102 protein-coding genes, 4 tRNA genes and 2 pseudogenes (1 of these 108 running past the window's edge) are annotated in these 111,837 nt (G+C 70.0%); 58 read left to right on the top strand and 50 right to left on the bottom strand.

What is annotated here, in order from left to right:
- Positions 1-110: 110 nt before the first annotated feature.
- Positions 111-2,621, bottom strand: coding sequence for a sensor histidine kinase (locus tag JJQ90_RS17945; protein ID WP_216877617.1), 2,511 nt, complete (start codon positions 2,619-2,621; stop codon positions 111-113).
- A gap of 77 nt (positions 2,622-2,698) precedes the next feature.
- On the opposite strand from JJQ90_RS17945, the gene JJQ90_RS17950 reads away from it, so the two are divergent.
- The 5 genes from JJQ90_RS17950 to JJQ90_RS17970 all read left to right on the top strand — a co-directional run bounded on the left by JJQ90_RS17950 (position 2,699) and on the right by JJQ90_RS17970 (position 7,626).
- Positions 2,699-3,058, top strand: coding sequence for an ArsC family reductase (locus tag JJQ90_RS17950; protein ID WP_216877618.1), 360 nt, complete (start codon positions 2,699-2,701; stop codon positions 3,056-3,058).
- A 68-nt stretch (positions 3,059-3,126) separates the two neighbouring features.
- On the top strand, positions 3,127-4,410 hold the full coding sequence (locus JJQ90_RS17955; RefSeq protein ID WP_216877619.1) for an ArgE/DapE family deacylase: 1,284 nt from the start codon (positions 3,127-3,129) through the stop codon (positions 4,408-4,410).
- Positions 4,407-4,970 (top strand): nucleotidyltransferase family protein, encoded by a 564-nt coding sequence (locus JJQ90_RS17960; protein ID WP_216877620.1) that lies wholly within the window; start codon positions 4,407-4,409, stop codon positions 4,968-4,970. The genes JJQ90_RS17955 and JJQ90_RS17960 overlap by 4 nt, the downstream gene beginning before the upstream one ends.
- Positions 4,971-5,040: 70 nt before the next feature.
- Positions 5,041-5,916 (top strand): universal stress protein, encoded by an 876-nt coding sequence (locus tag JJQ90_RS17965; protein ID WP_216877621.1) that lies wholly within the window; start codon positions 5,041-5,043, stop codon positions 5,914-5,916.
- 30 nt (positions 5,917-5,946) lie between these two features.
- Positions 5,947-7,626 carry a cation:proton antiporter gene (locus JJQ90_RS17970; RefSeq protein WP_216877622.1) on the top strand — a complete coding sequence of 560 codons (1,680 nt, stop codon included), beginning with the start codon at positions 5,947-5,949 and terminating at the stop codon, positions 7,624-7,626.
- A gap of 8 nt (positions 7,627-7,634) precedes the next feature.
- Here JJQ90_RS17970 and JJQ90_RS17975 read toward each other — a convergent pair whose 3' ends face one another.
- The 3 genes from JJQ90_RS17975 to JJQ90_RS17985 form a co-directional block, all read right to left on the bottom strand.
- Positions 7,635-8,132, bottom strand: a complete 498-nt coding sequence (locus JJQ90_RS17975) for a cupin domain-containing protein (protein ID WP_216877623.1) — start codon at positions 8,130-8,132, stop codon at positions 7,635-7,637.
- A 13-nt stretch (positions 8,133-8,145) separates the two neighbouring features.
- Entirely contained in the window at positions 8,146-9,117 is a 972-nt protein-coding gene (locus JJQ90_RS17980) for a Bug family tripartite tricarboxylate transporter substrate binding protein (RefSeq protein ID WP_216877624.1), read from the bottom strand.
- Between the two features lie 86 nt (positions 9,118-9,203).
- Complete coding sequence (locus JJQ90_RS17985; RefSeq protein WP_216877625.1) at positions 9,204-9,599, bottom strand: hypothetical protein; 396 nt, start codon at positions 9,597-9,599, stop codon at positions 9,204-9,206.
- A 323-nt stretch (positions 9,600-9,922) separates the two neighbouring features.
- On the opposite strand from JJQ90_RS17985, the gene JJQ90_RS17990 reads away from it, so the two are divergent.
- From JJQ90_RS17990 to JJQ90_RS18010, 5 genes are all read left to right on the top strand, one after another.
- A complete protein-coding gene (locus JJQ90_RS17990) occupies positions 9,923-11,782 on the top strand; it encodes a ribonucleoside-diphosphate reductase subunit alpha (protein WP_216877626.1) in 1,860 nt (619 codons plus the stop codon).
- On the top strand, positions 11,773-11,982 hold the full coding sequence (locus JJQ90_RS17995; RefSeq protein ID WP_216877627.1) for a hypothetical protein: 210 nt from the start codon (positions 11,773-11,775) through the stop codon (positions 11,980-11,982). The genes JJQ90_RS17990 and JJQ90_RS17995 overlap by 10 nt, the downstream gene beginning before the upstream one ends.
- Before the next feature lie 24 nt (positions 11,983-12,006).
- Entirely contained in the window at positions 12,007-13,062 is a 1,056-nt protein-coding gene (locus JJQ90_RS18000) for a ribonucleotide-diphosphate reductase subunit beta (protein ID WP_216877628.1), read from the top strand.
- A gap of 59 nt (positions 13,063-13,121) precedes the next feature.
- Positions 13,122-13,796: an SCO family protein gene (locus JJQ90_RS18005; RefSeq protein ID WP_216877629.1), complete on the top strand. Its 675-nt coding sequence runs from the start codon at positions 13,122-13,124 to the stop codon at positions 13,794-13,796.
- A 107-nt stretch (positions 13,797-13,903) separates the two neighbouring features.
- Positions 13,904-14,191 (top strand): hypothetical protein, encoded by a 288-nt coding sequence (locus JJQ90_RS18010; RefSeq protein WP_216877630.1) that lies wholly within the window; start codon positions 13,904-13,906, stop codon positions 14,189-14,191.
- Between the two features lie 4 nt (positions 14,192-14,195).
- Here the strand turns inward: JJQ90_RS18010 and JJQ90_RS18015 are convergent, their stop codons facing one another.
- A complete protein-coding gene (locus JJQ90_RS18015; RefSeq protein ID WP_216877631.1) occupies positions 14,196-14,924 on the bottom strand; it encodes a tRNA1(Val) (adenine(37)-N6)-methyltransferase in 729 nt (242 codons plus the stop codon).
- Entirely contained in the window at positions 14,911-15,129 is a 219-nt protein-coding gene (locus tag JJQ90_RS18020; RefSeq protein ID WP_216877632.1) for a putative signal transducing protein, read from the bottom strand. The genes JJQ90_RS18015 and JJQ90_RS18020 overlap by 14 nt, the downstream gene beginning before the upstream one ends.
- A 141-nt stretch (positions 15,130-15,270) precedes the next feature.
- On the opposite strand from JJQ90_RS18020, the gene JJQ90_RS18025 reads away from it, so the two are divergent.
- Complete coding sequence (locus JJQ90_RS18025; RefSeq protein WP_377099344.1) at positions 15,271-16,305, top strand: polyprenyl synthetase family protein; 1,035 nt, start codon at positions 15,271-15,273, stop codon at positions 16,303-16,305.
- A 28-nt stretch (positions 16,306-16,333) separates the two neighbouring features.
- Here the strand turns inward: JJQ90_RS18025 and JJQ90_RS18030 are convergent, their stop codons facing one another.
- From JJQ90_RS18030 to JJQ90_RS18050, 5 genes are read right to left on the bottom strand one after another with little or no spacing between them, the layout of a single operon-like run.
- Positions 16,334-16,771 carry an NUDIX hydrolase gene (locus JJQ90_RS18030; RefSeq protein ID WP_216877633.1) on the bottom strand — a complete coding sequence of 146 codons (438 nt, stop codon included), beginning with the start codon at positions 16,769-16,771 and terminating at the stop codon, positions 16,334-16,336.
- The gene (locus tag JJQ90_RS18035) at positions 16,768-17,859 is read right to left on the bottom strand and encodes a DUF4340 domain-containing protein (RefSeq protein ID WP_216877634.1); all 1,092 of its coding nucleotides are present in this window, start codon (positions 17,857-17,859) and stop codon (positions 16,768-16,770) included. The genes JJQ90_RS18030 and JJQ90_RS18035 overlap by 4 nt, the downstream gene beginning before the upstream one ends.
- Positions 17,856-19,811: a GldG family protein gene (locus JJQ90_RS18040; protein WP_216877635.1), complete on the bottom strand. Its 1,956-nt coding sequence runs from the start codon at positions 19,809-19,811 to the stop codon at positions 17,856-17,858. Before JJQ90_RS18040 ends, JJQ90_RS18035 begins: the two co-directional genes overlap by 4 nt.
- 5 nt (positions 19,812-19,816) lie before the next feature.
- Positions 19,817-20,548 carry an ABC transporter permease subunit gene (locus JJQ90_RS18045; protein WP_216877636.1) on the bottom strand — a complete coding sequence of 244 codons (732 nt, stop codon included), beginning with the start codon at positions 20,546-20,548 and terminating at the stop codon, positions 19,817-19,819.
- Positions 20,548-21,288, bottom strand: a complete 741-nt coding sequence (locus JJQ90_RS18050) for an ABC transporter ATP-binding protein (protein ID WP_329959470.1) — start codon at positions 21,286-21,288, stop codon at positions 20,548-20,550. Before JJQ90_RS18050 ends, JJQ90_RS18045 begins: the two co-directional genes overlap by 1 nt.
- 156 nt (positions 21,289-21,444) lie before the next feature.
- Between JJQ90_RS18050 and JJQ90_RS18055 the strand changes: the two genes are divergently transcribed.
- Complete coding sequence (locus JJQ90_RS18055) at positions 21,445-22,467, top strand: ABC transporter ATP-binding protein (RefSeq protein WP_216877637.1); 1,023 nt, start codon at positions 21,445-21,447, stop codon at positions 22,465-22,467.
- Complete coding sequence (locus JJQ90_RS18060) at positions 22,464-23,363, top strand: ABC transporter ATP-binding protein (protein ID WP_216877638.1); 900 nt, start codon at positions 22,464-22,466, stop codon at positions 23,361-23,363. Before JJQ90_RS18055 ends, JJQ90_RS18060 begins: the two co-directional genes overlap by 4 nt.
- A 9-nt stretch (positions 23,364-23,372) precedes the next feature.
- Here the strand turns inward: JJQ90_RS18060 and recG are convergent, their stop codons facing one another.
- Entirely contained in the window at positions 23,373-25,445 is a 2,073-nt protein-coding gene (gene recG / locus JJQ90_RS18065) for an ATP-dependent DNA helicase RecG (protein WP_329959471.1), read from the bottom strand.
- An 82-nt stretch (positions 25,446-25,527) separates the two neighbouring features.
- On the opposite strand from recG, the gene JJQ90_RS18070 reads away from it, so the two are divergent.
- Together JJQ90_RS18070 and mfd are read left to right on the top strand one after the other, a co-directional pair.
- On the top strand, positions 25,528-25,857 hold the full coding sequence (locus JJQ90_RS18070) for an FAD assembly factor SdhE (protein ID WP_216877640.1): 330 nt from the start codon (positions 25,528-25,530) through the stop codon (positions 25,855-25,857).
- Entirely contained in the window at positions 25,854-29,468 is a 3,615-nt protein-coding gene (gene mfd / locus JJQ90_RS18075) for a transcription-repair coupling factor (protein ID WP_216877641.1), read from the top strand. The genes JJQ90_RS18070 and mfd overlap by 4 nt, the downstream gene beginning before the upstream one ends.
- Before the next feature lie 21 nt (positions 29,469-29,489).
- Here the strand turns inward: mfd and JJQ90_RS18080 are convergent, their stop codons facing one another.
- Positions 29,490-30,014, bottom strand: coding sequence for an outer membrane protein assembly factor BamE (locus tag JJQ90_RS18080; protein WP_329959472.1), 525 nt, complete (start codon positions 30,012-30,014; stop codon positions 29,490-29,492).
- Between the two features lie 118 nt (positions 30,015-30,132).
- On the opposite strand from JJQ90_RS18080, the gene JJQ90_RS18085 reads away from it, so the two are divergent.
- The 11 genes from JJQ90_RS18085 (at position 30,133) to JJQ90_RS18135 (ending at position 37,242) form a co-directional block, all read left to right on the top strand.
- The gene (locus tag JJQ90_RS18085) at positions 30,133-30,678 is read left to right on the top strand and encodes a ubiquinol-cytochrome C chaperone family protein (RefSeq protein WP_216877642.1); all 546 of its coding nucleotides are present in this window, start codon (positions 30,133-30,135) and stop codon (positions 30,676-30,678) included.
- Positions 30,675-31,214 (top strand): YceD family protein, encoded by a 540-nt coding sequence (locus tag JJQ90_RS18090; RefSeq protein WP_216877643.1) that lies wholly within the window; start codon positions 30,675-30,677, stop codon positions 31,212-31,214. The genes JJQ90_RS18085 and JJQ90_RS18090 overlap by 4 nt, the downstream gene beginning before the upstream one ends.
- 100 nt (positions 31,215-31,314) lie before the next feature.
- Entirely contained in the window at positions 31,315-31,515 is a 201-nt protein-coding gene (gene rpmF / locus JJQ90_RS18095) for a 50S ribosomal protein L32 (RefSeq protein ID WP_216877644.1), read from the top strand.
- 28 nt (positions 31,516-31,543) lie between these two features.
- A complete protein-coding gene (gene plsX / locus JJQ90_RS18100) occupies positions 31,544-32,614 on the top strand; it encodes a phosphate acyltransferase PlsX (RefSeq protein ID WP_216877645.1) in 1,071 nt (356 codons plus the stop codon).
- Positions 32,615-32,625: 11 nt separating this feature from the next.
- The gene (locus JJQ90_RS18105) at positions 32,626-33,624 is read left to right on the top strand and encodes a beta-ketoacyl-ACP synthase III (RefSeq protein WP_230410779.1); all 999 of its coding nucleotides are present in this window, start codon (positions 32,626-32,628) and stop codon (positions 33,622-33,624) included.
- A gap of 138 nt (positions 33,625-33,762) precedes the next feature.
- Positions 33,763-34,083, top strand: a complete 321-nt coding sequence (locus JJQ90_RS18110) for an integration host factor subunit alpha (protein ID WP_216877646.1) — start codon at positions 33,763-33,765, stop codon at positions 34,081-34,083.
- Positions 34,080-34,499 (top strand): MerR family transcriptional regulator, encoded by a 420-nt coding sequence (locus JJQ90_RS18115; RefSeq protein ID WP_216877647.1) that lies wholly within the window; start codon positions 34,080-34,082, stop codon positions 34,497-34,499. Before JJQ90_RS18110 ends, JJQ90_RS18115 begins: the two co-directional genes overlap by 4 nt.
- 66 nt (positions 34,500-34,565) lie before the next feature.
- Positions 34,566-34,642 (top strand) — tRNA-Pro (locus JJQ90_RS18120).
- 167 nt (positions 34,643-34,809) lie between these two features.
- A complete protein-coding gene (locus tag JJQ90_RS18125) occupies positions 34,810-35,790 on the top strand; it encodes a Bug family tripartite tricarboxylate transporter substrate binding protein (protein WP_230410780.1) in 981 nt (326 codons plus the stop codon).
- A gap of 12 nt (positions 35,791-35,802) precedes the next feature.
- The gene (locus tag JJQ90_RS18130) at positions 35,803-36,396 is read left to right on the top strand and encodes a pyridoxamine 5'-phosphate oxidase family protein (protein WP_216877648.1); all 594 of its coding nucleotides are present in this window, start codon (positions 35,803-35,805) and stop codon (positions 36,394-36,396) included.
- A gap of 69 nt (positions 36,397-36,465) precedes the next feature.
- Entirely contained in the window at positions 36,466-37,242 is a 777-nt protein-coding gene (locus tag JJQ90_RS18135; protein WP_216877649.1) for a cyclase family protein, read from the top strand.
- 24 nt (positions 37,243-37,266) lie between these two features.
- Here the strand turns inward: JJQ90_RS18135 and guaA are convergent, their stop codons facing one another.
- From guaA to JJQ90_RS18155, 4 genes are all read right to left on the bottom strand, one after another.
- Positions 37,267-38,862, bottom strand: coding sequence for a glutamine-hydrolyzing GMP synthase (gene guaA / locus JJQ90_RS18140; RefSeq protein ID WP_216877650.1), 1,596 nt, complete (start codon positions 38,860-38,862; stop codon positions 37,267-37,269).
- Positions 38,863-38,953: 91 nt separating this feature from the next.
- Entirely contained in the window at positions 38,954-39,577 is a 624-nt protein-coding gene (locus JJQ90_RS18145) for a calcium-binding protein (RefSeq protein ID WP_216877651.1), read from the bottom strand.
- 108 nt (positions 39,578-39,685) lie between these two features.
- Positions 39,686-40,261 (bottom strand): GNAT family N-acetyltransferase, encoded by a 576-nt coding sequence (locus JJQ90_RS18150; RefSeq protein ID WP_216877652.1) that lies wholly within the window; start codon positions 40,259-40,261, stop codon positions 39,686-39,688.
- Positions 40,258-41,571: an RsmB/NOP family class I SAM-dependent RNA methyltransferase gene (locus JJQ90_RS18155; RefSeq protein ID WP_216877653.1), complete on the bottom strand. Its 1,314-nt coding sequence runs from the start codon at positions 41,569-41,571 to the stop codon at positions 40,258-40,260. Before JJQ90_RS18155 ends, JJQ90_RS18150 begins: the two co-directional genes overlap by 4 nt.
- 307 nt (positions 41,572-41,878) lie before the next feature.
- Here JJQ90_RS18155 and JJQ90_RS18160 point away from each other — a divergent pair, with 307 nt between their 5' ends.
- Both JJQ90_RS18160 and JJQ90_RS18165 read left to right on the top strand, forming a co-directional pair.
- Positions 41,879-42,385, top strand: a complete 507-nt coding sequence (locus JJQ90_RS18160) for a hypothetical protein (protein ID WP_216877654.1) — start codon at positions 41,879-41,881, stop codon at positions 42,383-42,385.
- Positions 42,385-42,678: a tautomerase family protein gene (locus JJQ90_RS18165; protein ID WP_329959477.1), complete on the top strand. Its 294-nt coding sequence runs from the start codon at positions 42,385-42,387 to the stop codon at positions 42,676-42,678. The genes JJQ90_RS18160 and JJQ90_RS18165 overlap by 1 nt, the downstream gene beginning before the upstream one ends.
- A 17-nt stretch (positions 42,679-42,695) precedes the next feature.
- Here JJQ90_RS18165 and guaB read toward each other — a convergent pair whose 3' ends face one another.
- The 3 genes from guaB to JJQ90_RS18180 all read right to left on the bottom strand — a co-directional run bounded on the left by guaB (position 42,696) and on the right by JJQ90_RS18180 (position 46,133).
- Positions 42,696-44,222, bottom strand: a complete 1,527-nt coding sequence (guaB, locus tag JJQ90_RS18170; RefSeq protein WP_216877655.1) for an IMP dehydrogenase — start codon at positions 44,220-44,222, stop codon at positions 42,696-42,698.
- A gap of 81 nt (positions 44,223-44,303) precedes the next feature.
- The gene (locus tag JJQ90_RS18175) at positions 44,304-45,002 is read right to left on the bottom strand and encodes an RlmE family RNA methyltransferase (protein WP_216877656.1); all 699 of its coding nucleotides are present in this window, start codon (positions 45,000-45,002) and stop codon (positions 44,304-44,306) included.
- A gap of 18 nt (positions 45,003-45,020) precedes the next feature.
- Complete coding sequence (locus JJQ90_RS18180) at positions 45,021-46,133, bottom strand: Ppx/GppA phosphatase family protein (protein WP_216877657.1); 1,113 nt, start codon at positions 46,131-46,133, stop codon at positions 45,021-45,023.
- A gap of 190 nt (positions 46,134-46,323) precedes the next feature.
- On the opposite strand from JJQ90_RS18180, the gene JJQ90_RS18185 reads away from it, so the two are divergent.
- Positions 46,324-46,397: transfer RNA gene (locus JJQ90_RS18185), tRNA-Gln, on the top strand.
- Positions 46,398-46,449: 52 nt separating this feature from the next.
- Here the strand turns inward: JJQ90_RS18185 and JJQ90_RS18190 are convergent.
- Both JJQ90_RS18190 and JJQ90_RS18195 read right to left on the bottom strand, forming a co-directional pair.
- The gene (locus JJQ90_RS18190; RefSeq protein WP_216877658.1) at positions 46,450-47,439 is read right to left on the bottom strand and encodes an amidohydrolase family protein; all 990 of its coding nucleotides are present in this window, start codon (positions 47,437-47,439) and stop codon (positions 46,450-46,452) included.
- 53 nt (positions 47,440-47,492) lie between these two features.
- The gene (locus tag JJQ90_RS18195) at positions 47,493-48,116 is read right to left on the bottom strand and encodes a PepSY domain-containing protein (RefSeq protein WP_216877659.1); all 624 of its coding nucleotides are present in this window, start codon (positions 48,114-48,116) and stop codon (positions 47,493-47,495) included.
- 109 nt (positions 48,117-48,225) lie between these two features.
- Between JJQ90_RS18195 and JJQ90_RS18200 the strand changes: the two genes are divergently transcribed.
- The 5 genes from JJQ90_RS18200 to JJQ90_RS18220 are packed head-to-tail and all read left to right on the top strand — an operon-like array spanning position 48,226 to position 51,734.
- Positions 48,226-48,507, top strand: a complete 282-nt coding sequence (locus JJQ90_RS18200; RefSeq protein WP_216877660.1) for a hypothetical protein — start codon at positions 48,226-48,228, stop codon at positions 48,505-48,507.
- Entirely contained in the window at positions 48,504-49,166 is a 663-nt protein-coding gene (locus JJQ90_RS18205; protein ID WP_216877661.1) for a response regulator transcription factor, read from the top strand. Before JJQ90_RS18200 ends, JJQ90_RS18205 begins: the two co-directional genes overlap by 4 nt.
- Entirely contained in the window at positions 49,166-50,446 is a 1,281-nt protein-coding gene (locus JJQ90_RS18210) for a sensor histidine kinase (RefSeq protein WP_216877662.1), read from the top strand. The genes JJQ90_RS18205 and JJQ90_RS18210 overlap by 1 nt, the downstream gene beginning before the upstream one ends.
- 32 nt (positions 50,447-50,478) lie before the next feature.
- Positions 50,479-51,408 carry an allantoinase PuuE gene (puuE, locus tag JJQ90_RS18215; protein WP_216877663.1) on the top strand — a complete coding sequence of 310 codons (930 nt, stop codon included), beginning with the start codon at positions 50,479-50,481 and terminating at the stop codon, positions 51,406-51,408.
- Positions 51,405-51,734: a hypothetical protein gene (locus JJQ90_RS18220; RefSeq protein ID WP_216877664.1), complete on the top strand. Its 330-nt coding sequence runs from the start codon at positions 51,405-51,407 to the stop codon at positions 51,732-51,734. The genes puuE and JJQ90_RS18220 overlap by 4 nt, the downstream gene beginning before the upstream one ends.
- On the opposite strand, the gene JJQ90_RS18225 is transcribed toward JJQ90_RS18220, so the two are convergent.
- Entirely contained in the window at positions 51,731-52,705 is a 975-nt protein-coding gene (locus tag JJQ90_RS18225; RefSeq protein ID WP_216877665.1) for an NAD(P)-dependent oxidoreductase, read from the bottom strand. The genes JJQ90_RS18220 and JJQ90_RS18225 overlap by 4 nt on opposite strands.
- A gap of 84 nt (positions 52,706-52,789) precedes the next feature.
- Here JJQ90_RS18225 and JJQ90_RS18230 point away from each other — a divergent pair, with 84 nt between their 5' ends.
- Both JJQ90_RS18230 and JJQ90_RS18235 read left to right on the top strand, forming a co-directional pair.
- Positions 52,790-53,164, top strand: coding sequence for a DUF6968 family protein (locus tag JJQ90_RS18230; protein ID WP_216877666.1), 375 nt, complete (start codon positions 52,790-52,792; stop codon positions 53,162-53,164).
- Between the two features lie 245 nt (positions 53,165-53,409).
- Positions 53,410-55,014, top strand: a complete 1,605-nt coding sequence (locus JJQ90_RS18235; protein WP_216877667.1) for a 2-isopropylmalate synthase — start codon at positions 53,410-53,412, stop codon at positions 55,012-55,014.
- Here JJQ90_RS18235 and JJQ90_RS18240 read toward each other — a convergent pair.
- From JJQ90_RS18240 to JJQ90_RS18255, 4 genes are all read right to left on the bottom strand, one after another.
- Complete coding sequence (locus JJQ90_RS18240; RefSeq protein ID WP_216877668.1) at positions 54,947-56,587, bottom strand: sensor histidine kinase; 1,641 nt, start codon at positions 56,585-56,587, stop codon at positions 54,947-54,949. The two genes, JJQ90_RS18235 and JJQ90_RS18240, sit on opposite strands and share 68 nt — an antisense overlap.
- A 127-nt stretch (positions 56,588-56,714) precedes the next feature.
- The gene (locus JJQ90_RS18245; protein ID WP_216877669.1) at positions 56,715-56,912 is read right to left on the bottom strand and encodes a hypothetical protein; all 198 of its coding nucleotides are present in this window, start codon (positions 56,910-56,912) and stop codon (positions 56,715-56,717) included.
- A 55-nt stretch (positions 56,913-56,967) separates the two neighbouring features.
- Positions 56,968-57,573, bottom strand: coding sequence for a sigma-70 family RNA polymerase sigma factor (locus JJQ90_RS18250; protein WP_216877670.1), 606 nt, complete (start codon positions 57,571-57,573; stop codon positions 56,968-56,970).
- A gap of 66 nt (positions 57,574-57,639) precedes the next feature.
- Positions 57,640-58,170 carry an RNA polymerase sigma factor gene (locus tag JJQ90_RS18255; RefSeq protein ID WP_329959473.1) on the bottom strand — a complete coding sequence of 177 codons (531 nt, stop codon included), beginning with the start codon at positions 58,168-58,170 and terminating at the stop codon, positions 57,640-57,642.
- 69 nt (positions 58,171-58,239) lie between these two features.
- Here JJQ90_RS18255 and JJQ90_RS18260 point away from each other — a divergent pair, with 69 nt between their 5' ends.
- The 3 genes from JJQ90_RS18260 to JJQ90_RS18270 all read left to right on the top strand — a co-directional run bounded on the left by JJQ90_RS18260 (position 58,240) and on the right by JJQ90_RS18270 (position 61,279).
- Positions 58,240-59,001 carry a PhyR family response regulator anti-anti-sigma factor gene (locus tag JJQ90_RS18260; protein ID WP_216877672.1) on the top strand — a complete coding sequence of 254 codons (762 nt, stop codon included), beginning with the start codon at positions 58,240-58,242 and terminating at the stop codon, positions 58,999-59,001.
- An 84-nt stretch (positions 59,002-59,085) separates the two neighbouring features.
- Entirely contained in the window at positions 59,086-59,250 is a 165-nt protein-coding gene (locus tag JJQ90_RS18265) for a DUF1328 domain-containing protein (protein WP_216877673.1), read from the top strand.
- Between the two features lie 244 nt (positions 59,251-59,494).
- Entirely contained in the window at positions 59,495-61,279 is a 1,785-nt protein-coding gene (locus JJQ90_RS18270; protein ID WP_216877674.1) for an ABC transporter ATP-binding protein/permease, read from the top strand.
- A 129-nt stretch (positions 61,280-61,408) separates the two neighbouring features.
- On the opposite strand, the gene JJQ90_RS18275 is transcribed toward JJQ90_RS18270, so the two are convergent.
- Positions 61,409-61,642, bottom strand: coding sequence for a YMGG-like glycine zipper-containing protein (locus JJQ90_RS18275; RefSeq protein ID WP_216877675.1), 234 nt, complete (start codon positions 61,640-61,642; stop codon positions 61,409-61,411).
- Between the two features lie 298 nt (positions 61,643-61,940).
- Between JJQ90_RS18275 and JJQ90_RS18280 the strand changes: the two genes are divergently transcribed.
- The 5 genes from JJQ90_RS18280 to rodA all read left to right on the top strand — a co-directional run bounded on the left by JJQ90_RS18280 (position 61,941) and on the right by rodA (position 67,634).
- Positions 61,941-62,984 carry a rod shape-determining protein gene (locus JJQ90_RS18280; protein WP_216877676.1) on the top strand — a complete coding sequence of 348 codons (1,044 nt, stop codon included), beginning with the start codon at positions 61,941-61,943 and terminating at the stop codon, positions 62,982-62,984.
- Positions 62,985-63,007: 23 nt separating this feature from the next.
- Positions 63,008-63,871, top strand: a complete 864-nt coding sequence (mreC, locus tag JJQ90_RS18285; protein ID WP_216877677.1) for a rod shape-determining protein MreC — start codon at positions 63,008-63,010, stop codon at positions 63,869-63,871.
- A gap of 14 nt (positions 63,872-63,885) precedes the next feature.
- The gene (mreD, locus tag JJQ90_RS18290) at positions 63,886-64,419 is read left to right on the top strand and encodes a rod shape-determining protein MreD (protein ID WP_216877678.1); all 534 of its coding nucleotides are present in this window, start codon (positions 63,886-63,888) and stop codon (positions 64,417-64,419) included.
- 160 nt (positions 64,420-64,579) lie between these two features.
- Positions 64,580-66,472 (top strand): penicillin-binding protein 2, encoded by a 1,893-nt coding sequence (gene mrdA / locus JJQ90_RS18295; RefSeq protein ID WP_216877679.1) that lies wholly within the window; start codon positions 64,580-64,582, stop codon positions 66,470-66,472.
- Between the two features lie 10 nt (positions 66,473-66,482).
- Positions 66,483-67,634 carry a rod shape-determining protein RodA gene (gene rodA / locus JJQ90_RS18300; RefSeq protein WP_216877680.1) on the top strand — a complete coding sequence of 384 codons (1,152 nt, stop codon included), beginning with the start codon at positions 66,483-66,485 and terminating at the stop codon, positions 67,632-67,634.
- A 4-nt stretch (positions 67,635-67,638) separates the two neighbouring features.
- On the opposite strand, the gene JJQ90_RS18305 is transcribed toward rodA, so the two are convergent.
- Both JJQ90_RS18305 and JJQ90_RS18310 read right to left on the bottom strand, forming a co-directional pair.
- Positions 67,639-68,379 carry a cytochrome c oxidase assembly protein gene (locus tag JJQ90_RS18305; protein WP_216877681.1) on the bottom strand — a complete coding sequence of 247 codons (741 nt, stop codon included), beginning with the start codon at positions 68,377-68,379 and terminating at the stop codon, positions 67,639-67,641.
- Positions 68,380-68,427: 48 nt separating this feature from the next.
- A complete protein-coding gene (locus JJQ90_RS18310; protein WP_216877682.1) occupies positions 68,428-69,288 on the bottom strand; it encodes an amidohydrolase family protein in 861 nt (286 codons plus the stop codon).
- An 89-nt stretch (positions 69,289-69,377) separates the two neighbouring features.
- On the opposite strand from JJQ90_RS18310, the gene JJQ90_RS18315 reads away from it, so the two are divergent.
- The 6 genes from JJQ90_RS18315 to JJQ90_RS18340 all read left to right on the top strand — a co-directional run bounded on the left by JJQ90_RS18315 (position 69,378) and on the right by JJQ90_RS18340 (position 75,267).
- Positions 69,378-70,283: a LysR family transcriptional regulator gene (locus JJQ90_RS18315; RefSeq protein WP_216877683.1), complete on the top strand. Its 906-nt coding sequence runs from the start codon at positions 69,378-69,380 to the stop codon at positions 70,281-70,283.
- Positions 70,284-70,376: 93 nt separating this feature from the next.
- Positions 70,377-71,180, top strand: coding sequence for a class II aldolase/adducin family protein (locus JJQ90_RS18320; protein ID WP_216877684.1), 804 nt, complete (start codon positions 70,377-70,379; stop codon positions 71,178-71,180).
- A 46-nt stretch (positions 71,181-71,226) separates the two neighbouring features.
- On the top strand, positions 71,227-72,231 hold the full coding sequence (locus tag JJQ90_RS18325) for a Bug family tripartite tricarboxylate transporter substrate binding protein (RefSeq protein ID WP_216877685.1): 1,005 nt from the start codon (positions 71,227-71,229) through the stop codon (positions 72,229-72,231).
- Positions 72,228-73,322, top strand: a complete 1,095-nt coding sequence (locus JJQ90_RS18330) for an Ldh family oxidoreductase (protein WP_216877686.1) — start codon at positions 72,228-72,230, stop codon at positions 73,320-73,322. The genes JJQ90_RS18325 and JJQ90_RS18330 overlap by 4 nt, the downstream gene beginning before the upstream one ends.
- A 32-nt stretch (positions 73,323-73,354) precedes the next feature.
- A complete protein-coding gene (locus JJQ90_RS18335) occupies positions 73,355-74,329 on the top strand; it encodes a Bug family tripartite tricarboxylate transporter substrate binding protein (RefSeq protein WP_216877687.1) in 975 nt (324 codons plus the stop codon).
- 167 nt (positions 74,330-74,496) lie between these two features.
- A complete protein-coding gene (locus JJQ90_RS18340; protein WP_216877688.1) occupies positions 74,497-75,267 on the top strand; it encodes an MBL fold metallo-hydrolase in 771 nt (256 codons plus the stop codon).
- Between the two features lie 80 nt (positions 75,268-75,347).
- Here the strand turns inward: JJQ90_RS18340 and JJQ90_RS27720 are convergent.
- From JJQ90_RS27720 to JJQ90_RS18355, 4 genes and pseudogenes are all read right to left on the bottom strand, one after another.
- Positions 75,348-75,590 (bottom strand): annotated as a pseudogene (locus JJQ90_RS27720) (integrase core domain-containing protein); the annotation flags it as partial.
- A 72-nt stretch (positions 75,591-75,662) separates the two neighbouring features.
- Positions 75,663-75,875, bottom strand: a pseudogene (locus JJQ90_RS27725) (transposase); the annotation flags it as partial.
- A 173-nt stretch (positions 75,876-76,048) separates the two neighbouring features.
- Positions 76,049-77,062, bottom strand: coding sequence for a hypothetical protein (locus JJQ90_RS18350; RefSeq protein WP_216877690.1), 1,014 nt, complete (start codon positions 77,060-77,062; stop codon positions 76,049-76,051).
- An 88-nt stretch (positions 77,063-77,150) separates the two neighbouring features.
- Positions 77,151-77,564 carry a hypothetical protein gene (locus JJQ90_RS18355; protein WP_216877691.1) on the bottom strand — a complete coding sequence of 138 codons (414 nt, stop codon included), beginning with the start codon at positions 77,562-77,564 and terminating at the stop codon, positions 77,151-77,153.
- A gap of 87 nt (positions 77,565-77,651) precedes the next feature.
- Between JJQ90_RS18355 and JJQ90_RS18360 the strand changes: the two genes are divergently transcribed.
- Together JJQ90_RS18360 and JJQ90_RS18365 are read left to right on the top strand one after the other, a co-directional pair.
- On the top strand, positions 77,652-78,878 hold the full coding sequence (locus tag JJQ90_RS18360; protein WP_216877692.1) for a YcaO-like family protein: 1,227 nt from the start codon (positions 77,652-77,654) through the stop codon (positions 78,876-78,878).
- Between the two features lie 45 nt (positions 78,879-78,923).
- Positions 78,924-80,948 (top strand): BTAD domain-containing putative transcriptional regulator, encoded by a 2,025-nt coding sequence (locus JJQ90_RS18365; RefSeq protein ID WP_216877693.1) that lies wholly within the window; start codon positions 78,924-78,926, stop codon positions 80,946-80,948.
- Between the two features lie 10 nt (positions 80,949-80,958).
- Here JJQ90_RS18365 and JJQ90_RS18370 read toward each other — a convergent pair whose 3' ends face one another.
- Positions 80,959-81,363 (bottom strand): hypothetical protein, encoded by a 405-nt coding sequence (locus tag JJQ90_RS18370; protein ID WP_216877694.1) that lies wholly within the window; start codon positions 81,361-81,363, stop codon positions 80,959-80,961.
- A gap of 19 nt (positions 81,364-81,382) precedes the next feature.
- The gene (locus tag JJQ90_RS18375; RefSeq protein WP_216877695.1) at positions 81,383-82,999 is read right to left on the bottom strand and encodes a peroxidase family protein; all 1,617 of its coding nucleotides are present in this window, start codon (positions 82,997-82,999) and stop codon (positions 81,383-81,385) included.
- Between the two features lie 315 nt (positions 83,000-83,314).
- Here JJQ90_RS18375 and JJQ90_RS18380 point away from each other — a divergent pair, with 315 nt between their 5' ends.
- Positions 83,315-84,814, top strand: coding sequence for a S8 family serine peptidase (locus JJQ90_RS18380; protein ID WP_216877696.1), 1,500 nt, complete (start codon positions 83,315-83,317; stop codon positions 84,812-84,814).
- 184 nt (positions 84,815-84,998) lie between these two features.
- On the opposite strand, the gene JJQ90_RS18385 is transcribed toward JJQ90_RS18380, so the two are convergent.
- The 4 genes from JJQ90_RS18385 to rpoD form a co-directional block, all read right to left on the bottom strand.
- A tRNA-Lys gene (locus tag JJQ90_RS18385) sits at positions 84,999-85,074 on the bottom strand.
- A gap of 97 nt (positions 85,075-85,171) precedes the next feature.
- Complete coding sequence (locus JJQ90_RS18390) at positions 85,172-86,461, bottom strand: DUF2254 domain-containing protein (protein ID WP_216877697.1); 1,290 nt, start codon at positions 86,459-86,461, stop codon at positions 85,172-85,174.
- Between the two features lie 70 nt (positions 86,462-86,531).
- Positions 86,532-87,962 (bottom strand): protein adenylyltransferase SelO, encoded by a 1,431-nt coding sequence (locus JJQ90_RS18395; RefSeq protein WP_216877698.1) that lies wholly within the window; start codon positions 87,960-87,962, stop codon positions 86,532-86,534.
- A 50-nt stretch (positions 87,963-88,012) separates the two neighbouring features.
- Positions 88,013-89,845, bottom strand: coding sequence for an RNA polymerase sigma factor RpoD (gene rpoD, locus JJQ90_RS18400; protein WP_216877699.1), 1,833 nt, complete (start codon positions 89,843-89,845; stop codon positions 88,013-88,015).
- Positions 89,846-90,328: 483 nt separating this feature from the next.
- Between rpoD and JJQ90_RS18405 the strand changes: the two genes are divergently transcribed.
- Positions 90,329-90,404, top strand: a tRNA-Glu gene (locus JJQ90_RS18405).
- A gap of 205 nt (positions 90,405-90,609) precedes the next feature.
- On the opposite strand, the gene JJQ90_RS18410 is transcribed toward JJQ90_RS18405, so the two are convergent.
- A complete protein-coding gene (locus JJQ90_RS18410; RefSeq protein WP_216877700.1) occupies positions 90,610-91,836 on the bottom strand; it encodes a hybrid sensor histidine kinase/response regulator in 1,227 nt (408 codons plus the stop codon).
- Between the two features lie 2 nt (positions 91,837-91,838).
- Positions 91,839-92,711, bottom strand: coding sequence for a response regulator transcription factor (locus JJQ90_RS18415; RefSeq protein WP_216877701.1), 873 nt, complete (start codon positions 92,709-92,711; stop codon positions 91,839-91,841).
- Between the two features lie 363 nt (positions 92,712-93,074).
- Between JJQ90_RS18415 and JJQ90_RS18420 the strand changes: the two genes are divergently transcribed.
- The gene (locus JJQ90_RS18420) at positions 93,075-95,192 is read left to right on the top strand and encodes an ATP-binding protein (protein WP_216877702.1); all 2,118 of its coding nucleotides are present in this window, start codon (positions 93,075-93,077) and stop codon (positions 95,190-95,192) included.
- Here JJQ90_RS18420 and JJQ90_RS18425 read toward each other — a convergent pair.
- From JJQ90_RS18425 to JJQ90_RS18450, 6 genes are all read right to left on the bottom strand, one after another.
- A complete protein-coding gene (locus JJQ90_RS18425) occupies positions 95,179-99,225 on the bottom strand; it encodes a PAS domain S-box protein (RefSeq protein ID WP_216877703.1) in 4,047 nt (1,348 codons plus the stop codon). The two genes, JJQ90_RS18420 and JJQ90_RS18425, sit on opposite strands and share 14 nt — an antisense overlap.
- Before the next feature lie 101 nt (positions 99,226-99,326).
- Positions 99,327-100,601, bottom strand: a complete 1,275-nt coding sequence (locus JJQ90_RS18430; protein ID WP_216877704.1) for an MFS transporter — start codon at positions 100,599-100,601, stop codon at positions 99,327-99,329.
- Between the two features lie 81 nt (positions 100,602-100,682).
- Complete coding sequence (locus tag JJQ90_RS18435) at positions 100,683-101,705, bottom strand: Ldh family oxidoreductase (protein ID WP_216877705.1); 1,023 nt, start codon at positions 101,703-101,705, stop codon at positions 100,683-100,685.
- Positions 101,702-102,802, bottom strand: a complete 1,101-nt coding sequence (locus JJQ90_RS18440; RefSeq protein WP_216877706.1) for a 4-oxalomesaconate tautomerase — start codon at positions 102,800-102,802, stop codon at positions 101,702-101,704. The genes JJQ90_RS18435 and JJQ90_RS18440 overlap by 4 nt, the downstream gene beginning before the upstream one ends.
- Before the next feature lie 19 nt (positions 102,803-102,821).
- Entirely contained in the window at positions 102,822-104,792 is a 1,971-nt protein-coding gene (locus tag JJQ90_RS18445; RefSeq protein ID WP_216877707.1) for a tripartite tricarboxylate transporter permease, read from the bottom strand.
- A gap of 75 nt (positions 104,793-104,867) precedes the next feature.
- Positions 104,868-105,974, bottom strand: a complete 1,107-nt coding sequence (locus tag JJQ90_RS18450) for a Bug family tripartite tricarboxylate transporter substrate binding protein (RefSeq protein WP_216877708.1) — start codon at positions 105,972-105,974, stop codon at positions 104,868-104,870.
- Positions 105,975-106,264: 290 nt separating this feature from the next.
- Here JJQ90_RS18450 and JJQ90_RS18455 point away from each other — a divergent pair, with 290 nt between their 5' ends.
- On the top strand, positions 106,265-107,251 hold the full coding sequence (locus JJQ90_RS18455) for a Bug family tripartite tricarboxylate transporter substrate binding protein (protein WP_216877709.1): 987 nt from the start codon (positions 106,265-106,267) through the stop codon (positions 107,249-107,251).
- 249 nt (positions 107,252-107,500) lie between these two features.
- Here the strand turns inward: JJQ90_RS18455 and JJQ90_RS18460 are convergent, their stop codons facing one another.
- A complete protein-coding gene (locus tag JJQ90_RS18460; protein ID WP_216877710.1) occupies positions 107,501-108,439 on the bottom strand; it encodes a LysR substrate-binding domain-containing protein in 939 nt (312 codons plus the stop codon).
- 133 nt (positions 108,440-108,572) lie between these two features.
- On the opposite strand from JJQ90_RS18460, the gene JJQ90_RS18465 reads away from it, so the two are divergent.
- Together JJQ90_RS18465 and JJQ90_RS18470 are read left to right on the top strand one after the other, a co-directional pair.
- Positions 108,573-109,811 carry a CaiB/BaiF CoA transferase family protein gene (locus JJQ90_RS18465; RefSeq protein WP_329959474.1) on the top strand — a complete coding sequence of 413 codons (1,239 nt, stop codon included), beginning with the start codon at positions 108,573-108,575 and terminating at the stop codon, positions 109,809-109,811.
- Positions 109,812-109,891: 80 nt separating this feature from the next.
- Complete coding sequence (locus JJQ90_RS18470) at positions 109,892-111,625, top strand: DEAD/DEAH box helicase (protein ID WP_216877712.1); 1,734 nt, start codon at positions 109,892-109,894, stop codon at positions 111,623-111,625.
- A gap of 77 nt (positions 111,626-111,702) precedes the next feature.
- On the opposite strand, the gene JJQ90_RS18475 is transcribed toward JJQ90_RS18470, so the two are convergent.
- Positions 111,703-111,837, bottom strand: partial view of a Bug family tripartite tricarboxylate transporter substrate binding protein gene (locus JJQ90_RS18475; RefSeq protein WP_216877713.1) — the 3' end only. 843 nt of this gene lie beyond the right edge of the window; 135 of the gene's 978 nt are visible here — the last part of the coding sequence; its start codon lies beyond the right edge, outside the window — the gene reads right to left on this strand; the stop codon is at positions 111,703-111,705.

Consider the following 111,837-nt stretch of genomic DNA (forward strand, 5'->3'; position numbering starts at 1 on the left):
GATCTGGCTTGGTGCCGTTTTCTCCCTCGGGCCTTCTGGTCTCGACAAAGGCTAGAGGCGGCGGGCGGTGCAAGGAAGACTATAGAATCAACCGTGACGATTGACGCAGACTATAGGGGCAGCCCCGCTGACCCGACGAGCACCCGCGCCGTCGGCATTGTGAGCGTCAGGCGCAGGCCCTCGGCTTCCCAGTGCCACTCCACCGTTCCGCCGAGCTGGGAGCGCAGCGTGGCGTCCACGACGCGGGAGCCGAAGCCACGCTGGCGGGGCGTCAGGGGCAGTTCGGGGCCGCCCCGCTCGGACCAGTCCAGTTCCAGCGTGTCCTCACGCAGGCGCCATGCAATGGCCAGGCGGCCGCCGGGGCAGGAGAGGGCGCCGTATTTCGTGGCATTGGTCGCCAGCTCATGCACCGCCATGGCCAGCGGCTGGATCGCACTGGCCGCCAGCACCAGTTCCGGCCCCTCCATGGTGACGCGCGGTGCCTCGCCATCGGGCGCCCCGATGAAGGCCTCCAGCGTGCTTTCCAGGATCTGCCGCAGCGGCGTGCCGGACCAGCTTGTCTCCGACAGCAGCGCCTGGGCGCGGGCCAGCGCATCGATCCGGCCGTCCACGGCGCTGGCGAAGGCGGCGGCATCGTCGCGCGGGGTCAGCCGCAGCGCGGCCTTCATCACAGCCAGCGCATTCTTCGCCCGGTGGTCCACTTCCCGCAGCAGCAGGAACTGCCGTTCTTCCGCCAGGCGCCGCGCCGTGACATCCACGGCGCCGCCGATCATCCAGGCCACCGCGCCGCTGGCCGCATCGCGGGTGACGCGGCCGCGGTCCCATAGCCAGGCCCAGCCACCATCGGCCCGGCGCACCCGGTATTCGAAGGCATAGCTGTCCGAATCGCGTTCCTGGTCGAGGCGGCGCAACTCCTCCACCACCCTTTCGCGATCCTCCGGATGCAGCCGCGCCAGCCAGTCCGCGCCGGACAGGCCGGCGGCATCGCCCAGCAACTGGTTGGCGCCGGCGGTCCGTTCCACCTTGCCGGTCGCCATGTCCCATTCATAGACGAAGCCGGCCATGGCCGCCGTCGCTGCCTCGAAGCGCGCCTCGGCGCGGCGGCGCTCGGTGATGTCGATGTTGATGCCGACCAGCGTCGCCGGCATGCCGGCCTCCGCCGGGTAGAGCCGGGCGCGGCAGAGCAGCCAGATCACGTCCCGCCGTCCGGCCGGAACGCGGCGGAAGACGCGGAACTCGACCGACATGCTGCTTTCCGCCAAAGCGGAGATCAGCGCGGAACGCAGCAGCGGCCGGTCTTCCGGATGGACCACCGACATGAAGCCCTCCAGAGTCGCCTGGGCCGCATCATTCTCGGGGCTGAGGCCCAGCAGGGCGAACATCTCGGGCGACCAGTGCAGCGATTCGCCATCCGGCTGCCAGGACCAGGCGGCGGCGCCGGCGGCCTGCTGGGCCAGGCGCAGCAGGCTTTCGCGTCCGCGCAGGTCGCGGGTGCGTTCCTCCACCCGGCGCTCCAGCGCCATGTTGGCGGCCTCCAGCGCCCGCTGGCGGCGCAGCAGGGCGCGGGCGAGCAGCAGCAGAAGCAGGGAGGAGCCGAAGGCGAGCAGCAGTTGCGGCACCACCACGCGGCGCCAGGCCGTCACCACCGTGGCCGGGTCGCGCACCGCCGCGGCATAGATCGGCCAGTCGCCACCGACGCGGCGCAGCGCGGTGATGCGCGGGGAGGCTTCCAGGATCTGCTCCTGTCCCCGGAGCATGGCGGCGAGGATGGGATTGTCCTGGGACAGGCGCAGCGTCTCCGGCGCATGGCCGCCAAAGCCGTCGGAACGTGCCAGCAGTACACCATCGGCCCGCAGCAGGGCCACCCGCGCCTCCGGCCCCGAAGCCAGGGCGGTCAGCGCGGCATTGGCATGGTCGAGATAGATGGAGGCGGCGATGACGCCGTCATAGGCGCCCTCCGGCAGGCCATTCCCCGTGCCGCGTCGCCGCTGCACCACCGAGAAATAGGCCCGCTGCGTGGTGCGGCCGACATAGACCTGGCTGACGAAGGCCCAGGGCGGATCGTCGCCGCGCAGCGCCTGGTTGAAGTCCCGCCCGGAGATGACCGGATCGGGGCCGGGCGCGGGCAGCAGGTTGCTGGCCACCAGGGGCCCGCCGTCCCGATCATAGGCGAAGATGTAGAAGGCGGCCTGCTCCGCCGGTTCCCGTTCGGTCGCCACATGGGCCAGGGCGGTGTGCAATTCGGGCTGCCGGGCCAGGATCTCGGCGTCGGTCAGTCCGGCCAGCAGTTCCTGCGACCGTTCCAGTTTCAGTACCTGCCCTTCGAGCAGGCGCCGCGCATATTCCGCGCCGGCCTCCGCCGTGCGGGTGGCCTCCACCTCCGCGGCCTGCCAGGCGGAGTCCCAGGCGCGCCAGGCGGAAACCCCACCGACCAGCAGCGGCGCTGCCACCGCCGCGGCCAGCCCCCAGAACAGCGGGCTGAGGACGTGCGGACGGCGCTGAGGGGCTGGCTCCGCCGGCATCGGCGCGGGGGTGAAGGAGGCGGGGAGGACAGCCTTGTGCAATTCCTGATCCGTGGTGACGAAAGGGGTGAAGACGGGCAAAGCTTTCCGCACGTCCATTGGCGACTCACGTTCGAGTGAGACGTATGGCGCAATGAGGTGGCCGGCACCACGACATGATGCTGGCCGGAGGAGATATGCACTTGCCCGCCAGCCCCACCATCCACGGCATCCCGAATTGCGACACCATGAAGAAGGCCCGCGCCTGGCTGGAGGCGCGTGGCGTGGCGCATGCCTTCCACGACTACCGGCGGGATGGGCTGCCGCCGGGCCTGCTGGAGGGTTGGGTCGCGCGGCTGGGGTGGGAGGTTCTGCTGAACCGCGCCGGCACCACCTTCCGCAAATTGCCGGAGACGGCGCGGGAGGGGCTGGACGAGGCGCGCGCGATCGAACTCATGCGGGCGCATCCGGCGCTCATCAAGCGGCCGGTGCTGGTGGCGGGGGACCGGCTGCTGGTCGGCTTCAAGCCGGAGACCTATGCGGCGGCCTTCGGCTGAGCCCCTCTGCCTTGACGTGACGGGGCGGCGGGCGACAGGCTCCCGTCTCTCGCCACGAAAGATCCCCGATGCCCGATCCCGCTCTGCTCGACCGCCTGCGCCAGCATGTGGAGGCCGGATTCGCACAGGAGACGGCCTTCCTGCAGGAGCTGGTGCGCTTCCCCAGCCTGCGGGGGCGGGAGGCACCGTTGCAGGACTGGTTCGCCCGGCAGATGGCGGCGCGCGGCTATGCGGTGGACCGCTTCAGCCTGGCCGATGTGCCGGCCCATCCGAAGACCGCGCCGATGGTCGATGCCGATCCGGCGGCCAGCCTGCAGGTGGTGGCGACGCATCGTGCGACAAATCCGACCGGGCGCAGCCTGATCCTGCAGGGCCATATCGACGTGGTGCCGGAAGGCCCGCATGAGATGTGGACGCATCCGCCCTTCGCCGCCGTGATCCGCGACGGCTGGCTCTATGGCCGCGGCGCGCATGACATGAAGGCCGGCGTCGCCGCCATGGTCTTCGCGCTGGACGCGATCCGCGCCGCCGGGCTGGAACCGGCGGCGGATGTGCATGTGCAGACGGTGACGGAGGAGGAAAGCACCGGCAATGGCGCCCTCGCCACGCTGCTGCGCGGCTACCGCGCCGAGGCCGCGCTGGTGCCGGAGCCGACCGGCCACACCATCACCCGGGCGCAGACCGGCACCATCTGGTTCCGCCTGAAGGTGCGCGGCGTGCCGGTGCATGTGATGGTGGCGCAGGATGGCAGCAACGCCATCATGTCCGCCTATGCGCTGATCCAGGCCCTTTATGCGCATACCAAGACCCTGAACGAGGCCGGGCGTGACAATGCCTGGTTCGGCGGGCAGGTGCAGGACCCGATCAAGTTCAACCCCGGCATCATCCGCGGCGGCGACTGGGCCTCCTCCACCCCCGCCTGGTGCGAGGTGGATTGCCGCATCGGCCTGCTGCCCGGCACGACGCCGGAGGAGGCGATGGCGGGGGTGGAGGCCGTGGTGCGCGCGGCGGCCAAGGGCGACGCCTTCCTGGCCAACAACCCGCCCGAGGTCACGTTTCACGGGTTCCAGACCGACCCCTATGTGCTGGAGCCGGGGTCGGAGGCCGAGGCCGTATTGGCGGCCGCGCATGCCGCGGTGCATGGCGGCGAACTGCCGGCGCGGCTCTCCACCGCGGTGAACGACACCCGATATTACGGCCTGTACTACGCCATTCCCGGCCTCTGCTACGGGCCGAAGGGCGAGATGGCGCATGGCTTCGACGAGCGGACCTCGCTGGAGGATCTGAAGACCTGCACCCTGACCATCGCCGCCTTCATCGCCGATTGGTGCGGGGTGCGCCCGGCGGCATGACGGCCGAGGCGCGGCTGCTGGGGCTGGCGCGCGCCAATCCGGTGAATGCGGCGCTGCTGGATACGCTGCCCGCGCTGGGGCTGCCCCAGGGCTTCCTCACCGCCGGCTGCCTGTTCCAGGAGGTCTGGAACCACCGGGCGGGCCGGCCACCGGGCTGGGGCATCCGCGACTACGACGTCTTCTATTTCGACGACCGCGACCTGTCCTGGGAGGCCGAGGACGCGGTGATCCAGCGGGTGCGCCAGGCGACGGCGCATCTGGGCGTGGAGGTGGAGGTGCGCAACCAGGCGCGGGTGCATCTGTGGTACCCGCAGCGCTTCGGCCCTGGCTATCCGCAATTGCGTTCGGCGCGGGATGGGATCGATCGCTATCTGGTGACCTGCACCTGCATCGGGATCGAATTGGCGACCGGTGCACTCCATGCGCCGAACGGTCTGGCGGAGCTGGAGGCGGGGGTGCTGCGGCGCAATCCGCTGAATGACCGTGCGGAGTTGTTCCGTGCCAAGGCCGAGGCCTACCGCGCGCGCTGGCCCTTCCTGGCCATCGCGGAAGGCCTATAGGCGCCTCCGCCCTTCACCTGATCCAGATTACACGGCAGAAAGGTACAGGCAGGAACGGGAGGACGCGCGGATGCGGGGTGTTGAATCGGCGCGCAGGCGCCTGCTGGTCGCCACCGACCTCTCCGCCCGGTCCGACCGCGCCCTCGGCCGCGCGGCGCTGCTGGCCCAGGCGAGCGGCGCCGAGTTGGTGCTGCTGCACGCGGTCAATGACGACCAGCCCCCCAGCCTGATCGCCGCCGAGCGGCGGGAGGCGCTGCTGGTGCTCCAGGCCCAGGCCGCCGCGCTGCAGACGCTGCCCGCCATCCGGCCGGTGCTCGCGGAAGGCGACCCCTTCGAGGCCATCCTGCGCGCGGCGGAGGCCGAAGCGGCGGAACTGGTGGTGCTCGGCCAGCCGCGCCGGCGCCTGCTGCGCGACATCTTCGTCGGCACGACGATGGAGCGCGTGCTGCGCCACGGCCACCGCCCGCTGCTGGTGGTGAAGACTCCCCCGGCCACCCGCTACCGCCATCTGCTGGTCGCAACCGACCTTTCCGCCCATGCCGCCCGTGCGCTGCGGGCCGCCGTCGCACTCGGCCTGACGCAGGGGGCGGAGGTGACGCTGCTGCATGTCTTCGAAACGCCCGGCAGCGCGGCGATGGCGCTGGCGGATCTGCCGGCGGCGGCGGTGGCCGCGCATCATGCCCAGGCGGCGCGGGAGGCGCAGGCGGCGCTCGCGCGTTTCGCCGCCCCGATCGGCCTGACGCCGCAGCCGCAGTTCCTGGTCGCCTCGGGCCGGCCGGCCACCGTGGTGAAGGACCTCGTCGCCCGGCTGCGGCCGGACCTGCTGGTGCTGGGCACCGAGGGGGCCGGCGGCCTCAAGCGGGCCGTCCTCGGCAGTGTCGCGGCGGAATTGCTGGCGGAGGTGGCCTGCGACGCGCTGGTCGTCCCGCCTGCCGCAGCGGGCTGAAACCGGCTTCAGATCAGGGGACAGGACGCCTTGGAGAACATCCTCGCCACCTCGGTCTTCTATGAGGTCGCTGCACTGCTGGTGCTGGGCGCCGCGGTCGGGCTGGTGGCGCTGCTGCTGCGCCAGCCGCTGATCGTCGGGCTGATCGGCGCTGGCATCCTGGCCGGGCCGGCGGCGCTGGGGATTGCCCGGTCGGATGAGCATATCGCGCTGTTGTCGGAACTCGGCATCGCGGTGCTGCTGTTCCTGGTCGGGCTGAAGCTCGACCTCTCGCTCGTCCGCAACCTCGGCCGCGTGGCGCTGGCGACCGGCCTTGGCCAGGTCGCCTTCACCGCCATCATCGGCTACGCGCTGTGCCTGCTGCTGGGGCTGGGCGCACTGGAGAGCGTGTATGTGGCGGTGGCGCTGACCTTCTCCAGCACCATCATCATCGTGAAGCTGCTCTCCGACAAACGCGAGATCGACAGCCTGCACGGCCGCATCGCGCTCGGCTTCCTGATCGTGCAGGACATCTTCGTGGTGCTGGCGATGGTGGTGGTCTCGGCGCTGGCGGCCGGCGCGGGGGAGGCCTCGGCCCTGGCCGGGCTGGCGCGCGTCGCGGCCGGCGGGGTGGCGATGCTGCTGGCCGTCGGCCTCATCATCCGCTTCGTCGCCGGGCCGCTGACCGCGCGGCTGGCGCGGGCGCCGGAACTGCTGGCCGGATTCGCCATTGGCTGGGCGGCGCTGCTGGCGGCGGTGGGCGATTATGTGGGCCTCGGCAAGGAGCTGGGCGGGCTGCTGGCCGGCGTGGCGCTGGCCTCGACCCCTTACCGGGAGGCGATTGCCGCGCGGCTGTCCAGCCTGCGTGACTTCCTGCTGCTGTTCTTCTTCATCGCCCTCGGCGCGCGGCTGGATCTCGGCGCGATGGGCGAGCAGCTGGGCGCGGCGATGGCGCTGTCCGCCTTCGTGCTGGTGGGCAATCCGCTGATCGTGGTCGCGATCATGGGCTATATGGGCTACCGGCGCCGCACCGGGCTGCTGGCCGGGCTGACGGTGGCGCAGATCAGCGAATTCTCCCTGATATTCATGGCGATGGGCGTCGCACTCGGCCATGTGGCGGAGCCGGCGCTGGGGCTGGTCACGCTGGTCGGCCTCGTGACCATCGCGCTGTCCACCTACATGATTACCCACTCGCACCGGCTCGCCGGCTGGCTCGACCGCCCGCTGCGGGTGTTCGAGCGCAACCATCCGTGGCGGGAGGCGCTGGCGGCCGGGGAGGGGGTGGCCGCGGCGGAGAAGGCCGATGTCCTGCTGTTCGGCCTCGGCCGCTTCGGCGGCAGCATCGCGGGCCATCTGCGCGCGCGCGGCCTGACCGTGCTGGGCGTGGATTTCGACCCGGAGGCGGTGCGGCGGTGGCAGGACCAGGGCTTCGCCGCGGTCTATGGCGATGCCTCCGACCCCGAGCTGGTCGCTGCCCTGCCGCTGGCCGGGGCGCGCTGGGCCGTCTCCGCCATTCCCGCCCGGGCGGGCGGGCTGACGCATGAGGATCATCGCCTGGCGCTGATCGACGTGCTGCGCGAGCAGCAATTCGGCGGCCGCATCGCCGTGACGGCCCATGCGGAGGATGAGGCAGCCCCGCTGCGCGCGCGGGGCGCGGATCTGGTGCTGCTGCCCTTCCGGGATGCGGCGGATCGGGCGGCGGAACTGCTGGAGGCGCCGCCCGCCGCTTGAAGCCCGGACTACGGCGCCTTGTGGATCGGGTCGACCCAGGCGACCGATTCCGGCTTTTCCACCGGCTCGATATCCAGGTTCACCACCACGGCCTCATTGTCCGAACGGACCAGCACGCATTCCAGCGTCTCATCGGTGCTGGCATTGATCTCCTGATGCGGGACATAGGGCGGCACGAAGATGAAGTCGCCGGGGCCGGCCTCGGCCACGAATTCCAGCTTCTCCCCCCAGCGCATCCGGGCGCGGCCCTTGACGATGTAGATCACGCTTTCCAGCGCGCCATGGTGATGCGCGCCGGTCTTGGCATTGGCATGGATATGCACCGTGCCGGCCCAGATCTTCTGGGCGCCGACGCGGGCGAAGTTGATCGCCGCGGCGCGGTTCATGCCAGGGGTCTGCGCCGTGTTCACATCCAGGCTGTTGGCGGGGATCACCCGCACGCCGGTGTGCTTCCAGCCATCATCCGGCGGCGTCTCGTGGCTGTGGTCGTGTCCGTCATGCGGCATGGGTCAGTCCTTCTCAATCGGCCCGGGCGCCGGAGGCCCGCACCAGCGGCAGCCACAGCTCGATCTCGGATTTGAGAAAATCCTCGAAACGCTGCGGCGTCCAGCCGCGCATGGCCGGCGTGCCCATCTGGTCGAAGCGCTGGCCGATGGCGGGGTCGGACAGCGCCTGTTCGATCGCCGCCGCCATCCGCGTCACGATCGGCGCGGGCGTGCCCGCGGGGGCGTAGATGCCATACCAGGAATAGGCCTTGTAGTCGCCCAGCCCCACCTCCCGCGCCGTCGGCACCTCCGGCACCTGCGGGCTGCGCTCATCGGTCGCGACGAAGATCAGCCGCGCCGAATCGGCCTGGTGGAAGGGCGCGAGGATGGAGGGGATGTCGCTGGTGAAGGCGATCTCGCCCTGCTGCAGCGCCAGGTAGGTCTGGCCCGGATTGCGGTAGGGGATGTGCTCCGCCGTCGCCCCGATGCGCGACAGGAAGGCGGAGGAGGCGATATGGCCGGAAGTGCCCGCCCCCGCGCTGCCATACGAATACTTGCCCGGATTGGCCCGCAGCAGCGCGATGAATTCCTGCGCCGTCCTGACCCCGAGTTTCGCGGAAATCGCCATGCCGATCGGGATGAAAACCGTGGGCGCGACGGACACAAAATCCTTCAGCGGATCATAGGGCAGGCGGCTGTAGAGGCCGATCGCCAGCGCCATGTTGGAGACGGTGGCGAGCAGGAAGGTCTCGCCATTCGGCTGGGCCTTGGCCACCACATCGGCGCCCAGCGTGCCGCCCGCGCCGGGGCGATTCTCGATCACCACCGTCTGGCCCAGGATTTCCGACAGTTTTGGCGCCAGGACGCGGGTGGTGATGTCCGTGCCACCGCCGGTGCCAAAGGGCACCACGATGCGAATCGGCCGGGTCGGCCAGGTCTGGGCCAGGGCCGGCGCCGCCAGGGCGGCGAGCGGCAAGGCAAGGGTGGTGCGGCGGGTCAGGGACATGGAGCACCTCTCGAGGGTTGCCCCGATCAAAGCGCGATGAGCGCCGCGGCGCATCCCCCCTCTGCTCCTGAATCAGCGCGGACGAATCAGGTGGGTGGCGGCAGGACCGGCAGATCGGCCAGGTAGGGCTGCACCGTCAGCGCATCCTGCCCGGCCACCGAGACCCTTCCGAAGGCGCCAAGGCAGGTGCGGCCGTCGGGGCCCTGCATGCGGCGATACCGCCATCCGGCCAGCACGCCCTCCGCCGCGATCAGCCGGGCGAGGCGCTGCGTATCGGGACCTGGCCCGAGCTCCGCCAGCTCGGCGGCCGTCAGCCCCAGCAGCACGTCGCCCCGCATCGTCATCACGCGGAACAGCCGCAGCGACGACACGCCGCGCAGCGGCGCGGCGGCCAAGGGGGCAGTGGCCAGCGGCGCGCCCAGCAGCAGGCCCACCGCCAGGCGCTGCCATGGTCCGGGGGCGGGGCGTCGGGAGGCGGTCATGGTGGCTCCTCTGGCGGCGGAACCAGATTGGCCGGGCTGTGTTGCATCCGCGTGTCGCGGTGGGTTTCGCGCACTTCGCGTGCGGGGGGTTTCGCGTACTTCGCACGGGACAGGCGAAGGCGGGCGCGCTACACTCGAACAAATCAGGAACTAAGGGTGCTTGATCGCAAGCTTGGGAAAAATGCAACCCTGGATGTGCGCCGCACCTGTGGTAGGATGGGGGGTGTGGCAACACTACATCTTGTTGGCCAAGGCATCCCCGGGGCATTCTGCGCCGCAGGGGAGTCGCTCCGTGTTTTTGGAGCCATTTCGGGGGATTGGTCGTGTTTGATGCAGTGCAGCTTGAAGGCCATGGCCAGGTTCAGATCGATCGGACCCGCGACTCGCTCCTGACCGATTTCGGCAAGGCCACCCTGGACGACCGATACTTACTGCCAGGTGAATCCTACCAGGATCTCTTCGCCCGGGTGGCCTCGGCCTATGGCGACGATGCGGCGCATGCGCAGCGCATCTATGACTACATCTCCCGGCTCTGGTTCATGCCGGCCACGCCGGTGCTGTCGAATGGCGGCACGACCCGCGGCCTGCCGATCTCCTGCTTCCTGAACGAGGCCTCCGACAGCCTGGATGGCATCGTCGGCCTGTGGAACGAGAATGTCTGGCTGGCGGCCAAGGGCGGCGGCATCGGCTCCTATTGGGGCAATCTGCGCGGCATCGGCGAGAAGGTCGGCCGCAACGGCAAGACCTCCGGCGTCATTCCCTTCATCCGGGTGATGGACAGCCTGACCTTGGCGATCAGCCAGGGCAGTCTGCGCCGCGGCTCCGCCGCCTGCTACCTGCCGGTGAACCATCCGGAGATCGAGGAATTCCTGGAGATGCGCCGCCCGACCGGCGGCGACCCCAACCGCAAGGCGCTGAACCTGCATCACGGCGTGCTGCTGTCCGATGCCTTCATGCGCGCGGTGGAGGCGGATGAGGACTGGGCGCTGGTCTCGCCCAAGGACGGCGCGCTGATGCAGAAGGTCTCGGCGCGGTCCATCTGGATCCGCATCCTGACCGCGCGGATCGAGACTGGCGAGCCCTACATCATCTTCTCCGACCGCGTGAACGGCGCGCGGCCCGAGCACCACAAGCTGGCGGGGCTGGAGGTGAAGACCTCCAACCTCTGCTCCGAAATCACTTTGCCGACCGGCATCGACCAGCATGGGATGGAGCGCACGGCGGTGTGCTGCCTGTCCTCGCTCAATTGCGAGACCTGGTTCGAGTGGAAGGACAATCCGCGCTTCATCCCGGATGTCATGCGCTTCCTGGACAATGTGCTGCAGTCCTTCATCGACAGCGCGCCGGATTCGATGGCGCGCGCCCGTTATTCGGCGATGCGGGAACGCTCGGTCGGCCTCGGCGTGATGGGCTTCCACAGTTTCCTCCAGGCGCTGAACGTGCCCTTCGAAAGCGCGGTGGCGAAGGTGTGGAACCTGAGGATGTTCAAGCACATCCGCGGCCAGGCCGATGTCGCCAGCCGCATGCTGGCGGAGGAGCGCGGGCCCTGCCCGGATGCCGCCGAATACGGCTTCATGGAGCGCTTCTCCAACAAGATGGCGATCGCGCCGACGGCGTCGATCTCCATCATCTGCGGCGGCGCCTCTCCGGGCATCGAGCCGATCGCGGCCAATGTCTACAACCACAAGACCCTGTCCGGCAGCTACATCGTCCGCAACATCCACCTGAAGAGGGTGCTGGCCAAGCATGGCATGGACGATGCCGACACCTGGACCAGCATCACGGTGAACAAGGGCAGCGTGCAGCATCTGGATTTCCTGACCGAGCAGGAAAAGATGACCTTCAAGACGGCCTTCGAACTGGATCAGCGCTGGGTGATCGAACACGCGGCCGACCGCACGCCCTATATCTGCCAGTCGCAGTCGGTGAACGTGTTCCTGCCGGCCGATGTGCACAAGCGCGACCTGCACCAGATCCACATGGCCGCGTGGAAGAAGGGCATGAAGTCGCTCTATTACTGCCGCAGCCTGTCGATCCAGCGCGCCGATACCATCTCCGAGAAGGTGGTCGGCCAGTCGGATGTGATGACGCTGCATCAGGACAAGCCTGTGCGGAAGCTGGTCGCGGCGCTGCCGCCTTCCGACAACGCCAATGACTACGAGGAATGTCTGGCTTGCCAATAAAGGCTGCCCAAACCGCCGAGGCTGTCCAGGTCGCCCGCTTGAAGGCGGCGCTGGAGGAGGAGTTGGAGCGGATGCTGCGCTGGCGCGGTCCGGTGACGGAGGTGCGTCGGTTGGTGGCTGAACTCGACCAGATCGACCTGCTGCTGGGCCGCGCCACCGCGCGCGCCGGCAGCCACGGCCATGACCAGATGGCCGGCTGAACGCCCTTTTTCGTGAGATGCCCCATGCCCGATGACGCGATCCCCGGCAGCGAACTGCCGATCCGCTTCGACCTGCTGACCGCCAATCCGGTCTACAAGCCGTTCCGCTACCCCTGGGCCTATGAGGCCTGGCTGCAGCAGCAGCGCATCCATTGGCTGCCGGAGGAAGTGCCGCTCGCGGATGACGTGAAGGACTGGCAGAAGAACCTGACGCCCGGGGAGCAGAACCTGCTGACGCAGATCTTCCGCTTCTTCACCCAGGCCGATGTCGAAGTGAACAACTGCTACATGAAGCAGTATTCACAGGTGTTCAAGCCGACCGAAGTGCTGATGATGATGTCGGCCTTCTCGAACACCGAGACGATCCACATCGCCGCCTATTCGCACCTGCTCGATACCATCGGCATGCCGGAGATCGAGTACACGGCCTTCCTCAAATACAAGGAGATGAAGGACAAGTACGACTACATGCAGAACTTCTCGGTCCAGAACAAGACCGAGATCGCCAAGACCCTGGCCGCCTTCGGCGCCTTCACCGAGGGTCTTCAGCTTTTCGCCTCCTTCGCCATCCTCATGAATTTCCCCCGCTTCAACAAGATGAAGGGGATGGGCCAGATCGTGACCTGGTCGGTGCGGGACGAAACGCTGCACTGCCTGTCCGTCATCCGCCTGTTCCGCACCTTCGTGCAGGAAAATCCGGAGATCTGGACCCCGGGGCTGAAGCAGGAACTGTATGACATCTGCTCCACCATCGTGGAGCATGAGGACGCCTTCATCGACCTCGCCTTCGAACTCGGCGGCGTGGAGGGCCTCGATGCGGCGCAGACCAAGCTCTACATCCGCTACATCGCGGATCGCCGCCTGCAGCAGCTCGGCCTCGAATGCCTCTACAACATCGAGAAGAACCCGCTGCCCTGGCTCGATGAAATGCTGAACGCCATCGAGCACACCAACTTCTTCGAGAATCGCGCCACCGAATATTCCCGCGCCAGCACCGGCGGCACCTGGGAGGAGGCCTTTGGCGACGCCACCTTCACCACGGCGCAGCCGGAAGGGGAGATCGCGCTGCCCCGCGGCTGAGCATCCCGCCGCGCCGCCCACCATGGACGGCGCGGCACGGGCCGCCTATCTCAGCGGCCATGCTGATCGCGATTCGGGTCCTCGCCCTCATCCTCATTCTTGTCCTCGGCGGCCTCTGGGGCGCCGCATGGATGGGACGTGACCCGGGGGAGGGGGTGGCGGAGGCCTTCCTGCGCCGCATCGGCAGCTTCGTCGGCGCCGACATGCCGGCGCCGGCCGCCGGCGGCGTGCAACTGCCGCAGGGCCTGGCGCTGGGTGGCCCCTTCAGCCTGGTGGACCAGACCGGCCGCGCGGTGACGGAGGCGGATTTCGCCGGCCGCAACCTGCTGGTCTATTTCGGCTTCACCTATTGCCCCGATGTCTGCCCCACCGAGCTCGGCACCATCGCCGCCGCGATCGACGAGATGGGCGAGTTGGGGGACCGGGTGACGCCCGTGCTCATCACCATCGACCCGGAGCGGGACACGCCGGAGGCCCTGGCCGACTACGTCTCCCGCTTCCATCCGCGCATGGTCGGCCTGACCGGCACCGCCGAGCAGGTGGCCGCGGCCGCCCGCGCCTATCGCGTCTTCTACGCCAAGGTGCAGCGGCCGGAGATGTCGGCCTATCTGATGGACCATTCCTCCTTCATCTATCTCGTGGGGCCGGATGGGCGGGTGCGCACCCTGTTCCGCCCGGAATCCACGCCCGAGGCCATCGCCCAATCCGTCCGCGCGCATCTGCGTGGTAGCTGAACCAGTTCCTTCCGCCTGCACGCGGAGGGTTCCTGCCGGCGGTAACACTGTCTATTGTCCCAATATGGCACCGGCTTCCGGTGCCGCATGATGGAGCTGCATACTGCATGTCCGACGAGGAACGGGATCCGTCCGGCCGCGATGCAGCGCGCGGCGCATCGTCCAACCCGCCCCGCCATACCCGGCGGCTTTCCGACAAGATCCTGATCGCCTTCCACCATGCCTGTGACCAGGGCGACTTCGAGGTGGCCGAGGAATTGCTGCGGATCCTGGAAATGATGCTGACCCGGCGCCCGGTGGCGCCCGATGTGAACCGCCGCAAGAACATGGAAAGCCTGGTCGCGGCGCATGAGCGCCTGTGGCTGCTGCGGCATCCGGAAGCGAATGAGGGCTGATAGCCTATAGCGGCAGGGCGGCTCCCTGCCGCAGCACCGGCTCGGCGGCCTCGCCGGCGCCATGCAGCACAAGCCCGGGCAGCACGCGCCCTGGGCCACGCCCACCGCGACGGCCGGCCAGCAGAACCCGCTTGGCTGCCACCCCGACCCGGGGCCATAGCGGCAGCAAAGCCGGGCTGCCGCATCCGGCTGCCGCCAGAGCCGCCAGACCATCCGCGAATCGCGCGGCGGGCAGCACCAAGGTCAGGCTGCCGCGATGCGCGAGGCCGGCGGCCAGGAGGCCGGTCCAATCCGACAGGGTCACCGCCTCCGCATGGGTGGCGCCGGCGCGCAGCGGGTCGGGCGGCGGCGTTCCCTCGGGCCAGTAGGGCGGATTGGCGAAGCCATGCGCCAGGCGGGGCAGTTCGCGGCGCAGGGCAGGGTCCGCCACATCGCCCTCCAGCACCGTCACCTGCGCGGCGAAGCCGTTCTGCGCGGCATTGTCGCGGGCCAGCGCGGCGAGGCACGGGTCGCGCTCCACCGCCACCACGCGCAGCCCCGGCACGCGGGCCAGCAGGCAGAGAAAGCCGGCACCACTGCCGCAGCCGGCCTCCAGCACCGTCTCCCCGGGCTTCGCCGGCACCGCGGCCGCCAGCAGCACCGCATCATGCCCGGCGCGCAGGCCGGCGCGCGGCTGGCGCAGCCGCACCCGGCCGCCGAGCAGCGAATCCTCCGTCAGTTCAGCGCAGCCCATCCGTCTCCCCGGCCTCCGCCAGCACCCGGCGCGCCTGGGCCGCCTGATCCTCCGGCACGGCGAGGCGGCGGGGAAAGATGCCGATGCCGCCCTCGATGGCACTGACATGGCCATCCAGCACCAGCGGCGCGCAGCCCGCATCGCGCAGCAGCGCCATCAGGAAGGACAGGCGGATGGGGTCCGTGGTCGTCAGCAGCACCTGCATCGCGTGACAACCCCGATCTTGGCTTCGTGCTTGCAGAATCGCGATGCCACCGCAGTTGAGCGGACGGGCTTTCCGCCGCCAGCTTGCCCCCTGGGGGGCCGGTGGCTAAGTTGCCCGCCACTGGATTGAGGTCAAGACCGCGTGGATCTGCCTGTCACGCCGAGCCGGGATGAAGCTCCGGAGGCCGTTCGCGGCGAGGATGCACTGGCCGCGCTATTGGCGCTGGTCGGGCAGGATCTGGAAGCCTGCAATCGATTGATTGTCGAGCGGATGCAAAGCCCGGTGGCGCTCATCCCGCAGCTCGCCGCGCATATCGTGGCGGCCGGCGGCAAGCGCCTGCGGCCGCTGCTGACCCTGGCCGCCGCGAAGCTTGCCGGCTATCGCGGCGGGCAACGGCATGTGGCGCTGGCCGCCTGCGTGGAGTTCATCCATACGGCGACGCTGCTGCATGACGATGTGGTGGATGAAAGCGCGCTGCGCCGTGGCCAGGCCAGCGCCAATGCGCTGTTCGGCAACAAGCCTTCCGTGCTGGTCGGCGATTTCCTGTTCGCCCGCGCCTTCCAGGTGATGGTGGAGGACGGGTCGCTGGAGGTCCTGCGGATTCTGGCGGGGGCCTCGGCGACCATCGCCGAGGGCGAGGTGCTTCAGCTCATCACCCAGAACGACACGGCGACCACCGAGGACCAGTATCTGGCGGTGATCGAGGGCAAGACCGCCGCGCTGTTTGCCGCCGCGACGGAGGTCGGCGCCATCGTCGCCGATTGCGGCGCGGCGCGGCAGGTGGCGCTGCGCGCCTATGGCCACAACCTCGGCGTGGCCTTCCAGCTCATCGACGATGCGCTGGACTACAGCGCGGCGCAGGAAGCGCTGGGCAAGACGGTGGGCGACGACTTCCGCGAGGGCAAGATCACCCTGCCGGTGCTGCTGGCCTTCCAGCGCGGCGACGACGCCGAGCGGGTCTTCTGGCGCCGCACGCTGGAGGAACGCGACCAGGCGGAGGAGGACCTGCCCAAGGCCATCGCCCTGATGCAGAAGCACGCGGCCTTCACCGATACGGTGCTGCGCGCCCGGCAGTACGGCCAGGTGGCGCTGGATGCGCTGGACGTCTTCCCGGATTCGGCGGAGCGACGCGCCTTGGCCGGCATCGTGGAGTTCTGCATCAGCCGGGCGCGCTGAAAGCCTTCGCGCCTTCGGCCATCATGCTCTATCGCTGCGCGCGGGCCAGGGCGATGACGCGCAACGCCTCCGGCCACAGCCGGTAGGGCGCCAGGGCATCCAGCGGCGCCCAGGCCACCTCCGTCACATCGCCGCCGGGCCGGGCGTCGCCACTGGCCCAGGCCCCGGCGAAATCGATGATGGTGTAGTGGAAGCGTGGGCCGCGCCCCGCCTCGCCCGGGGTGATGGCATCGACCACGGCGAGCAGGGTCAGGGGGCCGGCCTCCAGCCCCGTCTCCTCCAGCAATTCGCGGCGGGCGCAGGCCTCCGCCGTTTCGCCCAGGCGCTGGCCGCCGCCGGGCAGGGACCATTCGCCGACCCGCGGCGGCCGGCCCCGCCGGATCAGCAGAACCTCCTCCCCGCGCAGCAGCACCACGCCGATGCCGACCCAGGGGCGGGTCGGATATTCGCGGGGATTCGCCGTCACTGGGGCGCGGCGGGGGGCGGCGTGTCCGGTGTCTCGCTCGGCGTGGTCACGGCTGGTGCCTCCGGCGCGGTCCCGGCCGGGGCGCTGGCTTCCTGCTTCCGCAGATCCTCCAGCCGCGGCACGAAGGACTTCTCCTTCCACTGGCCGAGCTGATAGGCCCAGCCCTGCCAGCGGGCGTTCAGCCGCGCGGCTTCCTCATCACCTTCCGCCGACAGCATGCCCCACAGCGTCTCACCATCCTTATGCGCGGTGACGGTGATGCGCAGGTTGTCGGTCAGCTCGAAGCGACCCTCGCCGAGCCGTTCACCGGGGATTTCGGCGGCCTTGCGGACATCGAGGAAGGTCAGGAACTCGAAGCCGCGTGCCACCTCGTCCAGGCTGATCTCGTCCAGCTCCGGCGTGGTGGTCGGCTCCAGCACCGCCAGCGGCGCGTCGGTATCGGTGCCACGGCGCAGGATCAGCGGTGCCTCACCCTGGCGGTTCACCGTCACGCCGCGCACGCGGTCGCGCGGGATATTGGCCAGGTCGCGGTCGATCCAGAGATTCGGGTCGCCATCCAGCGGCAGCCGACCCTCGGCGAGCCAGGCCTGGCTTTCGCTGGGCCGGCGGACATAGACGGTCTCCGGCACATTGCCCTGGGTGCGCACGCGGCGGCGGCCGACCACCAGCTCCGCGATCGCCGCGCCCTGGGCGTCCAGGATGCGCAGCAGGGAGGAGGTCGCCCCCTCCCGCGTCGGATCGTCCAGGCCGAGGCGGTCCAGCATTTCCGGATTCGCGGTGCGGGGCTCGGTCAGGCGGAGCTCGGTGAGGCCCACCAGCAATTCGCGCACCCGTTCGGGCCGCACGGGGTAGTCGGCCTTGGCCGGCAGCACCCACACATCCGGCGCGGCGCGGCGGACCTGAAGGGTCCCGTCATGGCGCTTCACCTCGATGGCCGCCGCCTGGGCCAGCCGCTGCGCCAGGCCCGGGAAGGCGAGGTCGCTGGTGGAGGGGGAGGGTGGCGTCGCCTGGTCCGGCGTCAGCAATATGGCGCCGCCGACGGCCACCGCCGCTGCGCCGCCCAGCAGAAGAAGGCCGCGGCGGGTCATGCCCGTGCTCCCGCGCGCCTACGGCTCCGCATGATGCCGAGGCCGATGGCGAACAGTGTCAGCAGTGCCGGGACCAGGGCGATATTGGCCAGCCGCAGCCAGGTCTCCAGCCGCTCGATGTCCCGCCGCAGTTCAAGCTGCACCTGGCGAAGCTGGCCGCGGGTGCGGACGATCTCGGCCCGGGCCGCGTCGATCTCGGCGCGCTGCTCCGGCGTGATGACGGTGTTGGCCGCCGGCTGGCCGGGGGCCGCGCCGCCCTGGCGGAGTTCGCGCAGGCGGCGCTCGGTGGCCTCCAGCCGCTCCGTCAGCCCGCGCTCCGTCTGGCGGAACTGCGCCTCGGCGTCACGGCGGATATCGTCCACCAGGGCGAAGGGGCGCAGCGATTCACCGCGGGAGCGGAGCGAGACCAGCGCCTCGCCGCCCGCCATGGTGTCGGCGAGGTTGATGAGGAAGGCGCCGTTGTCGCTGATCGGGGTCGCGACCTGCTGGCCGAAGAAGTCCTGGGTGCGGACCCAGAAGCGGTCCTCCAGGATATCGGCGTCATTGCCGACGATCAGATTGGCCGGGCCTTCCGTGCGCGGGCGGTGCGCCGGGAAATCGGCCGGGCGCTCGGCACCTTCGGGCGGCGCCGGCGGCGCTTCGAAGGCGCTGTTCAGAGGCCCACGGATGCGGGCGACGATCGTTCGTGAAATGTCGTCCGGGCGAAAATCGGAGAGCAGCCGGGTCGGGCTGGGGTCGGTCCGCACCGCCGTCGCATCAACCAGCATGGAGCGGGTGCTGCTGGTGACCAGCGGGGTGAATTCCACGGTCGAACCCTCGCGCCGGCGCACCTCGCCGGCGGAGGCGACGGTGACCTGCTGGAGTTCGGCGGTGGCGACCTCAGTCCGGTTCAGGCCATCCGTCGGCACATTGTACCAGGCGAGATAGTCCACCGCCTGCACCCGGTCGCGCGGATCGGCCCGCACGCGCCAGGCGCCGCGCAGGTCCAGCACCACCTTGTCCGAAGGCGCCTCGACGCCCCAGGCGTTCAGCAGCCGCGCGAGTGTCGAGGAGGTCTCGGTCGCCGGCCGCTGGCCCGGGGAGGGGCGGGAGGCCTGGCTTTCGCTATGCGGGTCGGTCAGCGCGATCAGCCGCCCGCCGCGCATCACGAACTGGTCGATGGCGTAGAGCGTGGCCTCCGACAGGTTCTGCGCATGGGCGACCAGCAGCACCTGCACATCCGGCTCGATCGCCTGCGCGTCGATCGCCACGTCCCGCACCGTGTAGAAGTTGCGGATCTGGTTCATCACCACGAAGGGCTGCCCGACGCCCGGCTGGCGCATCATCATCGCCCGCGGATCGCCGTTCAGCGGCAGGGAAGAGATGACGCCGAGCACCGGGCGCGTCGGGTTGGAAAGCTCCCAGACCATGCGGGTCAGGTCGTATTCGAGGAACCGCTCGCGATCCGGCTGGAAGAAGGGGATGGTCCGCTCGTCATCGAGCAGGTTCACGCCGGCCAGGCCGAAATAGACCTGCTCGCCGGACTGGTCGACCGGCACGCCCTGGATGCCCAGCGCCATGGCGCGGTCCTCGGTCTCGGAGAAGGGCTCCGGATCGAAGAATTCCAGGCGGACCTTGCCGGCGGAGACGGCCGCATATTCCTCCAGCATCGCCCGCACCCGCTCGGCATAGGCGCCATAGAGCGGGATCGCGGCGCCGAGGCGGCGGGAATAGAAGACGCGGAAGGTGATGGGGTCCGCCAGCCCCTGGAGCACCTCGCGCGTGCCGTCGGAGAGCGTGTAGAGGCGGTTCTGCGTCAGGTCGATGCGGGCGCGGGACAGCAGCCGGTCGGCCAGCATGTTCACGCCGACCAGCAGCACGGCGGCCAAGGCCAGCGCCAGCAGGGCGGAAAGCCCTCGCTTGCCTTGAGGCTTGGCGGGGGGCTTTGCAGTTGAAAGGGTGGTGGTGCTCATGAGGCTCAATCCGCCTTCCGCTGGTCGATCGCGATGGTGTTCGCGAAGAGGAAGAAGGCCATGAAGGAGGCGAAGAACACGACGTCACGCGCCGAGATCACGCCCCGGGTGAAGCCACCCAGGCGTTCCGTGATGCTGATGGAGCGCGCGATATCGGCGAGCTGCGGCACGCGCTGCGAAAGGAACTCCGTCACCACCGGGCTGCCGGCGGCGGTCAGGAAGAAGCAGGCGGCGACGGCGAGCACGAAGGCGATGACCTGGTTTTTTGTCAATGCGGAGATGGCGGCGCCCACGGCCAGGAAGGCGCCGGCCACCATCAGGCAGCCGAGATAGCCGGTCAGGATCACGCCGTTATCGGGGTTGCCGAGCAGGTTCACCGTGATGACCAGTGGGAAGGTGAGGGCCAGCGCAATGGCGCAGAAGGCCCAGGCGGCAAGGAACTTTCCCACGACCGCCTCCCACTGCGCCAGCGGCAGGGTCAGCAGCAATTCGATGGTGCCGAGCCGGCGTTCCTCGGCCCAGAGCCGCATGGTCAGCGCAGGCACCAGGAACAGGAACAGCCAGGGCACGAAGGTGAAGAAGGGCTGCAGATCGGCCTGGCCGCGGGCGAAGAAGTTGCCCAGCGTGAAGGTCAGGGCGCCGGCCATCACCAGGAAGATGACGATGAAGACATAGGCGACGGGCGTGGCGAAATAGCCCGCCAGTTCGCGGCGAAAGACGGTGACCATGCCACCCATCACGCGGCCTCCACTTCAGGCAAGGTGAGCGCGCGGAAGACGGCGTCCATGGTCGGCCCCTTCGCGGCAAGCTCCGCCGGAGTCGCATCGGCCACGACGCGGCCGCGCGCGATGACAACGGCGCGGGTGCAGACGGCGGCCACCTCCTCCAGGATATGGGTGGAGATGACGATGGCCTTGTTCGGCGCCATGGCGCGGATCAGGTTGCGGACCTCGTGCTTCTGGTTGGGGTCCAGGCCATCGGTCGGCTCGTCCAGCACCAGCACGGCGGGGTCGTGCAGCAGCGCGGCGGCCAGCCCGACGCGCCGCTTGAACCCCTTTGACAGCGTCTCCACCGGCTGGAGGCGGACGCCTTCGAGCTGGGTCAGGGACATGGCATGGGCGACGCGATCACCCAGCGCGGAACCGTGGAAGCCCCTCGCGCGGCCGCAGAACTGCAAAAAGCCGGTGACGGTCATCTCGGGATAGGTGGGCGCGCCCTCGGGCAGGAAGCCCAGGTGGCGCTTCGCCGGAACCGGGCGGTCCACCACATCCTCCCCGCAGATGCGGGCGGTGCCGGAGGTGGGGGTCATGAAGCCGGCCAGCATGCGCATGGTGGTGGACTTGCCCGCGCCGTTCGGGCCGAGGAAGCCCAGCACCTCGCCCTTGGCGACGGAAAAGGTCACGTCATCCACGGCCGTGAAGGCCCCGAAGCGCTTGGTCAGGCGCTCGATCTCGATCAGCGCAGTCAATGCCGGCACCCCCCGGAATATACAGCGCGGCGATTAAGGAGGCAGGGGGCGGGATGCAAGCCCCCCATCCGGGGCCGCCGCGGCGTCGATGCGGCTGATTTCGCGTCTTGCGGTGCATCATAAAATGATAATAAGAATCATTCGCAATTATACGGAGACCTCCGGATGGCGCCCCTGTTGCAGGTGAAGGACCTGACCGTCCGCTTCGACACCGCCGATGGCACCGTGCAGGCCGTCAGCGGCGTGAGCTACGACCTCGCCCCTGGGGAGACCCTTGCCGTTGTGGGGGAAAGCGGCAGCGGCAAAAGCGTGCATGTGCTGGCCATGCTCGGCCTGATCCCGAAACCCCCCGGCCGCATCGCCGGCGGCCAGGCGCTGTTCGAGGGGCGGGACCTGCTGGCCATGTCGGAACGCGAATTGCGCAGCCTGCGCGGCGGCGCGATCGGCATGATCTTCCAGGACCCGATGAGCGCCCTGAACCCGGTGCTGAGCGTCGGCTACCAGATCACCGAAAGCCTGCGCACCCATATGAAGCTGTCGAAGAAGGCCGCCATGGCCCGGGCGGTGGAACTGCTGGACCTGGTCGGCATCAGCGAACCACAGCGGCGGGTGGTGCATTATCCCCACCAGTTCTCCGGCGGCATGCGCCAGCGCGCCATGATCGCCATCGGCATCGCCTGCGAGCCCCGCCTGCTGATCGCCGACGAGCCGACCACTGCGCTGGATGTCACGGTGCAGGCGCAAATCCTCGATCTGGTGCGCAGGCTGCGCAAGCAGCTCGGCATGGCGATGATCTGGATCACCCATGACATGGGCGTGGTCGCCGGCATCGCCGATACGGTGCAGGTCATGTATGGCGGCCGGGTGCAGGAACGCGGCCCGGCGCGGCAGGTGTTTCGCGACACCCGCAGCGCCTATACCTGGGGGCTGCTGCAATCCCTGCCGGATCACGACGCGCCGCCCTCCGCCGGCGTCGCCTCCGCCCGCCGGCTGGTGCAGATTCCCGGCTACCCGCCCGACATGATGAACCCGCCGCCCGGCGATCCCTTCGCGCCGCGTAATCCCTTCGCCACGGAACGCTGCCACAGCGAGGTGCCGCCCCTGGTCCAGGCCCCGGGCGCCTCCCCCGGCCATATGGTGGCCGCCTGGTACGACCTGAGAACCGCCCGCGCCGGAGCCGCCGCATGAACGCCGTCACGCCGGTTCTGGAGGTGGACGAGCTGGTCCGCCACTTCACCACCAAGGACTTCCTGGGGCGGGAGGTGCATCGCGTCCGCGCCGTCGATGGCGTCTCCTTCACCGTGGCGCCCGGGGAGACGCTGGGGCTGGTGGGCGAAAGCGGCTCGGGCAAGAGCACCACGGGCCGGCTGGTGCTGCGGCTGGACGACCCCACCGAGGGGCGGATCCGCTTCGAGGGCCAGGACATCACCCATCTCAATGCCGCGCAGCTTCTGGCGGTGCGCCGGAAGATGCAGGTGGTGTTCCAGGACCCCTTTTCCTCGCTCAATCCGCGCATGCGGGTGGGGGATGCGGTGGCGGAGCCGTTGAAAAGCCATCGCATCCTGAAGACCGCCGCCGAGCGCCATGAACGGGTGGCGCAACTGTTCCAGCGCGTCGGCCTCGACCCGCGCTTCGCCGAGCGCTTCCCGCACCAGTTCTCCGGCGGCCAGCGCCAGCGCATCGGCATCGCCCGCGCCCTGGCGGTGTCCCCAAGGCTGATCGTGGCGGATGAGCCGATCACGGCGCTGGATGTCTCGATCCAGGCGCAGATCGTGAACCTGTTCATGGACCTGCAGCAGGAGCTGGGGATGGCCTACCTGTTCATCGCCCATGACCTGGCGATGGTCCGCTTCCTGTGCCATCGGGTCGCGGTGATGCTGCGCGGGCGGATCGTGGAAATGGCGACCACCGAGCAGCTCTTCGCCCATCCGCGCCACCCCTATACCCAGGCGCTGATCTCCGCGATGCCGATCCCCGACCCGGACCGCGAACTGGCCCGCCAGCGCATCTTCTACGAGGCGGTGACCCCGCCGCGCGAGGCCCGGCTGGCGGAGGTGGAGAAGGGACACTGGGTGCTGGCGTAGGGCGCGATCTTACCCCGCATCCAGCGCCGCCAGCGTCGTGTCATGCCCGAACAGCGCCAGCAGCCCCAGCGCCGCCTGCCCACGCGGCGTGGCCAGGTCCGGGTCGCGATGCAGCAGCACGGCGGCGTCCTGGTGGGCGAGGTGGGTCAGCCGCGCCAGCTCCTCCGCCTCCTCCCGCGGGTCCAGCAGCCGGGCGCCGGGCAGGCCGGACTGGCGGGCGCCGAGGGCGTCGCCGCCGCCGCGGCTGAACAGGTCCTCCTCCGCGATCCGGAAGCCGTCCTCCGTATCCCGCAGCACCAGCAGGCGGCGCTTCTCGGCCTCGCCCAGCGCCGGGGAATGCACCAGCAGGCAGGAGGAGGGGCGTGATCCGCGGCCGACCCGGCCGCGAAGCTGGTGCAGCGCGGCCAGTCCAAAACGCTCGGCCTGTTCGATCAGCATGATGGTGGCGTCCGGCACGTCGACGCCCACCTCGATCACCGTGGTCGCCACCAGAAGCTGGGTGCGGCCGGCGGCGAAATCGCCCAGCGCCGCTTCCCGCACCGCCAGGTCCTGCACGCCATGCGCCATGCCGACCTTGCCGGGGAAGCGGGCCGACAATTCGGCGAAACGGTCCTCGGCGGCGACGGAATCGTCGCGCTCCCCGCCCTCGATGGCGCGCACCACCCAATAGGCGCGCTCGCCCCGGGCAATGGCCTCGCCGAGGCGGTCGATCACCTCCGGCAGGCGGTCCTGGCTGACGATGCGGGTGGCGATGGGCTGGCGGCCGGCGGGCTTGCCCTCCAGCCGCGAGACCGACATCTCGCCCCATTGGGTCAGCAGCAGGGTGCGCGGAATGGGGGTGGCGGTCATCACCAGCATGTCGGCGTCGCGGCCCTTCTGGGCCAGCATCAGCCGCTGGCCGATGCCGAAGCGGTGCTGTTCATCCACCACCGACAGGCCCAGGTCGTGGAACTGCACGGCGTCCTGGAACAGGGCATGGGTGCCGACGACGATCTGCACCATGCCATCCGCCAGCCCGCGCAGCACCCGCTTGCGGGCGGCGCCCTTCACGCTGCCGGTCAGCAATTCCACCTGCACCCCCGCCGGGATGCACAGCTTTTCGAGGGTCCGCAGATGCTGGCGGGCGAGCAGTTCGGTCGGCGCCATCAGCGCGGCCTGGGCGCCGGATTCCACCGCCTGAAGCATGGCGAGCACCGCCACCAGCGTCTTGCCCGACCCCACATCGCCCTGCACCAGCCGCAGCATCCGCCGCGGGCTGGCCATGTCGGCGGCGATCTCCGCGAGCGCCTGGGCCTGGCCGGGGGTGGGCGGGTGGCCGAAGGCGGCCAGCGCCTGGGCCGCCAACTCGCCCGTGCCCGGCAGCGCCCGCCCGGCGCGGTCGCGCTGCCGGCGGCGCACCAGGCCGATGGCGAGCTGCTGCGCCAGCAATTCGTCATAGGCGAGCCGCCGGCGCGGCAAGGCGGGCAGGAGCCCCGCCGGGCGTTGCAGGCTGTGGATGGCGGCGACGAAACCGGGCCAGCCCTCCTGCGCCACCAGGGGCCCGTCGGCCCATTCGGGAAGATCGGGGAGCAGGGCGAGGGCCTGGTCCATGGCGGCGGCGATGCGCCGGCCGGTCAGCCCGCGCACCATGGGCCAGACCGGCTCGACCAGCGGCAGGCCCGATTCCTGGGGCGCCACCTGGGGGTTCATCATGCCGAAGCCGCCCGAACCCTCCGTCTGCACCCGCCCGGCCAGGAAGCGGACCTCCCCGGGCGGCATCAGCTTCAAAATCCAGGGCAGCCGGCCATTCATGAAGCGCAGGGTGATCGGCCGGCCCGCAACCTCCGCCCGCACCTCCACATAGGGGCGCTGGCTGCGGCCGGACCGGGCGGCGCGATGGCCCAGCGCCACGGCCTCCAGCACGCAATCCTGGTCGAGTGGCGCCTCGGCCGGGGTGGCGGCGCGGGCGCGGATCACCACCCGCTCCGGCAAATGCAGCAGCAGGTCGAAGACGCGGGTGCCCCCCGCCGCCTCGGCCAAAAGGGCGGCCATGGTCTTGCCCACGCCCGGCAACCCGTCGATCGGGTCGAGCAGGGGCTTCACATAAGACGGCGCCTCGTCGGGCCGGGTTGCTGACAGGATTCCCATGGGCCTCTATATGACAGCGCGCATCGCGAGCGCCGACATGTCCCAGAACGCCGAGAGCCTCAAGCTGACCGAAAATGCCCCCGAGCTCGATCCACGCCGCCGCCGGCTGAATTTCCGCGCCTGGCACCGTGGCACCAAGGAGACCGACCTGATGGTCGGCGCCTTCGTCGCACGCCACATCGCCCATTTCACCGAGCAGGAACTGGATGAGCTGGAGCAGATCCTGGAATTGCCGGATGTGGACCTGGCCGACTGGCTGATGCAGCGCCGGCCGATCCCGGCCGAGGTCGCCGGCCCGCTGCTCGCCCGCATGCTGGTGGAGTGCAACGAATCGGGCGCCGGCCTGCCGCCGCATCTGCGTCCATGAACATCCTGACGGTCCATGGCGCGCCGGAAGGCTTCGATGCCCTTCTGCTGGCGCGGCGCCGCGCCGAATCCAGCGGATCGGTGCTGCATGTCTGCCGCGACGACGCCCGCATGGCCCGGATGGCGGAGGCGTTGGGCTTCTTCGCCCCGCATGTGGAGGTGCTGCGCTTCCCGGCCTGGGACTGCCTGCCCTATGACCGCGTCTCGCCCAATCCCGAGATCGTGTCCGAACGCGTCGCCACCCTGACCCGGCTTGCGGAGCCCGGCCCCACGCCGCGCATCCTGCTGACCACCGTCAACGCCCTGGTCCAAAAAGTGCCGCCGCGCGCCTCCTTCCAGGGCGCGACGCTCGCGCTGAAGCGCGGCGGGCGGGTGAAGCCGGAGAAACTGACGGCCTTCCTCGAAGCCAATGGCTACCACCGCACCGGCTCCGTCATGGAGCACGGCGAATATGCCGTGCGCGGCGGCATCGTGGACCTGTTCCCGTCCGGCCATAGCGAGCCCGTCCGCCTCGACTTCTTCGGCGATGAGATCGAGGATCTGCGGGCCTTCGACACCGCCACCCAGCGCAGCGGCGACAAGGTGGATGCGCTGGTGCTGCGGCCGGTGGGGGAGGTGTTCCTCGACGCCGATTCGATCAGCCGCTTCCGCTCCGGCTACCGCGACCTGTTCGGCGCGGCGGCGGGGGAGGACCCGCTCTATGTCAGCATCTCCGCCGGCCGCCGCCATCCGGGCATGGAGCACTGGGCCGGGCTGTTCCACGACCGGATGGAGACGCTGATCGACCATCTGGGGGAGGGGGTCTCCGTCTCCCTCGACCATCAGGCGGAAGACGTGCTGACCGCGCGGCTGGAAATGGTGGCGGACCATTACGAGGCACGGCGCATGCCGACCCGGGATGGCGAGGTGCCCTACCGCCCCGCCCCGCCGGACCGCCTCTATATCGACCATGATGGCTGGATCGAGATGCTGGAGGAGGCCCGGGTCTTTCGGTTCTCTCCCTTCGACCAGCCGGAACATGCGGCGGGGTTGGATGCCGGCGGCAGGCTCGGTCGGATGTTCAACGATGTGCGCGCCGAGGGGCGCAACGTCTTCCAGGCCTATGGCGAACACGCTGCCGCCCTGGCGAAGCGCAACATGCGCCCGGTGCTGGCGGCCTGGACCCGCGGGTCGCGGGAGCGGCTCGGCAACCTGCTGCGCGAGAACAACGTCCCTGCCGAGCCGGTGGACCATTTTCTCGACGTCCAGAAGCTGAAGCTGGGCACCGTCGGACTGGCCATCGTCGGCATCGAGCGGGGCTTCGTCGCGCCCTCCGACAAGCATGCCGACGGCCTGGCGTTGGTCTGCGAGCAGGACCTGCTGGGTGAACGCATCGCCCGCCCGCCGCGCCGCCGCAAGCGCGCCGACCAGTTCATCGCCGATGCGACGGAAATCGCCCAGGGCGACCTGGTGGTGCATCAGGACCATGGCATCGGCCGCTATGACGGGCTGGAGACGATCCGCATCGGCGAGGCGCCGCATGAATGCCTGCGGCTGATCTATGACGGCGGCGACAAGCTGTTCCTGCCGGTTGAGAACATCGAAGTTCTTTCGCGATTTGGCTCCGAAGCCGCCGGCGTCGCGCTCGACAAGCTGGGCGGTTCCACCTGGCAGGCGCGCAAGGCCAAGGCGAAAAACCGCATCCAGGACATGGCGGCGGCGCTGATCCGCATCGCCGCGGAACGCCAGACCCGCGATGCGCCGGCCGCCATCCCGCCCGAAGGCGCCTGGGACGAGTTCTGCGCCCGCTTCCCCTTCGCCGAGACAGAAGACCAGCAACGCGCCATCGCCGATGTGCTGGAGGATCTCGCCGCCGGCCGACCGATGGATCGCCTGATCTGCGGCGATGTCGGCTTCGGCAAGACCGAGGTGGCGCTGCGCGCCGCCTTCGCGGTGGCGATGTCCGGCACCCAGGTGGCGGTGGTGGTGCCGACCACGCTGCTCGCCCGCCAGCATTTCCGCATCTTCTCGACGCGCTTCGAGGGGCTGCCGATCAAGGTCGCCCAGCTCTCCCGCATGGTGAATGCCAAGGACGCGCAGGCGGTGCGCGACGGGGTCAAGGACGGCACGATCAACATCGTCGTCGGCACCCATGCACTGCTGGCGAAGTCGATCGAGTTCGCCGATCTCGGCCTCGTCATCGTCGATGAGGAGCAGCATTTCGGCGTCGCGCATAAGGAACGGCTGAAGCAGTTCAAGGCCGACGTCCATGTGCTGACGCTGACCGCGACGCCCATCCCGCGCACCCTGCAACTGGCGTTGACCGGCGTGCGGGAGATGAGCGTGATCGCGACTCCGCCCGTCGACCGCCTCGCCGTGCGCACCTTCATCACGCCCTGGGACAGCGTCGTGATCCGCGAGGCGATCCTGCGCGAGCGTTTCCGGGGGGGGCAGGTGTTCTGCGTGTGCCCCCGCCTGGAGGACCTGCCGCGGCTGCGCGAACGCCTGGCGGAAATCGTGCCGGAGGCCCGCATCGCCGAGGCGCATGGAAGGCTGGCGCCGACCGAGCTCGAACGGGTGATGACGGAGTTCGGCGACCAGAAATACGACATCCTGCTCTCCACCAATATCGTGGAGAGCGGGTTGGACATGCCGGCGGTGAACACGCTGCTGATCCACCGCGCCGACATGTTCGGCCTCGCGGGCCTCTACCAGCTTCGCGGCCGGGTCGGGCGCGGCAAGCTGCGCGGCTATGCCTACCTCACCTGGCCGCAGACGCACCGGCTTTCGGCGGCGGCGGAGAAGCGGCTGGAGGTGATGCAGACGCTGGACAATCTCGGCGCCGGCTTCACCCTGGCCAGCCACGACCTCGACATCCGCGGCGCCGGCAACCTGCTGGGCGATGAACAGTCCGGCCATATCCGGGAAGTGGGCATCGAGCTGTACCAGCAGATGCTGGAGGATGCGGTCCAGAACCTGAAATCCGGCGCGCGCGAGGATGAGGCGCGGGACGATCGTGACTGGACGCCGCAGATCAATCTCGGCCTGCCGGTGATGCTGCCCGAGACCTATGTGCGCGACCTGCCGGTGCGCCTGGGCCTGTACCGCCGCATCGGCAGCCTTCAGACCGAGGCCGAGATCGACGCCATGGGCGCCGAGCTCGCCGACCGCTTCGGCAAGCTGCCGGCGGAGGCCGAGACGCTGCTTCAGGTGGTCTGGCTCAAGGCGCTGTGCCGTCAGGTGGGGGTGGAGAAGCTGGATGTCGGGCCGAAGGGCATCGTGCTGTCCTTCCGCGGCAACCGCTTCCCGAACCCGCCGGGACTGATCGAATGGGTGACGGGCCAGCAGGGCTTTGCCCGCCTGCGGCCGGACCAGAAGCTCGCCTGGGCGCAGGAGATGCCCTATGAGGCGCGGATGCGCGCGGCGCGGGAATTGCTGACCACGCTGGCGGAGGTGGCGCAGGGGCGCGTGCCGAAATCCACCACCCCGCCGCCGAAGCCGCCCGCACCGGCACCCACCGCGAAGCAGGGTCCCAGCTTCAAGAAGACGGTGTTCCGTACCCAGAGCCTGCCGCCGGCGCCGAAGGGCGCGACGACCAAGCCGATACCCTTTCCGGGCCGCTGGAAGCGCTGAGGGGGTCCGCGCCGGGCCGCCTCAGCGGCTCGGCGCGCCGATGGTCTGGTTGGTCTGGCCGCCCACGCCCGGCGCCAGTCGTCCGATATTGCCGAACAACTGCTGGAGGATGGTGCGGTCATTGCCCGGGGAGGGGGTGATGCGGCTGACCACCTGCACATTCCGCCCGTCTTCCAGCCCGACGCGCTGGATGTCCCGCACCACGCCCTCGGGCGTGAAATGGATGGCGACGACGCGCTGATCCTCCACCGCCAGCGTCCGGCCGGGACGCTGCCGGGTGACGCTGCTCATGTAGTACCAGACGCCATTGTCGAAGGTGCCGGTGGCGGAGGGGGAGCCGAGCGCGGCTTCCACATCGGCGCGGCTGCTGACGCCCGGCGTGATCTGCGCCAGCGTCTCCTCCTCCACCGCATGGCCGCGCATCTGCCGGGGGCTTTCGAACAGGCCGGCACCGGGGACGGAGGGCATCCAGGAACACCCGGCGGTCGCCAGCAGGGCGGACAGCGCCAGGGCGGCGCCCGGAAGGCGTCGGGTTTGACGGGCCACCAAGGGCCGCAACATGTTGACCGCGTGCATGGGGCGCTCCATGTGCCGGCAATGCCACCCTGGCGGGGCGCGGTCAACGGCCGCGCAGCCCGGCGGCTTCATGAGGACGGGAGTGGATATGGGCCTGCTCGGGTTTTTCACGCGCAAGCCGCATGAGCGGGCGGGGTTCGAACTGTATTCCGCCGCCGTCGGCGCCGCCCGCCGCCCGGGCTTCTTCGCGGGACTCGGCGTGCCGGACACGCTGGACGGGCGCTTCGACCTGGTTTCCCTGCATGTGGCCCTGCTGATCCGCCGGCTGCGGCGCGACGCGGCGGCCGAGGGCCCGAAGCTGGCCCAGGCGGTGTTCGACGCCATGTTCGCCGATATGGATGTGAACCTGCGGGAGATGGGGGTGGGCGACCTGGTGGTGGGCAAGCGCGTGAAGCGGATGTGGGAGGCCTTCCACGGCCGCGCCGCAGCCTATGAGGCGGCGATCGATGCTGGCGACCTGGCGGCGCTGGAAGCGGCGCTGACCCGCAATATCTGGCGGGGGGAGGTGGTGCCGGAAGGCGCCGCGGCCCGTCTCGCCAGCTATGCCCAGGCCCTGGCCGAGCGGCTGGCGCCCCAGGCCATGGCCGATTTTACCCGCGGCCGGGCCCGCTTCGATGTCGAGGTGCCGGCATGATCCCGGAATTCCCGCGCCCCTACCGCCTGGGCCTGACCGCGCCCCGCAGCGTCACGCTGCGCGCCAATGCCGCCGAATGCGCCGCCCTGGCCACCCGCTTCGCGATCCCGGGTGTCGAAAGGCTGGAGGCCACGGTGACGCTGATGCCCGAATCCGGCGGGGTCATCCGCCTGAAAGGGCGGCTGGAGGCCGATGTGATCCAGGAATGCGTGGTGACGCTGGAGCCGGTGGCGCAGCATGTCGATTCGCCGCTCGACCTGCGTATCCTGCCTCCGGGCACGCCGGCGACGGATGACGATCCGGACAGCCCGGATGAGATCGAGACCCATGGCGACTCGGTCGATCTCGGGGAAGTCGTCGCCGAACAGCTCGCCTTGGCCCTGGATCCTTGGCCGCGCGCCCCGGATGCGGCGATTCCGCCCGAGCTTGCAGCGGAATCCGAGGACGGGCCGCTTGAGCCGGAGGCCGGGATCGACGATACCCCCGCGGGACGTCCAAACCCCTTCGCCGCTCTGTCCCGCCTGAAACGGAACTGAGGGCAGAGCGGGGCGGGCGGCTTGCGCCAACGGGCTGCGCGATGCTAAGGCCCCCCGCTCCGCTGATATTTCAGCCTGTTGATGAGAAAGGCTCGGCACCATGGCCGTTCCGAAGAAAAAGGTTTCGCCCTCCCGCGCCGGCATGCGCCGGAGCCATCAGGCTCTGACCGCCGCCGCGCATCTGGAATGCTCGAACTGCGGCGAGCTGAAGCGCCCGCACCACATCTGCTCCCATTGCGGCCATTACGACGGTCGTGAAGTGATGGCGGCGGACAAGGCCAAGGGCGTCGTTCGCGTCTGACCCGCACATTGGGAAGCAGGCTCTGAAGGTGGCGGGAAAGGTCCTTGCGGGGCGGGAGGCAGCTGCCTTCGCCCTGGCGATCGACGCGATGGGTGGCGACCACGCCCCCGAATCCGTGCTGGATGGGCTGGAGCTGGCCGCGGAACGTCATCCGCAGGCACGCTTTCTGCTGACCGGCGATGAGGCGCGGCTGGGTGCCCTGCTGGCCGGGCGGCCGCGTGCCGCCAAGGCCTGCCTGCTGCGCCATGCGCCGGAATCCATTCCGGGCGACATGAAGCCGACCGCGGCGCTTCGCGTGCGCGGGTCCTCCATGCGCGTCGCCATCGATGCCGTCGCGCAGGGCGAGGCCTCCGGCGTCGTCTCCGCCGGCAACACGGGCGCCTTGATGGCACTCGCGAAAATCGTGGTGAAGACGCTGCCGGAGATCGACCGGCCGGCGCTGGCGGCCATCGGCCCCTCTGCCCGCGGCGACGTGGTCATGCTGGACCTCGGCGCAAATCTGCAATGCGATTCGCGCAACCTGATCGAATTCGCCGTCATGGGCGATGCCTTCGCCCGCGCCGTGCTCGGCCTGACCAACCCGACCCTCGGCCTGCTCAATGTCGGCTCCGAGGAGTTGAAGGGCGATGAGCGGGTGCGGCTGGCGGCGGAGACGCTGCGGCTGAGCCATCTCGCCCCGAACTTTCGGGGATTCGTCGAAGGCCATGACATCGCCGCCGGCACGGTGGATGTGATCGTCACCGATGGCTTCACCGGGAATGTGGCGCTGAAGACCGGGGAGGGGGCGCTGAAATTGATGCGCGACCTGCTGCGCCAGGTCTTCACCAGCTCCATCCCTGCCCGCATGGGCTATGTGCTGGCCCGGCCCGCGCTGGACCGGCTGCGTGAATGGATGGACCCGCGGCGCTACAATGGCGCGGTGCTGATCGGGCTGAATGGCGTGGTGGTGAAAAGCCATGGCGGCACGGATGCCGTCGGCTTCGCCCATGCCGTGGACGTGGCGATGGACATGGTCACGCACCGCTTCAACGACCGGATTCGGGAAGGCCTGGCGCTGCTGCCCAGCCCCACCCCGCGGCTTGCCGCCACCTCCCGCTAGAAAGCTCCGACATGTCTGTGGCCACAGGGACTCCGGCGTCGATTCGTGGCGTGATCGCCGGCACCGGTGGCTACCTGCCGGCCCGATCCGTCAGCAATGACGCGCTGGCCGCGGAAAAGAACCTCGAGACCAGCGATTCCTGGATCGTGGAGCGCACCGGCATCCGCCAGCGGCATTTCGCCGCACCGGGCGAGACCGCCTCCGCCATGGGCATCGCCGCCTGCCGCGACGCGCTGGCCCAGGCCGGCGCCACGGTGGACGATGTCGATGGGGTGATCGTCGCGACAGCGACGCCCGACAGCGCCTTCCCCTCCACCGCCGCCCGCATCCAGGGCGGACTCGGCGTGACGCGGGGCTTCGCCTTCGACCTGGCGGCGGCCTGCACCGGCTTCATCTACGCCCTGTCGGTGGCCGATGCGATGATCCGGGCCGGCCAGGCCCGGGGCGTGCTGGTGGTGGGCGCCGAGATCTATTCGCGCATCCTCGACTGGTCCGACCGTGGCACCTGCGTGCTGTTCGGCGACGGTGCCGGCGCGGTGCTTTTGCGCGCGGCCCAGGCTGGGGAAGGAGATCGCGGCCTGCTGTCGACCCATCTGCACGCCGATGGCCGGCATGGCGACATCCTCCAGGTCGATGGCGGCGCCGGTTCCACCGGCGGCACCGGGGTGGTCCGCATGGCGGGGCGGGAGGTGTTCAAGCACGCCGTCACCAAGCTGGCCTCGGCGGTGGATGAGGCGCTGGCGGCCAATGGCCTCGGCTATGACGATGTGGCCTGGCTGGTGCCGCACCAGGCGAATATCCGCATCATCGAGGCGATGGGCCGCAAGCTGCACCTGCCGCTGGACCGGGTGGTGGTGACCGTCGACCGCCATGCCAATACCTCCGCCGCCTCCATCCCCTTGGCGCTGGCCGAGGCGACCCGCGATGGCCGCATCAAGCAGGGCGACCTGGTGCTGATGGAGGCGATCGGCGGTGGCCTCACCTGGGGCGCGGCGCTGGCGCGTTTCTGAGCGATAACAAGTCGTTCTTCGCCTAGGCTGAGACGTTGTCGCAGGATGTTCCGCCAGCCGTCGCAAACCCATGGTTGACGACCCCGTGTAATCCCGGCTTTGTTGTGTCTTGAAGGGGTTGCGGGGACCTGCTGGGGCATGACGACGATCACGCGGGCCAATCTGGCGGAGGCGATCTACGCGCAGGTGGGACTCTCGCGCAACGAGAGTGCCGATCTGCTGGAGACAGTGCTGGAACGCATGTCCGTGGCGCTGGAGGCGGGGGAGGCGGTGAAGATCTCCGCCTTCGGGTCCTTCGTCGTGCGCCAGAAGGGCCGCCGCGTCGGCCGCAATCCGAAGACCGGTGTCGAGGTGCCGATCCAGCCCCGCAAGGTGCTGGCCTTCCGCCCCTCCCACGTCCTCAAGGCCCGGCTGAATCCGGGCCAGGTCATCGGCGGCAGCGCCGATGACGACGCATGAGCGACGACACGCTGGAGGGTGACGCCACCCGCGCCCGGCCGCGCAAGGCGCCCACCGCCTTCCGCACCATCAGCGAGGTGGCGGACGACCTCCAGATACCGCAGCATGTGCTGCGGTTCTGGGAAACCAAGTTCCCCCAGCTCAAGCCGCTGAAGCGCGGGGGCGGCCGGCGCTACTACCGCCCCGAGGATATCGGGCTTCTGAAGCGCATCTCCGACCTGCTCTATACCCAGGGCTATACCATCAAGGGCGTGCAGCGCCTGCTGCGCGAGGGGGGGCTGGAGGAGGCCGGCGCCGCGCCGGAACTGCCGCTGGGTGACCTGGACGAGGCCGATGCGCCCGAGCCGGTGCGGGAGGCGCTGGATACGCTGGAGCGCCTGGCGCATGAGTTGCGGGCGCTGGTCGCGCGGGTCTGAGCCGCACCGAAACCCGCGGCCTGGGGGTTGGCGGCAACCGTCCCGCGATGCTATTGCCGCCGCAGTCGGAGCGTAGCGCAGTCTGGTAGCGCATCAGTCTGGGGGACTGGGGGTCGTGGGTTCGAATCCCGCCGCTCCGACCATCTTTTCTTCAAAACCCTGATCCGTCCGTCAGCCCCGCCGCGTGCGGGGTTTTTCGTGTCTGGGCCTTCGCCGGCCCGATGCTGCCATCCCGATTGTGTCCCAGATGGTTGACAGGCCGACGCAGGGCGTGAGGATGCCCTCTGCGCCCCATGAGGAGGATCCGGCCATGCTGAGCCGACGCCAGACACTGACCGCCCTTGCCACCGCCGGGCTCGGCCTGCCCGGCGCCGCGATGTCCCAAACGGGCTATCCCTCGCGCCCCGTGCGCATTGTCATCCCCTTCTCGGCGGGTGGGCCCACCGACATCGTCGCGCGCATCATCGCCGAACGCCTGACCGCACGCCTGGGCCAGAGCTTCGTGGTCGAGGCCCGGCCCGGTGCCGGTGGCGCCATCGCGGCGGAGGCCGTGGCGCGGGCCGCGCCGGATGGCCACACGCTGCTGATCGGCACGGCCACCACCCATGCGGTGAACCCGGCGCTGCAGACCCGCCTGCCCTTCGATCCGGTGGCGGATTTCGCGCCGATCGCCCAGTTCGCGCGGGTGCCGATCATCGTCGTCGTGCATCCGGACCTGCCGGCGCGGGACCTGCCGGCCTTCATCGCGCTGCTGCGCGAACGCCAGGGCCAGCTCAACTACGGCTCCTCCGGTACCGGCTCGATGGGGCATCTGGCCGGCGTGCTGCTGATGCAGCGGCTCGGCGCCCAGGCGACGCATGTGCCCTATCGCGGCTCGGCACCCATGACCGCCGACCTGCTGGCCGGGCGGGTGCAGTTCGCCACCGACGCCCTGGCCTCCGTCGCGCCCCATGTCCGGGATGGGCGGCTGCGCGCCATCGCCATCGCCACGCCGGATCGCGCGGCGGCGCTGCCCGATGTGCCGACCTTCGCGGAGGCCGGCCTGCCGGGCTACGAGGCCTATACCTGGAACGTGTTGTTCGCCCCGGCCGGCACGCCGGCGCCGGTCATCGGCGCGCTCAATGCCGCGCTGAATGCCATCGTCGCGGAGCCCGATGTGGTGCATCGTCTGGCGGAGATGGGCCAGCCGGCGGTCACCGGGACCACGCCGCAGGGCACGGCCGATTTCGTGCGGGGTGAGTTGGCGAAATGGGCACCGGTGGTCCGCGCCTCCGGCGTCACGCCGAGCTGAGGGGAACTGCGCATGGACGACCTTCGCGACATCTATCCGGCGCCGGCGACACTCGCCGTCGAGAAGCAACTCGACCATCTGGATGCCCATGCGCGGACCTTCATCGCCCGCGCGCCCTTCCTGGTGATGGCGACCGCGGACGGGCAGGGGAATTGCGATTCCTCCCCGCGCGGCGACGCGCCCGGCTTCGTCGTGGTGCTGGATGACCGGCGCCTGCTGCTGCCGGACCGGCCCGGCAACAATCGCGTGGACAGCCTGAACAACCTGCGGAGCAATCCAAAGATCGGGCTGCTGTTCTTCGTGCCCGGGGTGCTGGAGACGCTGCGGGTGAACGGCCGCGCCGCCTTCACCACCGACCCCGTCACGCTCCAGGCGATGACGGCGAATGACCGCCTGCCGAAAAGCGCGCTGGAGGTGACGGTGGAGGAGGTGTTCTTCCATTGCGGCAAGGCGCTGAAGCGCAGCGCGCTGTGGGACCCGGCGCGGCACGCCCGCCCGGGCGAGATCCCGAGCCTCGGCCGCATTCTCGCCAGCCAGACCCGCAAGATCGGGGTCGAGGAGGCGGAGACCCGCATCGCCCATGCCTATGAGGCCCATCTGTATTGAGAGGGCTGGAGCGTTTCCGGGGTCTGGGGAAACATCCTAGGCTTCCCGCAATCCCGGAGGACGCCCCCTATGCCGCGCCGCATCGTCGATCTTTCCCTGCCGCTGCAGAACGAGGTGGCGGCCGACCCGCCGGGCTATGGCCCCAGCATCGACTATCGCGGCCATGCGGAATCGGCGGCGGAACTGGTGTCCTTCTTCCCCGGCATCACCCCGGACCAACTGCCGGGCGGGGAGGGTTGGGCGATGGAATGGGTGCGGCTCTCCACCCATAACGGCACCCATCTCGACGCCCCCTGGCATTATGCCAGCACCATGGATGGCGGCGCCCCGGCGTTGACCATCGACCAGGTGCCGCTCGACTGGTGCATCGGCCCGGGCGTGCGGCTGGATTTTTCCGAGTTCGCCGATGGGCATGTGGTGACGGCGGCGGAGATGGAGGCCGCGCTGGCTGCCATCGGCCACAGGCTTCAGCCTGGCGATATCGTGCTGGCGCATACCTCCGCCGGCGCCTGCTACGGGCGGCCGGACTATGTCTCCCGCGGCTGCGGCTTCGGGCGGGAGGCGACGCTATGGCTGACGGCGCGCGGCGTGCGGGTGGTCGGCACTGATGGCTGGTCCTGGGACGCGCCCTTCGTTCATACCCAGGCCAGGGTTGCCGCCACCGGCGATGCCAGCCTGATCTGGGAAGGCCACAAGGCGGGGCGGGAGGCCGGCTACTGCCAGATCGAGAAACTGACCAATCTCGACCGGCTGCCGGCGAGCGGCTTCACCGTGAGCTGCCTGCCGGTGAAAATCCACCGGGCCTCTGGCGGCTGGTGCCGGGCAGTGGCGATTTTTGAGGGTTAGAGCGGTCGATGGTGGCCCCGGTCCTCACTCCCACTCGATCGTGCCCGGCGGCTTGCTGGTGATATCGTAGGTCACACGGTTGATGCCGCGCACCTCGTTCACGATGCGACCCGCCACGCGGGTGAGAAACTCCATGCTGAAGGGATAGACATCCGCCGTCATGCCATCTGTGCTGGTCACCGCCCGCAGCGCGCAGGCGCTGTCATAGGTGCGGCCATCGCCCATCACGCCCACGGTCCGCACCGGCAGCAGCACGGCGAAGGCCTGCCAGATGGCGTCGTAGAGGCCGGCGTTGCGGATTTCCTCCAGGTAGATGGTGTCCGCATGGCGCAGGATATCCGCCTTCTCCCGCGTCACTTCGCCGGGGATGCGGATGGCCAGGCCCGGGCCGGGGAAGGGGTGGCGGCCGACGATGACCTCCGGGATGCCGAGCTCCCGGCCGAGCACGCGGACCTCGTCCTTGAACAGGTCGCGCAGCGGCTCCACCAGTTTCATGCGCATCCCCTCCGGCAGGCCGCCGACATTGTGGTGCGACTTGATGGTGACGCTGGGGCCGCCGGTGGCGGAGACGCTCTCGATCACGTCCGGGTACAGCGTGCCCTGGGCCAGGAAGTCGGCGCCGCCGATCTTCTGCTGTTCTTCCTCGAAGACCTCGATGAACAGGCGCCCGATGGTCTTGCGCTTCAGCTCCGGGTCGGTGACGCCGGAAAGCTGGCCCAAAAACAGCTCGCTGGCATCGCGATGCACCAGCTTGATGTTGAAGCGGTCGCGGAAGGTGGCGACCACCTGTTCCGACTCATTGGCTCGCATCAGCCCGTGATCGACATAGATGCAGGTGAGCTGGTCGCCGATCGCCTCATGCAGCAGCACCGCGGCGACCGAGGAATCGACACCGCCGGACAGGCCGCAGACCACGCGACCGCTGCCGACCTGCGCGCGGATCTTCTCCACCATCTCGGCCCGGAAGGCGCCCATGGTCCAGTCGCCCGAGCAGCCGCAGACGATATGCGAAAAATTCTTCAGCAGGGCGGCGCCATGCGGGGTGTGCACCACCTCCGGGTGGAACATGGTGCCGTAGTAGCGGCGTTCGTCATTGGCGATGACGGCGAAGGGCGCGCCCTCGCTGGCCGCGACAACCCGAAAACCCTCGGGCAGGCGGGTGATGCGGTCGCCATGGCTCATCCACACCTGTTCCCGCGCGCCCGGCGCCCAGACGCCCTGGGTGATGGCGCAGTCGCCGGTCACGTCGATATGGGCGCGGCCGAATTCGCGCAGATGCCCGCCCTCCACCAGCCCGCCGAGCTGATGCGCCATGACCTGCTGGCCGTAGCAGATGCCCATGATCGGCAGGCCCATCTCGAACACCGCCTGCGGCGCGCGGGGGCTGCCCTCCTCGGTCACGCTGGCGGGGCCGCCGGAGAGGATGATGCCCTTGGGGGCGAAGGCGCGGATGCGCGCCTCGGGGGCCGCGTTGAACGGCCAGACCTCGCAATAGACCCCGGATTCGCGAAGCCGGCGCGCGATGAGCTGCGTCACCTGGCTGCCGAAATCGAGGATGAGGATGCGGTCGTGGTGCTGGGCGACCGGGGCGGAAGCGGCGTCGGGGGCGGCCTGTGTCATGGCGCCTATCAGCACAGGGCCGGCAGGCCGACAAGTCGATTCGGCGCTGCCCAGGGCTGCGCGGGGCGCTGCCGCCCCCACGCGCCTTGCATCAGCCGGCGATGGTGATCTGTTCCATGTCGAAGAACTTCACCACCTCGCCATTCACCACGAACTGGCCATTGGCCGGGCCATGGAAGACGATGGCGTTGCCGGTGACGGTGTAGCTGCTGCTGTCGAACATCTGCAGCCCGGCCTGCAACTGCTCCATGGTCACGCCCTGAAGCATGATGTTGTCGGCGCCATTGCCGCCATGCAACTCGTCATTGCCGTCGCCGGCCTGCCACCAGAAGGTGTCATTGCCCTCGCCGCCGAAGACCTTGTCGCCATGGCCGGCGCCGCCGCGCAGATGGTCGTGGCCGTCGCCGCCATGCAGCTCATCCGCGCCATCGCCGCCCAGGATCAGGTCGTTGCCCTCGCCGCCGAACACCTTGTCGTCGCCGGCGCCGGCATCCACGAAGTCGTCGCCCGCGCCCGCATGCACCTCATCCTGGCCGCCGCCGCTGCTGATCGTGTCATTGCCGCCGCCGCCGAAGATCTTGTCCATGCCGTCGCCGGTGGCGATGTGGTCGCCGCCCTCGGTGCCGAAGCGGTCGGTGAAGCTGCCGCCGGTCGCCCGTGCCAGGTCCTGCGGGTCCAGTTCCTGCGGGGCGGTGATCTTGGCCTGATCGGTCATCGGAACCTCCTGTCTGCCTGCGTCTCGATGACCGGAAGCTAACCGCGGGTCGGCTGTGCCGGTAGCAGGGCGATGCCTTTCGTGGTGATAGGAATCCGCGATGGGCGGTCAGTCTCCCTCCCGCACCCGGCCTTCCTGCACGGGGGCGGTCGCGGCGAGCAGGGTGTCGATGGGGTTCCAGACCATGGCGATCTGCTCCACCGGCTGGCCGCCGACGCGAATCGTCTCCCGCATCGACAGGTGGCCGCCCAGGTGGTGGTAGAAGAAGCGGCTCGGATTGGCCTCCAGCACCCAGGCCAGGGCGGAATGGCAGCCGATGGCGCGCAGATGCGCCGCCATGGCGCGCATCATCCGCCGGCCGCAGCCGCGCTCGCGATAATCGTCCAGGACATAGAGGGTCTCCACCTCACCCTCCGCCAGGCCGGGGCGCCGGGCGCGGCCGCCGGAGGCGAAGCCCACCACGGGGCTGCCGCCCGCCGCATCGGGCGCCGTGGCGACGAAGACCGCATGCCCGCCCTGCCGGTCGAGGATGGCGCGCTGGTAGAAGGCACCGAGACGGATCTCGGAGAGGTTCGCCAGGTACTGTTCCCGCAGGATGCCGGCATAGGCGCTGCGCCAGGCGGCCACATGCACCGCGGCGATCGCCGCCGCGTCGCCCGGCCGGGCGCGGCGGATGGCCATCATGAGGGCTGTCTTTGCAGCACCGCGGCGAAGAAGCCGTCCGTGCCATGGCTGTGCGGGGACAGCGCCATGTAGGGGCCTGGGCAGGGGGCGGCGATGTCGGGGCGCAGCGCCGGCCACAGCGCCGCGAAGGGCACCGGGGTGAAGTCCGGGTGACGTTCCAGGAAGCCCGCCATCTGCATCTCGTCCTCCTCCGGCAGCAGGGAACAGGTAGCGTAGACCAGCCTTCCGCCCGGACGCACCAATTCAGATGCGTCATCGAGGATCATCGCCTGCTTGGCCACCAGCTCCGCCAGGTCGCGCGCATTGGTGCGGATTCGCGCATCCGGGTTGCGCCGCCAGGTGCCGGTGCCGGTGCAGGGGGCGTCCACCAGCACCCGGTCGAACTTGCGCGAGCTGCGCTTGCGCCATTTGTCGCCGGAGGTGAGCAGGTGGCATTCGGAATTGTGCACGCCGCCCCGCCGCAGCCGCTTCACCGCGCCTTCGAGGCGGGAGGCGGAGGTGTCGCAGGCGACGATATGGCCGCGATTGCCCATGGTGGCGGCCAGCGCCAGGGTCTTTCCGGCAGCCCCCGCGCAGTAATCCGCCACGCGCATGCCCGGCTGGGCATCGGTCAGCAGCGCGACCAGCTGGCTGCCCTCATCCTGGATCTCGACCAGCCCTTCCAGGAAGGTCTTGGTGCCGCTGACCGGGCGACGGTCGGCGATGCGCAGGCCCCAGGGGGAGAGCGGCGTCAGGGTCGCGGGAATACCCTCCGCCACCAGGGCGGCCAGCACCGCCTCACGGCTGCCCTTCAGCAGATTGGCGCGCAGGTCGAGCGGCGCCGGCTGTTCCATGGCGGCCGCTTCCGCCGCCAGGCCGTCGCCGAAACGGCGGATCAGGCCCGGCATCGCCCATTCCGGCAGGTTCAGCCGCGGCCCGTCCGGCATGCGCGGCAGCACCAGCGGGCGGCCGACCAGCTTCTCCAGCACGCCGCGCTCCTCCACCGAGAGGGGGGAGGCGGCGAAGCGTTCGCCGGAATAGTTCTGCTCCACCCCCTCCAGCGTCCAGCCCTCGGCCAGGATCAGATGGCCGGCCAGCAGCAGCCGGGCGGAGGGGGCGGTGATGCCGAATTCGCCAAAGTGCCAGCTCAGCCGCAGCCGCTGGCGGATCGCCCCCCAGGCGCGGTCGGAGACGTTACGGCGGTCCGAGCCGCCGATGTAGCGGCGGTTGCGGAAGAAATCATTGGCGATGGCATCGGCCGGGCGGCGGGGAGAGGCCTCGACGGCGGCGAGCAGGTCGATGGCGGCGGCAAGGCGGGCGGCGGGGGTCATGGGGGAATCCGGACAGGCCGCGCGCCGGGGCGGGATCGGGCCTGGGCGGGGGGCGGGAAGGGTAGGGGCGCGGGGCGCCAGCGATGTTTGTTGGCGCAGCATAGCCGGTCCATCGCCGCTTCGCGATGGCAGGCCCAACCTGTCGTGAAGGACGCCCAGTCGCGAAACTCTGTTTCGGATTATGAGCGTGGTTTCGCCATGATTTTTTCGTCAGCTTCCTCTGCCCGCATGGGCCGAGGGTGGGAATTCGGCCTAGACTCAGCTCTCAAGCCCGCATCCAGCGGGCCAGAAAGGGGACCTGCCACACATGTTCAAGTCCATTCTCGCCGCCGGCGCCGTTGCCGTGATGGTCGCCGGTGCCGCGTTCGCGCAGCAGAAGGGGGCGCCGCCCCAGCAGGCGCAGCAGTTCCCCGATTGGCGCGCCCAGCCGCGCTACGCCACCATCAACCTGCGCGCCGGCTTCGAGCCTGATCCGCGGGAGGTGCCGGTGGAGGCGGGTGGCGATCGTGAAGCGACCGGCATCGGCCCGGACTGCTCCGGCTGGATCGACTTCTCCAAGCCGGATGTCGACCTGAACTATACTTCCGGCCAGTACCCGCTGTTCATCTCGGTGGTCGCCACGGTGGACACCACGCTGGTGATCAACGATTCGGCCGGCAACTGGCACTGCAATGACGATCTGGACGGGGTGAACCCCGGCATCGTCCTCCGCAGCCCGCAGAGCGGCAACTACAACATCTGGATCGGCACCTTCGAGCGTGGTGCGCCGCAGCGCGCGACCCTGCGGATTTCCGAAATCCCGCCGCAGCGCTGATCGCCGGGCCGGAGGGCTGGTGGCCTCGATGTTTCGGGGCCACCGAGGACGACTTCATCTACCCGGCGGATCGGTCGGAGCGCTACGTGGTCATTGAAGTGAGCATGTTCGAAGGGCGCTCACCGGAGGCCAGGAAAGCGCTCATTGGTGCCTTCTACCGCTGGATCCCGGAAGCCACCGGCATCCAGCCGCATGATATCGAGATCACCCTGTTCGAGACGCCACGCAGCGCCTGGGGCATCCGTGGGTTGCCGGGCGATGAGATCGGCCTGAACTACAAGGTCGACGTCTAGCCCGGCCCCAGCGGCTTTCAGCCCTCCAGCCGGTAGTTCGGCGCTTCCCGCGTCACCGCCACGTCATGCACATGGCTCTCGCGCAGGCCGGCATTGGTGATGCGGCGGAACTTGGCACGGGTCTGCAGGTCGGGGATGGTGGCGGCGCCGGTATAGCCCATGGCGGCGCGCAAGCCGCCGACCATCTGGTGGATCACGGTGCCCACCGGACCCTTGTAGCCGACGCGGCCCTCCACGCCTTCCGGCACCAGCTTCAGCTTGTCCGCCACTTCGGCCTGGAAGTAGCGATCCGCCGAGCCGCGCGCCATGGCGCCCAGCGAGCCCATGCCGCGATAGGATTTGTAGGACCGGCCCTGGTAGAGAAACACCTCGCCCGGCGCCTCGTCGGTGCCCGCGAAGACGCTGCCCATCATCACGCAATCGGCCCCCGCCGCGATCGCCTTGGCGACGTCGCCGGAGGAGCGGATGCCGCCATCGGCGATCGCCGGCACGCCGCGCTCGCGGCAGGCGGCCGCGCTTTCCATCACCGCGGTCAACTGCGGCACGCCGACGCCGGCGACGATGCGGGTGGTGCAGATGGAGCCCGGGCCGATGCCGATCTTCACAGCATCCGCACCGGCCTCGATCAACGCCAGCGCGCCTTCGGGCGTCGCAACATTGCCGGCGACGATCTGCACGGAGTTCGACATCTTCTTGATGCGCTCGATGGCGCGCAGCACGCCGCCGGAATGGCCATGCGCGGTGTCGACCACCAGCACGTCGATATCGGCGGCCACCAGCAGGCCGGCGCGATGGAAGCCATCCTCTCCCACGCCGATCGCCGCTGCGGTGCGCAGGCGCCCCATCGGGTCCTTCACCGCATTGGGGTTGGCCTGGGCCTTGTCCATGTCCTTCACGGTGATGAGGCCGACGCAGCGATAGGCGTCGTCCACCACCAGAAGCTTCTCGATGCGGTGCTTGTGCAAAAGCTCCCGCGCCTTGTCCTTGGTGACATCGGCATCGGCCGTCACCAGGCCCTCCCGCGTCATCAGCTCATAGACCCGCAGATTGGGGTCGGTGGCGAAGCGGACGTCGCGATTGGTGATGATGCCGACCAGCCGCCCGCTGCCGCGTTCCACAACCGGCACGCCGCTGATGCGATGCGCGTCCTGCAGCGCGCGCACCTCGGCGAGCGTCTGGTCGGGATGGATGGTGAGGGGGTTCACCACCATGCCCGATTCGAACTTCTTCACCTGGCGGACCTGGGCGGCCTGGTCTTCCGGCGACAGGTTCTTGTGGATCACGCCGATCCCGCCGGCCTGGGCCATGGCGATCGCCATATTGCCCTCGGTGACGGTGTCCATCGCCGCGGCGATCAGCGGGATGTTCAGCGAAATCTCCCGCGTCAGTTTCGTGCGGGTGTCGGTTTCGCTGGGCAGCACGGTGGAATAGGCGGGGACGAGCAGCACGTCGTCGAAGGCATAGGCCTCCTCGAAGCGCGCACGGAAGGCGGCCTCGCGATCGGTGGTACCCGTCTGGGCAGTGTTTGTATCTGGGGGTGCCATGGTGGGAACCTCTTTCGATCCGCGACCTTGGCGGCCCCGCCTACACCGCTTCCGGGGGCGGCGTCCAGGGGCGGGTTCATGTCAGCCGGTTGAAGCTGCTCCGCGAAAGCCGGTCGCGACCACATAGAGCTCCGCGCTGTCCTTGCGGCTGGCCGGCGGCTTGGCGTGGCGGACGGTGACGAAATCCCGCTTCAGCGTATTGAGAAAGTCCTTTTCCGACCCGCCGGCGAAGACCTTGGTGACGAAGCCGCCGCCGGGGGCCAGGACGCGGCCGGCGAAATCGAGCGCGATCTCGGCCAGCGCCATGATGCGCAGATGGTCGGTGGCGTTGTGGCCGGTGGTATTGGGCGCCATGTCGGACAGCACCAGGTCGGCCTGGCCGTCCAGCGCGTCCAGCACCTGGCGTTCCGCCTCCTGCAACTGGAAATCGCCCTGCAACAGGATGGCGCCGGGAATCGGGTCCACCGGCAGCAGGTCGATCCCCACCACCCGATGGGCGCCGCGGGCCAGCGCCACCTGCGTCCAGCCGCCCGGCGCGGCGCCGAGGTCCACCACCCGGGTGCCTGGCTTCAGCAATTTGAAGCGGTCATCCATCTGTTCCAGCTTGAAGGCGGCGCGGGACCGCAGGCCGCGCGCCTTTGCCTCCTTCACGTAGGGGTCGTTGAGCTGACGTTCCAGCCAGCGCTGGCTGCCGATGGTGCGGCCCTTGGAGGTGCGCAGCCGGTCGGCCAATTGGCGGACTTGGCCCGGCTTTCCGGGTGGGGAGGGGGGTTTGGCCATGGGTGGGGCTTTACGCCCTCAGCCGCAGCCCGGCCAGAAGCCGCGCCCGGGGCGGCGCTGCGCGGCACGGTCCAGCCGCATCAGGCGCAGCAGAATCCCCTCCCGCAATCCGCGATCGGCCACCGTCAGCCGGGGCACCGGCCAGACCTGGCGGATGGCGGCATAGACGGCGCAGCCGGGCAGCACGAAATCCACCCGTTCCGGCCCGACGCAGGGATGCGCGGCCAGCCCGGCCCGGCCGAGGGCGAAAAGATCGCCCAGCGCCTGGTCGGCGACGCAGCTTTCCAGCACCTGGCCATCCACCAGCAGCCGGCGGTAGCGCGGCAGCGCCATGGCGACGCCGGCCAGGGTGGTGACGGTGCCGGAGGTGCCCATCAGCCGCACGCCGCCGGCGCGGATTTCCTGCCCGATGCAATGCACCGCATCGAAGCCGCGCAGCTTGTCCGCCACCTCATCCACCACGGCGTGGAAGCCGGCCTCGGTGAAGCAGGAGGGGCCGCAGCGTTCGGAGAGGGTGACGACGCCGACGGGCACGGAGATGGTGCCGATCAGCTCCGGCACCCGGCCGCCGGGCAGGATGCGGATCCAGGCGATTTCGGTGGAGCCGCCGCCGATGTCGAACAGCAGCGCCCGGCGGTCCCCGGCCTCCAGCAGCGGGGCGCAGCTTTCCATCGCCAGCTCCGCCTCCTCCCGCGCCGAGATGATGCGCAGCCGCAGGCCGGTCTCGGCCTCGACCCGGGCGAGGAAGGCGGGGCCGTTCTCCGCCCTTCGGCAGGCCTCCGTCGCCACCGCCTGCATGGCGCGCACCGGGCGGCGCTCCAGCTTCCGGGCGCAGGACCGCAAGGCCGACAGGGCGCGGTCCATCGCCTGTTCGGACAGCCGGCCGGTGGCGCCGAGGCCTTCGCCCAGGCGAACGATGCGGCTGAAACTGTCGATCACCCGGAAGCCAGCCGGCCCGCTGCCATAGGTCGGCGTGCCCAGCAGCAGCCGGCAATTGTTGGTGCCGAGATCGAGCGCGGCATAGGCGCCGGAGGCCGGATTCGGCTGCCATCCCAGCACGCGGCCGGCCGCATCGCCTGGAAGGGCGGTGGGGCAGGCCAGCGGCAGGGAAAAGGCAGCGTCGTCGGGCATGGCTCGGTACAGATGGGGCTTCCGGCGGCCCAGCCCCAGCCCCCGCCTGGGGGACTGGCCTGCGCCGGGGGCATGATCCGGCGGTCTGGCGGCAGGGGCAAGGCATTTTGCAACGCCGCATGTTGCCTGCCCCGAAAACGCATGCTAGTTCGCCGCTCCCGACGCAAAGCGCCCCAGGCGCCCCGCTTCGTGGGGGATAGTTTAACGGTAGAACTCCCGACTCTGACTCGGGCAGTCTTGGTTCGAATCCAGGTCCCCCAGCCACGCCCTTGAAATCGCAGGAAATATCGGGCCGCGTTGCCGATGCGCGGCGCGATCAGGGTGAAGGGTGCACCAGGGCCAGCAGGTTGGCTTCGGCAACCCGTTCCCGGACGGCGGGGCTCAACTGGCGCAGGAAAGCCTGGACGCTCGCATGCTTCATCGTATCGCTGTCCAGGCTGCGATGGCTGGCATCCGTCCCGATGATGAAGCGGTCCGGCTTCGCCTCGATCAGTTGCAGCCATTCGGGCCAGACGGCCGCACCATCCCGCAGCAAGGTGTAGTCCGGCGAGCGCGGATGCCTCGGCCAGCTGCGCGCACTCAGCTCGTAGACAAGGTTGGCATGCTGTTCGAGCAGCCGGCGGGCCAGGAACAGCGGCGTGTATCCGCCATGCGCCCAGATGATCGGAACGTCGGGATAGGCCGCCAGCAGGGCCTGCATCTCCCGCAACCGCGTGATCTCGACATGCAGCATCACCGGCACCCGGTAGCGACGCGCCAGTTCCACGATTCCGCGCATGATCGGCGACGCCAGGTCGTAATCCGCCTCCGGAAACCCCGGCGAGGGGAAATGCGCCGCCGAGATCTCGCCGATGCCCCGGAACTGGCCGGAGGCCAGCAGACGATCCAGCATGGCCAGCAGCGCCGGGTCCTGCCGGTCCCAGGCCCCGCGATAGTCCCGGCGCTCCGGCGAGACGCAGGCGAAGGCGAGGAAGCGGCCGGGATGACGGCGCGCCGCGGCCGCCACCGTGTCGTTGTCACTGGCCCGGCCCCAGAAGACGACGGCCCGCGTCGCGCCATGCCGCGCCATCAGGTCAAGCTGCATGGCCTCGTCATTGAGATGCACATGCGCGTCGAAGAAGGGCACCAGCTCCCCCGATGGCGGCGGCTGTCGTGGCTGTCGCAGGCTGCGTGCCGGTTGCCGTTGGCCCCGGATCGCGTCCTGCCCGGTGGCGCCGGGGTCCTGGGCCAGGGCGCCCCCGGCCCCGGCGGCGGCCAGGGCGCCGCCGAGGCAGGCACGGCGGGTGAAACGGCTGTCTTGCGTCATCGTCGTGCACTCACCTGAGCGGGGATGCCTGGCGCGGGGGTGGAAACGTCTGTTCAGTCGCGGTCCCATTCCTCCCGCGTGATCCGCCCGGCCAGGTCGATATGGATCTCCACCCGCTCATTGCGCGGGTTGAAGGCCTCGATCTCCCAATGCCGGCGCTTGCGCTCGACATCGCCGCGGATGCGGTAGCCGGCGGCCTCCGCCACGCGGCGCGCCTCGGCCTCGTCGATCCCACCCTGCGTCTGGCGCTCCTCCCGCCGCTCACGGTCCCGGCGTTCGCGCGCCTCGCGGCCCGGGCGGCCGGCCCAGGGGGGGCTGCCCTCGGCGCGGCGGATGGTGATCTCCCGCCCATCCTCGCGGCGGATGGTGAAGGCGTCGAAGCTGCCGCCATCGGGGCGGCCGATCACGCGCAGGCGCTCGCCCTGCCGGATGTCGAGGCGGTGGTACCAATCCGGCCCGGCCTCCACCAGCACGCGGCCGGTGGCGTCCTGAAGCACGAAGCGGTTGCCGAAGACGTCGGTGACCTGGCCCTCGATGGCGATGCCGCCCGGGGCGATGGCGCCGATCGGGGTCTGGGTGGTGGCCGGCGCGGCGGGCGCCTGGGCGAAGGCGGGGGCGGCGAGGCCGGCGGCCAGCGCCAGGCCCAGGGCGGCGCGGCGGAGATGGGTGGTGGTCATGAAGACTCTCCTCTCGTGGTGGGACCGCCTTCTCCCACACCGCGCCTGAACCCAGCCGGAACCGCGCCGTTCAGGCTGGGTTCAGGCAGCGCCCTGCAATAGAAAGCGCATGATGCGCCGCGCCGCCCTCGCCCTTCTGGTCCTGCCACTCGCCCTGGCCGCGCAGCCTTTGCTGCCGCTGCCGCGCGTGGTGGAGATCGTGGCCGAACGCTATCACGGCCGCATGATCGAGGCGCGGGTGGTGCCGGGGCGGGACGATGAGGAGACCTCCGTGGCCTATGAGCTGCGCTGGCTGACACCCGCCAATGACGTGCTGCGCATCCGCGTCTCCGCCACCGATGGTGGCATGCTTCTGGTCGAGGGCAGCGGCATGATCGCGGCGCGCAAATGAGGCTGCTGCTGGCGGAGGATGACGCGACCCTCGCCGCGCAGATCCTGGCCGCGCTGCGCGAGTCCGGCTTCGCCGTCGATCACGCGGCGGATGGGGAAACGGCGGCCTTCCTCGGCGGCGAGAATCCCTATGTGGCGGTGGTGCTGGATCTCGGCCTGCCGAAGCGGGATGGCATCGCGGTGCTGTCCGGCTGGCGGGCCGCCGGCCTGGCCATGCCGGTGCTGGTGCTGACGGCGCGGGACGCCTGGGGCGACAAGGTCGCCGGCTTCCGCGCCGGGGCGGACGACTATCTGACGAAACCCTTCCGGATGGAGGAGGTGGTGCTGCGCCTGCGCGCGCTGATCCGCCGCGCCGCCGGCCATGCCTCCCCCATCCTGGCCTGCGGCCCCCTGGAGCATGATGCCCAGACCGGCGGTTTCACGCTGGAAGGCATGCCGCTGCGCCTGACCGCCTATGAGGCGCGAATTCTCTCCTACCTGCTCCACCGGCTGGGCCGCGTGGTCAGCCGCACGGAGCTGTCGGAACAGCTCTATGACGGCGATTCCGACCGCGATTTCAATGCCATGGAGGTGCTGGTCAGCCGCCTGCGGCGGAAGGTCGCGCCCTGCCGGATCGAGACGCTGCGCGGCCAGGGCTGGGTGCTGGCGGCGCCGCCCTGATGCGGCGTTCGCTGCGCGCGCGGCTGGCGGTGCTGGGGGCGGTGGCGATCCTGGCGGCGCTGCTCGGCGCCGGCTTCGCCATCGACCGGCTGCTGACCCGCGCCGTGGAACGCGGCTTCCGCCAGCAGATGGACACGGCGCTGCTGGCGCTTATGGCGCGGGTGGAGGTGGAGGATGCCAGCGGCCGCGTGACGCTGGAGGCGCCGCCCGCCGAGCCCCGCTTCGAACAGCCGCTATCGGGCTGGTACTGGCAGGTAACCTCCGGCGCCGAGATCCTGCTGCGCTCTCGCTCCCTCTTCGACCAGGAAATCTTGGGCGAGCAGGGGCCGGCGGGGGAGGCGCTGCTGACCCTGCGGCAGGATTTCACCAGCCCCGGATCGCCCGAGCTGCTGACCGCCACCGTCGCGGTGCCGCTTGCCGAAATCGCCGCCGCGCGGGGGGAGCTGGTGCGGCCGCTGGTGCTGTCGCTCGCCGCGCTGGGCCTGGCGCTGCTGCTGGCCTCGCTGGTGCAGATCGGCGTGGGGCTGGCGCCGCTCGGCCGGCTGCGGCGGGACCTGGATGCGGTGCGGCGCGGCCAGCGCGCCCGCATGCCGGAGGCACCGCATGCCGAGGTGGCGCCTCTGGTGGCCAGCATGAATGCCCTGCTGACGCATAAGGAAGCGATGCTGGACCGCGCCCGCCGCCATGCCGGCGACCTGGCCCATGCGCTGCAGACGCCGCTGGCCGCGCTGCGCAATGCGGCGGAGGGTGATGCCCAGGTCACGGCGCTGGTGGCGCGGATGGAGGCGCAGATCCGCCGCCACCTCAGCCGCGCCCGCACCGCCGCCACCGCCGGCCTGCCCGGCGCCCGCTGCGCCGTGGCCCCGGTGCTGGAGGACCTGGCTTTGGTGCTGCGCGCCGCCCATCGCGACCGCGCGGTGACGCTGGAGATCGCCGCGGAGGGCGCGCCCGACTTCGCCGGCGACCGTGGCGACCTGGAGGAGATGGCCGGCAATCTGATGGACAATGCCTGCAAATGGGCGCGCGGCCGGGTGCAGGTCTCGGCGCGGGCGGAGGCAGGCCGGCTGCTGATCCGCATCGCCGATGACGGGCCGGGCATGGCGCCGGAGGCACGGGCCGCGGCGCTGGCGCGGGGGCGGCGGCTGGATGAGGCGGTACCGGGCCATGGGCTTGGCCTCGCCATCGTGGCGGAGACGGCGGACCTCTATGGCGGGGCGCTGGAGCTGGAAGGGGAGGGTCCGGGGCTGGTCGCGCTGCTGCGCCTGCCCCTGGCCCCTTGACCATGGTGCGCCGCACATCGGACGCTGCGCCCATGACCAAGCTCGCCGCCGACACCGACTACCCCCGCGACTTCGCCGGCTACGGCGTCACACCGCCCGACCCGCGCTGGCCCGGCGGTGCGAAACTCGCGCTGTCCTTCGTGCTGAATTACGAGGAGGGTGGCGAGAACACCGTCCTCAATGGCGATGCGGGCAGCGAGCTGTATCTGCATGAGGTGCCGGGCGGCACGCCCATCCTCGGCGAGCGCAACCGCACGGTGGAAAGCCAGTTCGACTATGGCGCGCGGGCCGGGGTCTGGCGGGTGCTGCGGCTGTTCCGGGAGCAGGGTTTTCCGCTGACGGTCTATGGCGTCGGCCGGGCGCTGGAACTGAACCCGGACGCGGCGCGCGCCTTCGCGGAAGCGGGGCATGAGGTGGCGAGCCATGCCTGGCGCTGGATCGACTACCACAACATGGACGAGGCGACGGAAGCCGCCGAGATCGCCCGTTGCGTCGAGACGATTTCCCGGCTGACCGGCACGGCCCCGGTTGGTTGGTACACCGGCCGCATCAGCCCCCGCACGCGGACCCTCGTCGCCCGCCATGGCGGCTTCCTGTATGACAGCGACGCCTATGACGACGACCTGCCGCATTACGTGACGGCGGAAGGGAAACCGCATCTCGTCATCCCCTATACCCTCGACAACAACGACATGAAGTTCGCCGTGCCCCCGGGTTTTGCCGGGCCGGACGGTTTTGAACGCCACCTGACCGATGCCTTCGACCTGCTGCTGGCGGAGGGCCGCGCGGGGGCGCCCAAGATGATGTCGGTGGGGCTGCATTGCCGCATCGTCGGCCGCCCCGGCCGCGCCGCCGCGCTGCGCCGCTTCCTGGCGCATGTGGCGAAGCACAAGGATGAGGTATGGATCGCCCGCCGCGCCGATATCGCACGGCATTGGTGGAAGGAACACGCCCCCGCATGAGGCGCCTTGCCTTGCTTCTGGTTGGATTCGCCGCGGCCTGCGCCACGGAACCGGCCACCGCACCGCTGCCCCGCGGCGACCGCGCCCTGCCGCCGCCGGCTTTGTCCGAAGGCCCGGCCGGTGGCCGCTGCGCCGACCATGCGGAGGCGCTGCCGGCGCTGGTCGGCCGGCCGGAGGCGGAGGTGCGCGCGGCGCTTGGCGCCATGCCGGGTATTCGGACCATCCGGCTGCTGGCGCCGAACCAGCCGGCGACCCGGGATTACCGGGTCGACCGGGCGGGTGGCGTGGTGCAAGGCGGCGTGGTGGAGAGCCTGGCCTGCGGCTAGCCGCGCTGCAAAATCTCCGCATTCACCATCATTGAGGGATCGGCCTTCCCATCCAGAACATCCAGAATGTTCTGCGCGGAAATCCGGGCCATGCGGTTCATTCCCTCCTCCGTGCTCGCCGCCGAATGCGGGCTGATGACCACATTCGGCAGGGTCAGCAGCGGATTGCCCGACGTCGCCGGCTCCACCTCCAGCACATCCAGGCCGGCGCCCATCAGCTGGCCGGATCGCAGGGCGGCGACCAAAGCCTCCTGATTGACCACCGGCCCGCGCGCCGTGTTCACCAGGATGGCGCCGGGCTTCATGGCGGCGAAGGCGGCCTCGTTTATCAGGTGGTGCGTGGCGGGTGAGAGGGGGCAGTGCAGCGTCACCACATCCGCGTCCGACAGCGCCGCATGCAGGTCGCGCGCGGGCCGGAACCCATCGGCGGCGATGCGGTGCGGCGAGAAGCCGGGGTCCATCACCGCGACATCCATCCGGAACGCCTTGAGATACTGCGCGACGCGGGTGCCGATGCGGCCATAGCCCACCACCAGGGCCCGCTTGCCGGCCAGATCCACCATCCGCAGCCCGCCCGGCGGCCACCATCCGCCGCCGGCCACATGGTTGTGGATATCCACCGCCCGCCGCGCCACCGTCAGCAGCAGCATCATCGCATGCTCGGCCACCGACAGGTCGTTGGACCCGTTCGCCACCATCACCGCCACGCCGCGCTCCGTGCAGGCCGGCACATCCACGGTGTCGTAGCCAACCCCGATGCGGGAGACGACGCGCAGCTGCTTCGCCGCGGCAAGGGCAGGGCGGTCCATCTTCTCCAGCCAGCACAGCGTGCCATGGGCGTCCGCGATGGCCGCGTGCCATTCCGCCGCCGGGGGATTGTCCAGCACCACCAGATCGAGTTCCGGCCGCGCGGCGAACACCGCCATCCCCGCCTCCGGCAACCTGCGGCCGAGCACCACCTTGAACGCCATGCGCTGTTCCTCCGAAATGATTTTCGCCATGGTGATCCGGGATCGGTCGGCAGGCCAGTGCCTGGCGCGGAATGGAATCACGGCATGGCGAAACACCCCGCGAAGGCGCGTCCCGGCAAGGATACCAGGCCGGGCACCCTGCTGACGGTGCAGTTCGAAGTCGATGGCGCGCCGCGCGGCCGCGTCGCCATCGGCATTCCCTTCGTTGAGGAAGACCGGGAAACCTGGCGCTGCCGCTACGCCGTCACGGGCCTTTCCGAGACCTTCCGGCGCTATTGCTGCGGCGTTGATGCCCTTCAGGCACTGACCCTGACCCTGGAATTCATGCCGACGCTGCTGGAATCGACCGAGGAGGCGAAGCAGGGGCGGCTGACGTGGATGGGTCTCGGCGCGCCCTGGGGCTTTTCCCATCGCCTCCACGACCTGGGCCGGGACCCCGATCCCGGCACCGTTCCGTGACGAGGCGCTTGCGCGAACGGTTTCGCGCCGGTAGCCTGAACGTAGCCATGACACCCCGCGCCGCCCGTATCGAGCTGACCGCCGCCCTCCGGGCCGGCCGGCTGCCGCGCGCGCTCCTTCTCCTTCGACTTAGCCACCCCTGGGCGTAAGCTCCGGTCGGTAACGGCTGGTATCGCTCAGGGGACCCTGGGGGCGGCTTTGCCCTCACGCATGGCATGACGAATCAGAAGCAAGGAACGCCCCCAATGGCCATCAATCACCCGTCTTTCGGGGTCATGGACCCCGACCGCGTCATCGTCTTCGACACCACGCTGCGTGACGGCGAACAATCCCCCGGCTTCTCCATGAACCTGGAGGAGAAGCTGCGTATGGCCGAGGCGCTGGCCGAGCTGGGCGCGGATGTGCTGGAAGCCGGCTTCCCCATCGCCAGCCCGGGTGACTTCGAAAGCGTGCAGTCCATCGCCCGCCGCTTCGCCAAGGATGGCCCCGTGGTCTGCGGCCTGGCCCGAACCTCCCCGGGTGATATCCAGAAGGCGGCCGACGCCATCAAGGGCGCCGCCCGCGGCCGTATCCACACCTTCGTCTCCACCAGCCCCCTGCATATGCGGGTGAAGCTGCGGATGGAGCCGGAGGCGGTGCTGGAGATGGTGACGGCCTCCGTCACCATGGCGCGCAATGCCACCGCCGACGTCGAATGGTCCGCCGAGGACGGCACGCGGACGGAGATGGACTTCCTCTGCCGCTGCGTCGAGGCCGCGATCAAGGCCGGCGCCACCACCATCAACATCCCGGACACCGTCGGCTACGCGGTGCCGGAAGACATGTTCCGCATTTTTTCGACCGTGCGCGAAAGGGTGCCCGGGGCGGATCGCGTGGTGCTGTCCACCCATAACCATAATGACCTCGGCCTGGCAGTGGCCAATACCATCGCCGCCATCCGCGCCGGCGCCCGCCAGGTGGAATGCACCATCAATGGCATCGGCGAGCGTGCCGGCAATGCGAGCCTGGAGGAGATCGCCATGGCGCTGCGCACGCGCCACGACGCGATCCCGGTGAGCAACGGCGTGCAGACCAAGAACATCCTGCGCACCTCCCGCCTGCTGGCCACCATCACCGGCTTCGACGTGCAGCCCAACAAGGCGATCGTCGGCCGCAACGCCTTCGCCCATGAATCCGGCATCCACCAGGACGGCATGCTGAAGGATTCTTCCACGTATGAGATCATGACCCCGGAAAGCGTGGGGTGGACGAAATCGTCGCTGGTACTCGGAAAACACTCCGGCCGGGCGGCCTTCAAGGACAAGCTGAAGGCGCTGGGCTACGAGGTCGGCGACAACGCCATGAACGACGCCTTCAAGCGCTTCAAGGATTTGGCCGACCGCAAGAAGGTCGTCTACGACGAGGACATCGTGGCGCTGGTGGATGACGAGGTCGTCCGCGCCAATGACCGCATCAAGCTGACCGGCCTGTCCGTCTCCACCGGCATGCACACTCGCCCCATCGCCTCCATCGCGCTGGAAGTGGATGGCGAGGTGCGGGAAGGCGTGGCAGGCGGTGATGGCGGCGTGGACGCCACCTTCGCGGCGCTGCGGGTCGCATTCCCGCATGAGGTGAACCTGAAGCTCTATGCCGTGCAGTCCGTCACCGGCGGCACCGATGCCCAGGCGCGGGTGACGGTGCGGCTGGAGGAGGACGGCAAGATGGTCGATGGCCAGGGCGCCGATACGGATACCATCGTCGCCAGCGCGCGGGCCTATGTCCACGCGCTGAACAAGCTGCTGGTCAAGCGGGCGCGGACGGCCCCTGCTGAGATGGGGCCGGCGGAGCTGAATCAGGCGCTTTCGGCCTGAGGGCCGGCGGCGGGCGCGGGGTGGGCGGGCGCAGCGGGAATTCCAGCGCCAGCCCGGCCTCCGCACGCGTCAGCTCCGCGCCCAACTGCCGGGTTAGCCCGCGCAGCAGCAGGGCGCGAAGCTGGTCATCCGGGCGCGGCACCACCCCATCATCCTCGATGGACAGGCTGGCGCGCTTGTCATCCGCCGCCACGGTGATGGCGATGCGGCCCTGCCGCCCAGCCGGAAAGCCCTGCTTCAGCGCGGCGGAGACCGCCTCCGTGATGATCAGCGCCAGCGGCACCGCCTGGTCGGAGGAAATCCGCAGCGCCGGCGCCGCGACATCCAGCGCGATACGGCGCCCCGGCTTGTCGCCGATGGCGGCGAAAAGCTGCGCGCCGAGTTCCGCGATGAAGGCGCCGAGGTCGATCGCCTCCGGATCATGATGCGCATACATGTGGCGATGCAGCGTGGCGAGCGCGCCGATGCGGTCGCGCGCCGCCTCGAATTCCGTGCGCGCCTGACCATCGGTCACGCGCTGGGCCTGGAGCGCCAGCAGGCTGCTGACGATCTGGAGGTTGTTCTTGACGCGGTGATGCACCTCCGCCGCCAGGATCTCGGCACGGTCGATCGCCGCCTGAAGGTCACGCTCCCGCTCCGCCAGCGTGCTGGCACCGGCCTGGAAGCTCTCCGCCAGGTCGCGGATCTCGTCGGGCATTTCGGCAGCGCCGGGAATCAGCAGCGGCGCCGCGCCACTGCGCCACTGCGCCACCGATCGCCGCAGGCGGGAGAGCGGGCGGGTCACCGCGTAATGCGCACCCAGCAGCACGGCCAGCAGGCTCAGGGCGAGCAGCGCGCCCACCTCCGCCAGCCGGCTGATGGCGGAAATCCGAGCGGCGGCGAGGATGGGGGCGGCCCTGCGGGCGACGACCAGCCGGGACGGGGCGACCAGCATGCCGCGCGCGGCGACCAACTCCACCCCAGCCAGCCGGCTCATCGCCGGGCTGCCATCGGCGGCGGCGGCGGGCGCGACAGGTCCCAGTTCCGCGGCCGCATCGCTCATCGCCCAACTGCTGCGGTCACCATCCACCAGCCAGACCAGCAAGCCCGCCGGCAGGGCTGGTGTGGCGATACGCGCCACCAGCAGCCTGCCGGAGGTGGGCAGCATCCGCAGCAGGGAGATCATCCCGCCCTGGCCGACCAGCGTCAGGGTTTCACTGGCGGCTGCGAGCCGGCTCCGAGCCTCTGCCGGGATCGCGGGCATTGCGTCGCGATTCGCCGCGCATTCTACTTCCAGCACCACCCCGTCCGGGGCGATGCCGGCCAGCCATTCGCCACAGTCATCACGACCCCCAGGGCGACCCTCCGGCCAGATGGCGGAGAGGCTGCGCAGCGCGGCATCCGCCGTGGCGAAGCGACTGGTGAAGCGCCCCACGACCATGTCGCGTTCCAGGGCGAGATCGTCATGCGCCTGGCGGATGGCGGCCTGATAGCCGGCATGGGTGCCCGCCAGCACCATGACGACGACGGGAAAGGCGACAATCAGAAGCAGGCAGGCCAGCCGGCCCCGCAGGCTGGCCTGAGGGCGCGGCATGCGCCACCTTCGCGGCCGGATGCGCGGTTCCGCCGGGCCGGGGCCAGGTAGTCCTGGGCCAGGTAGTCCTGGGTCTGTGACGCCGGGATCTGTCATGCGGTCTGGCGTCAGGCGGAAGCGGCCATGGCTATTTGCCGCGCCGCGTCCGATCCTCCTCGATCAGGCGCAACAACTCGGGCGGAATCGGCTCCGCCGCGACGTCGTCGTAAAGTTGGTGCAGCCCACGCTGAAGCCACAGGTCGAAGGCATCCCCATCCTTCCGTTCCGCCTTGCGGCGTGCGGGCCTGGGGGAGGGCGCGGGCTTGCTGCTGTCGCTGCTGTCCATGTCCATCGCCGATGACGGCGCCGCCAGGTAGCGAGGCGGCGCCCATCATTCCGACTTAAGCCAGCAGATGGTGTTCGCCAACCCCTGACTTGCCGCTCATCCGGCGCATGCCGGATGCTGCGGGGCGGCCGGTGTAGCGATTCTCCCCGGTACGGTTCTCCGGGGTGGTGGCCTCCGCCGATTCCTCGCCAGTCAGCCAGGTCTGCAACTGGCGGCGGGCGCGGAAGACGCGGCTCTTCGCCGTGCCCACGGCGCAGCCGGTGGCTTCCGCCACATCCTCATAGGACATGCCCTGCAGCACCACCATGAACAGCGCCTCGCGCTGGTCGGCCGGCAGGCGGTTCACCGCATTGCCCAGCTCCTTCAGGATCAGGCGGTCCTCATGGGTCGCACTGACGGCAAAGGCGCTCGCCGGCACATCCTCGATATCCGTCGTCTCGCGCTGCTTGCGCAGGGTGCTGATGAAACGGTTGCGCAGGATGCGATGCATCCAGGCAGGAAAATTGGTGCCCGGCGTGAAGCTGTTCTGGGCGGCGAGCGCATTGGCCACGGCATCCTGCACCAGATCATCGGCGGCGGCGCGGTTGCGGGTCAGCGCCAGGGCCTGGACGCGCAGGCGGGGAAGCAGGGCGATGACCTGTCCGTGGAACTCGTTCGGCATGCTTTTGCTCCATCCTCTATGCCCACTGAATGAATGGGCCGGCGGGATGGTTGCATCGCGGACGCGTTACCCGTTCACAGGCGCGAGAGCATCCGAAAGCGCGCGCCGGGCGCGGGAGACACGGGCCTTCATGGTGCCCACCGGCACGCCGCAGATCTCGGCCGCCGCCTCCAGGGTCAGGCCACGGGCAGCCACCAGCATCAGCGCCTCCCGCATCGCGGGGGGCAGGCCGGCCATGGCGCGAGCCAGGTCACGCACCTGATGGGCGCTTTCCTGTTCGGTCGGGCGCCCGGGTTCCAGCTCCGGCGGATGGGCGTCCTGGTGGTCCCGCTCGCGCTTGGCGCGGCGCCAGCCCTCCCGGAACGTATTGCGCAGCACGGTCAGGCCCCATGGGCGCAGCGCCGCCTTCAGGTCATGCGCCAGTTCGGGCGGTGTGCTAAAGCCGGGAAGGCCGCGCAGCATGCGCAGCACGGATTCCTGCACCAGGTCATCAGCCTCACTGCGGGAGCGGGTGAGCATCCGGGCGGCGGCGCGCAATTCCGGCAACAATTGCGCGATCACGGCGCGCTGGGCGCCGGAGTTGTCTTGTTCATCCACAACACCCTGCATATCAACCCTTGAGACGTTGCGGCAGCGCCCGCCGCCAAAATTGGAGATGACAAGGCGATGAGCGAGATGGATCGCACGGCGCTGATCGCGGCGCTGCCTTACGCCCGCCGCTTCGCCCGCGCGCTGACCGGTGCGCAATCCGCCGGGGACGCCCTTGTGGCCGAGGCGTTGCGCCAGGGGCTGTTGCCGGTGGAGGGGGTCCGCGACGGGGCCATGCTGGCGCGCCTGTCCCTATATGGTGCGATCTGCCGCATCGCCGGGGCGGCGCCCGAGACGGAGGATCTGGCCGCCGGCGGGCTGAGCCGGCCGCAGCGCATGCTGCTGTTGCTGACCTCGCTGGAGGAGTTGGAGGCGGAGCAGGCGGCACGCGCCCTCGATCTGCCGTTGGATCAGGCCGCCCAACACCTGGAGGCCGCGCGTGGTCATCTGCGGGCCGGCGCCGTGGCCCGGGTGCTGATTATCGAGGATGAGCCGATCATCGCGCTCGACCTGCAGCAGTTGGTCGAGGCCGCGGGCCATGAGGTGGTGGGCATCGCCTCCACCGAGGATGAGGCCGTGGCGATCGCCGCGGCGGAACGGCCCTCCCTGGTCCTGGCCGATGTCAATCTGGGCGCGGGCGGCGATGGCACCTCCGCCGTCGCGCGCATCCTGCGCACCCATCAGGCCCCGGTGATCTTCGTCACCGCCTATCCGGAACGACTGCTGACAGGCCAGGACCTGGAGCCCGCCTTCATCATCACCAAGCCCTTCGAGCCCACCACGCTCGCCGTCGCGACCTATCAGGCAGTGACCCGCGGCGTGCATCTCGACCCGGTCTGAGGGGGCGGCATGCCGCGATGAGTTGAGCCGGAACCGTACCGGCAGCGCGGCGTTGATCCGGCACCTCAATCGCCGGAGACAACCATGCTCTACTGGACCCTCATCTTCCTGGTCGTGGCGATCGTCGCCGGCCTGTTCGGCTTCGGCGGCATCGCCTCCGCCTCCGCCGGGATCGCCAAGATCCTGTTCGCCATCTTCATCGTCCTGTTCCTGCTGAGCCTGCTGTTCGGGGTGTTCCGCACCCCGTGACGGCGTGGCGGCGCGCTGGGGCTGTTCATGTCGGGCCCGCGCGATGACCTCGGGCTCGGCGAAGGGCCATGCCCTGGTCGCCGAGCGATGGGGGTGAAGGCGCCGCTGCGCCGCGCCCTGTGACCGTATCGGAACAGCCCTGCAACGCCGCGCCCGTGCGCCCGAAGCGCCGTGCCGCCAACCTCGAGGCGCCATGCCCGACCCGACCCCTGCGGCCATAGAATTGCCGCCGCAGGAGGGCCTGATGCGCCGCTTCTGGCGCCTGGCCCGAGGCTACTTCACCGACCCGGCCGAACGCCGCCAGGCCTGGATCCTGGCCTTTGCAGTGGTCGGCCTGACCCTGTTCCAGATCGGCGTGACGGTGCGCTTCAATCTGTGGAACCGCGACTTCTTCGACACGCTGGAAAGCCGCGACAGCGCGGCCTTCTACAGCCAGATGTGGATGTTCGGCCTGCTGCTGCTGCTGGCCATGGCGGCGGCCGTCAGCCAGCTCTGGGCCCGGCAGACCCTGATGCTGGAATGGCGGCGCTGGCTGGTGCATCGGCTGCAACGGCGCTGGCTGGCCGGGGGCCGGCACTACCAGATCAACTTCCTGCCCGAGGCCGCCGACAACCCCGACCAGCGCATCAGCGAGAATGCGCGCTGGGCGACGCAGATCGCGGTCGACCTGGTGGTCGGGCTGCTGAGCTCCTTCCTCACGCTGGTCTCCTTCCTCGGCATCCTGTGGTCGCTCTCCGGCCCATTGCAGCTCGCCATTGGTGGGCGTGACATCGAGATCCAGGGCTACATGGTCTGGGCTGCGGTGATCTATGCGGTGGTGGGTTCCGTCCTCACCATGTTCATCGGCGGCCCGATGGTGGCCATCAACAGCCGCCGCAACGAGGCCGAGAGCGACCACCGCTTCGCCCTGATCCGCATGCGGGAGAACAGCGAGGGCATCGCCCTGATCCGGGGCGAGGCGGATGAGGAGCGCGGGCTTCAGGCTGCCTTCGGCCGCGTCGTCGTGGTGATGCGCCAGCTCTACGGGCGGGAACGCGCCCTGATGTGGCTGACCTCGGCCTATGGCATGGCGGCCTCGATCATCCCGATCCTGGTCGCGGCGCCGCGCTTCTTCGCCGGCGCCATCACCCTCGGCGTGCTGATGCAGATCAGCTCCGCCTTCATCGAGGTGACGCGCAGCCTCGCCTGGTTCGTCGACAACTTCCCCCGCCTGGCCGAATGGCGCAGCCATGTGGAGCGGGTGGTGGAGCTCGACGAGAATTTCGACCTGGCCGAGGCCCATGCCGGGGAAACACGCATCGAGGTGATCGAGGCGAAGCAGGGCGAGGCGGAGGCGGTGCTGGCCTTCGAGAACCTCCAGGTGGCGCATTCCGATGGCAATGTCGTCATCCAGGGCGCCAATGCGGAAATCCGCGCCGGAGAGAGTGTGCTGATCGTCGGCGAGAGCGGCAGCGGCAAGTCCACCCTGTTCCGCGCCATCGCCGGCCTCTGGCCCTGGGGCGCCGGGCAGATCCGCATCCCGCCACGGGCGTCCATGATGTTCATGCCACAGCGGCCCTATATTCCGCTCGGCACGCTGCGCGCCGGCCTGACCTATCCGGATGCGCTGGACAGCTTCGACGATGCGGCGCAGGTGGCGGCCCTTGAACGCTGCGGCCTGCCGCATCTGGTGCCGCGCCTGGGGGAGGAGGATCGCTGGGACCGGGTGCTGTCACTAGGCGAGCAGCAACGCCTCGCCTTCGCCCGTCTGCTGCTGCACCGCCCGCGCTGGGTCTTCCTGGACGAGGCGACGGCGGCGTTGGATGAGGCGAACCAGGACGAAATGATGCGCCTGTTCAAGGACGAGCTGGACGGTACGGCGCTGATCTCCATCGGTCACCGCCCGGGCCTCGACGTCTATCACGACCGGACGCTGCAGTTGCTGCCCTCGCCGGACGGGGCGCGGCTGGAGGTGCGGCGACGAGAGAAGCCGGCACGGCCCCCTGGGCGCGGGCACAAGGTGCTGGGGCGGATGCTGCGGCGAAAATGACGGGATGGCCGGTCGGGGCATCGCCCCGGCGTATGGCCATGGTCCGCGGACACGAAAAAAGCCGGCACCCCCTTGGGGATGCCGGCTGATTCGGATGGCCTGCGACCGGTCAGGGACCGGTGGGGCGGCTCAGCGCCAGGCGGGGCGGCCGAGGTTCACGGTGCCCGGGCTGGTCAGCGCGCCACCGGCCGCGCCGGCGGCGCCACCGATCAGGGCACCCGTGCCGGCGCTGCCGGAGAGGGAGCCGACGGCAGCACCGGCGCCGGCGCCCAGCAGGCCGCCGGAGACGGCGCGGTCACCAGTGGTCTGGCCGCAGGCGGCGAGGGTGGTGGCGGCCAGAAGCAGCATCGGAAGGTAACGCATGGCAGGATCTCCTGGAGTGTAAACGCTCTGCCTCTCCAACGCCGCGGCCCGCCGAAGGTTCGCGGCACCATTCCGGTTTGGGGCTTTTTTTCGAGGCGTCTCCCCGGCGGCGGCTTTTGACGCAGTGCGGAACGGGGCTTGAGCCCCGGGCGGGGGAGGGGTATCGGAGGCCCCTCGCGCCACCCCGCGGTTGCTTCGACCGGGCGGTGCCAGGCTCTGGCTCGCGCCAGGGCATGGCCGCCGGCCCGACGCAGCCCGGCAAGGCGATCTTCTTCGCCACTCGGAAGGTTCCGACTGCATGTTTTCCCGCCTGTTCGGCTTCCTCTCGGCCGACATGGCCATCGACCTCGGCACCGCGAATACGCTGGTCTATGTGAAGGGGCGGGGCATCGTGCTGAACGAGCCCTCCGTCGTCGCCATTTCCGACCATCGCGGCAAGAAGCAGGTCCTGGCGGTGGGGGAGGAGGCCAAGCTGATGCTCGGCCGCACCCCCGGCAATATCGCCGCGATCCGGCCGCTGCGGGACGGGGTGATCGCCGACTTCGAGGTGGCGGAGGAAATGATCAAGCATTTCATCCGCAAGGTGCACAACCGGCGCTCCTTCGCCTCACCGATGATTATCGTCTGCGTCCCCTCCGGCTCGACCGCCGTGGAACGCCGCGCCATCCAGGAATCGGCGGAAAGCGCCGGCGCCCGCAAGGTGCTGCTGATCGAGGAGCCGATGGCGGCCGCGATCGGCGCCGGGCTGCCGGTGACGGAGCCCTCCGGCTCCATGGTGGTGGATATCGGCGGCGGCACCACGGAAGTGGCGGTGATCTCGCTGGGCGGCATCGTCTATGCGCGGTCCGTGCGCGTCGGCGGCGACAAGATGGACGAGGCCATCATCTCCTACATCCGCCGCAACCATAACCTGCTGATCGGCGAGAGCACCGCCGAGCGGATCAAGATGGAAATCGGTGCCGCCGCCCCGCCCTGGGAGGGTGAGGAAGGCCCGATGACCGAGGTTAAGGGCCGCGACCTGATGAATGGCGTGCCGCGGGAGGTCATCGTCAGCCAGCGCCAGATCGCTGAAAGCCTTTATGAGCCGGTGATCCAGATCGTCGAGGCGGTGCGCGTGGCGCTGGAGAACACGCCGCCGGAACTCGCCGCCGATATCGTCGACAAGGGCATCGTGCTGACCGGCGGCGGCGCGCTGCTGCACCGCCTGGATGGCGTGCTGCGCGAAGCCACCGGATTGCCCGTTGTGGTGGCAGAGGATGCCCTGTCCTGCGTCGCCCTCGGCACGGGACGGGCGCTGGAGGAGATGAAGCGGCTTCGCCACGTGCTCACCTCCATGTATTGATGGTGGTTTGAGGGGGAGGGCGCTTGATCCGTCTGAGCATTCCGCTCCGCCAGGCGCTGGCGCGGCTGTCGCTGCCGGTGCTCATTGCTGTTGCCTTCGGCACCATGCTGCTGGGCAAGGCCGATGCGCTGCTGGCCGAACGCGCCCGCATCGCCCTGGCCGATGCGCTGGCGCCCTTCTACGCCGCCTTCGCGGAACCCGCCCATGCGGTGCGGGAGGCGGTGGCCGACCTCCAGCAACTGCTGGTGCTGCGGGAGGAGAATGCCCGGCTGCGGGAGGAGAATGAGCGGCTGCGCCGCTGGCAGGCGGCCGCCCTGGCGCTGGAGACGGAAAACGCCCTGTTGCGCCGCCAGCTCGATTTCGTGCCGGAACGCGCGCCGGCCTTCCACACGGCCCGCGTGGTGGCCGATGGCGGCGGCGTCTATGCCCGCGCCGTGCTGCTTTCCATCCCGGCCGACATGCAGGTGCGACGCGGCCAGATTGCGCTGGATGAGCGCGGCTTCGCCGGGCGGGTGACGGAGGTGGGCACGCGTTCTGCCCGCGTGCTGCTGGCCACCGACATGAACAGCCGCATCCCCGTGACCCTGGAAGGCAGCCGCGTGCGCGCCATGTTGGTGGGCACGAATGGCGCCCGCCCGCGCCTGCAGCACTGGTCGGAGGGTGGGCGCCCGGCGGAAGGGGCACGCGTGGTGACGAGTGCGGAAGGCGTGGCTTTCCCGGCCGGCCTGCCGGTCGGCGTGGTGCGCTGGACCGAGGGCGGGGTGGCGGAGGTGGAATTGTTCGCCCGGACCGACCGGCTGGATGTGGTGCGCCTGTTCGATTTCGGCCTGGGTGGCATCCTGCCGCCCGAGGCCATCGCGCGGCCCGAGCCGCGCGGTCGGCGCTGAGGATCCCTCCAGGCATGGTCGGGCGCCCCGAACCCTCGCCCGGTCTGCTGCGGCGGCTGGACGACATCGCCCGCGCCGCCTTCCCCGCGACCGGGACGGTGCTGCTGATGGTGCTGGCGGCCGGGCCTTCCGGCGTGCCGGCGCTGGTGCCGGCGGTGACGCTGCCCTGCATCATCTTCTGGTCGATCTTCCGCCCCGGGGCGATGCCGCCGCCGGCGGTGTTCCTGCTCGGCCTGTTGCAGGACCTGCTGACCATGGCGCCGCTCGGCATCGGGGTGGTGACGCTGCTGGTGGCACATGGCCTGGCGGTGGCCTGGCGGCGCTTTCTGGTGCGGCAGAGCTTCATGTTCGTATGGCTGGCCTTCTGCGCCTTCTCGGCCGGCACGGCGGCGCTGGGCTGGCTGCTGACCGCCCTGCTGGCCTGGAACCTGCCCGCCCCGGCCCCGGCGCTGCACCAGGCGGCCCTCTCCGCCGGCCTCTATCCGGCCTTCGCCTTCGTGCTCAGCCGGATTCACGGGGTGATGCGGCGGGCGGAGGAGACGCCGTGATGCCGGTCGTGAGCGCAGCCCACGGCCGCCCGGCGACCGGGGGCGTGAAAATCCCGCGGCCCGCCTACTTTGGCGGGCCGAGCGCCCGAATGGGCGCCGCCGCAAGTGCGGCGAGCCAAGGCCGCGGATGCGGCCGCCCGGCGCTTGAGGGCAGTGAATCATGAGCCGCCGGCAGCGTGAGGAAGAACGGGTCCGGGGCATTTTCGGGCGCCGCGCCCTGCTGCTGGGCGCCGGGCAGATGGGGCTGCTGGGCTTCCTCGCCCATCGGCTGCACCGCCTCCAGATCACCGAGGGCGAGCGCTACGCCACGCTGGCCGAGGAAAACCGTCTGTCGGCCCGGCTGCTGGCCCCACCGCGCGGGCGGGTGCTGGACCGCAATGGCCATATCATCGCCGGCAACCAGCTCAACTGGCGTGCCTTGCTGACGGCCGAGCAGACCACCGATGTCGGCGCGACGCTGGAGACCTTCGGCCGCATCGTGCCGCTGACCGAGGCCGAGCGCGCGCGCATCGAGCGCGATGTCCGCCGCCGCCGCCGCTTCGTGCCGGTGACGGTGCGGGACTTCCTGACCTGGGAGGAGATGGCGCGGATCGAGCTGAACGCGCCCGACCTGCCGGGCATCAGCGTCGATGTCGGCACCACCCGCATCTACCCCGAGGCCGATCACCTCGCCCATATCGTGGGCTATGTCGCCCCGCCGGCCGAGCGCGACATGGATGGCGACCCGCTGCTGGAACTGCCCGGCATCCGCGTCGGCCGGTCCGGCATCGAGCGGCACCACGACCTGGCGCTGCGCGGCCGTGCCGGGGCGGTGCAGATGGAGGTGAATGCCGTCGGCCGCATCATCCGCGAACTGGACCGGCGGGAGGGTGTGCAGGGCCAGGATGTGCAGCTCTCGGTCGATTCCGGCCTGACCAAGACCCTGCGCGGCAAGATCGAGGAAGGCACCTCCGTGGTGCTGATGGATGCGCGGAACGGGGAGGTGCTGGCCATGGCCACCCAGCCCTCCTTCGACCCGAACCTGTTCAATTCCGGCGTCTCCAACGCCCAGTGGCGGGAATGGACGCGCAACCGGGCGACGCCGCTGATCAACAAGGCGACCAACGGTCTCTACGCGCCGGGCTCCACCTTCAAGATGGTGGTGGCGCTGGCGGGGCTGGAGGCGCGGGTGGTGACGCCGGGGGAGCGGATCTTCTGCCCCGGCCATATGGATCTGGGTGAATCCCGCTTCCATTGCTGGAATCGCGGGGGGCACGGCGCCATGGATATGCGCGCGGCGCTGAAATACTCCTGCGACGTCTATTTCTACGAACTGGCCAAGCGCCTTGGCATCGACCGCATCGCCGCCATGGGGCGCCGCTTCGGCCTGGGCGTGCCGCTGGACATCGAGCTGCCGGGCATCCGCAACGGGCTGATGCCGACGCGGGAATGGCGCCAGGCGCAGGGGCGGTCCTGGGCGCTGGGCGACACGGTGGTGCATGGCATCGGCCAGGGCTTCTACCAACTGACGCCGCTTCAGCTGGCCACCATGACCGCCCGGCTGGCCACCGGCCGCGCCGTGCAGCCGCATCTGACGCGCAGCATCGGCGGCCGCCCCGTGCGCGGTACAAGGGCGGAGGACTGGCCCAGCCTCGGCATCCCCGAACGCGACCTGCGCCTGGTGCGGGAGGCGATGTGGGCCGTGGTGAATGAGCAGGGCGGCACCGCCCGCATCGCGCGCCTGCCCAACGAGCTGGGGGCCATGGCCGGCAAGACCGGCACCACCCAGGTGCGCCGGGTGACGCGGGAGCAGCGGGAGCGCGGCTACCGGGTGGACCAGGTGCCGCGCGAATGGCGGCCGCATGCGCTGTTCGTCGCCTTCGCGCCGCATGACAATCCGGTCTTCGCCGTCTCCGTCATCGTCGAGCATGGCTCCAGCGGCTCCGCCGCCGCGGCGCCCCTGGCGCGGGATGTGCTGATCGAGGCCTTCCAGCAGCTTCGCCCCGGCCCGGGCGGCGCCTTCGGGGCGCGGGTGGCGGCGGCGACGCGGCCGGCGGGCGGCGGCCGGCCATGAGGTTCCTCGCATGAGGTTCGAACGCCGGCTGCTGCTGCGGGAACGCGGCACGGGGGTGCTGGAGAAGCTGTGGCAGATCCCCTGGATCTTCGTGCTGCTGCTCTGCGCCGTCGGTGGCGTCGGCTATGTGGCGCTGTATTCGGCCGGGGGCGGCGGGCCGGAGCCCTATGCCCAGCGCCATGCCATCCGCTTCGGCTTCGGGCTGGTGCTGATGCTGTCCATCGCCCTGGTCGATATCCGGCTGATCGCCCGCTATGCCTGGGTGGGCTATGCGGGGGGCATCGGGCTGCTGGTGATGGTGGCGCTGCATGGCCAGGTGGGCGGTGGTGCTCAGCGCTGGCTGGACCTCGGCGGGTTCCAGCTTCAGCCCTCGGAGCTGATGAAGATCCTGCTGGTGGTGGCGCTCGCAGCGTGGTTCCAGAAGGCGTCCTGGGAGAGGATGGGCAATCCCATCTTCCTCATCCCGCCGATCCTGGCGGTGCTGCTGCCGGCGGCGCTGATCCTGAAGCAGCCCAATCTCGGCACGGCGCTGATCACCCTGATGGTCGGTGGCGCGGTGTTCTTCGCCGCCGGGGTGCGGCTGTGGAAATTCGCCCTGGTGCTCGGGGCCGCCGCGGTCGCGGCGCCGATCGCCTATGAGAATCTGCGCGACTACCAGCGCGCCCGCATCACCACCTTCCTGGATCCCGAGAGCGATCCGCTGGGCGCCGGCTACAACATCATCCAGTCGAAGATCGCCCTGGGCTCGGGCGGGTTCTGGGGGAAGGGGTTCCTGCAGGGCACGCAGGGCCACCTGAACTTCCTGCCGGAAAAGCAGACCGACTTCATCTTCACCATGCTGGCCGAGGAATTCGGGCTGGTGGGCGCGCTGAGCGTTCTCGGCCTGCTGGCCTGCGTGATCGCCTTCGGCTTCCTGGTGGCGCTGCGCAGCCGGCACCAGTTCGGCCGGCTGCTGGCGGTGGGGCTGGCGACGAATTTCTTCATGTATGTCTTCGTCAATATCGCCATGGTCACCGGCGCCATCCCGGTTGGCGGCGTGCCGCTGCCTCTTATCAGCCATGGTGGCTCGGCGATGCTGACGGCGATGGTGGGATTCGGCTTGTTGATGTCGGCGCATGTCCACAGGGATGCGGAGATGGGGCCGACCCGGGACGAGCAGTGACGCCTCAGGCGGCCGTGCCGCTGGCGGGGCGGCGCAGCGCCCGCGCCAGGCCCAGGGCGAGCACCAGCACGAAAAGCAGCCCGCCCGGCACCCACATCAGCAGCCCGCCGAGCTGCTGGTCCGCCAGCGGGGTGAAGCCCCAGGGCAGCGTCACATCGGGCGCGTGCACGGCATAGAGCGGCCGGGGCGCGAAGGTCAGCAGCGCGCCCAGCGCGCCCATCTGGATCGCCGTCGCCAGCGCACCGATCACCGCCGCCAGGGGTCGTGCCGGCCCATGTCGCAGCAACGCGGCCCAGAACCAGGTGGCGCTGAAGGCCAGGGAGGCGTGCATCAGCCAATAGGCCACGCCATCCGCCGCGAAGGTCGCCGCATAGGGACCCGGCACGTGCCACAGCCAGAGCAGCACGGCGAAACCCGCCGCCGGCACCCCGATGCCGGCCATGCCGACGCTGCGCAACCGCATCGCCGCCAGTGCCAGCAGCGGCGCCGCGCCCAGCACCACCAGCAGATGCTGCGTCACCCGCACGCTGAACAGCGCGACGGACAGGCTGCACAGGGGAGAAACCAGCGCCAGCGCCAGCACGCCCCAGCCGGCCATCGGCCAAGCCGCCTCCCGGCCCTGCCGCCGCTCCGCCCAGGCGAGCGCGGCGGCGCCCAGCAGCAGGGTCGCGATCAGCAGCGGGTGGGTGTTCCAGCCGGCCTCGCCGGGCAGGGGCGGCGGGCCGCAGAAGGGTATGGCGATCATTCTGCGGGTCGCAACGTCGCGGGTTCCGATGGGTTGCGGTGAGGGTGGTCAGAAATCGTAGAGCCGCGCCGGATTGTCCACCAGGATGCGCCGCAGCGTCGCCGCATCCCCGGCCCATTCCGCCAGCCGCGCCAGCGCCCGCGCATCGTCCACCGCATGGAAGGGATGCACCGCATCCGCCGCCAGCCCAGGTCGCACGCCCGAATGCGGGAAGTCGGAGGCCCAGACCACACGCTCGGGGTTCGCCGCGATCAGCGCGCGGGTGATCGGCGCCATGTCGGCATGGTCGGGCGCGGCGGACAGCCGGTGCGCGGCGGAGAGCTTCACATGCGCCACGCCCTGCCGCAGCAGTTCGACCAGCGCCGCGAAGCCCGGCTGGCCGGTGCCGCCCGCCCCCTGCGCCCGGCCGAAATGGTCCACCACCACGCCGCAGGGCAGGGCGGCGATATCGGCCGCCAGGGCCTCGATCAGCGCCAGTTCGGTATAGATCTGCACATGCCAGCCGAGCGGCGCGACACGGGCGGCGGCCTCCACCAGCATGGCCCGCGCCTGCCCCGCATCGGCGCGCCCGGCCGTGTGCAGGTTGAGGCGCACGCCGCGCACCCCGGCGGCGTGCAGGCGGCGCAGGGCATCCTCCTCCGTCGCCCCGTCGATCACGGCGATGCCGCGCGCGGTGGCCGGGCCGAGTTCGGCCAAGGCGCGCTCCATCCCGGAATTGTCGGTGCCATAGGTGCTGGGCTGCACCAGCACGATGCGCTGCAATCCCAGCCGGTCCAGATGCGCCCGCAGCCCGGCGGTGGTCATCAGCCCCGGCGTGTAGCTGCGGGCGGGATCGAGGAAATGGCCTTCCTCGAAGACATGGGTGTGGCAGTCGCAGGCGCCTGCGGGCAGGGGAGGGATGGTGCTCATGGACGCAGGCTCGCCGCAGCAGGCCGCGCCGTCCAGACAGGGATCGCACGGGTTTCCATCAATCGGCTTTATGCCCTAGCCTTCAGACCATGAATCTGCGGCAGTTCGAGGTGTTCCACGCCATCATGCGCACCGGCTCCGTCACCGGCGCGGCGCGGCTGCTGAATGTCACCCAGCCCTCCGTCAGCACGGTGCTGAAGCATCTGGAGGCGCAGCTCCGCTTCCGCCTGTTCAACCGCATCGGCGGCCGGCTGCAACCGACGCCGGAGGCGCAGGCGCTGCTGCCGGATATCGATGCGGTGTTCAGCCGGCTGGCCGCGGTGCAGCGGCTGACGCAGGACCTGGCGGGTGGCCGGCTCGGCACGCTGTCCGTCGCCGCGGCCTTTCCGATCGCCAATGGCTACCTGGCCCGGGCGGTGGCGAGCTTCCTGACCGGCCGGCCGGGCATGCGCGTGGCGCTGCAATCCCTGACCTCGCCCCAGGTGGTGGACCGGGTGGCGAGCCGGGAGGTGGAGCTGGGCGTGGTGCACGAGCCGGTGGGCAGCACGGAGGTGGACATCGAATTGCTGCTGCGCAGCTCGCTCGCCGCCGTGCTGCCCGCGAACCACCCGCTGGCGCAGCGGACCAGCATTCCCGTGACCGCGCTGGCCGACCAGCCGATCATCACCTACCTGCCGCAGAACCTGTTCCGCCTGCATGTGGACCAGGCGCTGGCACAGGCCGGAATCTCGCCGCGCATCGTGGCCCAGGTCACCGTCTCCCTCACCGGCATCCTGCTGGCCCAGCATGGCGCGGGGATCGCGCTGGTCGAGCCGCTGATGCTGCGCAGCCTGGATTTTCCGGGGCTGGTGGCCCGGCCGCTGGACCCGCCGGTGGCCTTCGAGACGGTGCTGATCCGGCCGCGCGGCACGCCCGATTCCACCGTGCTGGCGCGCTTCGTCGGCCATCTGCGCGATGTGCTGCGGAATGAGGGCCTGCTGCCGGTGGGGCATTGATGGGATGAATACCCCGCCCAAAGCTTCCTATTGGACGCCGGCGCCGCGCTGGGGGACCATCCGTGCCAACAAACCGGATGAGGAAACCCGCGCATGGACATCGCCGCCCCGCGCTACGACACCAACTGGCCCTCGGTCCGGGACGAGGTGAGCGCCACCGAATGGCAGGCGCGCTGCGACCTGGCCGCCTGCTACAGGCTGATCGACGCCTATGGCATGACCGACCTGATCTACAACCACATCACGCTCCGCATCCCAGGCACCGAGCATCTTCTGATCAACCTGTACGGGCTGCTGTACAAGGAGATCACCGCGACCTCACTGGTGAAGATCGATGTCGAGGGCAACATCATCTGGAAGCCGGACACCGACTACGGCATCAACAAGTCCGGCTACGTCATCCATGGCGCAATCCACAAGGCGCGGCCGGATGTGGCGGCGGTGATCCACACCCATACCCGCGCCGGCATGGCCGTGGCGGCGATGAAATGCGGGCTGCTGCCGCTCAGCCAGACCTCCATCCGTTTCGTCGGCCATCTCGGCTACCATGACTATGAAGGCCCCGCGGTCGATCTGTCGGAGCGGGAGCGGATCGTCGCCGATCTCGGGCCGCATGATGCGCTGATCTTCCGCAATCACGGGCTGCTGACCTGCGGCGCCACGCTCCAGCAGGCCTTCAACACCATGTACCAGTTGGAGATGTCCTGCCGCGCCCAGGTGGATGCGATGAATTCCCGCACCGAGCTGCTGGTGCCGGATGAGGCGACGCTCGCCAAGACCGCGCATCTGTACCAGCCCGGCGCCCGCCGCCCCTATGGCGTGCTGGAATGGCACGCGATGCTGCGCCGCCTGGAAGCCGAGCAGAAGGGCTCCGCCTACCCGCCTTACTGGGTCTGAGATTTCGCAATCCGCCGAAGAAGCGGATTCAAGGGAGGATACGCCTATGACCCCGACCATCGGGCGGCGCCTGCTGCTGGGCGCCGCAGGCGCGATGCTGGCCGCCCCGCATGCCCAAGCCCAGGGCAACGCGGCCCAGGGCAACTGGCCGGACCGGCCGATCCGCTTCGTCGTGCCCTTCGCCGCTGGCGGCAATACCGATGTGCTGGCACGTCTCTACGCCGCGCATATCGGGCCGAAGCTCGGCCAGCCCATCGTGGTGGAAAACCGCAGCGGCGCGGCCGGCGCCATCGGGACGGAGGCGGTGATCCGGTCCCGCGCCGATGGCTACAGCTTCCTGATCGGCAGCCCGGGTTCCATCGTCAACAGCCCGCTGCTGATGGCCAACAAGCGCTTCGACCCGATCACCGACCTCAGCTTCGTCGCCATGTTCGGCCAGGTGCCGATGGTCATCATCGTGCAGCCCTCCATGCCCGTGCGCACGCTGCCCGAGCTGGTCGCCTATTCGAAGGCGCAGCGGAACGGAGTCACCATCGGCACCTCCGGCATCGGTGGCGCCAACCACCTGCCGCTGGAACTGTTCAAGGCGGAGACCGGCGCCAACCTGGTGCATGTGCCCTATCGCGGCGGCGGCGCCACGCTGCCGGATTTCGCCGCCGGCAATGTCGATGGCATCCTGATCGAATTGTCGAGCGTGCTCGACCTGCATCGAGACGGGCGCGGCCGCATCCTCGGCATCGCCGCGCCGGGCCGTTCGTCCCAGGTGCCGGAGGTGCCGACCTTCATCGAGGCCGGCTACACGAACTTCCTCGCCGCCTCCTTCGTCGGGCTCTTCGCGCCCGTGGGCACGCCGGCACCGATCCTCGGCCGCATCCAGGCACTGGTCGGCGAGGCGGCGCGGGACCCCGACATCCGCGCGCGGCTGCTCTCCTTCAGCGTCAACCCGCCGACGCCGGAGGAGCTCACCACCGACCACCTCGCCCGCTTCCTGCAAGGCGAATTGGCGAAGGCGCGCCGCGCCATCGAGATCGCCGGACTCAAGCCCGAATGAGCGACATGCACCTGGTTCCCGTGGAGACCTGCCGCGCGCAGATCACCGCCGTCCTCACCGCCTGGGGCATGGCGCCGGAGACTGTGCGCGTGACGGCGGAGGTGATGATCGAGACCGACCTCGCCGGCGTCGACAGCCACGGCATCTCCATGCTGATGGATTACGACGAAAGCCGCCGCAAGGGCCGGCTGAACCTGCAGGCGCAACCACGAATCCTGCGGCAGAACCCGGTGACGGCGCTGGTCGATGCCGATGCCGGGCTCGGCCATCCGGCGGCGGTCTTCGGCATGAAGCTGGCGATGGAAAAGGCGAAGGTCGCGGGCGTCGGCGTGGTGGCGGTGCGCAACTCCCACCATTTCGGCGCCGCCGGCTATTACGCGGCGCTGGCCCCGGCGGAGGGGCTGGTCGGCATGGTGACCAGCGCGACGCGCAGCATTTCCGTGGTGCCGACGCGGGGCTCCATCCCTTTGCTCGGCACCAACCCCATCGCCTTCGCCGCCCCGGCCGGGCGCAACACGCTCTTCCGGCTGGACATGGCGACCAGCAGCTGCGCCAGCAACAAGGTCAAGGTGCACGACCTGCAGGGCAAGCCGCTGCCCGCCGGTTGGGTGCTGGACGAGGCCGGCCAGCCGGTGACCGATGCGGCGGAGGCCTGGCACCGGTTGCGGGTGACGCATCAGGGCGGGCTGACGCCGCTCGGCGGCACGGCGGATATGGCCAGCCACAAGGGCTACGGCCTGGCCATGATGGTGCATATCCTGGGCGGCGTGCTCTCCGGCGCCTCCTTCTCGCCGATCCGCAACCGCACGCAGCGGCCGGAGGATCCGGACAATCTCGGCCATTTCTTCATGGCCATCGACCCGGATTGCTTCCGCGACGAAGGCGAATTCGAGGCCGATTTGGACGAGGCCATCGACGTGCTGCGCGCGACACCGCCCGCCGATCCGCAAAAACCCGTGCTGGTGGCAGGCGATCCGGAAGTGGCCAGCCGTGCCCGCCGGCTGGCGGAGGGCATCCCCATTCCCGACAGCCTCGCGCGGCAATTGCGCGGGGTCTGCGAAAGGGCCGGGGTGACGTGCCTGATGCCCTGAATGGGCCAATGACAATAAGGGAGGCAACGACAATGAACATCACGCGACGCACTCTGGGCGGCCTGGCTGCCGCGGGGCTGGCCGCGCCGGCCCTGGCGCAGACCGCATTCCCGAGCCAGACCGTGCGCATCATCGTGCCCTTCGCCCCGGGTGGCGCCACCGATATCGTCGGGCGCATTCTCGCCCCCGGCATGCAGGAGGTCTTCGGCGGCCGCACCGTTCTGGTCGAGAATCGCGGCGGCGCCGCCGGCATCATCGGCGCGGAGGCGTTGCTGGCTGCGCCCAGGGACGGCCATGCGGTGGCGCTGTTCACCATCACCAATGCCGTGCTGAATGCCGGGCTGATCCGCGACCCGCGGCTGGATCCGCGCACCGCCTTCACCCCCGTCTCCCTGGTGGCGACGCTGCCCATGGTGCTGACGGTGGGCAAGCATGTGCGGGCCAATACGCTGCAGGAATTCGTCGGCGTGATGAAGGAGGCGCCGGGCCGCCTGACCTATGGCTCGGCCGGCGCCGGCAGCATCAACCACCTCGGCGCGCATCTGTTCAACCTGCGCAGCGAGACCCAGGCGGTGCATGTGCCCTATCGCGGCGCCGGCCTGGTCTATGCCGACCTCATCGGCGGCAATGTGGACTGGCTGGTGGAGGGCATCGCCTCCCAGGCGCCGCATGTGCGCTCGGGCAATGTGCGCGCTTTGGCGGTGCTGGCGCGGGAACGCAACCCGGCGCTGCCGGATGTGCCGACCGCCATCGAGCAGGGTTTTTCCGACTTCGAGATCATGAACATCATGGGCGTCTTCGCCGCCTCCGGCACGCCGGCGCCGGCCATTGCGCGGCTGGAGGGTGCGATCCGCACCGCCGTCGCCAAGCCGGACCTGGCGCGCAGACTGCGGGAGGCCGGGGCCGAGCCGGCCGGCAGCACCACGGCGGAATTCCAGCGCTTCTGGGAACAGCAACTGGCGCTGTGGCTGCCGGTGGTCGAGGCTTCGGGCGTCAGGCTGGATTGATCTTGGCGGACCGGTCTCTTGACCGGTCCGAGCGCCCGAATGGGCGCCGCGGCATGTGCCGTCGCACGAACCGCGCGCCTATGGCGCGACGCCAAGGAAGCCGGAGGTTTCCGCATCACGCCGCAGGCGTGCCTTCGGCACTGCCGTATGAGGGTAGGAAAGGACAGATGATGCAGTGGCAGGGCGGTGGCTGGGTTCTGGACATCCTGGTGCCGGGCTTTCCCGGCAAGGCGACGCAGCATGGCGGGCTGGGCTGGAGCACCATCGCCCTGCTGCGCGGCCATGGCCGGATCGTGGTGCTGGATGGCGGCGGCTTCGGCCAGCGCCGCACGCTGGTGGAGGCGCTGGCCAGGCATGGCGTCGCGCCCGGCGATGTCACCGACCTGCTGTTGAGCCATGCGCATCACGACCATGCGGTGAACTGGCCGCTGTTCCGCCACGCCCGCATCGCCATCGGCCGCAAGGAATTGGCCTGGGCGCTCGGCGTGGAATGGGGCACCACGCCGGTGCCGGAACACGCCATCCTGGCCCTGTCCACCTGGCCGACGCTGCATCTGGTCGATGAGGGCGACAGCGTGCTGCCCGGCATCACAGCGCATCTGGCGCCCGGCCATACGCCCGGGCATCTGATTTTCATCATCGCGGGCGACGGACAGGACTGCGTGCTGTTGCAGGACGCCGTGAAGAACCGCGTGGAACTTACCACGCGGCGCACCGACATGACCTATGACGCCGCCATCAGCCGCGCCACGGTGGAGATGGTCTGGGAAATCTGCCGCACGCGGCCCGGCTGCCTGCTGATCCCGGGCCACGACCTGCCGATGGTGGTGGAAAACGGCGTGCCCCGCCCGATCGGCCGCCAGACCTCCGGCATCAAGGCCTGGTTCGGCGACAGCCTGGATGAGATGACGCGCTTCGAACTGGCGCCGCCGGAGTGACTTCGGTGTTCGCGGGGGGAATGGTGGGCGCTGTGGGCTCGAACCTACGTGGCCTGCTGCCGGTTCGATGGACACCGCGTTTAGCCTGAGCTGGCCAAGCGCTCGAACGCCACAGGGCTGAGATAGCCGATGGGCGAGTGGCGTCGTCCCGGATTGTAGAACCGCTCGATGTCGTCGAACACCTCTGCCCGAGCGGCGTCGCGGGTGCGGTGGATCTTGCGGGCAAGGCGCTCGGTCTTCAGCGATGAGAAGAAGCTCTCCATCGCGGCGTTGTCCCACACATTACCCGACCTGCTCATCGAGCGGGTGACGCCGTGGTCGGCGATCAGCCTCGCGAAGTAGGCCGCGGCCTTTTTCAGGATGTCACGCTCCGCCTTGAGCTTGGCGACCTCCTGCCGGAGACGGTCGATCTCCTGTTGCTCGGGCTTTACCTGGCCATGCCCGGGAAAGGCGTGTCGCGGCTCCGCCTCGGTCTCCCGCATCCAGCGGCGCAGCACGCTCTCCGCGATCTCGAGGTCGCGGCAGGCCTGAGCCACCGCCACGCCGCGATCCCTGACCAACTTTACCGCCTCAAGCTTGAACTCGCGGCTGAATGTCCTTCGTCCCATGCAAGGGCTTCCGATCGGGTGAAAACCTTATCCAGGTGTCCACCAAACCGGCCGCAGGCCAGTACGATCCCAAGACCCGCCGGGCGCACCCGGTCCGGGCAGCGCGGGAGGGCCTCGCGCTCCGACAAGGCCCGCGCCGCAACACTTGCGGCGCGGCCGGCCGGCTCAAATCCTCAGCGAACCTGGCCTGCGGGTCGCTGTTGCTGCTGCGCCGTCACGATCACATCCTGGATCGCTTTCGTCAGCGCATCGCCAACGCCTGTCGCGTTGCCCTTCCACGCCTCGTTCAGCAGGTTCAGGATCCGATCCTCGTCCGCCGTCTCCGCCGTGAACGCCAGCATGTTCGCCCGCGCGGGCATGCGCGGCACGGTGATGGACATCGCGAGATCGGCGAAGGGGTCGCCGGTCGTGCCGTCGCGTGCGATGATCTGGGTGCCCGGCGCCACGCGGCCGAAGTTCAGCGCGAACACCGCGTCCGCACCCTCGGCCGCCGTGCCCGAGGTGGCATTCTCGCGGGCCGGCGTGCCGCGGAGCACCAGCACCATCCCAATCGCCTTCGGGTCATCCGTGCCGCGGGTTGCCGCCGTGCGCGCGAAATGCAGGTAGCGCGGGCGCAGCATGAGCGTGGCGCCCTGGCTGCCGCCGACACCCGGCGCCGCTGCCGTCACGTCCAGTTGCGCCTCCATGTAGAAGGCGGGCGGTGCCGTCAGGCCGACCGTCCGCATGTTCTCGGCCGTCACGAGACCCTGTGCCTGGGGCACGTCCGCCGGATAGCTGCCCACCGAGCCCCGCGCCACGATCAGGCAACGGCTGCCTGTCCCCAGCGCCGTCTCCCCGCTGCCGCGCCAATTCGCGTCGCGCTCCTCTTCGGCGCGCTTGAGGTAGTCGGTGATCGCGGAGATCACGAAATCCACCGCCACCGGCGCGAGCGCGCCAAGTACCACACCGCCCGCCATCATCCGCTGAGGACCGCCCGACGGAGCGGACTGGGTCTGCAAATCCGCAAAGCCTCCCGTCACCGGGCACGTGTCGCGCAGCGCGACCACCGCTGTCGACCGCTCATGCCGCGTCGTCATCTCGACGGCCGTCACCGGCCCGCCATTTCCGCTGCCGGTGTGCCAGTTGCAGCCTGCCAGCAGCACCGGCACGCCCAAGGCACATCCGGCCTTCAACATCGTCCGCATCATCTTCCTGTCTCCCTCGCTGCGCACCGATCCGGCGCGGGAAGGAGGGTGCGCGCGCCGCCGTGATACGCGCGTCAGCCCAGCGTGACCCTCACAACACTTCCCCGAACCACCGCTGTCGCTCCGCCTCTATCCGGCAGTCCAGCCGCCCCTGAAGTTGCGCGACGAGCCGCAGGAAGAGCCGGTCCACGTCGCCCGTGAGCGTGACCGCGCCGCGCGCCGGCACCAACCGCCCCGCCACGGCAATGCCCGGCGGCAAGGTGTCCAGGAGCATGAATGGGGTGCCATGCGCGCTTCGCCCCAGCGGCCGCGCCGCCAGCGTCAGCCTGGGCGGCGGCATCGGACCCACGCCGCGCCCGACCCACCCAATCAGCAGCAGCGCGCCATCGGCGCCCGATCGCGACACGACGAACCAGGCCGGCCGCACCGTCCGGTTCGCACGACCATCGCGCCACGAAAGCTGCATCGCGCCACGAACGGCGGTGACGAAGCCATCCTTCGCCATGCATCCTCCTTCCCAACATCAACCGGCGGCAGTCTCGCCGTCGCCGCGTGAAGCACGCGTGAGTGCCGGGGAGGCAGGAGGCGGCGCATGGCGATACCGGTCACGACCCTCCTGGCCGCCGCAGCCGCACAGGCGGGTGCCGCCGCCGATCCCGACGCAGCGGCCCTGCTCGATCTGCTTGAATGGCCAGCCCATGCGCCCGCCGCGATTCGCGCGGATCGTGCCGGCCTGCTGCGCATCGGCGCCGCCTGCCGACGCGTCTTTCGCCTGCGCGCGCCTGATGCGCCCGGCCTGCATTGCTTTGGTGCCGAACTCGACCTCGCCGCCATCGCCGGCGAGCCAGGCCTGGCTGTGCTCGGCACCTCCGGCGTCGGCGCCACCCCTGGCGCCGCCTTCGCCGCCTGCCTTGGCGAGGCGGCAGAGTTTGCGGCCCAGGTCGAGACGCCCGCCCTGCGCGCGCAGCGCCTCGGCCAGGAGGTAGCGCTCCGCCGCTGGCCGGACGGAGCGCCCCGCGGGCTGCCCTTCGACCGCTGCTTCCGCCGCGCGCCCGATCGCGTCATCTCGACGCCGTCCGCGCCGCTGTCGATCGGCTGCGCCGCTGCTCCCACCGCGGCCGAGGCCCAGCTCCGCGCCGTTCTCGAGCTGGTGGAGCGCGACGCCGTCGCGCTCTGGTGGGTCGGTGGCCATCCCGGTCGTCCGCTCGCCCTCGAACACGCCACGCCCGCCGCCGCCTGCCTCGCCGCCTTGCGCGAAGGGGCAACCGGCCGCCTCGCCTGGCTGCTCGACATCACCGCTGATCTCGGTGCACCGGTTGTGGCCGCCATCTCCTTCGCCGGCGATGGCACCGGTTTCTGCTGCGGCACCGCCGCACGCCCAACCCTTGCCGCCGCGGCCGAGGCGGCGGTGCTCGAACTCTGCCAGAACGAGCTCGCCCAGCGCGTCGTGGAACGCAAGGCGGCCGAGCGTGGCGAGGAGGGCCTGAACGCGCGCGATGTCGCGATACGTGCCCGCCACCTCCGCGTCACGCCGGATGACGACTGGCTGCTGCATGCGCGCGGCTTGCCACGGCAGGCCCTCGTGCCGGGCGAGACGGCGGAAGCACGCCTCGCGGAGGTCGGCCGCCGTATCGCTGAGGCCGGGTTGGAGCTCATCTTCCTCGAACACGCCGCCCCACCCGAAATCCCGGTATGGCGTGCCGTCTGCGACGGCCTTGCCTGCACGCCGTCCACGGAGGCCGCGCCCCGGCTGCTGTCGGCGATCGCGAGAACCGGCGGCGGGCCGGGCCATCGCCATGGATTGGCATTGCACGCGTGACACCGCGACGCCACAATGCCGAAACGATCCAAACGAGCTGTGCCGATGGCTGAGACGCACGCTGCTCCCCTCCCGGCGCAGCTCACCACCGCGCCGCTGGCCATCAACCTCCTTGGGGGCTTCCGGCTTCTGGCGGACGGCCAGGAGATTCGGCTGCGCAACCGCAAGGCACGCGCGGTGCTCGCCTGTCTCGGCCTCGCCCCCTCCGGCGAGGAAACGCGCGAACGTCTGGTCGGGCTGCTGTGGAGCGAATCGTCGGAAGCCAAGGGCCGGGCCTCGCTCCGCCAGGTCGTGCACGAGCTGCGCGATGCCCTGCCGCCGGGCGCCCTGGCCGCCGAGCGGCTGAGCCTGATCCTGGTCCGCCACGCCTTCGTGCTTGACGTGGACGCAGCGGGGGCCTCGCTTGCCGCCGGGCACATACCGCCGCTGCTGCTCGAACGGTCACGCATCGCCGAGACCCTGCTCGACGGACACCGTGACCTCGATCCCGCCTTCGACGTCTGGCTGCTGGCGAAGCGCCAATCGCTGCACGAGGGCTTCGCGCGGCGGCTGGAAGCGATGCTCCGCGGGGCCGACCCCGCAACACGGCGCCTTTCCGCCCGCGCGCTGCTGAACCTCGATCCGACCCATGAGGAAGCCTGCCGCCACGCCATGGCCGCCGCCGTCGCTGAGGGCGACATCACCGGTGCGCTCCGCCTCTACGAAGCGTTGTGGAACCTGCTTGGCGAGGAGTTCGACATGGAACCCTCGCCGGCGACCCAGGAACTCGTCGCCGCCATCAAGTCCGGTCGCCTCGGCCCCAACGCGGAACCCGCGCCGCCCCCGCCTCCGCCCACGCCCGCGCCGAGCCCGCAGACGCGCATGCTGCTGCGCATCGAGCCCTTCGCCGCGCATGGCGTGCCGGAGGACCGCACACACCTCGTCCAGGGCTTCCGGCACGATCTCATCGCGTGTCTTGTCCGCTTCCGCGAATGGTTCGTGCTCGATGGCGGCACGCCGCCGGCCGAGGCTGCTCTCGCCTTGCGCGTCTCCAGCCGCTACGCGATCGGCGGCACAGCCTACCAGGCCGGCAGCCGGATCAGCCTGGTGCTGACGCTGCGGGATATCGAGAACGGGATCGTGGCGTGGAGCGAGCGCATGGACCTCGACCTCGCCACCTGGTTCGAGGCGCAGAGCCGCCTGGTGCGCGGCATCTCCATGTCGCTCAACGGCCAGATCTCCGCCGCACGCCTGGCCGGGATCGCCGGCCGGCCGGATGTCTCGCTGGCCGCGCATGACCGCTGGCTGCTCGGGCAGTCCGTCATCCGCGGCTTCAGCCCGGACCATTGGGAACGCGCGCGCGCGCTGTTCCGCGAGGCGGTCGCCGAAGACCCGAACTTCTCCCCCGCCTACAGCAGCCTCGCGCAGTTGGAGAATGCCTGCCATATCGTGCTGCCCGGCACGCTGCGCGACCGCGCGCGCGAGGAACGCTCGCTCGACCTCGCCCGCCGTGCGGTCCATCTCGATCCGATGGACAGCCGGGCGCAGCTTTGCCTCGGTTGGTCGCTGGCGATGGCGCGCCAGCATGATCGCGCCGCGACGCCGATGTCGCTCGCCTGCGGGCTGAACCCGAACGACAGTTGGACGCTGATCTCGGCTTCGCTGTTCCACGCCTTCTGCGGCAACCACGCGGAGGCGGCGCGCCTGGCCGCCGAATCGCTGGAGATGACCGTCTCGCCCGGGCGCACGCATTGGGGCTACCAGGTGACGGTCGCCTATCTGCGTGGCGACGACCGCGCGGCGATCGAGGCCTGCGACCGCGCTGAGGATGTCATCCGCACGCTGCCCGCCTGGCGCGCCGCGGCGCTGTTCAACCTCGGCGACACCAGCGGCGCCCGGCGTGATGCGGCGCGCTTTTTCGAGCTGGTCAGCGCGGCATGGACCGGCGCACGGCCGGCGAGCGAGGTGGCGATGGGCCGGTGGCTGCTGCATCTGTATCCCATCGCCACGACGGAAAACTGGGAGCGCCTTCGCCGTGGCGTGACCGGCGCCGGCATCCCCGACACCGGCCTCGCCTTCGGCGCCTGGTAGGCGCGCGGCCTCAGGCGCAATTGCCCATCGTGTAGTCGGCGATGCGCATGGCATGGAACTCCATCTTCGCCGAATGATCGGCGCCTTCCTGCGCCCCGGCTGCCTCGATGCCAGCGTAGAAGGGGGCGAGTGGATAGCCCCCATGTTCCGTGATGGCCTTCTCCGAATTCGTGATCATCTCGGCCGGCGACAGTTTGATGACAAGCTCGTCCATGCCGTGCGTCACCAGCGTCAGCTTGGTGACGTGGCTGCCCACCTTGGCGATCGCGTCGCGTGGTGGTGATGCGCCGGGCTTCGCTTCGACCGCCTCCTTGAAGGCTTGAAGGTCCCGCGGGAAGGTCTCCGGCTTGGCCGCCCACGCCTTCATCATCTCGCCGAATTCCTTGAACTTGATGACCTGCAGTTGCCGTTCCATCGGAGGTCTCCTTCCAGGGTTACAGAAAATTGGGGCACGCTTCTCGCAGACCGTTCCGGTCGGCGATGAACTCGATCATGGCCGCCATGTCACCGATCTCCGGCACGCCATCGAACCGCCCGGGCAGCTGCATCTCAGTGGCGAGCCTGGCCAGGCCGTCGCGCAGCGTGCCGTCGCGGCGCTCGCCTGGCAGGCGGTCATCGAGCATGGCGCCATACAGGACTTCTGCCATCAGGATTGAACCGAGCACGCCGAGCCGTTCTCCCCCAAGGTCATGCATCGCCTCGAACTGGACGTAGAAGGGCAAGGGCGGATCACGGGCGATCTGCGCCAGATCCTCGGCCGGCACGGCGGCCCCGCCGCATTCCCTCAGCCACAGGATGATTGCCGCTTCGCGGGCCGCTTCCGCCGTCAGCGGCGAGGTGTCGAACGGATCGACCTTCCAGCCGCGGCGCTTGATTCTCTCCCTGACCGCGACGATCAAAGGTGCAACAGACCAGATTCCCGAAACCACCGCGCTGATCAGATCCTGGAACGCGAGGCCGGCCGGCGCGCCGGGCACCGCCGGCTGAAACAGTGTCTCCATGCGAAGTTCGCCGGAGTAGAGCGGCATGATCCGCCTGCTGAAGTTGAGGGCCGGTGCCGGCAAGGCTGGCGTCCCGATGGGAAAAAAATTCGCCCATCTCAGGATCCATCCCGCGCTCAGCGGCATCATCGCGGGTTGCCGCGCGCTGGTTTTCAGCAACGCCTCACGGAATGGCTGTCGCGGGAACCCGTCACCCGTCGCGTAGTGGGGGCGCACCATGGCGTGCGCGAAGCGCGCCGCCCCATGCGAGAATTCCAGCGGGATGGATACGCGGCCGCGCTCGTAGGTGGCGACATCCGGCCGCCACGCGCCGCTGCCGGCCTCGTCGCGGTCAAGAAGGGCGGCCGCACCGCCTTCCCGATACACCTTCTCGACCTCTGGGTGCAGCAGTCGCGGCAGCAGGTCCTGCCGGAGGATATGCCGGTAGATCATCGTCGTCGCGGCCCTCGCACAGGCGAACCGCCGCTCGGTATCGGCAGGCGCCTCCGTGCTGACGCCGCCGGTCACCTTGGGCATCCCGATCGTCTCGGCGATCGTGTTGTGCAGCAGGTGGAACAGCGCCGTCATCTGCGCAAGCAGCGCGTTATCCTCGTTCCGCGGATCAGCGATCAACGGGTCGCCGAAGGGAGGCTCGGCCTTCAGCTCCGAGGATGCTTTGACGGGCTTTGGCGTCGAGCCTGCCGGGAACGGCACGGCCGCCCGCGCGATGTCGCGCTGCGCCCCATCGGCGCGGCCGACACCCGCCTTGCCGCGCATCGGCCCGAGGCGCAGCCGTGTACGCGCGGTGTCGCGCGGGTCGTCTGGCGCATAGGCGAAAGGGCAGGCTGCCGGGCCGCCGCCGTAGAGCGTGTCCAGCCTCAGCCGGGCGATGCGCCCGTTTCGTGCCTGGGCCTGTGCGCCGGGCAGCGCCCAGAACGGGGTTGGCGACTGCACGCAGTCATGCGCGACGAGTTGGAGGAGATAGGTGTAGCCGGCAGGCAGCCCCCGGTTCAGCCGATCTGGCGCGACCTCGTCGCCGCTGTCCGACATCAGGACGGCCAGGATCGCCATGAGGCGCTGCGTCTCCTCAAAGCTCCGCGTCGCGGCGAACCGGTCCTGAAGCGGGGGATCATAGAGGATGTTGCGGTAGCCGCGCAGGTCGGGCCGGCCCGCGGCCACTGGCCGTGGCGGGGCAGCAGATGCATACGCACGACCTCCCCCATGAATGCCTGCCATCGCCGCCTCCAGCCTGTCCTGGAAGGTTGATCGGCCCGCGTGATCCCACCGTGAATCTCGCCGCGCGGCCCGCCTCACGGCCTGCTCACACGCATCGCGCCAAGGTCCCGGCCGGCGACATCGCCAGGCCACCAACGAGGGAGTGATCCGATGCAATACACCTACATGGCGGGCGACCGGCAGGTCACGCTGGAGCCCGATCCCACCGTCGTCGCCGTCCGCTTCGACGACCGCGCGCCGAAGAGCGGCCGTGCCCGCGCCACCGAGGCTGTGCGCGGCCTCAGCCCCTTCACCAGCCGGTTCGAGGTGCCGGGCGAGCGCCTCACCATCGTTCCCGTCCCGCCCCCTGCGATCGGCGGCATCGGTCCCGCCGCCGCGATCAGCGGGCTCGACAACCAGCCGGAGGTCGCCAAGGCGCTGCCGGTGTTCCGCGTTGGCCCGAACCAGGTCGTGCCGACCGAGCGCGTCATCCTCGCCGTCAAGGCGGGCGAGGACGCCGAGGTGGTCGCGCGGCGGCACGACCTGACGCCCACGGCTCCGGCCGAGGAGGGACGCATCGTCGCCACGGTGGCCGACAGTGCCGATATCTTCGCCGCCTGCCGTGCCCTCGCCGCCGATCCCGCGGTGGACTACGCCGAGCCGGATTTCGTCACCATCGGCCGCCATATGCCGGCCTTCGTGCCGACCTCGCCCGGCCCGCTCGATCCGCTGCTCAGCGAACAATACGCGCTGAGGCTCATCGGCGCGCTGGCCGCGCAGCGCCTCGCCCCGGCACGGCGCGAAGTCACCATCGCCATCCTCGACGAGGGCGTGGACACCCGCCACCCCGATCTCGCCGCCGCCGTCATCAACGGGTACGACGCCGTGGACAAGGACAGCTACCAGGAGCCGAACCCCTGGGACGGCCACGGCACTGCCTGTGCCGGCCTTGCCGCCGCCATCGGCGGCAACGGCATCGGCATCCGCGGCGTCGCCGCGGGCTGCGGCCTGCTGCCGGTGCGCATCGCCTACTCGAACCAACCGGGTGGCCCCTGGGTCACCCGCGCCAGTTGGATCCGTGACGCCATCCGCTGGAGCTGGATGAAGGCGGGCGCCTCGGTGATCAGCAACAGCTGGAGCGGGGGCGCCGACTCCATGGACATCAGGCGGGAGATCGAAAGCGCGCGGACCCTCGGACGCAGTGGTCGAGGCTGCGTCGTGCTGTTCGCCGCCGGCAATGACGGCGGGCCAGTGCTGTTCCCGTCCAACCTCCCGAACCTGCTCACCGTCGGCGCCAGCAACCAGTTCGACGAGGTGAAGACGCGCACCAGCGCCGATGGCGAGAACTGGGCCAGCAACCACGGCCCCGTCGCCGTCACCGCGCCCGGCGTGCGCAACCTGACCACCGACATTCGCGACGGCTCCGGCTATCACCAGGGCGACTACGTGCCCTGGTTCAACGGAACCTCCTCCGCGACGCCGCTCGTCGCCGGCGTCTGCGGGCTGATCCTCTCGATCCGGCCGGAACTGACCGAGGCGCAGGTACGCCAGCTCATCTGCGACACGGCGGTGAAGATCGGTCCATTCCCCTACACCAGCGGCCGCAACGACCACGCGGGCTTCGGCCGGGTGGACGCCCTGGCCGCCGTACAAGCGGCGCTCGCCGTCTAGCGCCGCTTCACCGGGAGCGAAGACGGCGAAACGGCTCCAGAGTCTGTCAGCGCGGCGCTGACAGACTCTAAGAACAAGTCCGCCGTGAACAGGCGACAAGCCGGAGTTGCACGTCCGACTTGCACGTCAGTTGAACGTGTTCCCGTTGGGTTCACGTTTTCTGGCTGTAAGGTCTTGGAATGATTGGTGGGCGCTGTAGGGCTCGAACCTACGACCCGCTGATTAAGAGTCAGCTGCTCTACCAACTGAGCTAAGCGCCCGCACCACGCTGCGGTGTGGCGGCCGTTTACGGGCTGGGGGCGGATTTGTCCAGCCCGTGCGGCGGGAAAGCTGTCGCAAATCCGCCATGCCCAGGCGTCATGCCGCCGTCGCGGCCTCCACAGCCTCCCCGTGCCGCGCCAGGATCGCCTGCCGGGCGGAGGCGTCCTGGGTGGCGGCCAGGGCGGCGTCCCGGGCCAGGTCCGCATGGCGGTGCAGCGCGGCGCGGCGCGCCGGGGCCGTTTCCACCTTGGCAGTGGTGGCCAGCACCTCCAGCAGGCGGATCATCACCGCTGGCTGGCCGGCGCCGGCCTGGCGCAGCATGTGGAACATGGCATCCCCCAGCCCGGCATAGTCCGAGGCCGGGCGCAGCAGCCGCAGGCGGCCGTCGCGGAAGCTCCGCCCGGTCGGCAGGCCGCGCCCGGCCAGGCCGCACAGCGCGGCGCCCAGCCGGTCCAGCACGCCGATCGCGGTGAAGGGGTCGTTGATGCCGGGGGAGAGGGCGCGCAGCGCGATCTCCACCAATTGCCGCACCGCGTATTCCAGGTCCTGTTCCACGCTGCGGCCATCGCCCAGCACCATGGCCTCGGCCAGCGCCGCCTGTGCGTCCTGCTGCCGTCCAGCGGGGCTGACCTGGCCGACGACACTGCCGGGGAAGACGAATTCGCCGGGGCGGACATCCAGATGCAGCACGGCATCCTGCCCGGCCGCCCAATCGGCCAGGGCCGCATCGTCCAACACCCGCAGATAACCGCAGCCGGGCGCCCGCAAGGGCGCGGCATTCGCCAGGCGCGGCACCTCCGCCTGCGCGACCGCCGGCGTGTCCGTGGTCGCGGCCGCCAGCGCCGCCGTCAGCTCCTGCTGCACCTGGGCCACCACCCGGTCCACGCTGATCGAGGTGGCGACATGATGCAGGAACCAGATCAGCACGCCGACGCAGCCGAAGGCGAAGATCAATCCGACGGAGACGGCGAGCTGCGGCACGAAACCGCCATCATCCCCCTCATGCACCGAGCGCAGCGCCACCAGGGAGTACGCGAAGGTCGCGACCAGCGCGCCCAGGGCATATTGATTGCCGGCATCGCGGGTGAAATTGCCCAGCAAGCGCGGCCCCATCTGGCTGGAGGCGAGCGTCAACGCCGCGACGGTGATGGAGAAGGTGGTGCCGGCGACGCCGATGGTGGCGCCGGCGATGGCGCCCAGCACATCCCGCGCGCCCCCGGCGCCGCCGGCATAGATCCAGCCCTCCAACCCATCCGGCAGGCGGGCGCCTTCCAGCCGTACCAGGGCCTCCGCCAGCAGGATCGCTGCCAGCGTCATGGCCGCCGGCCGCAGCCAGAAGGAGGACCGCAGATCCGCCACGAATTGGCGCAGCCGCGCGGCCCTCATCGGCGGGATGTTCCTGGCATGGTGGGCGCTCCTCGATCCGAAGACCGTAACGAGGCGGCGGCGTTCCGGTTCAGGTCCCGCAGAAGGTCTGCTGCACGCGTTCCTCCGGCCGCGCCGGCGTGGCGAAGCGGCCCTTGCCGGGCTGGTCCTCGAAGGGCCGGGCGAGCACCTCCAGCAGCGCCTCGAAGGGCGTGAAATCGTCCTGGGCGACGGCGGCGGCAATTGCCGCCTCCACCAGGTGGTTGCGCGGGATGAAGGCAGGATTCACCGCCCGCATCGCCTCCGCCCCCAGCGCGCCACGCGCGCGCCGCGCCGCCCAGGATTCGGCCCAGGCGTCGAAGCCGGCCGGGTCGGGGAACAGCGCGCGCGCCGCCGCCGGGCCTTCGGACAGGGCGCGGAAGGTGAGGGTGAAATCCGCCTCGGCCTCCGCCATGCAGGTCATCAAGGCCTGGATCAGCGCCGCATCGCCGTCCTCCGCCCCGGCGAGGCCGGTCTTGGCGCGGAAGATGTCGAGCCAGGCGACCTGGAACAGCGCGCCATATTCGGTAAGGACTGCGGTCGCGGCTTCCACCGCCGCATCCTCATCCGCCGCCAGCATTGGCAGCAGGGCCTCCGCCAGCCGGGCCAGGTTCCATTGCGCGATGCGCGGCTGGTTGGCGTAGGCATAGCGGCCGGCATGGTCGATGGAGCTGAACACCATCGCCGGGTCATAGGCGTCCATGAAGGCGCAGGGGCCGTAGTCGATGGTCTCGCCGGAGACCGTCATGTTGTCGGTGTTCATCACGCCATGGATGAAGCCGAGCCCCAGCCATTGCGCCACCAGCCGCGCCTGCCGCGCCGCGACTCCGCGCAGGAAGGAGAGCGCCGGGCGCGGGCTGTCCGCCGCCGCCGGATCATGGCGCGCGATGGCATGGTCCAGCAGCAGCCGCACCGCCTCCGCATCGCCCCGCGCGGCAAAGAACTGGAAGGTGCCGACGCGGATATGGCTGGCGGCGATGCGGGTCAGCACGGCGCCGGGCAGGGGCACCTCCCGCATCACATCCTCGCCCGTGGTCACGGCGGCCAAAGCGCGGGTGGTGGGCACGCCGAAGGCGGCCATCGCCTCACTGATGATGTATTCGCGCAGTACCGGCCCGAGCGCCGCGCGGCCATCGCCGCCGCGGGAGAAGGCGGTGCGGCCGGAACCCTTGAACTGGATGTCGCGCCGCTGCCCGTCGCGGTCCAGCACCTCGCCGAGTAGGATGGCGCGGCCATCGCCGAGTTGCGGGCTGAAATGGCCGAACTGATGCCCCGCATAGGCCTGGGCGAGGGGCGCCGCCCCCACCGGCACGACATTGCCGGACAGAACCTCCGCCGTCAGCGCGGCAGGATCGAGGCCGAGCTGTGCCGCCAGCGGCAGGTTCAGCCGGATCAGCCGGGGCGCCGCCACCGGCACCGGCGCCTGCCGGGCGAAGAACCGCTCCGGCAGCCGTGCATAGGAATTGTCGAAGGGGATCGCCATGCAGGGGGTTGCTCCCGCCAAAAATGGGCGGGGCAAAGGCCCCGCCGGCGTCAGACCTCCAGGAAGCTGCGCAGCGCGCGGCCCTGGGAGGATTGGCGCAGCTTGCCGAGCGCCTTCGCCTCGATCTGGCGGATACGCTCGCGGGTCACGCCGAAGGTGCGGCCGACCTCCTCCAGCGTGTGCTCGGTGTTCATGCCGATGCCGAAGCGCATGCGCAGGATGCGTTCCTCACGCGGCGTCAGGTCGCCCAGCACCTTGCCGGCGGCGTCGCGCAGGCCGGCGCGGGCGGCGGCATCGAAGGGCAGCACGGCGTCGCGATCCTCGATCAGGTCGCCGAGCTTCGCATCGCCTTCCTCGCCGATCGGCGATTCCAGGCTCACCGGCTCCTTCGCCAGGCCCTGCACCGTGCGCACCTTCTCCAGCGGCATGCCGAGGCGGGTGGCAAGTTCCTCCGGCGTCGGCTCGCGGCCGGTCTGCTGCGCCAGGCGGCGCCCGGTGCGGACCACCTTGCCCACCGTCTCCGTCATATGCACCGGCACGCGGATGGTGCGGGACTGGTCGGCGATGGCGCGGGTGACGGACTGGCGGATCCACCAGGTCGCATAGGTGGCGAATTTGAAGCCACGGCGCCAGTCGAACTTCTCCACCGCGCGCATCAGGCCCAGGCTGCCTTCCTGGATCAGGTCGCCCAGCATCAGGCCGCGATTGCGGTATTTGCGGGCGATATAGACCACCAGGCGCAGATTGGCGCGTGTCAGCTCCTCCCGCGCCCGGCGCATGTCGCGCTCGGCGCTGGCGGCCTCGACATGCAGGCGGCGGAGCTGCGGCGCGGACAGGCCGGATTCGGCTTCCATGCGGGCGAGATCGGCGCGCACCTGCACCATCCCAGCCTTCAGGTCGCGCTGGCCGGCGCCCTTGGCGGCGGCTTCCAGGCGTTCCGTGGCGCCGGCGGCACCGCCATTCCACAGCTTCAGGAAGTCGCCACGGCTGATGCGCGCGGCTTCCGCCAGGCGCAGCGCCCGGCCATCCAGCATCATCAGCGCGCGATTGGCATCGCGCAGCCGCTCGATCAGCTCCTCGATCCGGGCGGGGCGCAGGCGCAGGCCGGTGACAAGCTCCACGGCCTGCTGCCGGGCCTCATCGACCTTCGGGCCGGCGGCGCGCAGGGCGGCCAGGCCTTCCAGCGCCGCTTCGATGGCGGCAATGGCCTCCGGCTTCAGCCGGGCATCGATCGTCGCATGCGGCAGCTCCGCGCCGGCTTCCTCGCCTTCCGGCGCGGGCTCCAGCAGCGTTTCCTCGGGCAGGTTGGCGGCGGCGGTCGCCTCCAGCTCGATCACGTCGCGCAGCGGCATGCGGCCGGCGGCGATGGCGTCGCGCCACTGGGCCAGGGCGGCGGAGGTGGTCGGGCTTTCGCACAGCGCGGCCAGCATGGCGTCGCGCCCGGCCTCGATGCGCTGGGCGATGGCGATTTCCGCCTCCCGCGTCAGCGGCTCGGCGACGCCCATCTCGCGCAGGAACAGCGCGACCGGGTCGTCGGAGCGGCTGGCAGCGGCGGCGGCGGCGACGGAAATGTTGCGCCCGGCCGGCTGGCCATCGGCGGTCTCGGCCTGGTCGTCGGCGGCGAGGGAGGGGCTGGGTGCCTCCTCGTCATCCGGGCTGTCGCGGCGCGAATCCTCGCCGGAGGCGCTGCCGAAGCCGAATTCCTCCAGCAGCGAACCGGCCGCGTCCTCGATCTCGTCCATCGGCAGCGGGTCGGCCACCAGCTCGGTGTCGAAGGCGTCATGGTCTTCCGCGCCCGCGCCGGCGGCATGGTCGAAGGGCAGGGGTTCGGCCCCGCTCATCTCGTCCCGATCGGTCCCCTTGCGTGCGAACATGCCGTCCATCTGTCGATCCGCTCCTCTTCGCCCCGCCAAGGCGGTCGAAGGTTCTTTGTCACCAAACCAAACCCAGTTGCCGCCCACCCCACCGATGACTCCCCTTCCTGCCGCGCGGCGCTGCCGGCGGGCGGGTGAGGGCATCGGAAAGGGGACGCGCCGCCTTGACGGCGAGTGGGCCATATGGGTGTTCGGGCCCGCGCGGACACCCCTTATCGGAGGAAACCGGGATTTTGTCCCGGCTTTTCTGCATGGCACGATCCCACCGGGGCACTTCCTGCCGCCCTGTCGAGGCCCAACGCCCCGGCATGGGATCGGATCCATGGCCCGGGAGAAGATGCCAGGATTGGTATCTCACCCGAAATGGGTTAACAAAATCTTTCGTTTTGCGCCTTGATGTCGCCCCCGATATTGCAGGTTCACGACGGCACCTGATCCGGCAGGGCTTGACCCGGCGGCGCGCGGACGCCATACGGCGGCCATCCCAAGCCTGTCCCGTTCGTCTAGAGGCCTAGGACACGGCCCTTTCAAGGCTGTAACACGGGTTCGAATCCCGTACGGGGCACCACCTTGGTTTTGCACCACTTCTTCGCTTTCAGGCGGCCCGCCTTGTTGGCTGTTGGCAACCTGCTGTCAGATGGCCAAGCCCGCCGCGACATGGCTTTTGCGCGCTTCACCGGCGCCGCCGACCGGGGCTGAATAGCGGTCGATTCCGCGCTACATCGCAGCGAAGGGGCAGGTCTGCCTGCCCGGCGACCGACCCGCGAAGTCCTTCATGCCACCGCCGTTCCAGCGACAGCCGGCACCTCGATTCGCGCCTCGCTGCCGCCGCCTTCCGCGGGGCGCAGCACCAGGGTGCCATCATGCGCCGCCGCGACCCTCTGGCACAGCGCGAGGCCGAGGCCGGCGCCGGGCCAGGTGCGGGTCAGTGACATATCCGCCTGGAGAAAGGGCGTGCCGATCTGCCTGAGGACGCCTTCCGGCAGGCCGGGACCCCGGTCTCGTACCCAGAGCGCCATGCCGCCCTGCGGCAACGGCTCCCAGCCCAGCGTCACCTCGGTGTCGGGCGGGGCCGCCTTGATGGCATTGTCGAGAAGATGGCCCAGCGCCGCTTCCAGCAGGCGCTTGTCTCCGCCCAACACCCCGCCATCGGCCGCCGGTGCGAGGATGAGCCTGACGCCCCGCGCATCGGCACGGGGCTGGTGTCGCGCCAGCACGCGGCCGAGCAGCCGTTCCGGTGGCTCCGGCAGGCCGGGCGCAAGGCCTCCGCCATGCTGAAGCGCAACGATGTCGAGCGCGCTGCCGATCAGCGCCAGCAGGGTCTCCGCCCCCTCATGGATCAGGCGGCCATAGTCCCGCACCGAACTGGCCGGCAGGGCCGCCCCACTCGCCAGTATCTCGGAAAAGCCCAGAATCGGAATAAGCGGCGTCCGCATCTCATGCGAGATCACCGCCAGCAGGTCGTTGCGCATGCTCTGGCGGGCCGCGAGCGCACTCTCCGCATTGTCCAGCCGGGCGGCGGAGGCCGCGAGCACCTGCGCCAGGCGGGCGCGTTCCTCCTCCGCCGCACGGATCAGCCCCTCGACCTCGGCATCGCGCTGGGCGCGGGCGCGGCGAAGCCGGCAACTGGCCAGGGCGCGCTCCGCGACCGCCGCCACCTCCACCAGGCGCAGCGGCTTCTGCACCAGGTCGAAGGTCCGGGCACGCAGCGCACCGAGCGCCACATCGGCGGTGGCGCCGCCGGTCAGCAGCACCACTTCCAGCGCCGCGCTCTCGGGCCGGTCACGCAGCAATTCCTCGGCCAGTGCCAGGCCGGTCTGGCCCGGCATGCGGACATCGGACAGCACCACGCCGATGCCGGGATCGGTCAGGACGCGGGCCTTCGCGGCTGCCGCGTCATGCACCCCGAAAACCTGGTGGCCGCGCTGGGTCAGGGCGCGCAGCAGGATATCGACGATGCCGCGCTCGTCATCGACCACCAGGATGGAAAGATCGGTCATCGTCACCAGACCAGCCGATAGCCCCGCCCGCGTTGCGCGGCGATGGTCACCTTGCCCGCGGAGATGGCCAGCAGTTTCTGCCGCAGATTGGAGGCGAGTTGGTCGACGCCACGCTGTTCCGGCAGCAGCTTGCGGCCCAGCACCCGCTCCGAAATCGCCTCCCGCGCCGCCAGATGGTCGGATTCGGTCAGCAGCAGCCGCAGCAGCCCGGCCTCCGCGCCGGTCAGGCGCGTCTCCGCCCCATCGGGCGCCAGGATTCGCTGGCGCGCCGGCTGCAGCGCCAGCCCGGCAATGGCCCAGGAGGCGGGCTCCGCCATCGGCATCGCCGCGCCATCCTCCTGGGGCGCAAAGGTGGGGGGCGCAAAGGTGGGGGGCGCAAAGGTGGGCGGCGCCAAGGCGGGCGGTGGCACCGGCGCTGCGGCCTGCGCCTCGGCCAGACCGGGGCGGCCGCCCTGGGTCAGCGTGTCCAGCCGCCGGCTGAGCGCCCGCACCCGGGCCACCATCTCCCGCAATGAGAAGGGCTTGGTGAGGTAGTCGTCGGCGCCCACCTCCAGCCCCACCACGCGGTCCACCTCCTCCGACCTGCCGCTGACGACGATGATGCCGAGGTCGGGCATGCGGGCGGCTTCCCGGACGAAGGCGATGCCATTGCCGTCCGGCAGGCCCAGATCTGCGATGACGATGCGTGGATTGTCGCTTTGCAGGCGTAGCCGCCCCCCCGCCAGGGTGGCGGCGGCGACGGTGGTCCAGCCATCGCGGGCCAGCGCGGTGCAGATTGTTGCCGAGACCGCCGCGTCATCCTCCAGCACCAGGACCGGACGCTGACTGGCCGGCGCCTGATCCCGAAAGGGGGCAGCAATCGGGTGATCGGCCATAGAGGCTCCCCGTTCGTGCGGCCAGAAGGCGGCCGAGCCTGAGTCTATGGGGCGCATGTCGGCGTGTCGACAAGCTTGAGGCGGTGACGCATCCTGGACTTTCGACGAGGCGGGCATTTTTCAAGGGAATCGCGACAGCGGTCTGCCCAGCGTGTATGCACCGCGCGGTGTGATGCAGGGCTTAAGGCCGGTCGCGCCGAAGCCCAATGTGCGGTCGCACCGGGTTTGAACGCGCCCGTGTTGAGTTGGGCGGCGTGCGTTGGCGGTTGTGAATGAGCGTTCGAGATCACGTTCCGGCGGGCCATGATACAATTGCCACCTTCCCAGCCGCCAGCATCATTCCGCCGCTGGCCCAGCCGCAGCATGCGGCTGCTGCTGGCGCTGACGGTGGTGCTGCCGCTGCTGGCCCTGGTGGCCTTCGCGATCGACCAGCGTGCCCAGCTCTGGCAGGACGCGCGCCGCGATACGGAGGGCACGCTGAGCATCCTCTATCGCAACATGCAGACGCTGCTGGAGACGCATGAGCTGGTGCTGGACCTGGTGGAGGACCAGATCCGCGACATGACCGATGCGGAGATCGCCGAAGGCGCGGTCAGCCAGCGCCTGGCGACGCTGGTTCAGCGGCTTCAGCACACCGTGTCGCTGCTGGTACAGGATGCGGAGGGCAAAGTGCTGGCGGCCAGCCGGCCTTTTGTGCCCGGCCACAGCAATGCCGACATGGATCATTTCATCGCCCAGGTTGACGCTCCGCAGGTGCATTTCATCAGCGATGTCTATACCGGCCGCGTCAGCGGCGCACGGTCCTTCGCGATAAGCCGCCGCAGAAGCCTGGCCGACGGCAGCTTTGCCGGCACCATCCACGTCGCCATCAGCCCGATCGCGGTCGCGCAGGGCTTCCGCGCCGCCATGGGCAACCTCGGCGGGGTGGCGCTTCTGGTCCGGGACGACGGGCGGGTGCTGGTGCGCGAGTCCGCGAATGCCGATGCTGCACTGGCCAGCATGGAGACCGCGGCCGAGTATGGCTGGATGCGCCTGGATGCCTGGCGCCAGGTGGCGCCGTTTCCGCTGCGGGTGGGCTATTTCGTGGACCTTCCCGCGCGGAAGGCCGCGTGCTGGCGGCAGTTGCTGTGGACCGCGGCGCTGACCCTGCTGGTCATCCTGCTGCTGTCCGGCGCCGCCTGGATGACCTGGCGCAGCGCCACCGACCGCGCCGAGGCACTGGCGGAACTGCGGCAGGAGGCCGAGCGCCGGCACCGGGCGGAGGCCGGCCTTCAGGAGGCGCGGGCGATGGAGGCGCTGGGCCGCATGGCCCGTGGTGTCGCGCATGATTTCAACAACCTGCTCACCGTGGTCCTCGGCAATCTGGAGACGCTGGAGGAGTCGCTGACCGACCCGGTGCTGCGCGGCATGGCGCAGCGCACGATCGGCGCCGCCGAGGCCAGCGCCCGGCTCGCGGCCAGCCTGATGGCCTATGCCAGGACCCAGGTTCTGCGCGTGGAAGCGGTGGACGCCGCCGCGCTGATGCACGACCTGCTGCCCGTGCTGCGGGACCTGGCGAGCCCGTCCATCACCTTGCGGCTGGAGGCGGAGCCGGGTCTGCCGCCCTGCCTCGCCGACCCGGCGCAGCTTCAGGCGGCGGTTGGCAACCTGGTCAGCAATGCCCGCGATGCCATTCTCCAGACCGCCGGCCTGCAGACAGCCGGCGAGCGTCGGATGCCGGGCCATATCCTGATCTCCATCCGCCGTGCGACGCCACCGCCCGGTGCCGCGAAACTGGCGGCAGGCTGCATCGGGCTGTCGGTCAGCGACAATGGCGGCGGCATGGCCCCGAACGTGCTGAAACATGCCTTCGAGCCGTTCTTCACCACCAAGCCCGCAGGCTCCGGCTCCGGCCTCGGCCTGTCGCAGGTCTTCGGCGTGATCACCCAGTTGGGCGGGACGGTGGCGCTGCACAGCGAGGCGGGGGAGGGCAGCGCGGTGACGCTCTATCTGCCCATGGCGGGCACGGCCGAGGCACCGCTGCCGGCGGAGGCGCAAGCGGCCGAAATCCAGGCCCCCGAGCCGGCGCCCGAACCGGCCCCATCCGCACGCATCCTGGTCGTGGACGACCAGGCGGAGATCCGCACCATGATCAGCCGCATGCTCACCATGGCCGGCTACCAGGTCGTCACGGCCGCCGGGGGGCGTGAGGCGCTGGCGCGGATGGAGGCGGAGCCCCGATTTGCGCTGGTGCTGTCGGATGTGCTGATGCCGGAGGATATCGGCGGCGTGGAACTGGCCGGTCGGATCAGGGCCGGCTGGCCCGGAACCCCGGTGCTGCTGATGTCCGGCTATACGCCCGATGTCGTAGGGACGGAGGCGGCGGCCGATGGGTTCCTGCACAAGCCCTTCACCCGCCAGGCGCTGCAGGCCGAGGTTCGCCAGTTGCTCGCCCGGGCGGCCGGCGGTGGCCGTCCGGACGATCCGCTCAACCCAGGCTGACCAGCGGCGGTGTGTCGAGCGCCTCCCGCACCTTCTCGGCCAGGTCGCGCCGGCGGTAGGGCTTGTTGAGCAGGAGGACGCCCGGATCCAGCCGGCCCTGATGGACGATGCCATTTTCCGTATAGCCGGAGGTGAACAGCACGCGCAGGCCGGGCCGGCGACGCTGGGCTTCCTTCGCCAGGGCCGGGCCGTTCATCCCACCGGGCATCACCACATCCGTGAACAGCAGGTCGAAGGGCAGGTCGCGGTCGAGCACCGCCAGTGCCAAGGCGCCATTCTCCGCGACCATCACCTGGTAGCCCAGGTCGCGGAGCTGGCTTGCCACGTGGTCGCGTACCAGCGGGTCATCCTCGACCAGCAGAATCTTCTCCCGCCCGCCGCGCAGCGTCTCGCCCTCGCTGCCCGGGGCGCCCCGCGTCAGGGCGTCACCGGCGCGCGGGATATACATTTTCACCGCGGTCCCATGGCCGGGTTCCGAATAGATTTTCACATGGCCGCCCGACTGCTTCATGAAGCCGAACACCATGCTGAGGCCAAGACCGCTTCCCTGGCCGACCTCCTTGGTCGTGAAGAAGGGTTCGAAGGCACGGGCCACGACATCCGGCGTCATGCCGCTGCCGGTATCGGAGACGGCGATCCGCACATATTCGCCGGGCGAGACCTCTCCCTCATGCTTCGCATAGGCGGCGTCGAGATGGACATTCGCCGTCTCGATCACCAGACGACCGCCTGAGGGCATGGCATCCCGCGCATTGATGCAAAGGTTCAGCACCGCGCTTTCGAGCTGCGGCGGGTCGATCAGTGCCTGCCAGAGGCCGGGGGCGGGGGCGATGCTGGTCTCGATATGCTCCCCCAGCGTGCGCTGGAGCATCTGCTGCAGGCCCGCGAGCAGTTCGTTGACGTCGATCACCTTGGGGTCGAGGGCCTGGCGGCGGGAGAAGGCGAGCAGGCGGCTGGTCAGCGCCGCGCCGCGTTCCGCCGCCGCCATGTTCATCTCGGCCATCTGGCGCAGGTCGGCATCGCCCTCCAGGCATTCGGACAGCATTTCCGAATTGCCGAGGATGACGGTCAGCAGGTTGTTGAAGTCATGCGCCACGCCGCCGGTGAGCTGGCCGATCGCCTCCAGCCGCTGCGACTGGCGCAGCTTCTGTTCCAGTTCCAGCCGCTCGGTGATGTCGGTGTTCACGGCCAGGATCGCGCGGGGCCCGCCATCGGCATCGCGCAGCAGCGACCAGGCACCGTCCACCATCAGCCGTGTGCCGTCCCTGCGACGCTGCGCGATCTGGCCACGCCATTCGCCCTGCGCCAGGACCGTGGCGGTGGCGCGGCGGAATTCGGTCACATCGTCATAGAGCAGATCGGTGACGGTCCTTCCCAGGGCCTCCGCCGCCGTCCAGCCATAGAGGCGCTCCGCGCTGCGGTTCCAGTAGTGGATGCGGTGGTCGATGCCGCGCACCAGGATGGCGTCCCGCGCCTGGTCGAGCAGCGCGGCCTGCTGCTGCATGCGCTGTTCCGTCCGCTTGCGGTGGGTGATGTCGCGGCTGACGGAGACCCAGTGGGTGACCCGGCCGCTGGCATCGGGAACCGGCACGATGTCCAGTTCCAGCCAGATCTCCTCGCCATCCTTGCGGTAGTTCAGCAGTTCGGTGCGGGTCGGCCGTCTTGCGGCAAGCGCCGCATGAATATGATCGAGCGTCGCGCGGTCGGTCCTCGGGCCTTGCAGCGCGGGCGGTGTGAGGCCTCGGACCGTCTCCGAGCGGAAGCCGGTCAGTCGCTCGAAGGCATTGTTGATGAACAGGGGCGGCGGCCCTGGCGGATCCAGCGGCGCGGCTTCCGTGATCGTGATGATGTCGTTGAGCTGGGCGGCCGCCACCTCCAGCAGCCGGAGCCTTTCGTCCCGCTGGTGCTGCGTGGTGACGTCGCGGAAATAGACGGTCAGGCCCGCCGGCGCCGGATAGACCGTGACATCGAACCAGGCATCGAGGGGCGGGTACAAGAAGACGAAGCGACGAATCTGGCGATCGGCCGCGGCGCCACGGTATTCTCGTTCCAATTCCGTGCCGGTGGCTTCGGGGAAACGGTCCCAGATGCTGTGGCCGAGCAGCGAAGCCGAATCGCGCCGCAACAGCCGCTCGGCATGCCGGTTGACCCGGGTGAATCGCCAATCGTGGTCGAGGGTATAGAGGCCGTCGCCGATGCTCTCCAGCGTCGCGTCCAGTTCCGCCGCCAGCTCACGCACGGCATTCTCGGCCCGCAGGCGCTCCGTTATGTCCCAGACCACGGCCAGCCCCGCGGTGTGGCTGCGGAAGTCGATGACGCGCGACAGGATCTGCACCTGTCGCGCCTCGCCCGCCTTGGTCTGGTGGCGCCAGGGGCCGGTGATCCGCAGGCCGGGCAGGGACTGCCGCGCCGCATCGGTCTCGCCCCAATCCTCCGGCCGCCGCAGGTCGCGAAGTGTCATGCGCAGGAACTCTTCCCGCGTCCAGCCATAGGCGGCGACCGCCGCATCATTGACTTCCAGGAAGGCCAGCGATTCCTTGTCATAGACCCACATCGGCGCCGGGTGGCGCAGGAACAGGTCGCGGAAGGCGGCCTCGCTGGCGCTCAGCGCCTCGGTCCGTGCACGCTGTTCGGTGATGTCGTGATGGACCGTCACCCAATGGGTGCACCAGCCGGTTTCGTCCAGCACCGGCGAGATGTTGAGCTCCGCCCAGTAGCTGCTGCCGTCGCGCCGGCGGTTCAGCACCTCCTGCCGGATCGGCTGGCGGGCTTGCACGGCCTCGCGGATCGCGAGCCGCGCCGCCGGCTGCGCCTCGGGGTGGAACAGGAAGTGGGGCGAACGGCCGACCACTTCCGCCGCCAGATAGCCGGCCATGCGTTCGAAGGCGGCATTGACGTAGAGTATGGTCGGACCCTGCCCCCGATCGGATTCGGCATCGGTGATGACCACCGGCGCTTCGCTGGCATCGACGACGCGGCGGAACAGCTCCGCCTGCTCGGTATCCTGGCGACGGCGCAGAAGGGGCAGCAAGGAGGCGGTTGCCTCCCGAAGCCGTTCCGCGACGGATGCCAGGTCCTGCCGTCCCGTCCGGAATCCGAGGGAGATGCTGTAGCGCTCCGCGCCGATCGTGGCAGGTGTGGCGATCAGCGCTGTCATGCCATGCGGCACCGAGAAGGCCGCGCCCGGGTAGCGGGCCTGCATCTTCGTATCGAGCTGCTCGATGATGACCTGCCGGTCCTCGATGATCGATGTGCCTGCGGCGGTGCTGTCCACCGTCAGATCCATCGCACGCAGCGCGGCCAGATGCTCCGGCCGCCCCATCGGCCCCTCGCCATGGCCGCCCATGATCTGGAGCCGCCTGCCATCCCGCGCCAGGCGGAACATCAGGCAGAAGGGGCTGTCCAAGGCCTCGCACAGCGCGGCCATCGCCGCGCTGATGGCGCCTTCGAAGGTCGGTATCTCCGCCATGCTGCGCAGCAGGCGTTCGCGCAGAGCGGCGCGGGACGCTTCGGCGTCCCGCGCCGCGAGTTGGCGGCGAAGCTCGAGCTGCGCCATCACCGCCTCGCCCAGGTCGGTCAGGGACTGTAGTTCCGCCTCGTTGAGCGGCCGGCGCGGCTGGTAGTCCATGACACAGAGCGTGCCGATGGCGTGACCCTCCGGCGTTCGCAGGGGCGCGCCGGCGTAGAATCGCAGGCAGGCCTCCCCGGTGACCAGCGGACTTTCGGCGAAACGCGGGTCCAGCCGCGCATCGGGGACCATGCAGATGCCGTCGCCCCTGATGGCCTCGTTGCAGAAGCTCATGGCGCGCGGCGTCGTCTCCAGCGTCGTCCCGATCCGCGCCTTGAACCACTGGCGATCGGCGTCGACGAAGGAGATCAAGGCGATCGGCGCCTGCAAAACCTGACTTGCGAGGCGGGCGAGGCGGTCGAAGGCGGCCTCCGGCTGGGTGTCGAGCACCGCATAGCGATACAGCGCGGCGAGGCGCTCGCTTTCCTGAGGCGGCAGTTCTGTGCTGTCCCGCGCTGGCGTCACGTCGAAGGTCCTTGGCGGCACGGACCCAGGCGGCGATGAAGCCGTTATAGGAGAATTTCCAGCCCGGTTAACCGCGAAGCATATCGTTATATGGGTTATCGTCAACGCTTCGCTACGAATGGCGCATTTTGGCGCGCGGCATCCGGCGACACATCTTCCAGCCGGTCGATCGCCAACAAGGCGGGGAACCAGCGCATCCACAGACATGCCACCACGACGGTGCCAACGCCACCCAGCACCACTGCCGGCACCGGGCCCAGCAGCGCGGCGGCGACGCCCGATTCGAACTCGCCGAGCTGGTTGGATGTGCCGATGAACAGCGCATTCACCGCCGCCACCCGGCCGCGCATTTCATCCGGCGTCGAAAGCTGCACGAGGGACTGCCGCACCACCACGCTGACCACATCCGCAGCCCCCAGCAGGATCAGCGCCGCGCTGGACAGGACCAGGGAGCGTGACAGGCCGAAGACCACCGTCGCCACCCCGAACAGGATCACCGCCAGGAACATCCGCCGGCCCGCGCCATGCCCGATCGGCCGCCAGGCCAGCAGCAGCGACATGGCCAGGGCGCCGATGGCGGGCGATGCGCGCAGCATGCCGAGGCCCCAGGGGCCGGTCTCCAATATGTCCTTCGCATAGATCGGAAACAGCGCCACCGCGCCGCCCAGCAGCACCGCCATCATGTCGAGCGAGACGGCGCCGAGCAGCGCCGGGCGCGACCAGATGAAGGTGATGCCGGAAAACAGGCTTTCCATCGTGACCTTGCCGCGCATCAGCGTGCGCGCCGGGATGCGGATGGCCAGCACCATCAGCCCAGCCAGCAGGAAGGCCAGGGCGGCGAGCCCGTAGGCGGCACCAGCCCCGCCCAGCGCATAAAGGAAGCCGCCCAGCGCCGGCCCGCAGATGGTCGCGACCTGGTTGGCGGAAGTCGCCATCGCAGTGCCGCGCGGCAGGTCCCGCGCCGCCACCACCCCAGCCAGCAGCGCCTGCTGCGCCGGCATCTCGAAGGCGCGGGCGGTGCCGAACAGCACGACGAAGGCGAAGATCGCGTCGCGGTCCAGCCAGCCGGCCAGGCTGCCCCAGGCAAGGCCGGCCCCGCCCAGCGCCGTCACCATCCGACACAGCCCGACCAGACGGCGGCGGTCCACCCGGTCCGCCACCTGGCCCACCAGCAGGGTCAGCAGCAGCATGGGCAGAAACTGCGCCAGGCCGACCAGGCCGAGCGCCAGCGCGCTGTCCGTCAGGTCGTAGACCTGCCAGCCCACGGCGACCACCTGGATCTGCAGGGCCGCGGCCGACAGGATGCGGGAGCCGAGGAACAGGGCGAAGGGGCGTTGCCGCAGCAGGGAAGGGGCGTCGGGTGCGGCGTCTTGCATGGCGGCCAGGGGACACGCGGCGCGGGGCGCCGTCCAGCCTCTCCCGGCAGGACAGCCGGCTGGGGCTCAGGCCTCCACGATTCAGCCTGCCAGGGCGCGCAGCCTGGCCAGGTCGGCGGCCTTCACCAGCGCGCCGTCCTGGCGCTGGCGTTTCAGCGTGGCGATCTCCCGCTCCCCGGGCAGCATCACCGGGCGTGCCGGATCGGCGGCCGGCGTCGCGTGCAGGATGCCGATGAAGTCCGCCATCCGGCTGGTGAGCGTCGCGGTATCCGCCAGCTTCGTCGCGTCGATGGCGATGAAGACATGGCCGAGATCCTGCGCCACCTCCGGCGTCTTGTCCCAGGCCTTGACCCTGGTGAGATAGGCGGCGCCGGAGAGCAACCCGGCCAGCAGGTCCACCATCACCGCCAGCCCATAGCCCTTGTGGCCGCCCACCGGCAGCAGGAAGCCGGCCAGCGCCGCCCTGGCATCCGTGGTCGGCCGGCCTTCGGCATCCGTTGCCCAGCCTTCCGGCAGCGGGTCGCCGCTGGCCGCCAGGTCGCGGATCTTGGCCCGCGCGGCGACGGACAGCGCCATGTCCAGCACCACGGGGTCACCGCCCGGATTGGGCACGCCGATGCCGATGGGGTTGTTGCCCAGCCGCGTATCCCGGCCGCCCCAGGGGGCGATGGTGGTGGTGGCGTTGGAGGCGATGAGGGTGGCGAATCCCTGCTCCGCCGCGATCAGCGCATAGGGCAGGATCGGCCCGAAATGATTGCTGCCGCGGGCGAAGGCGGCACCGATTCCGCAATCCCGCGCGCCCGCCATCGCCGCTTCCAGCGCCGTCATGCCGACCAGCGGGCCGATGCCGTTTTGGCCATCGACCATGGCGAGCGCCGGCATCACCCGCATCACCTGCGGCTGCGCCGCCGCGTCGATGCCGCCGACCTTCACCCGGTCGAGATATTGGCCGACGCGGCTGATGCCATGGGTGGTCAGCCCGGCGAGTTCCGCCATCACCAGGATGCGCGCCGCCTGGCGCGAATCGGCCTGCGCCATGCCGCCGCGGGTCAGCGCGGCGGTGGCCAGGGCCAGAAGTTCAGTCTCGGTGACGCGTTCCGTCACACCCCGGCCCAGGCCTTGGACGGTACATAGACCTCGCCCTTCATGATGCGCCGTGCCGTGCGCAGCGTGCCGCCGCCGAGGATGGTGGCGCTGCCATCTTCCGCCGTGCCGGTGGTGATGACCGCTTCCATCACGCCGGTCGGATGTTCCAGCGTCACCATCTCCCGCGCCTCGGCATTCACCACGGCGATGCCGGCGGCGACGGTGCCGGGCAGCTTGCAGGCGCTGGCGATGCAGATGCCGCCCGTCACCGCCATGGCCTCATGCGTCGCGAGCGGCGTGAAGTAGCGCGCGGCGACGCCCTGGCCGCCGGCGGGCTCACCGACCATGGCGAATTTCGGCATCACCTTGCCGGCCACGTCGCCCATGCCCATGGCAAGGCCCGCGGCGCGGCGGATGCGCTCGATCCGCGCCATGAAATCCTTGTCCGCGTCGAGCTCCTTCGCCGATTCGCGTGCCGTCTTGCCCAGGTCCCTGGCGCGGGCGATCACCACCGGCATGGCAACGTCGAGGCAGGTGACGTCCACACCCTCGATATGGTCAAGCGCATGGCCGGTCGGCATCAGCTTGCCGGTCGCGCCACCCACGGCATCCGCGAAGTTCAGCACGATGGGAGCGGCGGTGCCGGGCACGCCGGCGATGGCGGCATCGCCGTCATAGGTCACGCGGCCGCCCGGGGTCTGCACCACCGCCTCGATCAGCGCGCCGGTATTGACGGCGCGGATCAGCACCTTGGTCTCCCCGTCCTCGGCCGGGACGAGGCCTTCCTCGATGGCGAAGGGTCCGATTCCCGCCAGCATATTGCCGCAGGTCGGACCCCAGTCGACGAAGTCCTTGTCCACCGAGACCTGGGCGAACAGGTAGTCGACCTGCTGCGCCTCCCCCGGCGCGGCCTTGCTGACCATCACCGTCTTGCTGGTCAGCGTGGTGGCGCCGCCGAGGCCGTTGATCTGCCGCGCATCGGGCGAGCCCATCACCGCCAGCAGCACGCGGCCCGCATCCTCCCGGCTCTCCGGCAGGTCGCCGCGGTGGAAATAGGGGCCGCGGCTGGTGCCGCCCCGCATGAAGGTGCAGCGAATCGCGGTCTGGAGGGTCATCGGGTGGTCCTTGCGGGCTTCAGCGGAACGGCCAGGGCAGGTCGAGATACTCCTGCAGCAGGCCGCCGGGGAAGACCAGGTTCAGCGCATTGGCCAGCACCAGCATCAGCCCAGCCGCGCCCGCCGTCAGCGCCACCGCCTGGACCCAGGAGGAGCGTGCGACCACCCGCAGGAAGACCATGAAGAAGCCGATCAACGAGGCGAAGAAGCCCACCAGCCCGATGGCGCCCATGAAGCCCAGGAACCACAGCAGGAAGCGCCAGGGGCCGCCATCGCGGGCCTGAGCCTCGCTGTCGAAATTGGCGGAGCCGGCGGCAACCGGGCCACGCACCTGCTGCACCAGCAGAAGCAGGGTGGCGATGCCGCCAACGATGCCGACCGCGATCGGGAAGATCTGCGCCAGGAAGGACACGCCCAGCCCCTGCTGGATGGCGAAGCCGAAGCCTGCCAGCGCGACGCAGGAGAAGATGATCTGCGGCGTCATGTTGCGCGCCACCGAATATTCCGCCGAGCCCTCGGTGTGGATGCTGCTGCCGCCCTTGGCGCCGCGCAGCCCGGCCCAGATGGAGATGATGGTGATGGCCGCGATTACCAGCACCAGCGGCCGCGTCACGAAGCCCCAGCCATAGAACTGCACCGCCTGGTACAGGTAACGCTCGCCGCCCAGCGCCAGCACGAAGCCGATCAGGAAGGCGGGGCGGGACCAGCCGAAGCGGCGCAGGAAGATGCCGAGGATGCCCATGACCAGCAGCGCCATCAGGTCTTCGAAGCTGCGCGTCGCCTGGAAGGCGGCGAAGCAGATCACCATGATCATGAAGGGCGCGATCAGCGCGTAGCGCACCGCCGTCAGCTTCGCGATGCCCGGCGCCAGCAGGATGCACATCGCGGTGCCGATGACATTGGCGATCGCGAGCGACCAGATGATGGTGTAGGTGATGCCGAGGTCGTTGCTGGCCATGCCCGGGCCGGGCTGGATTCCCAGCAGGATCATGGCGGCCAGGAAGATCGCCATCGACCCGGAACCCGGGATGCCGAACAGCAGCGTCGGCAGCAGCGCGCCGGCGGCCGTGGCGTTGTTCGCCGATTCCGGCGCGATCACGCCCCGGATGTCGCCCTTGCCGAATTGCGACTTGTCCTTGCTGGTCTGAACCACATGGCCATAGGCGATCCAGTCGACGACACTGCCGCCGATGCCGGGGATCGCGCCGATCAGCGCGCCGATGCCGGAACAGCGCAGCGTCAGCCAGATATTCGCCAGCGTGTCCCGCACGCCGCGGAACCAGCCGCGGCCGAGCTGCGCGCCCTGCGCGATGGAACCGCCGCCACGCAGCAGGTCCAGGATCTCTGGCAGTGCGAAGATGCCGAGCGCGACGGTGACCAGCGGGATGCCGTCGATCAGGTACAGCATGCCGAAATCCATGCGGTACTCGCTGGTCGCGGGCGCCGCGCCGACCAGGCCGAAGCCGAGGCCGAGGCAGGCGGAAGCGATGCCCTTCACCATGTTGGCGCCGGACAGCACGCCCACCATCGATAGGCCGAACAGCGTCAGCATGAACAGCTCGGCGGTACCGAAGGCCAGGATGATCGGGGCGGCGATCAGCACCGCGAAGGTCAGCAGCAGCGCCCCGAACAGCCCGCCGATCATCGAGGCCGCGAAGGCCGCCGACAGCGCGCGTGCCGCCTGGCCCTGCTTCGCCAGCGGAAACCCATCCAGCACCGTGGCCTGGGAGGCGGAGGAGCCGGGGATGCCCATCAGGATGGAGGTGAAGGTATCGGCGGTCGGGATGATGGCCAGCAGGCCGATCAGCATGGCGAGCGCCGAGGTCGAATCCATGCCGTAGAGGAAGGGCAGCAGCAGCGACAGGCCGGCGATGCCGCCCACACCTGGCAGCACGCCGATCACCAGGCCGAGGCTGACCCCGGCGAGCATGTAGCCCATATGCTGCAACGTCAGCAGGTTGCCGAGCGTCGCGAAGAACAGTTCGATCATCGGATGGGCAGCCTTCGCGGCGCGGGATGGCGGGCGGACGCCGGGATCACCCGGGCGTCGCGCCCGCCGGCCCGATCAGAAGCGGACGTTGTGGTTGGTGGTCAGGAAGTTCCGCACCCATTCGCGGGCCTCGGGCTTGATGGTGGTGGCGAGGCGGTACACCGCATTCACATCATCGCCCACCGCCTGCGTGTACTCGCCGAGCACATCGCCCTTGCGCGCCTGCAGCTCCGGATCCGCCACCGCATCGGCGAAGGCCTTCCTGTAGGTCGCGACGATGTTGGCCGGCGTATTGGGCGGCAGCAGCGCCGGCTTCTGCCCGGCGAAGCCGGAGGCGAAGAAGGCGAGGTAGGCGTCGTACTCCACGCCGGACGGCTTGCGGCCGTTCAGCATCTCATACACTTCGACGAAGTGCGGCAGGTCCGGGAAGGACGGATCGCGCTGCACATTGCCCTGGCCGTCCAGCACGCCGTAGGAGAACATCGGCACCGCCGTGCCCGCCTCCACCATCGGCATCACCTGCGTGATGAAGGCAGAGGAGGTCTGGTAGTCGATGGTGATCTCGCCGCGCATCAGGCCAAGCCGCGCCTCGCCGCGCCCGCGCATGCCGAAGACGAAGCGCACATTCAGCCCCAGCAGCCGGAAGGCCAGCATCGGCACCAGGTCGAGCGAGGTCGCACCCTGGCTGCCATAGACCAGCTCGCGGTCGCGCAGACGGCCGAGCTGGGACGCATTCTCGATGCCCAGGCTCTTCGGCAGGTAGACGACGCCGCCGGTGGGCGAGACGTAGGTGGGAATCATCCTGGTGTAGTCGTAGCGCACCCGCGGATCGCCCAGCAGGAAGGGAAACTGGGTGGACCCCGAGGTGCCGATGAAGCTCAGCCCGTCCGGCCGCGCGCGCTGGTAGAAGGTGTTGGTGCCGGTGATGGAACCGCCGCCTGGCACGTTGCGGACGATGACATTGGGCTGGCCCGGCAGGTGCTTGCCCAGGAAGGGCGCCATGAAGCGGGCCCAGACATCGCTGCCGCCGGCTTCCGCGAAGGGAATGACGAATTCGATGGTGCGGCCGGCGAAATCCTGCGCCTGCGCCAGGCCCGGCAGCGCCGCGGCGGCACCAAGGCCGGCGCCCGCGCGCAGCAGGGTCCGGCGGCTCGTGAGGAGGGGGGTGCTGGCTGAAGTCATGTCGGTCTCCCAAAATCGCGCGGGTTGTCTCCCGCGCCAGATCATAAACGAATCCAGGGGCGGGGCCGAAGAAGCCGGCCACGCCCCGCGAAGCCGGCGAGCAGGCCGCCGGATGGTTACCGTCTTTGTCGCAAATAAAGCCGACCGTCCATCACCAACTCGGAGGATGCGGCACAGGAATCACCCGGACGGGGCTGCCGGTGGCGCTTGCTGGTGACGTGGGATCAAAGTGATTCTAGCATGGTGAGACAACGGCATGCTCGAAATGCCGGAACCGGAGGAACGACCTGATGAACCGACGCAACGCCCTGCGCCTGGCCGGTGGCGCCCTGCTGACCGCCCCCCTGCTTTCCACACCCTTCCTGGCCCGCGCGCAGGAAGCCTGGCCCATCCGCCAGGTCCGCATCGTGATCCCCTTCGCCGCAGGCGGCCCGCAGGACATCCCCGCCCGCATCATCGCCGAACGCCTCAGCCGCACCATGGGCGCCACCTTCATCATCGAGAACCGCCCCGGCGTCGGCGGCGGCCTCGGCGCGCAGATGGTCGCCAATTCGCCGCCAGACGGGGCGACGCTGCTGTTCATCTCCTCCTCCATCTCCATCCTGCCGACGCTGCAACGCCAGTTGAACTTCGACCCGCTGCGCGACCTGGCGCCGCTGACCGTCGTCTGCGACGTGCCCGCCGGCATGATGGTGCGCGCCGACAGCCGCTTCACGGACCTCGCCAGCCTGATCGCGGAAGCCAAGGCCAACCCCGGCAAGCTCACCTACGGCTCCGGCGGCGTCGGCTCCGCCAACCACCTCGCCGGCGCGCAATTCGCGGCCCTGGCTGGCCTCGAGACCGTCCACGTGCCCTATCGCGGCGTCAGCCAGGCGGTGAACGCGATCTACACCGGCGAAATCGACTTCGTCTTCGGCAGCAGCGTCGAAGTCCTCGCCCACCACCGCCAGGGCCGCGCCCGCCTGCTCGGCATGACCATGCCCCAGCGCGTGCCCGCTGTGCCGGATATCCCCGCCATCGCCGAACTCGTCCCCGGCTACTCCGCCCCCAACTGGTTCGCCATGTTCGCCCCCAAAGGCATGCCACAACCGATGATGGACCGCCTGGTCGCCGAACTGACCGCCATGCGCGACGACGAAGTCCTCAACGCCCGCCTCAGCCCAGCCGCCGCCATCATCCGCATGGACGGCCCCGCCGCCCTGACCGCCCAACTCACCGCCGAAATCCCCCGCTGGCGCGACGTGATCCGCAAGGCGGGCATCGGTGGGGATAGCTGAGGGCAGCGCTGGTGATTGCAGGGGGACGCTGTCCCCCTGCACCCCCTGCCAGGAGGCAGTGGCCTCCTGGACCTCAGGACCTTGAAGGGAAATGGAGAGGGGCCAGAGGGACCGTCGAACATGCGGTACCGCTGGCCCCTCTCCATTTCCCTTCATGAATCAAAGGGTTCCAAGGGGCCACTGCCCCTTGGCAGGTGGGGTGCGGGGAGGACAGCGTCCTCCCTGCGAACAACCAGTGCCGCCCTCCGCCTATGCCAGCGTTGCCGCGACTTTGACGGCGCTGTGTTCGGCGAGGATTTCGCGGATGGCTTGGCGCAGCAGGCGGACGTCGCGGATGCGGCTGAAGCCGGGGCGGTGGAACAGGGCGACGTCGCGGGCCATGGTGCCGTCGCCGATGCGGCGGTAGGCGACCATGTCGTCCAGCAGGGCGCCGACCTGCACGGCGAGTTGCGGCATGAAGGAGCAGCCGACGCCGGCGGCGACCATCTGGCGCAGGGTTTCCAGGCTTGCGGCCTGGAGTTCGGGGCGGTCGATCTGCAGGCGGGTGGGGCAGTAGGCCAAAGCGTGGTCGCGCAGGCAGTGGCCCTCGCTCAGCAGGATCAGTTCGGGGACGGGGATGTCCTCGCGGCTGACCTGGTCGACGCGGGCGAGGGGGTGGTCGCGCGGCACGACCAGGACGAATTCCTCGCGGAAGAGCTTCAGCTCGGTCAGGTCGGGGCCGGGCAGGGGGGAGGCGGCGAGGATCGCGTCCAACTCGCCGTCCTCGACCTGGCGGGCCAGGTGGCGGGTGAGGCCTTCGGAGAGGAGCAGGCGAAGCTGGGGGAAGCGGGCGCGGAGGGGTTTGAGCAGGAAGGGGACGAGGTAGGGGCCGAGGGTGGAGATGACGCCGAGGCGGAAGGTGCCTTCCAGCGGTGCGGCGCCGGCGGCGGCGATCTCGAACATGCGGCGGGCCTCGGCGACGACGAGGCGGGCTTGCGCCACGAGTTCGGCGCCGCGGGGGGTGATGAGCACGCCGCGGGGGGCGCGCTCGAAGCACTCCACCTGCAGCAACTCCTCGATCTTGCGGATCTGGGCGGAGAGGGTGGGCTGGCTGACGGCGCAGGCCTGGGCGGCGCGGCCGAAGCTGAGATGTTCCGCGACGGCGAGCAGGTATTCCAGGTCGCGCAGGGACAGGCCGGCGAGGGTCATGAACGGGGTTCCCGATTCGGCGGGCGCTGGGCGCCGCGATGGGATAGGCGCTTGTGGGGCGGGCGGTCCAGGGCGGATTGACCGCCGGCCGGGGTGGCGCCTACCCCTTCCCGCGGGGCAAGGGAGGCGGCAGGTGACGTCAGCGAGGGTGCCGAAACGGCAGCGGCAATTCGACCCGGCGGCCAGGGGTGCGCTGGAGGGGGTCCGGGTGGTGGACCTGTCGCGGCTGGTTGCCGGCAATATGCTCACCAAGGTGCTGGCGGATCATGGGGCGGAGGTGGTGAAGGTGGAGCCGCCGGCGGGCGACAGCCTGCGTGCCTGGAAGGTCGGCGGCATCGAGACCGCCTGGAAGACCTGGTGCCGCAACAAGCGCAGCGTCTGCCTGGATCTGCGCCGGGCGGAGGCGGTGGACGTGGTCAAGCGCCTGGTCGCGGATGCCGCGATCTTCGTGGAAAGCTTCCGGCCGGGAGTGCTGGAGGAGATGGGGCTGGGGCCGGAGGTGCTGCTGGCGATCAACCCGGCTTTGGTGATCGTGCGGGTGTCCGGCTGGGGCCAGACCGGGCCGTTCCGCCACAAGCCGGGTTTTGGCACACTCGTCGAGGGCTATGCCGGTTTCGCCGCGCTCAACGGATTCGCGGATCGGGAGCCGGTGCTGCCGCCGATGTTCATGGCGGATGCCTATGCCGGGCTGTATGGCGCTTCCGCCGCGATGATCGCGCTGTGGCATGCGAAGGCCACCGGCCAGGGCCAGGTGGTGGACCTGTCGCTGTTCGAGCCGATCTTCGCGGTGCTGGAGCCGCAGATGGCGAATTGGCGGGTCAGCGGCAAGGTGAAGCCCCGCACCGGCAGCCGCAGCACCAATACCGCGCCGCGCAATGCCTATCGCACCCGGGATGGCGGCTGGCTGAGCCTGTCCACCAGCACCCAGGCGGTCTTCGTGCGGCTGATGCACAGCATTGGCCGGCCGGAGCTTGTGGATGACCCGCGATTCCGGACCAACCCGGACCGGCTGGCCAATATCGAGGTCATCGACGGCGTGATCCGCGACGCCATTGCCGGCATGGACCGGGCCGAGGCGCTGGCGCAGTTCGACCGGGATGGCGTGACCATCGGCCCGATCATGGATGTGTCGGAACTCGATGGCGACGACTACATCGCGGCGCGGGAGGCGCTGATCGAGGTGCCGGATGCGGAGATGCCGGGCGGCTGGCTGCCCATGCATGGGGAGGTGCCGCGCCTGTCGGTGACGCCCGGCATTTTGCGCAATCCGGCGCCCAGGCTGGGCGTGGACAATGAGGCGCTGCTCGGCCCGCTGCTGGGGGCGGAAGAATTGGCACGGCTGCGCCAGGCAGGGGTGGTGCGCGGGGAATAGGCGCGCGCGGGGCTGCCATGCTGCGCCGCGGCGAGGGAATTCGTGCGCAACCGCGCGGTCTGCGCTAGACACCCCGCACAATGCCCTTTCCCGATCTCCCCGAACGTCTCGCCCAGGCCCTGGCCGAGCGCGGCTATGCCGAACCCACCCCCGTCCAGGCCGCCGTGCTGGACCCCGCAACCGCGGGGCGCGACCTGCTGGTCTCCGCCCAGACCGGCTCCGGCAAGACGGTCGCCTTCGGGCTCGCCATCGCCGAGCAGGTGCTGTCCGGCGGGCGCAGCCAGGTGCCGCTGGCGCTCGTCATCGCGCCGACCCGCGAGCTGGCGATGCAGGTGCGGGACGAGTTGGCCTGGCTCTATTCCGGCACGTCGGTGCGGGTGATCGCCTGCGTCGGCGGCACCGATGTGCGGGCCGATCGCCGGGCGCTCGGCATGGGCGCCGAGATCGTCGTCGGCACGCCGGGGCGTCTGCGGGACCATCTCGACCGCAACAACATGGACCTGTCCCAGCTCCGCGCCGCCGTGCTCGACGAGGCGGATGAGATGCTGGACATGGGGTTCCGGGACGACCTGGAAGCCATCCTGGAAGGCGCGCCCGAGACCCGCCGCACGCTGCTGTTCTCGGCGACGGTGCCGCGGGAGATCGTGGCGCTGGCCGCCACCTATCAGCGCGGCGCGCTGCGCATCGCGGCGACGGTGGAGGGCGAGCGGCATGGCGACATCGCCTACCGCGCCATGCTGGTCGGACCGAGGGAGGTCGAGGCCGCCGTGGTCAATGCGCTGCGCTGGTATGAGGCCGGCGCCGCGCTGGTCTTCTGCAACACGCGGGAACAGGTGAACCGGCTGCATGGCACGCTGTCCGAGCGTGGCTTTTCCGCCGTGGCCCTGTCCGGCGAGCTGACCCAGGCGGAGCGCAACCGCGCGCTCCAGGCCCTGCGCGACCGTCGCGCCCGGGTCTGCGTGGCGACCGATGTGGCCGCGCGGGGCATCGACCTGCCGGATCTCGGCCTGGTGATCCATGCCGAACTGCCGCGCGACAAGGAGACGCTTCAGCACCGTTCCGGCCGCACCGGCCGGGCCGGGCGCAAGGGCGTCGCCGTGCTGATGGTGTCCCACACCCGCCGGCGGCTGGCGGAGCGTCTGCTGTCCAACGCCCGCATCCAGGCCGAATGGTCCGGCCCGCCGAGCGCCGAGGATGTCCGCGCCAAGGACCGCGAGCGCCTGGCCGCCCAGGCGCGCGTCGCCGTGGATGCGGTGGCGGATGAGGACGACATGGAGCTCGCCCGCGCCCTGCTGACGGACAAGACGCCGGAACAGGTGGCCGCCGCGCTGTTCCAGGCGCTGCGATCGTCGCTGCCGGCGCCGGAAGAACTCTCGGCCCTGCCGCCGCCGCCGCCCCGCGCGCCGCGCGAACAGGGCGGGGAGGGTGTGTGGTTCCGCCTGTCCATCGGCCGGCACGACCAGGCCGATCCGCGCTGGATCCTGCCCTTCATCTGCCGCAAGGGCGACCTGACGCGGAAGGAAGTGGGCCGGATCGAGGTGATGGACCGCGAGACCCGGGTGGAGATCGCCCCCTGGGCCGCCGCGCGCTTCGCCGCATCCGCCCAGCGCGTCTCGGGCGATGACGACGACCGCATCCGCATCGAGCCGATGGCCCATGCCCCGGCGCCGAGCCGCGCCCCGCCGCGGGAGCCGCAGCGCGACCGCCCGGCGCCGCCCCGGCCCGCCGGCCCGCCGCGCGAATATCGCGGGGCGCCGCGTGGCGACAAGCCGCGTGCGCCCTATGCCGGCCCGAAGCGCCGCACGCAGCCCTGACCCGAGAACCTCCCCCGCTCGCGGGGGGTTGCGGCACTGCCGCAACGCCTCCGGCTGGCAGGCGGCGGCGCCCGCTTTCAGTTGGTCTCGATCCGGGCCTCCCGCACCACCCGGCGCCAGCGCGTCAGGTCGTCGTTGATCAGCTTGCCCAGCGCCTCGCGTGACGTGGCATCGACGGCGAAGCCGACGCGGGCCAGGCGCTCCGTCACCTC

This window comes from Falsiroseomonas oleicola, assembly GCF_019029495.1.
In the GTDB taxonomy this organism is placed as follows: Bacteria; Pseudomonadota; Alphaproteobacteria; order Acetobacterales; family Acetobacteraceae; genus Falsiroseomonas; species Falsiroseomonas oleicola.

Excerpts from the sequence above, each read along its gene's own strand:
- JJQ90_RS17945 (WP_216877617.1), bottom strand. The coding sequence starts at position 2,621 with ATGGACGTGCGGAAAGCTTTGCCCGTCTTCACCCCTTTCGTCACCACG.
- JJQ90_RS17950 (WP_216877618.1), top strand. The coding sequence starts at position 2,699 with ATGCACTTGCCCGCCAGCCCCACCATCCACGGCATCCCGAATTGCGAC.
- JJQ90_RS17955 (WP_216877619.1), top strand. The coding sequence starts at position 3,127 with ATGCCCGATCCCGCTCTGCTCGACCGCCTGCGCCAGCATGTGGAGGCC.
- JJQ90_RS17960 (WP_216877620.1), top strand. The coding sequence starts at position 4,407 with ATGACGGCCGAGGCGCGGCTGCTGGGGCTGGCGCGCGCCAATCCGGTG.
- JJQ90_RS17965 (WP_216877621.1), top strand. The coding sequence starts at position 5,041 with ATGCGGGGTGTTGAATCGGCGCGCAGGCGCCTGCTGGTCGCCACCGAC.
- JJQ90_RS17975 (WP_216877623.1), bottom strand. The coding sequence starts at position 8,132 with ATGCCGCATGACGGACACGACCACAGCCACGAGACGCCGCCGGATGAT.
- JJQ90_RS17980 (WP_216877624.1), bottom strand. The coding sequence starts at position 9,117 with ATGTCCCTGACCCGCCGCACCACCCTTGCCTTGCCGCTCGCCGCCCTG.
- JJQ90_RS17985 (WP_216877625.1), bottom strand. The coding sequence starts at position 9,599 with ATGACCGCCTCCCGACGCCCCGCCCCCGGACCATGGCAGCGCCTGGCG.
- JJQ90_RS18000 (WP_216877628.1), top strand. The coding sequence starts at position 12,007 with ATGCCCGATGACGCGATCCCCGGCAGCGAACTGCCGATCCGCTTCGAC.
- JJQ90_RS18005 (WP_216877629.1), top strand. The coding sequence starts at position 13,122 with ATGCTGATCGCGATTCGGGTCCTCGCCCTCATCCTCATTCTTGTCCTC.
- JJQ90_RS18010 (WP_216877630.1), top strand. The coding sequence starts at position 13,904 with ATGTCCGACGAGGAACGGGATCCGTCCGGCCGCGATGCAGCGCGCGGC.
- JJQ90_RS18015 (WP_216877631.1), bottom strand. The coding sequence starts at position 14,924 with ATGGGCTGCGCTGAACTGACGGAGGATTCGCTGCTCGGCGGCCGGGTG.
- JJQ90_RS18020 (WP_216877632.1), bottom strand. The coding sequence starts at position 15,129 with ATGCAGGTGCTGCTGACGACCACGGACCCCATCCGCCTGTCCTTCCTG.
- JJQ90_RS18035 (WP_216877634.1), bottom strand. The coding sequence starts at position 17,859 with ATGACCCGCCGCGGCCTTCTTCTGCTGGGCGGCGCAGCGGCGGTGGCC.
- JJQ90_RS18040 (WP_216877635.1), bottom strand. The coding sequence starts at position 19,811 with ATGAGCACCACCACCCTTTCAACTGCAAAGCCCCCCGCCAAGCCTCAA.
- JJQ90_RS18045 (WP_216877636.1), bottom strand. The coding sequence starts at position 20,548 with ATGGGTGGCATGGTCACCGTCTTTCGCCGCGAACTGGCGGGCTATTTC.
- JJQ90_RS18055 (WP_216877637.1), top strand. The coding sequence starts at position 21,445 with ATGGCGCCCCTGTTGCAGGTGAAGGACCTGACCGTCCGCTTCGACACC.
- JJQ90_RS18060 (WP_216877638.1), top strand. The coding sequence starts at position 22,464 with ATGAACGCCGTCACGCCGGTTCTGGAGGTGGACGAGCTGGTCCGCCAC.
- JJQ90_RS18070 (WP_216877640.1), top strand. The coding sequence starts at position 25,528 with ATGTCCCAGAACGCCGAGAGCCTCAAGCTGACCGAAAATGCCCCCGAG.
- mfd (WP_216877641.1), top strand. The coding sequence starts at position 25,854 with ATGAACATCCTGACGGTCCATGGCGCGCCGGAAGGCTTCGATGCCCTT.
- JJQ90_RS18085 (WP_216877642.1), top strand. The coding sequence starts at position 30,133 with ATGGGCCTGCTCGGGTTTTTCACGCGCAAGCCGCATGAGCGGGCGGGG.
- JJQ90_RS18090 (WP_216877643.1), top strand. The coding sequence starts at position 30,675 with ATGATCCCGGAATTCCCGCGCCCCTACCGCCTGGGCCTGACCGCGCCC.
- rpmF (WP_216877644.1), top strand. The coding sequence starts at position 31,315 with ATGGCCGTTCCGAAGAAAAAGGTTTCGCCCTCCCGCGCCGGCATGCGC.
- JJQ90_RS18105 (WP_230410779.1), top strand. The coding sequence starts at position 32,626 with ATGTCTGTGGCCACAGGGACTCCGGCGTCGATTCGTGGCGTGATCGCC.
- JJQ90_RS18110 (WP_216877646.1), top strand. The coding sequence starts at position 33,763 with ATGACGACGATCACGCGGGCCAATCTGGCGGAGGCGATCTACGCGCAG.
- JJQ90_RS18115 (WP_216877647.1), top strand. The coding sequence starts at position 34,080 with ATGAGCGACGACACGCTGGAGGGTGACGCCACCCGCGCCCGGCCGCGC.
- JJQ90_RS18125 (WP_230410780.1), top strand. The coding sequence starts at position 34,810 with ATGCTGAGCCGACGCCAGACACTGACCGCCCTTGCCACCGCCGGGCTC.
- JJQ90_RS18130 (WP_216877648.1), top strand. The coding sequence starts at position 35,803 with ATGGACGACCTTCGCGACATCTATCCGGCGCCGGCGACACTCGCCGTC.
- JJQ90_RS18135 (WP_216877649.1), top strand. The coding sequence starts at position 36,466 with ATGCCGCGCCGCATCGTCGATCTTTCCCTGCCGCTGCAGAACGAGGTG.
- guaA (WP_216877650.1), bottom strand. The coding sequence starts at position 38,862 with ATGACACAGGCCGCCCCCGACGCCGCTTCCGCCCCGGTCGCCCAGCAC.
- JJQ90_RS18145 (WP_216877651.1), bottom strand. The coding sequence starts at position 39,577 with ATGACCGATCAGGCCAAGATCACCGCCCCGCAGGAACTGGACCCGCAG.
- JJQ90_RS18150 (WP_216877652.1), bottom strand. The coding sequence starts at position 40,261 with ATGATGGCCATCCGCCGCGCCCGGCCGGGCGACGCGGCGGCGATCGCC.
- JJQ90_RS18155 (WP_216877653.1), bottom strand. The coding sequence starts at position 41,571 with ATGACCCCCGCCGCCCGCCTTGCCGCCGCCATCGACCTGCTCGCCGCC.
- JJQ90_RS18160 (WP_216877654.1), top strand. The coding sequence starts at position 41,879 with ATGTTCAAGTCCATTCTCGCCGCCGGCGCCGTTGCCGTGATGGTCGCC.
- guaB (WP_216877655.1), bottom strand. The coding sequence starts at position 44,222 with ATGGCACCCCCAGATACAAACACTGCCCAGACGGGTACCACCGATCGC.
- JJQ90_RS18175 (WP_216877656.1), bottom strand. The coding sequence starts at position 45,002 with ATGGCCAAACCCCCCTCCCCACCCGGAAAGCCGGGCCAAGTCCGCCAA.
- JJQ90_RS18180 (WP_216877657.1), bottom strand. The coding sequence starts at position 46,133 with ATGCCCGACGACGCTGCCTTTTCCCTGCCGCTGGCCTGCCCCACCGCC.
- JJQ90_RS18190 (WP_216877658.1), bottom strand. The coding sequence starts at position 47,439 with ATGACGCAAGACAGCCGTTTCACCCGCCGTGCCTGCCTCGGCGGCGCC.
- JJQ90_RS18195 (WP_216877659.1), bottom strand. The coding sequence starts at position 48,116 with ATGACCACCACCCATCTCCGCCGCGCCGCCCTGGGCCTGGCGCTGGCC.
- JJQ90_RS18200 (WP_216877660.1), top strand. The coding sequence starts at position 48,226 with ATGATGCGCCGCGCCGCCCTCGCCCTTCTGGTCCTGCCACTCGCCCTG.
- JJQ90_RS18205 (WP_216877661.1), top strand. The coding sequence starts at position 48,504 with ATGAGGCTGCTGCTGGCGGAGGATGACGCGACCCTCGCCGCGCAGATC.
- JJQ90_RS18210 (WP_216877662.1), top strand. The coding sequence starts at position 49,166 with ATGCGGCGTTCGCTGCGCGCGCGGCTGGCGGTGCTGGGGGCGGTGGCG.
- puuE (WP_216877663.1), top strand. The coding sequence starts at position 50,479 with ATGACCAAGCTCGCCGCCGACACCGACTACCCCCGCGACTTCGCCGGC.
- JJQ90_RS18220 (WP_216877664.1), top strand. The coding sequence starts at position 51,405 with ATGAGGCGCCTTGCCTTGCTTCTGGTTGGATTCGCCGCGGCCTGCGCC.
- JJQ90_RS18225 (WP_216877665.1), bottom strand. The coding sequence starts at position 52,705 with ATGGCGTTCAAGGTGGTGCTCGGCCGCAGGTTGCCGGAGGCGGGGATG.
- JJQ90_RS18230 (WP_216877666.1), top strand. The coding sequence starts at position 52,790 with ATGGCGAAACACCCCGCGAAGGCGCGTCCCGGCAAGGATACCAGGCCG.
- JJQ90_RS18235 (WP_216877667.1), top strand. The coding sequence starts at position 53,410 with ATGGCCATCAATCACCCGTCTTTCGGGGTCATGGACCCCGACCGCGTC.
- JJQ90_RS18240 (WP_216877668.1), bottom strand. The coding sequence starts at position 56,587 with ATGCCGCGCCCTCAGGCCAGCCTGCGGGGCCGGCTGGCCTGCCTGCTT.
- JJQ90_RS18245 (WP_216877669.1), bottom strand. The coding sequence starts at position 56,912 with ATGGACAGCAGCGACAGCAGCAAGCCCGCGCCCTCCCCCAGGCCCGCA.
- JJQ90_RS18250 (WP_216877670.1), bottom strand. The coding sequence starts at position 57,573 with ATGCCGAACGAGTTCCACGGACAGGTCATCGCCCTGCTTCCCCGCCTG.
- JJQ90_RS18260 (WP_216877672.1), top strand. The coding sequence starts at position 58,240 with ATGAGCGAGATGGATCGCACGGCGCTGATCGCGGCGCTGCCTTACGCC.
- JJQ90_RS18265 (WP_216877673.1), top strand. The coding sequence starts at position 59,086 with ATGCTCTACTGGACCCTCATCTTCCTGGTCGTGGCGATCGTCGCCGGC.
- JJQ90_RS18270 (WP_216877674.1), top strand. The coding sequence starts at position 59,495 with ATGCGCCGCTTCTGGCGCCTGGCCCGAGGCTACTTCACCGACCCGGCC.
- JJQ90_RS18275 (WP_216877675.1), bottom strand. The coding sequence starts at position 61,642 with ATGCGTTACCTTCCGATGCTGCTTCTGGCCGCCACCACCCTCGCCGCC.
- JJQ90_RS18280 (WP_216877676.1), top strand. The coding sequence starts at position 61,941 with ATGTTTTCCCGCCTGTTCGGCTTCCTCTCGGCCGACATGGCCATCGAC.
- mreD (WP_216877678.1), top strand. The coding sequence starts at position 63,886 with ATGGTCGGGCGCCCCGAACCCTCGCCCGGTCTGCTGCGGCGGCTGGAC.
- mrdA (WP_216877679.1), top strand. The coding sequence starts at position 64,580 with ATGAGCCGCCGGCAGCGTGAGGAAGAACGGGTCCGGGGCATTTTCGGG.
- rodA (WP_216877680.1), top strand. The coding sequence starts at position 66,483 with ATGAGGTTCGAACGCCGGCTGCTGCTGCGGGAACGCGGCACGGGGGTG.
- JJQ90_RS18305 (WP_216877681.1), bottom strand. The coding sequence starts at position 68,379 with ATGATCGCCATACCCTTCTGCGGCCCGCCGCCCCTGCCCGGCGAGGCC.
- JJQ90_RS18310 (WP_216877682.1), bottom strand. The coding sequence starts at position 69,288 with ATGAGCACCATCCCTCCCCTGCCCGCAGGCGCCTGCGACTGCCACACC.
- JJQ90_RS18315 (WP_216877683.1), top strand. The coding sequence starts at position 69,378 with ATGAATCTGCGGCAGTTCGAGGTGTTCCACGCCATCATGCGCACCGGC.
- JJQ90_RS18320 (WP_216877684.1), top strand. The coding sequence starts at position 70,377 with ATGGACATCGCCGCCCCGCGCTACGACACCAACTGGCCCTCGGTCCGG.
- JJQ90_RS18325 (WP_216877685.1), top strand. The coding sequence starts at position 71,227 with ATGACCCCGACCATCGGGCGGCGCCTGCTGCTGGGCGCCGCAGGCGCG.
- JJQ90_RS18330 (WP_216877686.1), top strand. The coding sequence starts at position 72,228 with ATGAGCGACATGCACCTGGTTCCCGTGGAGACCTGCCGCGCGCAGATC.
- JJQ90_RS18335 (WP_216877687.1), top strand. The coding sequence starts at position 73,355 with ATGAACATCACGCGACGCACTCTGGGCGGCCTGGCTGCCGCGGGGCTG.
- JJQ90_RS18340 (WP_216877688.1), top strand. The coding sequence starts at position 74,497 with ATGATGCAGTGGCAGGGCGGTGGCTGGGTTCTGGACATCCTGGTGCCG.
- JJQ90_RS18350 (WP_216877690.1), bottom strand. The coding sequence starts at position 77,062 with ATGATGCGGACGATGTTGAAGGCCGGATGTGCCTTGGGCGTGCCGGTG.
- JJQ90_RS18355 (WP_216877691.1), bottom strand. The coding sequence starts at position 77,564 with ATGGCGAAGGATGGCTTCGTCACCGCCGTTCGTGGCGCGATGCAGCTT.
- JJQ90_RS18360 (WP_216877692.1), top strand. The coding sequence starts at position 77,652 with ATGGCGATACCGGTCACGACCCTCCTGGCCGCCGCAGCCGCACAGGCG.
- JJQ90_RS18365 (WP_216877693.1), top strand. The coding sequence starts at position 78,924 with ATGGCTGAGACGCACGCTGCTCCCCTCCCGGCGCAGCTCACCACCGCG.
- JJQ90_RS18370 (WP_216877694.1), bottom strand. The coding sequence starts at position 81,363 with ATGGAACGGCAACTGCAGGTCATCAAGTTCAAGGAATTCGGCGAGATG.
- JJQ90_RS18375 (WP_216877695.1), bottom strand. The coding sequence starts at position 82,999 with ATGGCGATCCTGGCCGTCCTGATGTCGGACAGCGGCGACGAGGTCGCG.
- JJQ90_RS18380 (WP_216877696.1), top strand. The coding sequence starts at position 83,315 with ATGCAATACACCTACATGGCGGGCGACCGGCAGGTCACGCTGGAGCCC.
- JJQ90_RS18390 (WP_216877697.1), bottom strand. The coding sequence starts at position 86,461 with ATGAGGGCCGCGCGGCTGCGCCAATTCGTGGCGGATCTGCGGTCCTCC.
- JJQ90_RS18395 (WP_216877698.1), bottom strand. The coding sequence starts at position 87,962 with ATGGCGATCCCCTTCGACAATTCCTATGCACGGCTGCCGGAGCGGTTC.
- rpoD (WP_216877699.1), bottom strand. The coding sequence starts at position 89,845 with ATGGACGGCATGTTCGCACGCAAGGGGACCGATCGGGACGAGATGAGC.
- JJQ90_RS18410 (WP_216877700.1), bottom strand. The coding sequence starts at position 91,836 with ATGACCGATCTTTCCATCCTGGTGGTCGATGACGAGCGCGGCATCGTC.
- JJQ90_RS18415 (WP_216877701.1), bottom strand. The coding sequence starts at position 92,711 with ATGGCCGATCACCCGATTGCTGCCCCCTTTCGGGATCAGGCGCCGGCC.
- JJQ90_RS18420 (WP_216877702.1), top strand. The coding sequence starts at position 93,075 with ATGCGGCTGCTGCTGGCGCTGACGGTGGTGCTGCCGCTGCTGGCCCTG.
- JJQ90_RS18430 (WP_216877704.1), bottom strand. The coding sequence starts at position 100,601 with ATGCAAGACGCCGCACCCGACGCCCCTTCCCTGCTGCGGCAACGCCCC.
- JJQ90_RS18440 (WP_216877706.1), bottom strand. The coding sequence starts at position 102,802 with ATGACCCTCCAGACCGCGATTCGCTGCACCTTCATGCGGGGCGGCACC.
- JJQ90_RS18445 (WP_216877707.1), bottom strand. The coding sequence starts at position 104,792 with ATGATCGAACTGTTCTTCGCGACGCTCGGCAACCTGCTGACGTTGCAG.
- JJQ90_RS18450 (WP_216877708.1), bottom strand. The coding sequence starts at position 105,974 with ATGACTTCAGCCAGCACCCCCCTCCTCACGAGCCGCCGGACCCTGCTG.
- JJQ90_RS18455 (WP_216877709.1), top strand. The coding sequence starts at position 106,265 with ATGAACCGACGCAACGCCCTGCGCCTGGCCGGTGGCGCCCTGCTGACC.
- JJQ90_RS18460 (WP_216877710.1), bottom strand. The coding sequence starts at position 108,439 with ATGACCCTCGCCGGCCTGTCCCTGCGCGACCTGGAATACCTGCTCGCC.
- JJQ90_RS18470 (WP_216877712.1), top strand. The coding sequence starts at position 109,892 with ATGCCCTTTCCCGATCTCCCCGAACGTCTCGCCCAGGCCCTGGCCGAG.